The 113,086-nt window shown below is 73.5% G+C and carries 103 protein-coding genes, 3 tRNA genes, 2 pseudogenes and 1 riboswitch (1 of these 109 cut by a window edge); of the genes and pseudogenes, 24 read left to right on the top strand and 84 right to left on the bottom strand.

Annotated elements, in window-relative coordinates; all coding sequences use genetic code 11:
• The 6 genes from rbfA to rimP form a co-directional block, all read right to left on the bottom strand.
• On the bottom strand, nt 1–452 hold the 5' portion of the coding sequence (gene rbfA, locus BLR33_RS28940) for a 30S ribosome-binding factor RbfA (protein ID WP_245771734.1). 124 nt of this gene lie to the left of the window's left edge; only the first 452 of its 576 coding nucleotides appear in the window; the start codon lies at nt 450–452; its stop codon lies beyond the left edge, outside the window.
• Nucleotides 453–483: 31 nt separating this feature from the next.
• On the bottom strand, nt 484–777 hold the full coding sequence (locus BLR33_RS28935; protein WP_093787591.1) for a DUF503 domain-containing protein: 294 nt from the start codon (nt 775–777) through the stop codon (nt 484–486).
• Between the two features lie 86 nt (nt 778–863).
• Complete coding sequence (infB, locus tag BLR33_RS28930; RefSeq protein WP_093787590.1) at nt 864–3,950, bottom strand: translation initiation factor IF-2; 3,087 nt, start codon at nt 3,948–3,950, stop codon at nt 864–866.
• Nucleotides 3,951–4,110: 160 nt separating this feature from the next.
• Nucleotides 4,111–4,389, bottom strand: coding sequence for a YlxR family protein (locus BLR33_RS28925; RefSeq protein WP_093787589.1), 279 nt, complete (start codon nt 4,387–4,389; stop codon nt 4,111–4,113).
• A 114-nt stretch (nt 4,390–4,503) separates the two neighbouring features.
• Complete coding sequence (gene nusA, locus BLR33_RS28920) at nt 4,504–5,511, bottom strand: transcription termination factor NusA (protein WP_093787588.1); 1,008 nt, start codon at nt 5,509–5,511, stop codon at nt 4,504–4,506.
• A gap of 2 nt (nt 5,512–5,513) precedes the next feature.
• Complete coding sequence (gene rimP, locus BLR33_RS28915; RefSeq protein WP_093787587.1) at nt 5,514–6,128, bottom strand: ribosome maturation factor RimP; 615 nt, start codon at nt 6,126–6,128, stop codon at nt 5,514–5,516.
• A gap of 152 nt (nt 6,129–6,280) precedes the next feature.
• Here rimP and BLR33_RS28910 point away from each other — a divergent pair, with 152 nt between their 5' ends.
• Genes BLR33_RS28910 through BLR33_RS28900 form a run of 3 tightly spaced genes read left to right on the top strand, consistent with a single transcriptional unit; the run spans nt 6,281 to nt 8,383 of the window.
• The gene (locus BLR33_RS28910) at nt 6,281–6,946 is read left to right on the top strand and encodes a hypothetical protein (RefSeq protein WP_176930573.1); all 666 of its coding nucleotides are present in this window, start codon (nt 6,281–6,283) and stop codon (nt 6,944–6,946) included.
• The gene (locus BLR33_RS28905) at nt 6,943–7,395 is read left to right on the top strand and encodes a ferritin-like domain-containing protein (RefSeq protein ID WP_093787586.1); all 453 of its coding nucleotides are present in this window, start codon (nt 6,943–6,945) and stop codon (nt 7,393–7,395) included. Before BLR33_RS28910 ends, BLR33_RS28905 begins: the two co-directional genes overlap by 4 nt.
• Nucleotides 7,396–7,438: 43 nt before the next feature.
• Nucleotides 7,439–8,383, top strand: coding sequence for an aminoglycoside phosphotransferase family protein (locus tag BLR33_RS28900; RefSeq protein ID WP_093787585.1), 945 nt, complete (start codon nt 7,439–7,441; stop codon nt 8,381–8,383).
• A 196-nt stretch (nt 8,384–8,579) separates the two neighbouring features.
• On the opposite strand, the gene BLR33_RS28895 is transcribed toward BLR33_RS28900, so the two are convergent.
• The 9 genes from BLR33_RS28895 to BLR33_RS28855 all read right to left on the bottom strand — a co-directional run bounded on the left by BLR33_RS28895 (nt 8,580) and on the right by BLR33_RS28855 (nt 21,764).
• Nucleotides 8,580–9,131: a GNAT family N-acetyltransferase gene (locus tag BLR33_RS28895; RefSeq protein WP_093787584.1), complete on the bottom strand. Its 552-nt coding sequence runs from the start codon at nt 9,129–9,131 to the stop codon at nt 8,580–8,582.
• A 160-nt stretch (nt 9,132–9,291) separates the two neighbouring features.
• A complete protein-coding gene (locus BLR33_RS28890; protein WP_407639738.1) occupies nt 9,292–10,134 on the bottom strand; it encodes a GNAT family N-acetyltransferase in 843 nt (280 codons plus the stop codon).
• 127 nt (nt 10,135–10,261) lie between these two features.
• The gene (gene ispG, locus BLR33_RS28885) at nt 10,262–11,416 is read right to left on the bottom strand and encodes a flavodoxin-dependent (E)-4-hydroxy-3-methylbut-2-enyl-diphosphate synthase (protein WP_093787583.1); all 1,155 of its coding nucleotides are present in this window, start codon (nt 11,414–11,416) and stop codon (nt 10,262–10,264) included.
• A gap of 102 nt (nt 11,417–11,518) precedes the next feature.
• Nucleotides 11,519–12,838: a M50 family metallopeptidase gene (locus tag BLR33_RS28880; protein WP_093787582.1), complete on the bottom strand. Its 1,320-nt coding sequence runs from the start codon at nt 12,836–12,838 to the stop codon at nt 11,519–11,521.
• Nucleotides 12,835–14,082 (bottom strand): 1-deoxy-D-xylulose-5-phosphate reductoisomerase, encoded by a 1,248-nt coding sequence (gene dxr / locus BLR33_RS28875; protein WP_093787581.1) that lies wholly within the window; start codon nt 14,080–14,082, stop codon nt 12,835–12,837. Before dxr ends, BLR33_RS28880 begins: the two co-directional genes overlap by 4 nt.
• A 133-nt stretch (nt 14,083–14,215) precedes the next feature.
• Nucleotides 14,216–16,138 carry an acyl-CoA dehydrogenase family protein gene (locus tag BLR33_RS28870; RefSeq protein WP_093787580.1) on the bottom strand — a complete coding sequence of 641 codons (1,923 nt, stop codon included), beginning with the start codon at nt 16,136–16,138 and terminating at the stop codon, nt 14,216–14,218.
• A 147-nt stretch (nt 16,139–16,285) separates the two neighbouring features.
• On the bottom strand, nt 16,286–17,746 hold the full coding sequence (locus BLR33_RS28865) for an aldehyde dehydrogenase family protein (RefSeq protein ID WP_093787579.1): 1,461 nt from the start codon (nt 17,744–17,746) through the stop codon (nt 16,286–16,288).
• Between the two features lie 165 nt (nt 17,747–17,911).
• The gene (locus tag BLR33_RS28860) at nt 17,912–19,453 is read right to left on the bottom strand and encodes a PucR family transcriptional regulator (RefSeq protein WP_093787578.1); all 1,542 of its coding nucleotides are present in this window, start codon (nt 19,451–19,453) and stop codon (nt 17,912–17,914) included.
• A gap of 97 nt (nt 19,454–19,550) precedes the next feature.
• Nucleotides 19,551–21,764 (bottom strand): type IV secretory system conjugative DNA transfer family protein, encoded by a 2,214-nt coding sequence (locus BLR33_RS28855; protein WP_093787614.1) that lies wholly within the window; start codon nt 21,762–21,764, stop codon nt 19,551–19,553.
• A gap of 397 nt (nt 21,765–22,161) precedes the next feature.
• Here BLR33_RS28855 and gabT point away from each other — a divergent pair, with 397 nt between their 5' ends.
• Both gabT and BLR33_RS28845 read left to right on the top strand, forming a co-directional pair.
• Nucleotides 22,162–23,493, top strand: a complete 1,332-nt coding sequence (gabT, locus tag BLR33_RS28850) for a 4-aminobutyrate--2-oxoglutarate transaminase (RefSeq protein ID WP_093787577.1) — start codon at nt 22,162–22,164, stop codon at nt 23,491–23,493.
• Between the two features lie 538 nt (nt 23,494–24,031).
• Entirely contained in the window at nt 24,032–24,661 is a 630-nt protein-coding gene (locus tag BLR33_RS28845) for a phosphatase PAP2 family protein (RefSeq protein WP_245771733.1), read from the top strand.
• Here the strand turns inward: BLR33_RS28845 and BLR33_RS28840 are convergent.
• The 7 genes from BLR33_RS28840 to BLR33_RS28810 form a co-directional block, all read right to left on the bottom strand.
• Nucleotides 24,633–26,132 carry a CoA-acylating methylmalonate-semialdehyde dehydrogenase gene (locus BLR33_RS28840; RefSeq protein ID WP_093787575.1) on the bottom strand — a complete coding sequence of 500 codons (1,500 nt, stop codon included), beginning with the start codon at nt 26,130–26,132 and terminating at the stop codon, nt 24,633–24,635. The genes BLR33_RS28845 and BLR33_RS28840 overlap by 29 nt on opposite strands.
• A 138-nt stretch (nt 26,133–26,270) precedes the next feature.
• Entirely contained in the window at nt 26,271–26,720 is a 450-nt protein-coding gene (locus BLR33_RS28835) for a bifunctional DNA primase/polymerase (RefSeq protein WP_093787574.1), read from the bottom strand.
• Nucleotides 26,721–26,839: 119 nt separating this feature from the next.
• Nucleotides 26,840–28,234 (bottom strand): NAD(P)/FAD-dependent oxidoreductase, encoded by a 1,395-nt coding sequence (locus BLR33_RS28830; protein ID WP_093787613.1) that lies wholly within the window; start codon nt 28,232–28,234, stop codon nt 26,840–26,842.
• Between the two features lie 25 nt (nt 28,235–28,259).
• Nucleotides 28,260–29,057 (bottom strand): ABC transporter permease, encoded by a 798-nt coding sequence (locus BLR33_RS28825; RefSeq protein WP_093787573.1) that lies wholly within the window; start codon nt 29,055–29,057, stop codon nt 28,260–28,262.
• The gene (locus BLR33_RS28820; RefSeq protein ID WP_093787572.1) at nt 29,057–30,001 is read right to left on the bottom strand and encodes an ABC transporter permease; all 945 of its coding nucleotides are present in this window, start codon (nt 29,999–30,001) and stop codon (nt 29,057–29,059) included. The genes BLR33_RS28825 and BLR33_RS28820 overlap by 1 nt, the downstream gene beginning before the upstream one ends.
• The gene (locus tag BLR33_RS28815; protein WP_093787571.1) at nt 29,998–31,212 is read right to left on the bottom strand and encodes an ABC transporter ATP-binding protein; all 1,215 of its coding nucleotides are present in this window, start codon (nt 31,210–31,212) and stop codon (nt 29,998–30,000) included. The genes BLR33_RS28820 and BLR33_RS28815 overlap by 4 nt, the downstream gene beginning before the upstream one ends.
• A gap of 32 nt (nt 31,213–31,244) precedes the next feature.
• Nucleotides 31,245–32,483, bottom strand: coding sequence for a polyamine ABC transporter substrate-binding protein (locus tag BLR33_RS28810; RefSeq protein ID WP_093787570.1), 1,239 nt, complete (start codon nt 32,481–32,483; stop codon nt 31,245–31,247).
• Between the two features lie 293 nt (nt 32,484–32,776).
• Here BLR33_RS28810 and BLR33_RS28805 point away from each other — a divergent pair, with 293 nt between their 5' ends.
• Both BLR33_RS28805 and BLR33_RS28800 read left to right on the top strand, forming a co-directional pair.
• Entirely contained in the window at nt 32,777–33,883 is a 1,107-nt protein-coding gene (locus BLR33_RS28805) for an adenosine deaminase (protein WP_093787569.1), read from the top strand.
• A 4-nt stretch (nt 33,884–33,887) separates the two neighbouring features.
• The gene (locus tag BLR33_RS28800; protein WP_176930571.1) at nt 33,888–34,607 is read left to right on the top strand and encodes a glycerophosphodiester phosphodiesterase; all 720 of its coding nucleotides are present in this window, start codon (nt 33,888–33,890) and stop codon (nt 34,605–34,607) included.
• Nucleotides 34,608–34,791: 184 nt separating this feature from the next.
• On the opposite strand, the gene BLR33_RS28795 is transcribed toward BLR33_RS28800, so the two are convergent.
• Nucleotides 34,792–36,228 carry a gamma-aminobutyraldehyde dehydrogenase gene (locus BLR33_RS28795; RefSeq protein ID WP_407639735.1) on the bottom strand — a complete coding sequence of 479 codons (1,437 nt, stop codon included), beginning with the start codon at nt 36,226–36,228 and terminating at the stop codon, nt 34,792–34,794.
• Nucleotides 36,229–36,422: 194 nt separating this feature from the next.
• Between BLR33_RS28795 and BLR33_RS28790 the strand changes: the two genes are divergently transcribed.
• The 5 genes from BLR33_RS28790 to BLR33_RS28770 all read left to right on the top strand — a co-directional run bounded on the left by BLR33_RS28790 (nt 36,423) and on the right by BLR33_RS28770 (nt 42,340).
• Entirely contained in the window at nt 36,423–36,899 is a 477-nt protein-coding gene (locus BLR33_RS28790; protein WP_093787611.1) for an Lrp/AsnC family transcriptional regulator, read from the top strand.
• Nucleotides 36,900–36,901: 2 nt separating this feature from the next.
• Nucleotides 36,902–38,272 carry an aspartate aminotransferase family protein gene (locus BLR33_RS28785; protein ID WP_093787567.1) on the top strand — a complete coding sequence of 457 codons (1,371 nt, stop codon included), beginning with the start codon at nt 36,902–36,904 and terminating at the stop codon, nt 38,270–38,272.
• 223 nt (nt 38,273–38,495) lie between these two features.
• Entirely contained in the window at nt 38,496–39,224 is a 729-nt protein-coding gene (locus tag BLR33_RS28780; RefSeq protein ID WP_093787566.1) for an ABC transporter ATP-binding protein, read from the top strand.
• Nucleotides 39,225–39,702: 478 nt separating this feature from the next.
• Complete coding sequence (locus tag BLR33_RS28775) at nt 39,703–40,824, top strand: hypothetical protein (RefSeq protein WP_093787565.1); 1,122 nt, start codon at nt 39,703–39,705, stop codon at nt 40,822–40,824.
• 370 nt (nt 40,825–41,194) lie between these two features.
• Complete coding sequence (locus BLR33_RS28770; protein WP_093787564.1) at nt 41,195–42,340, top strand: LOG family protein; 1,146 nt, start codon at nt 41,195–41,197, stop codon at nt 42,338–42,340.
• Between the two features lie 75 nt (nt 42,341–42,415).
• Here the strand turns inward: BLR33_RS28770 and BLR33_RS28765 are convergent, their stop codons facing one another.
• From BLR33_RS28765 to rpsB, 9 genes are all read right to left on the bottom strand, one after another.
• The gene (locus tag BLR33_RS28765) at nt 42,416–43,441 is read right to left on the bottom strand and encodes an ABC transporter ATP-binding protein (protein WP_093787563.1); all 1,026 of its coding nucleotides are present in this window, start codon (nt 43,439–43,441) and stop codon (nt 42,416–42,418) included.
• Nucleotides 43,438–45,216 carry an ABC transporter permease gene (locus BLR33_RS28760; RefSeq protein ID WP_245771731.1) on the bottom strand — a complete coding sequence of 593 codons (1,779 nt, stop codon included), beginning with the start codon at nt 45,214–45,216 and terminating at the stop codon, nt 43,438–43,440. The genes BLR33_RS28765 and BLR33_RS28760 overlap by 4 nt, the downstream gene beginning before the upstream one ends.
• On the bottom strand, nt 45,195–46,295 hold the full coding sequence (locus BLR33_RS28755) for a thiamine ABC transporter substrate-binding protein (RefSeq protein ID WP_093787562.1): 1,101 nt from the start codon (nt 46,293–46,295) through the stop codon (nt 45,195–45,197). Before BLR33_RS28755 ends, BLR33_RS28760 begins: the two co-directional genes overlap by 22 nt.
• Nucleotides 46,289–46,413: riboswitch (TPP riboswitch) on the bottom strand. (Overlaps the previous gene by 7 nt.)
• An 81-nt stretch (nt 46,414–46,494) precedes the next feature.
• Nucleotides 46,495–47,625, bottom strand: coding sequence for a 23S rRNA (adenine(2503)-C(2))-methyltransferase RlmN (gene rlmN, locus BLR33_RS28750; RefSeq protein WP_093787561.1), 1,131 nt, complete (start codon nt 47,623–47,625; stop codon nt 46,495–46,497).
• A gap of 163 nt (nt 47,626–47,788) precedes the next feature.
• Nucleotides 47,789–48,763 carry a phosphatidate cytidylyltransferase gene (locus tag BLR33_RS28745; RefSeq protein ID WP_407639734.1) on the bottom strand — a complete coding sequence of 325 codons (975 nt, stop codon included), beginning with the start codon at nt 48,761–48,763 and terminating at the stop codon, nt 47,789–47,791.
• A 121-nt stretch (nt 48,764–48,884) separates the two neighbouring features.
• Nucleotides 48,885–49,442, bottom strand: a complete 558-nt coding sequence (gene frr, locus BLR33_RS28740) for a ribosome recycling factor (RefSeq protein WP_093787609.1) — start codon at nt 49,440–49,442, stop codon at nt 48,885–48,887.
• A 37-nt stretch (nt 49,443–49,479) separates the two neighbouring features.
• Nucleotides 49,480–50,319, bottom strand: a complete 840-nt coding sequence (gene pyrH, locus BLR33_RS28735) for a UMP kinase (RefSeq protein ID WP_093787559.1) — start codon at nt 50,317–50,319, stop codon at nt 49,480–49,482.
• Nucleotides 50,320–50,567: 248 nt separating this feature from the next.
• On the bottom strand, nt 50,568–51,404 hold the full coding sequence (tsf, locus tag BLR33_RS28730) for a translation elongation factor Ts (RefSeq protein WP_093787558.1): 837 nt from the start codon (nt 51,402–51,404) through the stop codon (nt 50,568–50,570).
• A 139-nt stretch (nt 51,405–51,543) separates the two neighbouring features.
• Nucleotides 51,544–52,449 (bottom strand): 30S ribosomal protein S2, encoded by a 906-nt coding sequence (gene rpsB, locus BLR33_RS28725; RefSeq protein WP_093787557.1) that lies wholly within the window; start codon nt 52,447–52,449, stop codon nt 51,544–51,546.
• Nucleotides 52,450–52,732: 283 nt separating this feature from the next.
• On the opposite strand from rpsB, the pseudogene BLR33_RS37010 reads away from it, so the two are divergent.
• Nucleotides 52,733–53,746: pseudogene (locus BLR33_RS37010) on the top strand (peptidoglycan DD-metalloendopeptidase family protein); the annotation flags it as partial.
• Between the two features lie 422 nt (nt 53,747–54,168).
• Here the strand turns inward: BLR33_RS37010 and BLR33_RS28715 are convergent.
• The 17 genes and pseudogenes from BLR33_RS28715 to proS form a co-directional block, all read right to left on the bottom strand.
• The gene (locus BLR33_RS28715) at nt 54,169–54,726 is read right to left on the bottom strand and encodes a TetR/AcrR family transcriptional regulator (protein ID WP_093787556.1); all 558 of its coding nucleotides are present in this window, start codon (nt 54,724–54,726) and stop codon (nt 54,169–54,171) included.
• 47 nt (nt 54,727–54,773) lie between these two features.
• On the bottom strand, nt 54,774–55,613 hold the full coding sequence (whiG, locus tag BLR33_RS28710) for an RNA polymerase sigma factor WhiG (RefSeq protein WP_093787555.1): 840 nt from the start codon (nt 55,611–55,613) through the stop codon (nt 54,774–54,776).
• Between the two features lie 287 nt (nt 55,614–55,900).
• Entirely contained in the window at nt 55,901–57,289 is a 1,389-nt protein-coding gene (dprA, locus tag BLR33_RS28705; protein WP_093787554.1) for a DNA-processing protein DprA, read from the bottom strand.
• Entirely contained in the window at nt 57,289–58,995 is a 1,707-nt protein-coding gene (locus tag BLR33_RS28700; RefSeq protein WP_093787553.1) for a YifB family Mg chelatase-like AAA ATPase, read from the bottom strand. The genes dprA and BLR33_RS28700 overlap by 1 nt, the downstream gene beginning before the upstream one ends.
• Nucleotides 58,995–59,397 (bottom strand): annotated as a pseudogene (locus BLR33_RS28695) (YraN family protein). The gene BLR33_RS28700 and the pseudogene BLR33_RS28695 overlap by 1 nt, the downstream one beginning before the upstream one ends.
• 137 nt (nt 59,398–59,534) lie before the next feature.
• On the bottom strand, nt 59,535–59,861 hold the full coding sequence (locus tag BLR33_RS28690) for a DUF2469 domain-containing protein (RefSeq protein ID WP_093787551.1): 327 nt from the start codon (nt 59,859–59,861) through the stop codon (nt 59,535–59,537).
• Between the two features lie 80 nt (nt 59,862–59,941).
• Complete coding sequence (lepB, locus tag BLR33_RS28685) at nt 59,942–60,679, bottom strand: signal peptidase I (RefSeq protein WP_093787550.1); 738 nt, start codon at nt 60,677–60,679, stop codon at nt 59,942–59,944.
• Between the two features lie 34 nt (nt 60,680–60,713).
• The gene (gene lepB / locus BLR33_RS36440; protein WP_407639737.1) at nt 60,714–61,679 is read right to left on the bottom strand and encodes a signal peptidase I; all 966 of its coding nucleotides are present in this window, start codon (nt 61,677–61,679) and stop codon (nt 60,714–60,716) included.
• Nucleotides 61,680–62,022: 343 nt separating this feature from the next.
• The gene (gene lepB, locus BLR33_RS28675) at nt 62,023–63,162 is read right to left on the bottom strand and encodes a signal peptidase I (RefSeq protein ID WP_093787549.1); all 1,140 of its coding nucleotides are present in this window, start codon (nt 63,160–63,162) and stop codon (nt 62,023–62,025) included.
• Nucleotides 63,155–63,865: a signal peptidase I gene (gene lepB, locus BLR33_RS28670; RefSeq protein ID WP_093787548.1), complete on the bottom strand. Its 711-nt coding sequence runs from the start codon at nt 63,863–63,865 to the stop codon at nt 63,155–63,157. Before lepB (BLR33_RS28670) ends, lepB (BLR33_RS28675) begins: the two co-directional genes overlap by 8 nt.
• 45 nt (nt 63,866–63,910) lie before the next feature.
• Nucleotides 63,911–64,261 (bottom strand): 50S ribosomal protein L19, encoded by a 351-nt coding sequence (gene rplS / locus BLR33_RS28665; protein WP_093787547.1) that lies wholly within the window; start codon nt 64,259–64,261, stop codon nt 63,911–63,913.
• Between the two features lie 147 nt (nt 64,262–64,408).
• On the bottom strand, nt 64,409–65,230 hold the full coding sequence (gene trmD, locus BLR33_RS28660) for a tRNA (guanosine(37)-N1)-methyltransferase TrmD (RefSeq protein ID WP_093787546.1): 822 nt from the start codon (nt 65,228–65,230) through the stop codon (nt 64,409–64,411).
• 1 nt (nt 65,231) lies between these two features.
• Nucleotides 65,232–65,786: a ribosome maturation factor RimM gene (gene rimM / locus BLR33_RS28655; protein WP_093787545.1), complete on the bottom strand. Its 555-nt coding sequence runs from the start codon at nt 65,784–65,786 to the stop codon at nt 65,232–65,234.
• Between the two features lie 171 nt (nt 65,787–65,957).
• Complete coding sequence (locus tag BLR33_RS28650; protein ID WP_093716568.1) at nt 65,958–66,197, bottom strand: RNA-binding protein; 240 nt, start codon at nt 66,195–66,197, stop codon at nt 65,958–65,960.
• Nucleotides 66,198–66,199: 2 nt separating this feature from the next.
• Nucleotides 66,200–66,640 (bottom strand): 30S ribosomal protein S16, encoded by a 441-nt coding sequence (gene rpsP, locus BLR33_RS28645; protein WP_093787544.1) that lies wholly within the window; start codon nt 66,638–66,640, stop codon nt 66,200–66,202.
• 148 nt (nt 66,641–66,788) lie between these two features.
• Nucleotides 66,789–67,379: a hypothetical protein gene (locus tag BLR33_RS28640; protein WP_093787543.1), complete on the bottom strand. Its 591-nt coding sequence runs from the start codon at nt 67,377–67,379 to the stop codon at nt 66,789–66,791.
• 265 nt (nt 67,380–67,644) lie between these two features.
• Nucleotides 67,645–69,057, bottom strand: a complete 1,413-nt coding sequence (gene proS / locus BLR33_RS28635; protein ID WP_093787542.1) for a proline--tRNA ligase — start codon at nt 69,055–69,057, stop codon at nt 67,645–67,647.
• A 218-nt stretch (nt 69,058–69,275) separates the two neighbouring features.
• Here proS and BLR33_RS28630 point away from each other — a divergent pair, with 218 nt between their 5' ends.
• Nucleotides 69,276–70,094: a class I SAM-dependent methyltransferase gene (locus BLR33_RS28630; protein ID WP_245771730.1), complete on the top strand. Its 819-nt coding sequence runs from the start codon at nt 69,276–69,278 to the stop codon at nt 70,092–70,094.
• A gap of 61 nt (nt 70,095–70,155) precedes the next feature.
• The gene (locus tag BLR33_RS28625; RefSeq protein WP_093787541.1) at nt 70,156–70,656 is read left to right on the top strand and encodes a DUF402 domain-containing protein; all 501 of its coding nucleotides are present in this window, start codon (nt 70,156–70,158) and stop codon (nt 70,654–70,656) included.
• 192 nt (nt 70,657–70,848) lie between these two features.
• Here the strand turns inward: BLR33_RS28625 and ffh are convergent, their stop codons facing one another.
• The 5 genes from ffh to nsdA form a co-directional block, all read right to left on the bottom strand.
• Nucleotides 70,849–72,411 (bottom strand): signal recognition particle protein, encoded by a 1,563-nt coding sequence (gene ffh, locus BLR33_RS28620; protein ID WP_093787540.1) that lies wholly within the window; start codon nt 72,409–72,411, stop codon nt 70,849–70,851.
• A gap of 119 nt (nt 72,412–72,530) precedes the next feature.
• On the bottom strand, nt 72,531–74,969 hold the full coding sequence (locus tag BLR33_RS28615; protein WP_093787539.1) for a [protein-PII] uridylyltransferase: 2,439 nt from the start codon (nt 74,967–74,969) through the stop codon (nt 72,531–72,533).
• An 88-nt stretch (nt 74,970–75,057) separates the two neighbouring features.
• Nucleotides 75,058–75,396, bottom strand: coding sequence for a P-II family nitrogen regulator (locus BLR33_RS28610; RefSeq protein WP_093787538.1), 339 nt, complete (start codon nt 75,394–75,396; stop codon nt 75,058–75,060).
• Entirely contained in the window at nt 75,393–76,721 is a 1,329-nt protein-coding gene (locus tag BLR33_RS28605; RefSeq protein WP_093787537.1) for an ammonium transporter, read from the bottom strand. The genes BLR33_RS28610 and BLR33_RS28605 overlap by 4 nt, the downstream gene beginning before the upstream one ends.
• Nucleotides 76,722–76,956: 235 nt before the next feature.
• Complete coding sequence (nsdA, locus tag BLR33_RS28600; protein WP_093787536.1) at nt 76,957–78,414, bottom strand: transcriptional repressor NsdA; 1,458 nt, start codon at nt 78,412–78,414, stop codon at nt 76,957–76,959.
• Nucleotides 78,415–78,617: 203 nt separating this feature from the next.
• Between nsdA and BLR33_RS28595 the strand changes: the two genes are divergently transcribed.
• Nucleotides 78,618–79,337 carry a bifunctional DNA primase/polymerase gene (locus BLR33_RS28595; protein ID WP_093787535.1) on the top strand — a complete coding sequence of 240 codons (720 nt, stop codon included), beginning with the start codon at nt 78,618–78,620 and terminating at the stop codon, nt 79,335–79,337.
• A 298-nt stretch (nt 79,338–79,635) separates the two neighbouring features.
• Here BLR33_RS28595 and ftsY read toward each other — a convergent pair whose 3' ends face one another.
• The 5 genes from ftsY to BLR33_RS28570 form a co-directional block, all read right to left on the bottom strand.
• Nucleotides 79,636–80,841: a signal recognition particle-docking protein FtsY gene (ftsY, locus tag BLR33_RS28590; RefSeq protein WP_093787534.1), complete on the bottom strand. Its 1,206-nt coding sequence runs from the start codon at nt 80,839–80,841 to the stop codon at nt 79,636–79,638.
• 33 nt (nt 80,842–80,874) lie between these two features.
• On the bottom strand, nt 80,875–82,302 hold the full coding sequence (locus tag BLR33_RS28585) for a sugar porter family MFS transporter (protein ID WP_093787533.1): 1,428 nt from the start codon (nt 82,300–82,302) through the stop codon (nt 80,875–80,877).
• A 250-nt stretch (nt 82,303–82,552) separates the two neighbouring features.
• The gene (gene smc, locus BLR33_RS28580; RefSeq protein ID WP_093787532.1) at nt 82,553–86,134 is read right to left on the bottom strand and encodes a chromosome segregation protein SMC; all 3,582 of its coding nucleotides are present in this window, start codon (nt 86,132–86,134) and stop codon (nt 82,553–82,555) included.
• Nucleotides 86,135–86,509: 375 nt separating this feature from the next.
• The gene (locus BLR33_RS28575) at nt 86,510–86,713 is read right to left on the bottom strand and encodes a hypothetical protein (protein WP_093787531.1); all 204 of its coding nucleotides are present in this window, start codon (nt 86,711–86,713) and stop codon (nt 86,510–86,512) included.
• 308 nt (nt 86,714–87,021) lie between these two features.
• Nucleotides 87,022–87,303, bottom strand: coding sequence for an acylphosphatase (locus BLR33_RS28570; protein WP_093787530.1), 282 nt, complete (start codon nt 87,301–87,303; stop codon nt 87,022–87,024).
• 153 nt (nt 87,304–87,456) lie between these two features.
• Here BLR33_RS28570 and BLR33_RS28565 point away from each other — a divergent pair, with 153 nt between their 5' ends.
• A complete protein-coding gene (locus tag BLR33_RS28565) occupies nt 87,457–88,320 on the top strand; it encodes a CAP domain-containing protein (protein ID WP_093787529.1) in 864 nt (287 codons plus the stop codon).
• Between the two features lie 163 nt (nt 88,321–88,483).
• Here BLR33_RS28565 and BLR33_RS28560 read toward each other — a convergent pair whose 3' ends face one another.
• Nucleotides 88,484–88,870: a DUF6087 family protein gene (locus BLR33_RS28560; protein ID WP_143031780.1), complete on the bottom strand. Its 387-nt coding sequence runs from the start codon at nt 88,868–88,870 to the stop codon at nt 88,484–88,486.
• 157 nt (nt 88,871–89,027) lie between these two features.
• On the opposite strand from BLR33_RS28560, the gene BLR33_RS28555 reads away from it, so the two are divergent.
• Complete coding sequence (locus BLR33_RS28555) at nt 89,028–89,444, top strand: winged helix-turn-helix transcriptional regulator (protein ID WP_093787527.1); 417 nt, start codon at nt 89,028–89,030, stop codon at nt 89,442–89,444.
• On the opposite strand, the gene mutM is transcribed toward BLR33_RS28555, so the two are convergent.
• From mutM to BLR33_RS28510, 9 genes are all read right to left on the bottom strand, one after another.
• Entirely contained in the window at nt 89,402–90,280 is an 879-nt protein-coding gene (mutM, locus tag BLR33_RS28550) for a bifunctional DNA-formamidopyrimidine glycosylase/DNA-(apurinic or apyrimidinic site) lyase (RefSeq protein ID WP_093787526.1), read from the bottom strand. The genes BLR33_RS28555 and mutM overlap by 43 nt on opposite strands.
• A 112-nt stretch (nt 90,281–90,392) precedes the next feature.
• Nucleotides 90,393–91,172: a ribonuclease III gene (gene rnc, locus BLR33_RS28545; RefSeq protein ID WP_322987205.1), complete on the bottom strand. Its 780-nt coding sequence runs from the start codon at nt 91,170–91,172 to the stop codon at nt 90,393–90,395.
• Between the two features lie 19 nt (nt 91,173–91,191).
• Nucleotides 91,192–91,365, bottom strand: a complete 174-nt coding sequence (gene rpmF / locus BLR33_RS28540; RefSeq protein WP_093787525.1) for a 50S ribosomal protein L32 — start codon at nt 91,363–91,365, stop codon at nt 91,192–91,194.
• Nucleotides 91,366–91,367: 2 nt separating this feature from the next.
• Nucleotides 91,368–91,973: a YceD family protein gene (locus BLR33_RS28535; protein WP_093787524.1), complete on the bottom strand. Its 606-nt coding sequence runs from the start codon at nt 91,971–91,973 to the stop codon at nt 91,368–91,370.
• 217 nt (nt 91,974–92,190) lie between these two features.
• Nucleotides 92,191–93,384, bottom strand: a complete 1,194-nt coding sequence (locus BLR33_RS28530; RefSeq protein ID WP_093787523.1) for an ATP synthase F0 subunit B — start codon at nt 93,382–93,384, stop codon at nt 92,191–92,193.
• A 10-nt stretch (nt 93,385–93,394) separates the two neighbouring features.
• On the bottom strand, nt 93,395–93,874 hold the full coding sequence (gene coaD / locus BLR33_RS28525) for a pantetheine-phosphate adenylyltransferase (RefSeq protein WP_176930575.1): 480 nt from the start codon (nt 93,872–93,874) through the stop codon (nt 93,395–93,397).
• Between the two features lie 50 nt (nt 93,875–93,924).
• Nucleotides 93,925–94,518: a 16S rRNA (guanine(966)-N(2))-methyltransferase RsmD gene (rsmD, locus tag BLR33_RS28520; protein ID WP_093787521.1), complete on the bottom strand. Its 594-nt coding sequence runs from the start codon at nt 94,516–94,518 to the stop codon at nt 93,925–93,927.
• A gap of 92 nt (nt 94,519–94,610) precedes the next feature.
• Nucleotides 94,611–96,890: an ATP-dependent DNA helicase RecG gene (recG, locus tag BLR33_RS28515; RefSeq protein ID WP_093787520.1), complete on the bottom strand. Its 2,280-nt coding sequence runs from the start codon at nt 96,888–96,890 to the stop codon at nt 94,611–94,613.
• Nucleotides 96,891–97,009: 119 nt separating this feature from the next.
• Entirely contained in the window at nt 97,010–98,737 is a 1,728-nt protein-coding gene (locus BLR33_RS28510) for a DAK2 domain-containing protein (RefSeq protein ID WP_093787519.1), read from the bottom strand.
• Nucleotides 98,738–99,044: 307 nt separating this feature from the next.
• Between BLR33_RS28510 and rpmB the strand changes: the two genes are divergently transcribed.
• On the top strand, nt 99,045–99,230 hold the full coding sequence (gene rpmB, locus BLR33_RS28505; RefSeq protein WP_033173090.1) for a 50S ribosomal protein L28: 186 nt from the start codon (nt 99,045–99,047) through the stop codon (nt 99,228–99,230).
• Between the two features lie 176 nt (nt 99,231–99,406).
• On the opposite strand, the gene thiD is transcribed toward rpmB, so the two are convergent.
• Nucleotides 99,407–100,246 carry a bifunctional hydroxymethylpyrimidine kinase/phosphomethylpyrimidine kinase gene (thiD, locus tag BLR33_RS28500; protein ID WP_407639733.1) on the bottom strand — a complete coding sequence of 280 codons (840 nt, stop codon included), beginning with the start codon at nt 100,244–100,246 and terminating at the stop codon, nt 99,407–99,409.
• A complete protein-coding gene (locus tag BLR33_RS28495; RefSeq protein ID WP_093787518.1) occupies nt 100,243–101,208 on the bottom strand; it encodes a thiamine-phosphate kinase in 966 nt (321 codons plus the stop codon). The genes thiD and BLR33_RS28495 overlap by 4 nt, the downstream gene beginning before the upstream one ends.
• 170 nt (nt 101,209–101,378) lie before the next feature.
• On the opposite strand from BLR33_RS28495, the gene BLR33_RS28490 reads away from it, so the two are divergent.
• Together BLR33_RS28490 and BLR33_RS28485 are read left to right on the top strand one after the other, a co-directional pair.
• Nucleotides 101,379–101,612 (top strand): Lrp/AsnC ligand binding domain-containing protein, encoded by a 234-nt coding sequence (locus BLR33_RS28490; protein WP_093787517.1) that lies wholly within the window; start codon nt 101,379–101,381, stop codon nt 101,610–101,612.
• A 45-nt stretch (nt 101,613–101,657) separates the two neighbouring features.
• Nucleotides 101,658–102,143, top strand: coding sequence for a DUF3515 domain-containing protein (locus tag BLR33_RS28485; RefSeq protein WP_245771729.1), 486 nt, complete (start codon nt 101,658–101,660; stop codon nt 102,141–102,143).
• Nucleotides 102,144–102,262: 119 nt separating this feature from the next.
• Here BLR33_RS28485 and BLR33_RS28480 read toward each other — a convergent pair whose 3' ends face one another.
• From BLR33_RS28480 to BLR33_RS28470, 3 genes are read right to left on the bottom strand one after another with little or no spacing between them, the layout of a single operon-like run.
• Nucleotides 102,263–103,438: a D-alanine--D-alanine ligase family protein gene (locus BLR33_RS28480; RefSeq protein ID WP_093787516.1), complete on the bottom strand. Its 1,176-nt coding sequence runs from the start codon at nt 103,436–103,438 to the stop codon at nt 102,263–102,265.
• Nucleotides 103,439–103,448: 10 nt separating this feature from the next.
• The gene (locus BLR33_RS28475; RefSeq protein WP_093787515.1) at nt 103,449–104,450 is read right to left on the bottom strand and encodes an NAD(P)H-dependent glycerol-3-phosphate dehydrogenase; all 1,002 of its coding nucleotides are present in this window, start codon (nt 104,448–104,450) and stop codon (nt 103,449–103,451) included.
• On the bottom strand, nt 104,447–105,163 hold the full coding sequence (locus tag BLR33_RS28470) for a lysophospholipid acyltransferase family protein (RefSeq protein ID WP_093787514.1): 717 nt from the start codon (nt 105,161–105,163) through the stop codon (nt 104,447–104,449). The genes BLR33_RS28475 and BLR33_RS28470 overlap by 4 nt, the downstream gene beginning before the upstream one ends.
• Nucleotides 105,164–105,394: 231 nt before the next feature.
• Between BLR33_RS28470 and cofC the strand changes: the two genes are divergently transcribed.
• Complete coding sequence (gene cofC, locus BLR33_RS28465; protein ID WP_093787513.1) at nt 105,395–106,045, top strand: 2-phospho-L-lactate guanylyltransferase; 651 nt, start codon at nt 105,395–105,397, stop codon at nt 106,043–106,045.
• 334 nt (nt 106,046–106,379) lie between these two features.
• A complete protein-coding gene (locus BLR33_RS28455) occupies nt 106,380–106,595 on the top strand; it encodes a hypothetical protein (RefSeq protein ID WP_093787511.1) in 216 nt (71 codons plus the stop codon).
• A 79-nt stretch (nt 106,596–106,674) separates the two neighbouring features.
• Here the strand turns inward: BLR33_RS28455 and BLR33_RS28450 are convergent, their stop codons facing one another.
• The 4 genes from BLR33_RS28450 to leuC all read right to left on the bottom strand — a co-directional run bounded on the left by BLR33_RS28450 (nt 106,675) and on the right by leuC (nt 109,961).
• The gene (locus BLR33_RS28450) at nt 106,675–107,262 is read right to left on the bottom strand and encodes an HU family DNA-binding protein (RefSeq protein ID WP_093787510.1); all 588 of its coding nucleotides are present in this window, start codon (nt 107,260–107,262) and stop codon (nt 106,675–106,677) included.
• Between the two features lie 133 nt (nt 107,263–107,395).
• Nucleotides 107,396–107,620, bottom strand: coding sequence for an SCO5555 family protein (locus BLR33_RS28445; protein WP_093787509.1), 225 nt, complete (start codon nt 107,618–107,620; stop codon nt 107,396–107,398).
• A gap of 317 nt (nt 107,621–107,937) precedes the next feature.
• On the bottom strand, nt 107,938–108,531 hold the full coding sequence (leuD, locus tag BLR33_RS28440; RefSeq protein WP_093787508.1) for a 3-isopropylmalate dehydratase small subunit: 594 nt from the start codon (nt 108,529–108,531) through the stop codon (nt 107,938–107,940).
• A 5-nt stretch (nt 108,532–108,536) separates the two neighbouring features.
• The gene (gene leuC / locus BLR33_RS28435) at nt 108,537–109,961 is read right to left on the bottom strand and encodes a 3-isopropylmalate dehydratase large subunit (protein WP_093787507.1); all 1,425 of its coding nucleotides are present in this window, start codon (nt 109,959–109,961) and stop codon (nt 108,537–108,539) included.
• A 150-nt stretch (nt 109,962–110,111) separates the two neighbouring features.
• Here leuC and ndgR point away from each other — a divergent pair, with 150 nt between their 5' ends.
• On the top strand, nt 110,112–110,828 hold the full coding sequence (gene ndgR, locus BLR33_RS28430) for an IclR family transcriptional regulator NdgR (RefSeq protein WP_031518929.1): 717 nt from the start codon (nt 110,112–110,114) through the stop codon (nt 110,826–110,828).
• Between the two features lie 210 nt (nt 110,829–111,038).
• Here the strand turns inward: ndgR and BLR33_RS28425 are convergent.
• The 6 genes from BLR33_RS28425 to BLR33_RS28400 all read right to left on the bottom strand — a co-directional run bounded on the left by BLR33_RS28425 (nt 111,039) and on the right by BLR33_RS28400 (nt 113,060).
• Nucleotides 111,039–111,111 (bottom strand) — tRNA-Glu (locus tag BLR33_RS28425).
• Between the two features lie 4 nt (nt 111,112–111,115).
• Nucleotides 111,116–111,188 (bottom strand) — tRNA-Glu (locus BLR33_RS28420).
• 21 nt (nt 111,189–111,209) lie between these two features.
• Nucleotides 111,210–111,281 (bottom strand) — tRNA-Gln (locus tag BLR33_RS28415).
• A gap of 144 nt (nt 111,282–111,425) precedes the next feature.
• Nucleotides 111,426–112,004, bottom strand: a complete 579-nt coding sequence (locus BLR33_RS28410; protein WP_093787506.1) for a GTP-binding protein — start codon at nt 112,002–112,004, stop codon at nt 111,426–111,428.
• Nucleotides 111,985–112,572: a DUF742 domain-containing protein gene (locus BLR33_RS28405; RefSeq protein WP_093787505.1), complete on the bottom strand. Its 588-nt coding sequence runs from the start codon at nt 112,570–112,572 to the stop codon at nt 111,985–111,987. Before BLR33_RS28405 ends, BLR33_RS28410 begins: the two co-directional genes overlap by 20 nt.
• 74 nt (nt 112,573–112,646) lie before the next feature.
• On the bottom strand, nt 112,647–113,060 hold the full coding sequence (locus tag BLR33_RS28400) for a roadblock/LC7 domain-containing protein (protein WP_093787504.1): 414 nt from the start codon (nt 113,058–113,060) through the stop codon (nt 112,647–112,649).
• Nucleotides 113,061–113,086 lie beyond the last annotated feature (26 nt).

Genomic DNA, 113,086 nt, shown 5'->3' with positions numbered 1-113,086 from the left:
TCGCCGTCCACGCCGTCCACGTCATCGGCTTCGTCCGCGGGCTTGCGGTACGGGTCGGCGTCGCCGGCGTACTGCGCGTCCGTGGCGGCCTTGCGGACCTCCTCGTCGGCCGCACGGGCCTTGGCGAGCAGGTCGTCGATGGTGCGGGCGTTGTCGGGCAGGGCGTCGGCGACGAAGGCCAGGGTGGGCGTGAAGCGCACACCGGTCTGCCGGCCGACCTCGGAGCGCAGCACCCCCTTGGCGCTCTCCAGCGCGGCCGCGGAGGCGGCGCGCTCCTCGTCGTCCCCGTAGACGGTGTAGAAGACCGTCGCCTCCCGCAGGTCACCGGTGACCCTGGTGTCGGTGATCGTCACGTAGCCCAGCCGCGGGTCCTTGATCCGGCGCTGCAGGGTCTCGGCGACCACGACCCGGATGCGGTCCGCCAGCTTGCGCGCCCGCGCGGTGTCGGTCATCGTCTTCTCTCTCTTCGTCCTCGGTGGTGGATCAGTCGTCGTCGCCGTGGATGCGCTGCCGGGCCGACAGCAGCTCCACCTCGGGCCGGGCGACCATCCAGCGCTCGCACCGGTCCAGGACGTCCTTGACGTGTGCCAGTTCCCCCGACACCACCGCTATTCCTATCTCGGCCCTGCGGTAGAGGTCCTGGCCGCCGGTCTCGGCCACGCTGACCGCGAATTTGCGGTGCAGCTCGGCGACGATCGGGCGGACGACGGACCGCTTCTCCTTCAGCGACCGTACGTCGCCCAGGAGCAGGTCGAAACGCAAAGTACCCGCGTACATGTCTCGACGGTACAGGCGACGGCCGGGGCCGATCGACGGATTTACTCCGCCGACCGGCCCCGGGAAGCGCCCGTGCGGGATGCGGGTCAGCCGCGCGGCTTCTCGCGCATCTCGTAGGTGGCGATGACGTCGTCGATCTTGATGTCGTTGTAGTTGCCGAGGTTGATACCGCCCTCGTAACCCTCACGAATCTCGGTGACGTCGTCCTTGAACCGGCGCAGGCCCTCGATGGTGAGGTTCTCCGCGATGACCTTGTTGTCGCGGAGCAGGCGGGCCTTGGTGTTGCGCCGGACCTCGCCGGAGCGCACCAGCACACCGGCGATGTTGCCGAGCTTGGAGGAGCGGAAGACCTCGCGGATCTCGGCGGTGCCGAGCTCCACCTCCTCGTACTCCGGCTTCAGCATGCCCTTCAGGGCCGCCTCGATCTCCTCGATGGCCTGGTAGATCACCGAGTAGTAGCGCACGTCCACGCCCTCGCGCTCGGCCATCTGCGTGGCACGCCCCGCGGCGCGCACGTTGAAGCCGATCACGATCGCGTCGGAGCCGGTCGCCAGGTCGATGTCCGACTCGGTGACCGCACCCACGCCGCGGTGCAGCACGCGGATGTCGACCTCCTCGCCGACGTCGAGCTGCATGAGCGAGGACTCCAGGGCCTCGACCGAACCGGACGCGTCGCCCTTGATGATGAGGTTGAGTTCCTGCACCTCACCGGCCTTGAGCGCCTCGTCCAGGTTCTCCAGCGAGAACCTGCGGCCCTTGCGGGCGAACGCCGCGTTCCGCTCGCGGGCGGCACGCTTCTCGGCGATCTGGCGGGCGGTGCGGTCCTCGTCCACGACGAGGAAGTTGTCGCCCGCGCCCGGCACGTTGGTCAGACCGAGCACCAGCACCGGAGTCGAGGGCAGTGCCTCCTCCACGTTGGCGCCGCTGTCGTCCAGCAGCGCCCGGACCCGGCCGTACGCGTCGCCGACCACCATGGTGTCGCCGACCCGCAGGGTGCCGCGCTGGACCAGGACGGTCGCCACGGCGCCACGCCCGCGGTCCAGGTGCGCCTCGATCGCGATGCCCTGCGCGTCCTGCTCGGGGTTGGCCCGCAGGTCGAGCGAGGCGTCCGCGGTGAGGACCACGGCCTCCAGCAGCTGGTCGATGTTGAGCCCCTGCTTGGCGGAGATGTCGACGAACATCGTGTCGCCGCCGTACTCCTCGGCGACCAGGCCGAACTCGGTGAGCTGGCCGCGCACCTTCGTCGGGTCGGCGCCCTCGACGTCGATCTTGTTGACCGCCACCACGATCGGCACGTCGGCCGCCTTGGCGTGGTTGAGCGCCTCGATGGTCTGCGGCATCACACCGTCGTTCGCCGCGACCACCAGGATCGCGATGTCGGTGGACTTCGCACCGCGGGCACGCATGGCGGTGAACGCCTCGTGACCGGGGGTGTCGATGAAGGTGATGCGGCGCTCCTCGCCGTTGACCTCCGTCGCCACCTGGTAGGCGCCGATGTGCTGGGTGATGCCGCCGGCCTCGCCCGCGACCACGTTGGTCTTGCGGATCGCGTCGAGCAGGCGGGTCTTGCCGTGGTCGACGTGGCCCATGACGGTGACCACCGGCGGCCGCGGCTGCAGGGCCTCCTCGCCGCCCTCGTCCTCGCCGAACTCGATGTCGAAGGACTCGAGCAGCTCGCGGTCCTCCTCCTCCGGGCTGACGATCTCCAGCACGTAGTTCATCTCGTCGGCGAGCAGCTCCAGGGTGGAGTCCGACACCGACTGGGTGGCCGTGACCATCTCGCCGAGGTTGAGCATCACCTGGACGAGCGACGCCGGGTTGGCGTTGATCTTCTCGGCGAAGTCGGTGAGGGAGGCACCGCGCGACAGGCGCACGGTCTGGCCGTTGCCGCGGGGCAGCAGCACACCGCCCACGGACGGGGCCTGCATGGCCTCGTACTCCTGGCGGCGCTGCCGCTTGCTCTTGCGCCCGCGGGCCGGACGGCCACCGGGGCCGCGACCGAAGGCACCCTGCGTTCCGCCACGGCCGCCGGGGCCGCCGGGACGGCCGCCGAAGCCACCGCCGGGACGGCCGCCGAAGCCGCCACCGCCGCCGCCGGGGGCACCGCCACCGGGACGCGGGCCGCCGAAGCCGCCGCCACCGCCGCCCGGACGGCCACCGCCGCCGGGACCCGCGGGACGGCCGGCGAAGCCGCCGCCACCCGGACGCCCGCCCGGACCGCCGGGACGGCCACCGGGACCGCCGGGACGGCCGCCGGGACCACCCGGACGGCCGCCGGGACCGCCGGAGGGACGCTGCGGCATCATGCCCGGGTTCGGGCGCGGGCCGGAGGACTGGGGACGCGGCATGCCGCCCGGAGTCGGACGGGCACCGCCGGGACCGGCCTGGCCGCCGGGGGCACCCGGACGGGGCGCGCCACCGGGACGCGGGGCGCCCTGGCCGGGAGCGGCCGGACGCGGGGCACCGCCCTGGCCGCCGCCGGGACGCGGCGCGCCACCGGGGCGCGGCATGCCGGTGGAGCCGGACGTGAAGGGGTTGTTGCCCGGGCGCGGGCCCGCGGGACGCGGGGCGCCGGGACGGGGACCGCCCTGGCCGGGAGCCGGACGGGAGCCGCCGGAGCGCTGGCCGCCGTCACGCTGGCCGTCGCGCTGACCGGCGCCCTGGCCGCCGGCCGGACGGGCCGGGCGCGGGCCGGGGGTGGTGCCGGGACGCGGCGCCGACGACGGCGGCGCGGCGGGCGGGGCCTGGAACTCGGCGGCCGGCACGGGCGCGGCCGGCGCGGGCCGCGGGGCCGGAGCCGGACGGGGCCCGGGACGCGGACCGGACGCCGGCGCGGAGCCGCCGTTCGGGGCGGCCGGGGTGCCGGGCTTGGGCGCCGGCGCCGGGGCAGCAGGACGCGCCGGCCCCGGGGTCGGGCCCGGCGTCGGGGCGCTCCCGCGGCCGGCCACGGGAGAGGGCGCCGCCTTGCGCGGCGCGGACGGCTTCGCAGCGGTCTTTCCGGCGCCACCGCCGGAGGATCCCTGGAAAGCGTCGGTCAGTTTGCGGACAACCGGCGCCTCGATCGTCGAGGACGCCGAACGGACGAATTCGCCGAGTTCCTGGAGCTTGGCCATGACGACCTTGCTCTCGACTCCCATCTCCTTGGCGAGTTCGTATACCCGGACCTTAGCCACTTCGCTCCTTTTAGGTCCGGGGTGATCGTCCGCCGGACCGTCGCTACTTCATGGGCGTACTCATCGCGTACTCATCGAGTGCTCATCGCAATCTCGACCTACTTCCATCTCGCGAGGTACCTGACCGCACGGGCTGTCCCGTGCCGTACTTCTTTCCTTCTTACGGTGCCGCCTGCTCGACGTACCGGAGCAACTCCGCGGTGTCGGGTGTCACCGGTCCCCTGAAGGCCCGGGCGAACGCCCGACGGCGGACCGCCAGGTCGAGGCAGGCGAGGGCGGGATGCAGATACGCACCCCGACCGGGCAGCGTACCGCGAAGATCGGGGACGCACGCGCCCCCGCTCACCGCCACACGCAGCAGATCGCTCTTGGCCGCGCGCCGACGGCATCCGATGCACGTTCGCTCCGGGCATGCTGATGTCGGCGTCCGACCAGACACGACCAAGTCTACCTCCCCGCGCCGACCTCACTCCTTCGAGTGGGTCAACGGACGGTTGTTCGTCCGGAATCAGGCCCCGGCGGCCGCCGGAACCTCAGCAGAAGCTCAAGAACGTCAGTCCTGCCGCTGATCCTGCCGCTGGTCCTGCTGCTCGGTGTCGGGGCGGATGTCGATGCGCCAGCCGGTGAGCCGGGCGGCCAGCCGGGCGTTCTGCCCCTCCTTGCCGATCGCCAGCGAGAGCTGGTAGTCGGGCACCGTCACCCGGGCGGACCGGGCTGCGGCGTCGACCACCTCGACCTTGGCGACACGGGCCGGGGAGAGCGCGTGGGCGACCATCTCCGCCGGGTCGTCCGACCAGTCGACGATGTCGATCTTCTCGCCGCCCAGCTCGGCCATCACCGCGCGCACCCGGGCGCCCATGGGGCCGATGCACGCGCCCTTGGCGTTCAGGCCCGAGCGGGTGGAGCGGACCGCGATCTTGGTGCGGTGGCCGGCCTCGCGGGCGATGGCCTCGATCAGCACCGAGCCGTCGGCGATCTCCGGAACCTCCAGGGCGAAGAGCTTGCGCACCAGGTTGGGGTGGGTGCGCGAGAGGGTCACCGAGGGGCCGCGCACGCCCTTGACCACCCGCACCACGTAGGCGCGCAGCCGGGTGCCGTGGGCGTAGTCCTCGCCGGGCACCTGCTCCTGCACCGGCAGGATCGCCTCCAGCTTGCCGATGTCGACCAGCACGTTCTTGGGGTCCTTGCCCTGCTGGACCACCCCGGTGACGATGTCGCCCTCCCGCCCCGCGTACTCGCCGAAGGTGACGTCGTCCTCGGCGTCGCGCAGCCGCTGCAGGATGACCTGCTTGGCGGTGGAGGCGGCGATCCGGCCGAAACCGCTCGGCGTGTCGTCGAACTCGCGCGGCTCGGCGCCCTCGCCGGCCTCCTCGGGGTCCTCGGTCGCCCAGACGGTGACGTGGCCGGAGGTGCGGTCCAGCTCCACCCGGGCCCGGCGGTGGCTGCCCGGCTCGCGGTGGTAGGCGATCAGCAGCGCCGACTCGATGGCCTCGACCAGCAGGTCGAACGAGATCTGCCGCTCGGTCACCAAGCCCCGCAGGGCCTTCATGTCGATGTCCACGGCTACGCCTCCTCGCTGCTGCGGCCGGCACCGGGCTCGGCGCCCAGGTCCCCGGCGGTGTCGTCGTCGGCCCCGGTGTCCGTCTGCGGGTCGGCGCCGGTGTCGAGGTCGGTGTCGGTGTCGGCCGCTTGCTCGCCGTCGGCCTTGCGGTTGAACTCGACCTCGACCCTGGCCGCGGTGATCTCGGCGAACTCCGCGCGGTCGGGCTTGGGCCGGCGGCCCTTGACGCCGGGCACCTCCAGGTCCAGGCCGGTGTCGTCCACCGTCATGATCCGCGCGATCAGCTCGCCGCGCTCCTTGAGCCGCAGCTTGACCAGCCGGCCGGTGTTGCGGCGGAAGTGTCGCGGCTCGGTGAGCGGGCGGTCGGTGCCAGGGGAGGTCACCTCCAGCACGTACTCGGCCTCGCCCATGGCGCCGGAGTCGTCCAGCGCCTGGGACAGCGCGCGGCTCAGCTCGGCCACGGCGTCCAGCTGCACGCCGTCCTCGGCGTCCACGACCACCAGCAGCTGCCGCCGGCTGCCGGCCGCGGTCACCTTGACCTCTTCCAGCTCAAGTCCGGCCTTGCCGACGAGCGGCTCTAGCAGCGCGCGCAGCCTCTCGCTCTGGGTGGTGCTCATCCGGGTGACTCCTCGGCCGCGTCTGCTGTTGTCATGGAAGGTCGCGTGTATTCCCGACTTTACCCGAGCGGCGGGCCCGGGGTTCGCCACCTGGCGGCGGGTGCCGCCGGGCCCCCCGCGGGCGGCCCGCGGCCACGCAATACACTCCCGCCATGATCCCGAAGGTGACCCGCCGTAGCGCCGTGGCCCTGGCGACCGCGGGCCTGGTGGCAGGGTGCTCGGGCGGCGGCGGTACGGCCTCGGGCGCCTCCAAGGCGGCCGACCCGGGAGCGGCGGTGCGCGCCCGGGCCGCGCGGGACAGCACGGCCCTGGCCGCCAGGTACGACGCCGTCGCCGCTGTCCACCCGGCCCTCGCCGAGCGGCTCGCGCCCCTGCGCGCGGACACCGTCAGCCATGTGCGCGCCTTCGGCGGCAAGGCACCTGGCACCCTTGGCGGCGGATCCGCCGCCAAGGCGACGGGCCTGGCCTCCCAGGTGCCCGACACCAAGAACAAGGCGCTCGCCTGGCTGGCCGCCGCCGAGAAGTCCCTCGCCGACCGCAGGTCCGCCGCGCTCCTCGACGCCCCGGGCGACCTGGCCCGCCTCCTCGCCTCGGTGGCCGCCTCGGGCGCGGGCCACGTGGCGCTCCTGGGCCCGCGCCAGGACGCGGCGGCGAACACCGGCACCGGTACCCCTCCGGGGTCCACGGACGACGGTACGGGCGCGGCAGCAGGCACGGACGGCGGAACCGGTACGGACGACGGCGCGGGGACCCCCGCGACGCCCGGCACGGACACCGGCACAGGTGGCAGCACCGGCAGCGAGGACGGCGGGGTATGAGCACCAGCAGCACGGCCGCCGCCAAGGGCGCGACCCCTGTCGTGGCCGCCGCCCAGGCGGCACTCGCGGCCGAGCATGCGGCGGTCTACGGCTACGGCGTGGTCGGCGGGCGGGTCGCCCTCGCGCGGCAGTCCGAGGCGCAGCAAGCGTACGACGCGCACCGCGCCGCCAGGGACGCGATGGCCCGTACGGTGGCCGACCTGGGCGCGGTGCCGGTGGCGGCCGACGCCGGGTACGCGCTGCCCTTCCCGGTGAAGGGACCGGCCGACGCGGTCCGGCTGGCCGCCTTCCTGGAGGAGCGGGTGGCCGGCGCCTACGGCGATCTGGTGGCGGCGTCCATAGGCGGCATACGGCGGGACGCGGCCGGCGCGCTGCGCGCGGCGGCGGTGCGTGCCGTGCGGTGGAGCGGCGAAAGCGTAGCCTTCCCCGGGTCGGCGCAGAAGGGCTGACCGCCTTGCCGACCCGGCACGACCACGGAGGGAGCCCCACCAGATGGCCTCAGCTGCACAGGACGGCCGCTCCGGGGGCGTACCGCTGGAGCCGCCCGAGCGGCTGGCGCGCACCGTCGCCGCCTGGGAGGGCGAGGCCGGGCGGGCGTGGCTGGCTGCACTGCCGGACACCGTGGCGGACCGTCTGGAGCGCTGGGGGCTGACCGCCGAGCGGGTCCTCGCGCCGGGCGGGCAGATCAGCATGGTCGTGCTGGTCCGAACGGAGGACGGCACGCCCGTGGTCCTCAAGGCGGGGATGGTCACCCGGGAGAGCGCCCAGGAGCACGCCGCCCTGGCGCACTGGGACGGCAGGGGCGCGGCGCGGCTGCTGCGGGCCGACCCCGAGGCCGGGGTGCTGCTGCTGGAGCGGCTGCACGCGGATGTCTCGCTGCGCTCGCTCGCTGAGCCCAAGGCGATGCTGGAGGCCGCCGAGGTGGTGCGGCGGCTGTGGGTGCCGCCCGCCGAGGGGCACCCCTTCACGAGTGTGGCCGCCCGCACCGCCGCCCTCGCGGAGCTGCTGCGCGAGCGCCGCGGGCAGCCGTGGGCGGCCGACGCGCGTCCCTTGGTGGACGAGGCGCTGGAGCTGCACGCGGCCCTGGTGGCCGACCCGCCGGAGGAGGTGCTGCTGCACGGCGACTACCACCACGGCAATGTGCTGGCCGGTGACCGGATGCCGTGGCTGGCCATCGACCCCAAGCCGCTGGTGGGCGAGCGGGCCTACGACCTGGCGTGGCTCGCCCGGGACCGCCTCGCCACCCTGGTGGCGCGCCCGGGGTCGCGCTCGGCGGCCCTGCGCCGGGTGCGCTCGCTCGCGGAGTCGCTGGAGGTGCCGGTCGAACGGCTGCGCGGCTGGGCGGTGTTCCGGGCCGTGGAGGCCGGGCTGTGGTACCTGTCGGTGGGTGGCCGTGAGGACGGCGAGCTGCTGCTGGAGTTCGCCGGCTGGCTGTGAGCCGCGGGCCGCGCCCCTCGGGGCCGGGTGCCAGCCGCTCACGTCGGCCGAAGCCCGCTGGCGTCGGCCAGGCAGCGAATTCCCTTCGCGCCAGGCGGATTTCGCCGGGGGCTCAGGCTCCCTCCCCGGGCAGCCCCGCGGAACTCCTGCTCCGCCGGGCTGACTCCGCCCGGCGGGTTCGCCGACTGCCCCTGCGCTAGGCCGACTCGGTGCGGCGCCGCAGCAGCGGGAGTGGGGCGCCCATCACCGCGTACGGGCGCGAGGCGCTGGGGAAGTGCACCGGGCGGGCCAGGTCGCGGTAGCCGAGTGCGCGGTAGAGGTGGCGGGCGGGGCTCTCGCCGTCGATCGCGGACAGGATGCTGCGCGGCTGGTCGGCGGTGTCGGTGATCTCGGTGATCAGCGCGCGGCCGATGCCGCGGCCCTGGAAGCCGGGCAGGACGTGCAGTTCGGTGATGACGAAGGAGTCGTCGAGCCAGCCGTCGTTGCCCTGCTCGCGCAGGTAGGGCTGCACTATGCCGGACCACCAGTGGGCGCGGTCGTTGGGCAGCCCGTAGACGAAGCCCACCATCCGGCCGTCCGGGGTGTGCGCGGCCAGAGCCCGGGCTCCGGGGTTGGCCAGGTGCCGCAGCACGATCTGCCGCCGGATGGCGACCTCCTCGGGCCCGAGCCCGAACGCCACCGCCTGCACGGCCAGCGCCTCGTCCACGTGCTCGGCGAGGGCGCACGGCCCGACCACTACCTTCTCCATGACGCGCGACCCTACCGGTGAGCCTTCCCTTGGCTCCCATTGTCCCGTGGAAGCGGCCGAAACGGAGCACGGTGATCGGTCCCGGCCGCCCGGGGGCGGCACGGAACAGCCTGAGGAGTCACAGAACAACCCGAAACAGCCCGGAACAGCCCGGGACGGCTCAGAACAGCACCGACATGAAGGCGCCGACCTCCTGGAAGCCGACCCTGCGGTAGGCCGCCCGCGCCGCGGTGTTGAAGTCGTTGACGTACAGGCTCGCCACCGGTGCGATGTCCCGCAGGGCGTAGTGCAGGACGGCGGCCATGCCGGTCTCCGACAGGCCGCGGCCGCGATGGGAGGGGGCCACCCACACGCCCTGGATCTGGCAGCTGTGCCGGGTGACGGCGCCGATCTCGGCCTTGAAGACCACCTGGCCGTCCTCGATGCGGGCGAACGCCCGCCCGGCGGAGACGAGTTCGGCGACCCTGGCCTGGTAGAGCAGCCCGCCGTCGCCGGCCAGCGGCGAGACGCCGACCTCCTCGGTGAACATCGCCACGCACGCGGGCATGATGACGTCCATCTCCTCGCGCCGGACCCGCCGCACCAGCGGGTCGGGGGCGATGTCTGCCGGCAGCGACCGGGTGGACATCAGCGGCTGGCAGGCGCGGACCTCGCGGGCGGGGCCCCAGTACGGCTCCAGTTGCGACCACAGGTCGGCGGTGGGCTCGGCCGGGCCGACGATGGACGAGCAGCGCCGCCCCGCCCGCCGGGCCCGCTCGGCGAAGGCGCGCACCGCCTCGGGGGTGGCGCAGATCGGCACGAGGTTGGCGCCCGCGTAGCACAGCGAGGTGAGCCGCCCGCCGGAGTACCAGCCCCACATCTCGCCGCCCAGCCGCCAGGGGTCGAGGCCGGCGATGTTCACCCGGGAGGTGACGAAGGCGTTCGCCACCGGGTCGCGGTTCAGCACGGCCAGGGCGGCGTCGAGGTCGCCGGGCTCCAGGACTCGCGCGCTCGGGTGGGTCAGCACGGGCACCCCCGGCCGCTCGGGCCGTCGGGGACGGCGGTGGACGGGACGGGCATGCTGCCCCGGCTCGGCGTGCCGAGCGCCGCGTACGGCAATCCGTACGCGGCACCCGGCCGAGAGCTTGTGCTCAGGAGACGCTCACCTGCGGCTCGCCGGAGACGGCACCGGCCGCCTCCATCTCCTCGGCGATCTTCATCGCCTCTTCGATCAGGGTCTCCACGATCTTGGCCTCCGGGACGGTCTTGATGACCTCGCCCTTGACGAAGATCTGGCCCTTGCCGTTGCCGGAGGCGACGCCGAGGTCGGCCTCGCGGGCCTCGCCGGGGCCGTTGACGACGCAGCCCATGACGGCGACGCGCAGCGGCACCTCCATGCCCTCCAGGCCCGCGGAGACCTGGTCGGCGAGCTTGTAGACGTCGACCTGGGCGCGGCCGCAGGAGGGGCAGGAGACGATCTCCAGGCGGCGCTGGCGCAGGTTGAGCGACTCCAGGATCTGGATGCCGACCTTGACCTCCTCGGCCGGCGGGGCCGACAGCGAGACCCGGATGGTGTCGCCGATGCCCTCGGCGAGCAGTGCCCCGAAGGCGACCGCGGACTTGATGGTGCCCTGGAAGGCGGGCCCGGCCTCGGTGACGCCCAGGTGCAGCGGGTAGTCGCACTTCTGGGCGAGCAGCCGGTAGGCGTTGACCATCACGACGGGGTCGTTGTGCTTGACCGAGATCTTGATGTCGCGGAAGTCGTGCTCCTCGAAGAGCGACGCCTCCCACAGCGCGGACTCCACCAGGGCCTCGGGGGTGGCCTTGCCGTACTTCTCCAGCAGCCGCTTGTCGAGGGAGCCGGCGTTGACGCCGATGCGGATCGGGACGCCGGCGGCGGAGGCGGCCTTCGCGATCTCCTTGACCTTGTCGTCGAACTGCTTGATGTTGCCGGGGTTCACCCGGACCGCGGCGCAGCCGGCGTCGATGGCGGCGAAGACGTACTTCGGCTGGAAGTGGATGTCGGCGATGACCGGGATCTGGGACTTGCGGGCGATGATGGGCAGCGCGTCGGCGTCGTCCTGGGTCGGGCAGGCGACCCGGACGATCTGGCAGCCGGACGCGGTGAGCTCGGCGATCTGCTGGAGGGTGGCCCCGATGTCGGAGGTCCGGGTGGTCGTCATGGACTGGACGGACACCGGTGCGTCGCCGCCCACCGGGACGCTTCCGACCTGGATCTGACGGCTTTTGCGGCGGTCGGCGAGTTTGGTCGGAACATCCGGCATACCGAGCGAAATCGCGGTCATGTGCGTGGCATCCCCAAGGTGTGGAACGAAGGTCCCGTCATGGGCGGGCTCCGGGATCGAGGTTACGGTACCCCGCCCCCGGAGCTCACCCGTCCCGGGGCATCACGAACTGAGCTTGACCGGGTTGACCACGTCGGCGATCAGCACCAGCAACGTGAAGCAGACGAATATCCCGGCCACCACGTAGGCGACCGGCATCAGTTTGGCCACGTCGAAGGGCCCGGGGTCGGGCCGGCGGAAGACGCGGGCGGCGTGCCGGCGCACCGCCTCCCACAGCGCGCCCGCGATGTGCCCGCCGTCCAGCGGCAGCAGCGGCAGCATGTTGAACAGGAACAACGAGAGGTTGAAGCCGGCCACGAGCATCACCATGGTGACGACCCGGTCGATCGCCGGCTCCTTGAGGGCGAACACCTGTCCGCCCACCCGGGCCGCGCCGACCACGCCCATCGGCGAGTCGGCCTTGCGCGGGGCGTGGTGGAAGGCGGCGTTCCACAGGTCGGGGATGCGTTCGGGCAGCGACACCAGGGAGCGCACGCCCTGGTCGGCCATGTCGCCCATGTGCTGCACGGAGTCGGTGAAGCCGAGCGGCTGGATGTGGCTGGCCGGCGCGAAACCGAAGAAGCCGGCCTTGGTGGTGCCGTCCAGCGGGTTGCCGTCCCGGTCGGTCCTGGCGACGGTGTTGGTGGTCAGGTGCGGGTGCAGGGTGACCTGGCGGCCGTCGCGCTCCACGACGACGGTGACGGTGTCGTCGGGGTGGCGGCGGATGTCGTCGGACAGCTGCGACCAGGAGCCGACCGCCTTGCCGTCGAAGGAGACGAAGCGGTCGCCCGCCTTGAGCCCGGCGGCCTTGGCGGGCGCCACGGGGTCGGTGGGGCGGCAGGGGTTGTTCGCGTCGCGGTGCGAGGTGTCGGAGGCGGAGATCACGCAGTCCTCGACCTGGCCGACCGTGGTGGTGGACATGCTGATGCCGAAGCCCATGAAGACGGTCAGGAAGAGCGCGACGGCCAGCACCAGGTTCATGAAGGGCCCGGCGAACATCACGATGACGCGCTTCCAGGGCGCGCGGGTGTAGAACATCCGCGTCTCGTCGCCCGGCTGCAGCTCCTCGTACGCCGCCGAGCGGGCGTCCTCGATCATGCTGCGCCACGGCGAGGTGGAGCGGGCGGTGACCCGGCCGTCCTCGCCGGGCGGGAACATGCCGATCATCCGGATGTAGCCGCCGAGCGGGACGGCCTTGAAGCCGTACTCCGTCTCGCCCTTCTTGCGGGACCACAGCGTGGGGCCGAAGCCGACCATGTACTGCGGCACCCTGATCCTGAAGATCTTCGCCCAGGTGAGGTGGCCCAGCTCGTGCCAGGCGATGGAGATCATCAGGCCGACGGCGAAGACGACTATGCCGAGGACCGTCATGAGTGCCGTCATACGCCCGCTGCCTCCGATGCCTGCGCCAGTTCCACCGCCCGGGCGCGCGCCCAGGTCTCCGCTTCGAGGACGTCCTCGACCGTCAGCCGAGTTCCCGCCGCCGGCGTCCCGTGCTCCTGGACGACCCTGGCGACGGTGTCCACGATCCCGGTGAACGGCAGCCGGCCGGTGCGGAACGCCGCCACGCATTCCTCGTTGGCGGCGTTGAACACCGCCGGAGCGGTGCCTCCGAGGCTACCGACATGGCGGGCCAGTGCGACGGAGGGGAACGCGTCGTTGTCGAGCGGGAAGAACTCCCACGTGGCCGCCTTGGTCCAGTCGACGCCCGGCGCGGCGTCGGGCACCCGGTGCGGCCAGCCCAGACCCAGGGAGATCGGCATCCGCATGTCGGGCGGGCTCACCTGGGCGAGCGTGGAGCCGTCGGTGAACTCCACCATCGAGTGAACGTAGGACTGGGGGTGGACGACGACCTCGATCCGGTCGAACGGGATGTCGAAGAGCAGGTGCGCCTCGATGACCTCCAGGCCCTTGTTGACCAGGGTCGCGGAGTTGATCGTGACGACCGGGCCCATGTCCCAGGTGGGGTGCGCCATCGCCTGCTCGACGGTGACCCCGGCCAGTTCGGCGCGGGTGCGGCCGCGGAACGGGCCGCCGGAGGCAGTGACGACGAGCTTGCGCACCTCGCCGCGGTCGCCGCCGAGCAGCGCCTGGAACAGCGCCGAGTGCTCGGAGTCGACGGGCACGACCTGGCCGGGCGCGGCGGCGGCCTTCACCAGCGGGCCGCCGACGATCAGCGATTCCTTGTTGGCCAGGATCAGCACCCGCCCCGCCGCCAGGGCGGCCAGGGTGGGGCGCAGCCCGATGGAGCCGGTGATGCCGTTGAGCACCGAGTGGCAGGGCAGGGCGGCCAGCTCGGCGGCGGCCCCGGGTCCCGCGGCGATCTCGGGCAGCGGCTCGGTGCCGTAGCGGGCGGCCAGCGCCTCGCGCAGCGGCCCGGCGGCGGCCTCGTCGGCGACGGCAACGGTGTGCACCCGCAGGCGGTGCGCCTGCTCGGCGAGCAGGGCGACCCGGCTGCCCGCGGCGGACAGCGCGACCACCCGGAAGCGGTCGGGGTTGCGCAGCACCACGTCGATGGCCTGCGTACCGATGGAGCCGGTGGAGCCGAGGATCACGATGTCGCGCGGGCCGTCGCCGCCGGCGGCCGGGTGGGGGAGGTGGTGCGGGTCTGCGAGAGCGTCCGTCATGAGGTCATTGTGTCGTGCCGGACTGTGCGGCCACGCACGGGCGCCCCGCGGGCGGCCGCCTGCTGTGGCGTGGCCGTCCGCGGGGTGCCGGGCCGCCGGGCGGGCGGTCCGGGGGGCGTGCGGCAGGGCGGGCTCAGCCGATCCGGCGCCGTACGTTGTCGGCCGTGCTCGGTCCCGGTGTGGCGTCGGCGATCCAGGGGCCTTCGCGGCTGGGGTCCACGATGCCGGCCTCCAGCCACTCCATCCGGCCGGAGAGCACCGCCCTGGCCAGGTGCCGGTCGGGGCCGTCGGTGTTGGTCCACAGCCGGGCGAACAGCTCCTCGACGCGGACCCGGGACTGGCGGCAGAAGACGTCGGCCAGCCGGCCCGCTTCGCGCCCGTGGTCGCCGGTGGCGGCCATGTGCCGGGCACGTACGCAGACCGCGCTCATGGCGAACAGTTCGGCGCCGATGTCGACGATGCGGGCGAGGAAGTTCTGCTTGAGCTCCATGCGGCCCTGCCAGCGGGACATGGCGTAGAAGGTGCTGCGGGCGAGCTTGCGGGCGTTGCGCTCGACGTAGCGCAGGTGGCCGGCGAGGTCGCCGAACTCGCTGTAGGAGGTGGGCAGCTGGCCGCGGCCGGCGACGAGTCCGGGCAGCCAGCGGGCGTAGAAGCCGCCCGCCTTGGCGCCGGCCCTGGCCTTGTCGGCCAGGGAGGTGTCGGGGTCGATGAGGTCGCCGGCGACCGACAGGTGGGCGTCGACGGCCTCGCGGGCGATCAGCAGGTGCATGATCTCGGTGGAGCCCTCGAAGATCCGGTTGATCCGCATGTCGCGCAGCAGCTGCTCGGCGGGCACCGCGCGCTCGCCGCGGGCGGCCAGCGAGTCGGCGGTCTCGAAGCCGCGGCCGCCGCGGATCTGCACCAGCTCGTCGGCCATCCGGCAGGCCGCCTCGGAGCCGAAGAGCTTGGCGAGCGCGGCCTCGATCCGGATGTCGTTGCGCTCCTCGTCGGCCATCTGGGAGGCGAGGTCCACCACCGCCTCCAGGGCGAAGGTGGTGGCGGCGATGTAGGAGATCTTGGCGCCCACGGCTTCGTGCTCGCCGATCGGCTTGCCCCACTGCTCGCGGGCGGCCGACCACTCGCGGGCGATCTTCAGGCACCACTTGCCGGCGCCGACACAGGCCGCCGGCAGGGACAGCCGGCCGGTGTTCAGGGTGGTCAGGGCGATCTTCAGGCCGGCGCCCTCGGGCCCGATGCGGTTGGCGGCCGGCACCCGCACCTGGTGGAAGCGGGTGACGCCGTTCTCCAGGCCGCGCAGGCCCATGAAGGCGTTGCGGCGCTCCACCGTGATGCCCTCGGAGTCGGCCTCCACCACGAAGGCGCTGATGCCGCCCTTGTGGCCCTCGGAGCGCGGCACGCGCGCCATCACCACGAGCAGGTCGGCGACGACGCCGTTGGTGGTCCACAGCTTCACGCCGTCCAGCACGTAGCTGTCGCCGTCGGGCACCGCCGTAGTGCCCAGCCGCGCCGGGTCGGAGCCGACGTCGGGTTCGGTGAGCAGGAAGGCGCTGATGTCGGTGCGGGCGCAGCGGGGCAGGAAGGCGTCCTTCTGCTCCTTCGTGCCGAACAGCTTCAGCGGCTGCGGGACGCCGATGGACTGGTGGGCCGAGAGCAGGGCGCCCAGCGCCGGGCTCGCGGTGCCGGCCAGGGCGAGCGCCTTGTTGTAGTACACCTGGGTGAGGCCGAGGCCGCCGTAGGACTCGTCGATCTTCATGCCGAACGCGCCGAGCTCCTTCAGCCCCCGCACCACCTCGTCCGGGATCTGCGCCTCGCGGTCGATGCGGGCGCCGTCGACCTCGGCGTCCAGGAACGCGGCCAGCCGGGCGAGGAAGGCCTCACCCTTGGCGACCGCCTCGGGCGCCGGCTGCGGGTGCGGGTGGATCAGGTCGAGGCGGAAGCGGCCGAGGAAGAGCTCCTTGGCGAAGCTGGGCTTGTGCCAGTGCTGCTCCCTGGCGTCCTCGGCGACCTGGCGGGCCTCGTGTTCGGAGACCCTGCGGGTTGTGGCGGGTGCGGTCACGGCTGCGTCACCTCCGGGTGGGCCGGGTACCGACCGGTACCACTTGTCCGTCCTACCCGATATCCGCAGGTGCCACCAGACAAGTGCGGCCGGGCCGCTGACACGAGGTCAGCGGCCCGGCCGACGGGTGTGCGCCCCAGGGGCGCCCTACAGGTCGAGGCCGGTGAGCACCATGACGCGCTCGTAGGTGTAGTCCTCCATGGCGTACTTCACGCCCTCGCGGCCGTGGCCGGAGTCCTTCACACCGCCGTAGGGCATCTGGTCGGCGCGGTAGGAGGGCGCGTCGCCGATGATCACACCGCCGACCTCCAGGGCGCGGTGGGCGCGGAAGGCGAGCTGCAGGTCGTGGGTGAACACGCCCGCCTGCAGGCCGAAGCGGGAGTCGTTGACGGCCGCGAACGCCTCCTCGGCACCGTTGACCCGGTGGAGTGAGAGCACCGGGCCGAACGCCTCCGCGCCGGCGAGCACCGCGTCGCCGGGCAGGTCGGCCAGGACGGTGGGCGGGTAGCTGGACCCCTCGCGCGGGCCGCCGGTGAGCAGCTTGGCGCCCTTGGCGACGGCGTCGTCCACCCAGTCCGAGACGCGCTGCGCCGCGGCCTCGCTGACCAGCGGGCCCACGTCGGTGGCGGGGTTGGCGGGGTCGCCGGTGACCTGGGCGCGGACCTTCTCCACGACCTTCTCGGCCAGCCGGTCGTAGACCGCCGCGTCGGCGATCACCCGCTGGACGGAGATGCAGGACTGGCCGGCCTGATAGTTGGAGAAGGCGGCGATCCGGGTGGCCGCCCACTCCAGGTCCTCCTCGCTGGACCAGTCCGCGAGCACCACGGCCGCCGCGTTGCCGCCGAGTTCCAGGGTGACGCGCTTGCGCGGCACCGAGTCCTGGATCCGGTGGCCCACCGTGTCGGAGCCGGTGAAGGAGATGACGGGCAGCCGCGGGTCCTGCACCAGGGCGGTCATCCGGTCGTTCGGGACCGGCAGGACGCTCCAGGAGCCCTCGGGCAGCCCCTCGGTCTCGGCCAGCAGCTCGCCGAGGAGCAGCGCCGACAGCGGCGTGGCCGGCGCGGGCTTGAGGACGATCGGGGCGCCCACCGCCAGCGCGGGGGCGACCTTGTGCGCCACCAGGTTGAGCGGGAAGTTGAAGGGCGCGATGCCGAGCACCGGGCCGTACGGGAAGCGGCGGGTCAGGGCAAGCCGGCCGACGCCGCCCGCGTCGGTGTCCAGCCGCTGGGAGTCGCCGCTGTTGAAGCGGCGCGCCTCCTCCGCGGCCCAGCGGAAGACGGAGACCGCGCGGCCCACCTCGGCCCGCGACCACTTCAGCGGCTTGCCGTTCTCCGCGGTGATCAGCAGCGCCAGTTCCTCCGCGCGCTCCGCCAGCCGCCGCGAGACGTGGTCCAGGGCGGCGGCCCGTACGTGCGCGGGCGTGGCCGAGAAGGCGTTCTTCACCGCGTCGGCGGCCGCCACGGCCTGCTCCACCTGCTCCTCGCTCGGCACCGCCACCCGGCCGACCAGCGACCCGTCCCACGGGTTGGCGACGTCGAAGGTGTCCTCGCTGCCGGCCTCCCGGCCGGCCAGCCAGAACCCGTAAGGGGCTGCGCCTGTCGTTGTCACGGTGGTCCCGCCTTCCTGGACGTGCCTCGTGCCTGCCGGACTTCCCTTTCACCGTAGGCGCGGCCCGACCGGAACTCCGTTGTCCACTCAGGAGTACGGCCCCGGCCGGGCGCTACGGAATGGCCAGCGCGCGCCGGGCCCGCGGCCCGGTGGGGACCGCCGGTCTCACTGCTCGGTCTTCAGCGCCAGCCACAGCTCCATGCGGACGTCCGGGTCGTCCAGGGAGCGGCCGAGGATCTCCTCGACCCGGCGCATCCGGTAGCGCAGGGTGTGGCGGTGGACGCCGAGGTCGGCGGCGGCCGCGTCCCACTGGCCGTGGTGGGCCAGCCACTCGGCCAGGGAGGCGACCAGGTCGCCGCGTGAGGTGGCGTCGTGCTCGCGCAGAGGCCGCAGCAGGCCCTGGGCGAAGGCGCGGACGGCCTCGTCGGCGAGCAGCGGCACCACCGAGCCCGCGCCGACCTCGCCGTGCTCCACGAGGTTCGCGCCGCGCCGCTGGGCCACCGCGAGGGCGCCTTCGGCCTGGCGGTGGGCGGTGGGCACGTCTTCCGGGTCGGCGGGCGCGGACAGCCCCGCGGCCAGGGCGTCCTCGGCCTCGGCGAGCTCCGAGACGGCCGCGAGCGCCTTGTCGTCCTGCGCGGCCAGCACGATCAGCCGCCCCTCCTCGGCGACGCTGAGCACGGGGTCGCCCAGCCGCGCGGCCGCCGCCTCGGCCCGCTCCGCGAGCAGGGCGAGGGCGTCGGCGCCGCCCGCCTGGCCGTCGGCGGGCTCGGCCATCAGCAGCCGCACCGGGGCGTCCAGCAGCGAGCCGTACATCCCGCCGGCGACCGTGCGGGCGTGGTCGCACTCCCCGGCGAGCAGCATCCGCAGCAGGGCGCCGGCGAGCCGGGCCTGGACCTCCTGCTGGGCGCGGGACTGCTCCAGGGAGAGGGTGAGCAGGGCCACGGCGGCGTGCACGACGTAGCGCGCGGCGGTGTCCAGCCGCTCCTCGGTGCCGACCGCGAGGTAGCCGCGGGGGCGGCGGCCGGTGCCCAGGGACTGCAGCTCGACCCGGTCCTCGGTGCCGGCCGGGCCCGCGACGGCCGCGCTCGCCGGGGCGGGCAGGCCGCGCAGCCGGTCGATCTCCCCCGCCAGGCGGGCCGCCCTGCGCCCGGCCCACTCCGGCGCCGCGGCCAGCACGGCACCGGAGGCGTCGTACAGCGCCGTCCAGCCGCCGAGGTGGGCCGCCATGCGGGAGAGGAGGGCGGCGGTGCCGTCGGGGGCGAGCGCGGCCCGGGTCAGCTCGCGCTGGGCCTCGAAGCCGGCGGTCACCGCTTGATACTGCTCGGCGGCGACGGCGGCCGAGACGGCCTTGCTGATCGCGATGAAGGGGGTGGCGCGGGGCACTTCGAGCAGCGGCAGCCCGGCGGCCGCGGCGGCGCGCACCATCACCGGCGGCACCGTGTCGTGCCCGACGCCGACACCGAAGCCGAGGCCGACCACGCCGGCGGCCGCCAGGCGCCGCACGTAGGCGGCCGCGGCCTGCTCGTCGGCGGTGTCCAGCTTCAGGCCGGTGGTGAGCAGGAGTTCGCCGCCCTCCAGGTAGGGCGCGGGGTCGGCGAGCTCACTGGTGTGGACCCAGCGCACCTGGGCGTCCAGCCGGTCGGCGCCGGCGAGGACGCGCAGCCGGAGCGAGGTGTGCTGGGCGAGTGCGGAGAGCGTGAGCGGCATGCGGGTCCGGTACCGGTGGGGAGTGGCGGCCGTGCGGCCCCTGTGCGCCGGCGGGGCCGCCGGCACCTTCGATTCTGTCGCACCGTACCTCACGGCCTCACGCCCGCAGGTCCAGCAGCACCGGTGGCGTGCGCTCTCCGCCGACGGTGGTGAACGACACGACGGCGTGCCCCGCGGGCACGTGCTGCGCCAGATCCGAAGCCGACCACCGCTCCCGCTCCACCTCCCGCACGGTGACGGATTCGGTGGTGACGGCCTCGCCGGTGAACAGGCGCCGCACCCCGCGGCTGAGCCGGCGCATCGTCCCGCCGGACTGGTCGGGAGTGCGGGTGACGTCCCGGGTCTCCACGAGGGTCGTCCCCCAGGTCTCGGCGAAGTAGCGCCCGTCGCGCGCGGTGATCCCGGCGAAGGCCATGTGGCAGCCGACCGCTCCGATCACCGGCCCGCGCAGGCCCTCGGGCAGTGCGTCCAGGGTGCGCAGGCCAAGGACGACGCCGGCGTTGTACGCGCGCAGCGAGGGCAGCGCCCGCAGTGTCCCCTCCGAGACGGCCTCACCGGCGTCGTCGACGACGATGCAGGCGAAGCGGGAGCGGTCGCGGCGGGTGGCGACGGCCTCGGTGAACTGCGCGAGCAGCAGCCGCACCAGGATGCGGGACGCCTCGGCGTGGCCGTGCTCGGGCAGTTCGATGCGCACCCGCAGCGGATGGTTCAGGGCGTGCATGGCGAACGGCCGGGAGCGGCCCGAGGTGTCGAAGAAGCCGGCGAAGGCGGGGCGGTCGAGCAGTGCGACACGGTCGGCGAGCACGTGGCCGATGTCGCCGGGGCGCGCGCTCTGCCGCTGCCGGGCGTCGAGTTCGCGGACCAGTCCCGGCAGCCCGGCGGCGTCCAGTTCCTCCCGCAGGGCGGCGTGGGCGTGCGGGAGCCCTTCGAGGAGTTCGCGCAGCACGGGCACCGGCGGGAAGCGACGGTGGACGGCCGCGTACGGGCCGAGCAGCTGGCCGAGGGCGGTGGCCGCCCGGCGCTGCTCCGACTCGGGACCGTCGGTCAGCGCCTCGGCGAGCAGCCGGCCGGCGGCGTCGGGGTCGCTGGTGCCGCCGTAGAGGTCGAGGTCGTAGCGGGAGGCGGGGTCGGCGAGCGAGATCACCACGTCGAAGGCGTCGGCGGGCCCGAGGTCGGCCTCGGGGGCGCCGACCGCCACCACGGCCGCCCGCCCGGCGAGCGCCTGCAGGCACAGCGACTCGACCACCGGGCGCATCAGCATGCGGCTCTTGCCCGAGCCGGGCGGGCCGACGGCGAGCAGGCCGGTGCCGAGCAGGCCGGGGTCCAGGGCGATGCCGGCACCGCGGTAGCGGTAGCCGTTGCGCCTGTCGTCCACGCCCGTCCCGATGCGCACTTGGCCGCCGAGCAGGTCGTGGGCGGCGGTGCGCCGCGGCAGGTCCCGGCTGCCGGAGGGGTGCGCGTAGGCGGCCGCGCCGAGTTCCAGGACGGTGTCGGCGAACTGCCGCTCGCCCTGGCCCGCCCGGCTCGCGGCCTGCCACGCCTCGCGGATGCGGACGAAGTCGACGTCGCTCATCCGTCCGGTGCGGACCTCCTCGGTGAGGCGGTCGGCCACCGCCGGGTAGCCGGCGGCGCGCAGCTCGGCCCAGTCGGCGGGGACGGTCCGGGCCGGGGCGGCTCCGGGCGGCCCTGCCTGCCCTGGGATGCCGGCGGCTTTGCGAGCGGCTGCCCGGCCGGGCAGCAGGTCGAGCCACCTGCCGTACCTGGCGGCGGGCACCGCGATGATCAGGGCCGCCACCGCGTGCAGGCCGCGCTGCACGGCGAGCGCGGTGTGGGCGTTGCCGCCGCCCATGATCCACGAGCGCGGCAGCAGGGGGACGAGCAGGTCGACCAGCGGCACCCACTCCTTCTCGCTGAGCAGCCAGACGAAGAAGCCGACCGCCAGGGCCGCCCAGGCGCGCCGCGCGGGTGTCGGGGCGTAGCGGCGGCCGACCTCGGGCCAGTTGCCCAGGCGGCCGAAGTAGTAGGCCAGCCCGCCGATCCACAGCAGCTCGTAGGCTGCGGCGGCGAACAGGCCGGGGCGTGGGGTGGGGTCGCCCCACCAGCTGCCGGGGGTGAGCAGGGTGAGCGGGCGGCGCCAGAAGGGGATGTAGCCGTTGCGGAGCATCGACCACAGGAACATGGCGCACAGCAGGGCGAGCACTGCGCCGCCGATCAGCCGCCGATCGGTCATCCGGTCCGGGTCGTCCGGGGGGCGCGGCACGTGGTCGTAGGCGTACACCCCGGGGGCGTCGGGGACGCGGGGGGTGCGCACCCAGCGCTCGACGGCGGACAGCGGCGGGGCCTGGACAGGCGCGGGCGGAGGGGTGCGGGGGCGGGGGGCCGGGGGTTTGGGGGGGTGGGGGGGTGTGCGGTGGTTGTGTTCGTGGTTCATCGCCGTCATGGCGCCTGCCGCCCCTCAGCCCTCATTCAGCCCTCATCGCCCGGCCCTGCTCGCCGATGCGCTCAATGTAGTGGAGGCGCTACGCGGGCCGAAGGATCTTGCGCCGGTTCGGGGCGCGCGGCCGCGCACTGGCCGTTGCGGCGAAACGGCGCGGCGCAGTGCGACCTATCGGCGTGTGCGGGCGCGCGGACGGGGAGCCTAGCCTGCGGGGAGACGTCGCCTACCGTCGCCGTACAGCCGTACAGCCGTACAAGGGAGATCGCCGGTCATGACCGAAGTGCCGCAGGAGCGCAGGCTCGTCACCGAAGTGCCGGGACCGAGGTCGCGGGAGCTCGCCGCCAGGAAGGCCGCCGCAGTGGCGGACGGGGTGGGGGTGACGCTGCCGGTGTTCGTCGCCAGGGCCGGCGGCGGCGTCGTGGAGGACGTGGACGGCAACCGGCTGATCGACTTCGGCTCGGGCATCGCCGTGACCTCGGTCGGCAACAGCGCGGCGGCCGTGGTGCGCCGTGCCTCGGCCCAGCTCGCCGACTTCACCCACACCTGCTTCATGATCACCCCGTACGAGGGCTATGTGGAGGTCGCCGAGCAGCTCGCGGAGCTGACCCCGGGCGACCACCCGAAGAAGTCCGCGCTGTTCAACTCCGGCGCCGAGGCGGTGGAGAACGCGGTGAAGATCGCCCGGGCGTACACCAAGCGCCCCGCCGTGGTGGTCTTCGACCACGGCTACCACGGCCGCACCAACCTCACGATGGCGCTCACGGCGAAGAACATGCCGTACAAGGAGGGCTTCGGGCCGTTCGCGCCCGAGGTGTACCGGGTGCCGCTGGCCTACGGCTACCGCTGGCTGACCGGCCCGGAGAACGCCGCCGAGGAGGCGTTCGCGCAGGCGAAGGACATCATCACCAAGCAGATCGGCGCGCAGCACGTGGCCGCGATCGTGATCGAGCCGATCGCGGGCGAGGGCGGCTTCATCGAGCCGGCCAAGGGCTTCCTGCCGCGCCTTGCCGCCTTCGCCAAGGAGCACGGCATCGTGTTCGTGGCGGACGAGATCCAGACCGGCTTCTGCCGCACCGGCCAGTGGTTCGCCTGCGAGGACGAGGGCGTGGTGCCGGACCTGATCACGACGGCCAAGGGCATCGCCGGCGGCCTGCCGCTGGCCGCGGTGACCGGCCGGGCGGAGATCATGGACGCCGCGCACGCCGGCGGCCTGGGCGGCACCTACGGCGGCAACCCGGTGGCGTGCGCGGCGGCGCTGGGCGCCATCGAGACGATGCGCGAGCTGGACCTGCCCGCCAGGGCCCGCCGGATCGGCGAGGTGATGACGCCGCGGCTACGCGCGATGCAGGAGAAGTTCCCGGTGATCGGGGAGGTGCGCGGCCGCGGGGCGATGATCGCCGTCGAGCTGGTGGAGCCGGGCACCAAGGAGCCGGACGCGGCGCTGACCGCGGCCGTCGCCAAGGCGTGCCACGCCAAGGGCCTGATCGTCCTGACCTGCGGGACGTACGGGAACGTGCTGCGCTTCCTGCCGCCGCTGGTGATCGGCGAGGACCTGCTCGGCGAGGGCCTGGACATCATCGAGGAGGCATTCGCGGCCGTGTGACGGGTGCCGCCCGGCGGCTCGGCGTAGGCTCGATCCCTGCGCGCGCGGGGCCTTCGGGCGGCTCCGCGACCGCCCGCCGCCCGGACCGGCGGCCTGGCGCCGGCATCCGCTGCGGTGCTGGTGAGAGGCGTGCGAGACCAGGGACGGCACGGTGAGCAGGGTCGTGAAGAAGGTGTGCGAGCCTGATGGCGGACGGGTGATCGGAGACCATGGCGAGCCGGAAGTGACGTACGGTTTCCGAGGAACACCCCGCACGCGGCCGAATCCCCGTGAGGAAGCCGCAGGCGACACGGCGCCGATGAATCCCCATCACCGGCGCAGCAGTGCCCTGGCACACGCAACCGCCGGGTCCTTCGGGTCCGGCAATCCTCGCCGATCGGTCGGCCGTTCGTCCCAAACCCCCCGGGACGGACGGTACGGCGATCGCCCTGGCCGCCCCGGAACTCTCCCCCCTGTTCCGGGGCGGCTGACTCCTTTTCTGCCCCATGCCCTCCTGACGGCCGCCGCGCTGGCGGCCTTCGCGCTGCTCACCTGGCGGGTGGCCGCGGGCGGCCGGCTGATCCGCGACGACGGCCGGGTGCTGCGCGCCTTCCGGGACGCGGACCGCGCCCACCCGGCCCTGAGCACTCCTGCGCACGTGCTGTGCGACCTGGGCGACATCGAGGTCGCGGTCCCGGTGCTGCTGGCGGCGCTGGCCGCCTCGGTGGTGCTGGGCCGCCGGGCCGGCCTGCCGCGCTGGTGGGCCGTGCCGGCGGCGGCCACGCTCGCGATGTGCGTGCTGCCGGTGGTGGTGTCGCTGGTGAAGTCCGGGGTGGACCGCCCGGCGCCGGGCCGCGTGGTGCCCGACCCCTCCTACGGCTACTTCCCCTCCGGCCACACGGCGACCTCCTCGGTGGGCTTCGGCCTCGCCGCCCTGGTGCTGCTGCCCTTCCTGCGCGCCGCCGCCCGCGCCGCCTTGGCGGCGGGGACGGCCGTACTGGCGCTGGCGGTGGGCGCCGCCCTGGTGTGGTGCGGCTACCACTGGCCGCTGGACGTGGTGGGCAGCTGGCTGCTGGCGGTGGCGCTGCTGTCGCCGGTGGCGGCGGCCCGGCTGCTGCCGGGCGCGGTGCCCGGGCGGCCCGGGAAGCAGCCGCGGGAGGTCAGGAGTTCGTCGGGAAGCCCAGGTTGATGCCGCCGTGGCCGGGGTCGGCCCAGCGCTGGGTGACGGCCTTGCCTCGGGTGAAGAAGCGCACCCCGTCCTCGCCGTAGGCGTGGGCGTCGCCGAAGAGGGAGTCCTTCCAGCCGCCGAAGGAGTAGTAGGCGACGGGGACCGGGATGGGCACGTTGATGCCCACCATGCCGACCTCGACCTCGTGCTGGAACCGGCGGGCGGCGCCGCCGTCATTGGTGAAGATCGCGGTGCCGTTGCCGTAGCGGTTGGCGTTGACCAGGTCGACGCCCGCCTGGTAGCTCGGCACGCGGACCACGGACAGCACGGGGCCGAAGATCTCGTCGTCGTAGACCGCCATGCCGGGCCGGACGTGGTCGAAGAGGGTCGGGCCGAGCCAGAAGCCGCCGGGGTCACCGGCCATGGGGTGCTTGCGGCCGTCCACGGCGAGGACGGCGCCGTCGGCGACGCCGGATTCGAGGTAGCCCGCGACCCTGTCCCGATGGGCGCCGGTGACCAGCGGGCCCATGGCGGAGTCGGGGGCGGTGCCGGGGCCGACGGTCAGGCCCGCGATGCGCCGGCGGATGCGCTCGACCAGGCCGTCGCCGACCGGGTCCACGGCCACCACGACGGAGACCGCCATGCAGCGCTCCCCCGCGGCCCCGTAGCCGGCGTTGACGGCGGCGTCGGCGGCCAGGTCGAGGTCGGCGTCGGGCAGCACCAGCATGTGGTTCTTCGCGCCGCCCAGCGCCTGGACCCGCTTGCCGTGCCGGGTGCCGGTCTCGTAGACGTGGCGGGCGACCGGGGTGGAGCCGACGAACGAGACGGCCTTGATCGCGGGGTGCTCCAGCAGCCGGTCCACGGCCTCCTTGTCGCCGTGGACGACGTTGAAGACCCCGTCGGGCAGTCCGGCCTCGGCCCACAGCCGGGCGAGCAGGAGCGAGGCCGAGGGGTCCTTCTCCGAGGGCTTGAGCACCACCGTGTTCCCGGCGGCGATGGCCAGCGGGAAGAACCACATCGGCACCATGGCGGGGAAGTTGAAGGGCGAGATGATCGCGACCGGGCCGAGCGGCTGGCGGATGGAGTAGACGTCGACGCCGGTGGACGCCTGCTCGCTGTAGGCGCCGCGGGACAGCTGCGGGATGCCGCAGGCGTACTCCACGACCTCCAGGCCCCGGGCGACCTCGCCGAGGGCGTCGTCCAGCACCTTGCCGTGCTCGGCGGTGATGGTCTCGGCCAGCTCCCGGCGGTGGGCGTGGAGCAGTTCGCGGAAGGCGAAGAGCACCTGGGTGCGGCGGGCGACCGAGGTGTGCCGCCATTGCGCGAAGGCGTCCACGGCCGCCGCCACCGCCTCGTCCACCACGGCGCGCGAGGCGAAGTCCACCCGGCCGGTGACCTGGCCGGTGGCGGGGTCGTACACCTCGCCGCGGCGCTGCGCGGTGCCGGTCCAGGGCCGGCCGGCGATCCAGTGGGTGATGGCCTGCTCGGTCACGGCACGGCTCCTTCTGCTCGGTTCGCGTCGTCCCGGGCCGGGTGCCCCGGGTCCCGCCGGACGGGTCGTCCGGACAGTGTCACTACGGGCGGCGCCGGCCCACAAGCACCGCGCGCGGGCCGGTCGGCTGCCGGCGGGCTACTCGCCGGCCAGCGTGGCGGCCGCCTCGTGCATGGCGAGCTCCAGCAGCACCGGGTCGGTGAGGTGCCCGGTGCCGTCCGGCGGCACCAGCCAGCGCACTCCCCCGGTCGGGCGCCCCGGGTAGGGCACCACGATCCAGGTGCCGCGCCCCACGGCCCGCACGCCGGTGCCCAGCCAGCGCGCAGCGGTGCCCGGCGGTACGAAGAAGCCCATCCGCTCGTCGCCGAAGTCGGCCAGCACCGGGCCCGGCTGCTCGGCCATGCGGCCGAGCACGTCGAGCGTCGGGTAGCCGATCCGGCCGGGCAGGATGAGCACGTCCCACAGCCGGCCCGCCGGCAGCAGGACCACCCCGAGCGGGTTGCGCTCCCATTCGAAGCGGGTCCCCTGCGGGTCGGCTGCCGCCGACACCAGCCAATCCACCGCGGTCCTCGCGCCAGCACCGGCCATCTGCGGACCTCCTGTCCCTCCCATGGCGTCTGCCGTCACGGGAGGGACACCGGGGACCGCGGGTCCTTACGCGGGTTTCACTACTCATCGGTTGTGATTCAGGTCACACCAATGGGGCTTCATGAGTCGAAGCCCAGGCCGACCCGGTCCAGCGCCCGCAGCCACAGGTTGCGGTGGCCGCCGGTACGGTCGGCGCGGGCGAGTGACCACTGGGTCAGCCCGATCCCCGCGGTGGCCAGCGGCTCGGGCGGGAAGGGCAGCGGCTTCTCGCGCACCATCGCGGGTGCGGTGCGCTCGGTGGGCCGCCCGGCCAGCAGGTCGAGCATCACCTCGGCGCCGAAGCGGGTGGCGCCGACGCCGAGCCCGGTGTAGCCGGCCGCGTAGGCGACCCGGCCGCCGAGGCCGGTGCCGAAGAACGGCGAGAAGCGGGTGCAGGTGTCGATCGCGCCGCCCCAGGCGTGGCTGAAGCGCACGCCCGCCAGTTGCGGGAAGCAGGCGAAGAAGTGCCGGGCGAGCCGCAGATGCGTCTGCGGGCGGCGGTCGTAGGCCGCGCTCATCCGGCCCCGGCGCGGGTAGACCGTGTCGAAGCCGCCCCACAGGATCCGGTCGTCCGCGGTGAGCCGGAAGTAGTGGAAGCGGTTCGCGCTGTCGGCCAGCCCCTGCCGGCCGCGCCAGCCGATCGCGGCGCGCTGCTCGGCGGTGAGCGGCTCGGTGGTCAGCGCGTAGTCGTAGACGGGCACGGTGTAGGCGCGGACCCGGCGCAGCAGCGAGGGGAATACCCCCGTGCCCAGGGCGGCCTGACGGGCGAGCACCCTGCCGTAGGGGGTGCGCACCGCGATGCCCGCGCCAAAGCGGGAGAGCGCGGTCGCGGGGGTGTTCTCGTAGACGCGCACGCCCGCGCGGGCGGCGGCGCGCTGCAGGCCCCAGGCGAGCTTGGCCGGGTGCAGCATGGCGACACCGCGGCGGTCGTACAGGCCCGCGAGGAAGGTGGGCGAGTCGACCTGGGCGCGGACCTGGTCGCGGTCGAGGAACTCCAGGTCCAGGCCGTGCTCGGCGGCACTGGCCGCGGTGGCGCGCAGTTCGTCGACCTGGTGGGGTGCGGTGGCGGTGTCGATCTCGCCGGTCCGCTCGAACTCGCAGTCCAGGTCGTGGCGTTGCACCGCCTCCTCGATGGCGTCGAGGTTCCGCTCGCCCAGCGCCTGGAGGGCGGCGAACTCCTCGGGCCAGCGGGCCAGGCCGTTGGCGGGGCCGTGGGTGAGGCTGGCGGCGCAGAAGCCGCCGTTGCGCCCGGAGGCGGCCGAGCCGACGCGGTCCGCCTCGACGAGCACGACCTCGCATCCCGGGTCGCGCTCCTTGGCCAGCAGCGCCGTCCACAGCCCGCTGTAGCCGCCGCCGACCACGACCAGGTCGCACTCCTCCTGCCCGGCGAGCGCCGGCTGCGGCTGCGGCCGGGCGGGGTCGTCCAGCCAGTACGGGACGGGCCGGGCGCCGGCGAGGCTGCGGGCGGCGGCCAGGTCGGGGATGCCGCCGGAAGCGGGGTCAGCCACGGGCCCTCCTGCGTCCGCCGGCCAGTTGCCCGGCCAGCACCAGCACCACCGCGAGCACGAACATCGCCGTGCCGATCACGTTGACCTGCACCGGGGTGCCGCGCTGGGCCGAACCCCACACGAACATCGGGAAGGTGACGCTGTTGCCGGCGTTGAAGCTGGTGATGATGTAGTCGTCGAAGGACAGCGCGAAGGACAGCAGGGCGCCGGCGGCGATGCCGGGCGCGGCCAGCGGCAGCGTGATCCGGTAGAAGGTCTGCGCCGGCGTCGCGTACAGGTCCTGCGCGGCCTGCTCCAGCCGCGGGTCCATGCTCATCACGCGGGCCTTCACGGCCGTGACCACGAAGCTCAGGCAGAACATGATGTGCGCGATGAGGATCGTCCAGAAGCCGAACCGGATGCGCATGTTGAGGAAGAGGGTGCCGAGCGAGGCGCCCATCACCACCTCGGGCATCGCCATCGGCAGGAAGATCAGCATGTTCGTGGCGGCCCGGCCGCGGAAGCGGTAGCGGGCGAGCGCGAAGGCGGTCATGGTGCCGAGCACGGTGGCGCCGATGGTGGCGTAGACGGCGATCTTCAGGCTGAGGGTCAGCGAGCCGCACATGCCGGCGACGCCGCAGGGGTGCTGCCAGGCGTCGGTGGAGAAGTGGTTCCAGGTGTAGTTGAAGCGGCCCTTGGGCTTGTTGAAGGAGAAGGCGAGGACCACCAGGTTGGGCACCATGAGGTAGATCAGGGCGAGGACGCCCGCGATCACCACGAGGTTGCGGCGCAGCCAGCGGGTCGGGCGCATCAGACCAGCTCCTCCGTTCCGGCGCGGCGGATGTAGAGGCTGACGATCAGCAGGATGGCCGCCATCAGGATGAAGGACAGGGCGGCGGCGGTCGGGTAGTCCAGCACCCGCAAGAACTGCGACTCGATGACGTTGCCGATCATCTGCTGGTTGGTGGAGCCCAGCAACTCGGCGTTGATGTAGTCGCCGGCGGCGGGGATGAAGGTCAGCAGGGTGCCGGCCACCACGCCGGGCATGGACAGCGGGAAGGTCACCTTGCGGAAGGTGGTGAACGGGGTGGCGTACAGGTCGCCGGCCGCCTCGTGCAGCCGGCCGTCCACCCGCTCCAGCGAGGTGTACAGCGGCAGGATCATGAACGGCAGGAAGTTGTAGGTCAGGCCGCACACCACCGCGAGCGGGGTGGCCAGCACCCGGTGGCCCTGGGTGACGCCCAGCCAGGAGGTGGCGTCCAGCAGGTGGATGTCGTTGAGGAAGGACACCACGGGGCCCTGGTCGGCGAGGATCGTCTCCCAGGCGAGGGTGCGGATGAGGAAGCTGGTGAAAAAGGGCGCGATCACCAGGACCAGCACCACGTTGCGCCACCGGCCGGCCCGGAAGGCGATGGTGTACGCCAGCGGGTAGCCGATCAGCAGGCACAGCGCGGTGGCGATGCCGGAGTAGACCAGCGAACGCACGAAGTGCGGCCAGTACGCGGTCAGGGCGTCCCAGTAGGTGGCGAAGTGCCAGGTGACCTTGAAGCCGTCCTCCAGGTCGCCGGTCTGCACCGAGGTGGACGCCTGGTAGATCATCGGGGCCACGAAGAAGACCAGCAGCCAGGCGACGCCGGCGATCAGCAGCAGGTACGGGGTCCTGCGGCGGCGGGCGGCGGCCCGGCGCAGCGCGGGCGGCGGGGCGGCCGGCGCCGGCAGGGCGGGCGGCGCCGGTTCGGTGGCGGCGGCGGTCATACGGCCGCCTCCTCGGCGGTCGCGGCGGTCCCGGCGCGCTCGGGCGCGGCGCCGCGGGCCTCGGCCTCCAGCCCGTCGAGCCCGGCGTCGATGTCCTGGTGGGCGTCCAGGCCGAAGGTGTGCTCGGGGTCCCAGTGCAGGACGACGGGGGCGCCGGGCGCCAGCCGCGCGTCCCGGCCCACATTGGGCACGAAGACCTCCAGGTCGGGGCAGACGGGGCTGTCGACCACGTACTGGGTGGAGACCCCGATGAAGCTGGAGTCCACGATCCGGCCGGGGACGCGGTTGCGGCCGGCGGGTATCGCGTCCTCGTCGTCGCGGTGCGCCAGGGTGATCTTCTCCGGGCGGACCCCGGCGAGCACCCGGTCGCCGACGGCGGCCTGCGCGCGGCACCGGGCGGCCGGCAGCGACAGCCGAAGGCCCCCGGAGGTCAGGTGCAGGGTGCCGCCTTCTTCGCCGGCCACCTCGGCCTCGATGAGGTTGGAGGTGCCCAGGAAGTTGGCGACGAAGGTGGAGGCCGGGTTCTCGTAGAGGTCGGCCGGGGCGCCCATCTGCTCGACCCGGCCGGCGTTCATCACCGCGACGGTGTCGGCCATCGTCATGGCCTCCTCCTGGTCGTGGGTGACGTGCACGAAGGTGATGCCGACCTCGGTCTGGATGCGCTTGAGCTCCAGCTGCATCTGCCGGCGCAGTTTGAGGTCCAGCGCGCCCAGCGGCTCGTCGAGCAGCAGCACCTGCGGCCGGTTGATCAGCGCGCGGGCGACGGCGACGCGCTGCTGCTGGCCGCCGGAGAGCTGGTGCGGCCGGCGCCGGGCCAGCGGCCCGAGCTGCACCAGGTCGAGCATCTCGCCGACCTGCTTCCGCACCGACTTGATGCCGCGCCTGCGCAGCCCGAAGGCGACGTTCTCGTAGACGTCCAGGTGCGGGAAGAGCGCGTAGTTCTGGAAGACGGTGTTCACCGGGCGCTTGTACGGCGGCAGGGCCGTGACGTCCTGGCCGCCGAGGTGCACGGTGCCGGCGGTCGGCGCCTCCAGCCCGGCGATCATCCGCAAGGTGGTGGTCTTGCCGCAGCCGGAGGCGCCGAGCAGCGCGAAGAAGGAACCCGCGGGCACGGCGAGGTCGAGCGGGTGGACGGCGGTGAAGGCGCCGTAGGACTTGGCTGTCCCGGTCAGGCGCACGGCGTCGCCGGCGGCGGGGGTGGGGCTCGTCATGACGGTGTCCTCGCAAAGGGCGGTGGAAGCGGTCAGGCGCCGATGAGCTTGGAGAACTTCTCCTCGTACCGCGAGTCCTCGGCATCGCTCAGCGAGCGGAAGGTGTGCGTCTTGGCGTCCATGGCCGCGTCCGGGAGGATCAGCGGGTTGCGGGCCAGCGAGGGGTCGATCTTCGCCAGGTAGGGCCGCACCCCCGCGACCGGGCAGACGTAGTTGATGTACGCCGACAGCTGCGCGGCGACCGGGGGTTCGTAGTAGTAGTCGATGAGCCGCTCGGCGTTCGTCTTGTGCCGGGCCTTGTCGGGGATCATCAGGTTGTCGGTGGAGGACAGGAACCCGGAGTCGGGGAAGACGTACTCGATGTCCGGGTCGTCGATGCGGAGCTGGACGAGGTCGCCGGCCCAGGCCACGCAGGCGGCGATGTCGCCCTTGCTGAGGCCGTCGGTGTACTCGTTGCCGGTGAACTTGCGGATCTGCTGGGCGTCCACGGCCTTCTGGATGCGGGCGACCGCGGCGTCGAAGGTGTCGTCGGTGACCTTCTCGGGCAGCTCGCCCATGTCGAGCAGGGTCATGCCGATGGTGTCGCGCATCTCGGAGAGCATGGCGACGCGGCCCTTGAGCGAGCGGTCCTCCAGCAGCTGGGAGATCGAGGTGACCTTGCGGCCGCCGGTGGCCTTCTTGTTGTAGGCGATGCAGGTGGCGATGCCCTGCCAGGGGTAGGAGTAGGCGCGGCCGGGGTCCCAGTCGGGGCTGCGGAAGCGCTGCTCCAGGTTGGCGTAGGCGTGCGGCAGGTTGGCGGAGTCCAGCTGCTGCACCCAGCCGAGCCGGATCATGCGGCCGGCCAGCCAGTCGGTGAGCACCATCAGGTCACGGCCGGTGTCCTGGCCCGCCGCCAGCTGCGGCTTGATCTTGCCGAAGAACTCGACGTTGTCGTTGATGTCCTCGGTGTACTTCACCTTGATCCCGGTGCGCTTGGTGAAGGCGTCCAGGGTGGGGCGGTGCTTGCCGTCGTCGGAGACGTCGATGTACTCGGTCCAGTTGGAGAAGTCGACCACCTTCTCCTGCGCCGAGTGGTCGGTGGAGGCCGTCGCGCCCTGGCGGCCGGCCGCGGGGATGCCGCAGCCGGCGAGCACGGTGCTGCCCGCGGCGGCCAGGGCGCCGAACCCGGCGGCGCGCAGCAGCGAGCGGCGGCCGAGGGCGGCGCGGCCGCCGGTCATGCTGCGCACCATGGCCGCGTACTGGGGCGGTGAGAGGGTCTCGTGCAACTCCATGGATGGGGGTGCCCTTCCGAGCGGCCGGCCGAAAGGAGCCGGGGGGATCGGTCGGCCGGGAGGTACGGCCGGGGTCGCGAATCCGGTTGCCAGCGTGGTCGAAGCCTGGGTTGGTGGACGATCCTGGCAGAGCAGTGCGCCCTCAACAAGGGATTCCGTTGTTGCCTTTTGGTTACGCGACGAATTCTGTGATCCGGCCGTCTGTGGAGCGACGGGAGGGGCGGCCGGGACCGCGCACTACGATGAGCGGCGCAGACCTGCGCCGCATCGCACCGCCACGGGAGGACCCCCGCATGCCCGAGACCGCACCCGGACCCGCCACGGCCCCGCACGCCGGGACCGCCGACGGCACCGGCCTGGACGCCTTCGTCGCCGGGCTGCCCAAGGCGGAGCTGCACGTCCACCACGTGGGCTCGGCCTCCCCGCGGATCGTGGCGGAGCTGGCCGCGCGCCACCCGGGCTCGAAGGTGCCGGCCGACCCGGCGGCGCTCGCGGAGTTCTTCACCTTCCGCGACTTCGCGCACTTCATCGAGGTCTACCTGTCGGTGGTGGACCTGATCCGGGACGCCGAGGACGTACGGTTGCTCACCTTCGAGGTGGCCCGCGACATGGCCCGGCAGAACATCCGCTACGCCGAACTGACCGTCACCCCCTACTCCTCGACCCGGCGCGGCATCCCCGAGCAGGCGTTCATGGAGGCGATCGAGGACGCGCGCAAGGCGGCCGAGGCCGAACTCGGGGTGCAGCTGCGCTGGTGCTTCGACATCCCCGGCGAGGCGGGGCTGGCGTCGGCCGAGGAGACCGCTCACCTGGCGGTGGACCTCGCACCCGAGGGGCTGGTCTCCTTCGGCCTGGGCGGGCCCGAGATCGGCGTGCCACGGCCGCAGTTCAAGCCGTACTTCGACCGGGCCAGGGCCGCGGGCCTGCACAGCGTGCCGCACGCGGGTGAGGCGACCGGGCCGCAGACGATCTGGGATGCGCTGAACGTGTTGGGCGCCGAGCGGATCGGCCACGGCACCAGCGCCCCGCAGGACCCGCGGCTGCTGGAGCACCTGGCCGAGCACGCGGTCCCGCTGGAGGTCTGCCCGACGTCCAACATCGCCACCCGGGTGGTGCCCTCGCTGGAGGAGCATCCGATCCGGGCGATGGTCGACGCCGGGGTGCTGGTCACCGTCAACAGCGACGACCCGCCGATGTTCGGCACCGACCTGAACACCGAGTACGCGGTCGCGGCCCGGCTGCTGGGGCTGGACCGGGCCGGGGTGGCCGAGCTGGCGAAGAACGCCGTGCGGGCCTCGTTCCTGGACAGCGCGGGCAAGGCGCGGCTCTCTGCCGAGATCGACGCCTATGCCGCGGGCTTCGGCACCGGCCACGGCGGCGTCCCGGCCGCGCGGTCCTGACGGCATGGCGCTGCGGCAGGTAAGCGTCGTCGGTCATCGCGGCGACCCTTACGAGCATCGGGAGAACACCCTGGCGTCGATCCGCTCGGCGCTGGGCAGGGGCGTGGACGCCGTCGAGGTCGACGTGCGGCTGACCAGGGACGGTCAGCCGGTGCTGCTGCACGACCCGACGCTGGAGCGGCTGTGGGAGGTCGACGCCTCCGTCGGCTCGCTGACCGCCGAGGAGCTGGCCGAGGCGACCGGCGGCGGTGTGCCCTCCTTCGCCGACGCCCTGGCCGAGCTGCTGCGGCACGGGGGCGCGGCCCGGATGATGGTGGACCTCACCGGGCCCGAGCAGGCCGGGCCCGCGGTCGCGGCCGTGGCGGAGGCGGGGGCCGCCGCACGCGTCTACTACTGCGGCGGCATGGCGGCCATGCACGAGGTCCGCGCCCTGGTGCCGGACGCGGAGATCGCCATGACGTGGAAGACCTCCGCGCGGCCCGCCGACGCCGTGCTGGCGGGGCTGGCCCCGCGCTGGCTCAACCTGCGTTTCCCCCTGGCCGACGCCGAGGCGGTCGCTTGGGCGCACGAGCGGGGCCTGCTGGTGTCGGCCTGGACGGCGGACTGGCGGCTGTCGATGTCCCGGCTGATCGGCGCGGGCGTGGACGCGATCACCACCAACCGCCCGGGCACGCTGCTGCGGCTGCGCGCGAGGGCGGGGCGCAAGGCGGCGAAGGCGCTCTAGAACGGGCGCCGGGCTCCGCCTCAGGTGCCCATGTGCTCATGTGCGGCGCCCTGGGCACGGGGCGGGGCGCGGGTTCCGCCGCAAGGGAGCGGCCTGCTCCCCTGCCGCCGCCCCGCGCCCATGGGTTCGCATCAAGGCACCCGGGTGCCGCCTCGCCACCAGGGTGCTCAGGGCGCTGAAGTGCTCAGGCGTCCAGCGACGTCATCACGTGCTTGATCCGCGTGTAGTCCTCGAAGCCGTAGGCCGACAGGTCCTTGCCGTAGCCGGACTCCTTGAAGCCGCCGTGCGGCATCTCGGCGACCAGCGGGATGTGGGTGTTGATCCACACGCAGCCGAAGTCGAGCTTCTTGGACATCCGCATGGCGCGGCCGTGGTCGCGGGTCCACACCGAGGAGGCGAGGCCGTACTCGACGTCGTTGGCCCACTCCACGGCCTGCTCCTCGTCGCGGAACGGCTGCACGGTGATGACCGGCCCGAACACCTCGCGCTGCACGATCTCGTCGTCCTGGCGCACGCCGGAGACGACCGTGGGGGCGTAGAACCAGCCCTCCTCGCCGACCCGGCGGCCGCCGGTCTCCACCTTGGCGTGGGCGGGCAGCCGCTCGATGAAGCCGGCCACCTGGGCGAGCTGGCGCTCGTTGTTGAGCGGGCCGTAGAGCACGTCCTCGTCGTCGGGCAGGCCGGTCTTGGTGGCGGCGGCGGCCTTGGTGAGGGCGGCGGTGAACTCGTCGTGGATCGACTCGTGCACCAGCACGCGGGTGGCGGCGGTGCAGTCCTGCCCGGCGTTGAAGAAGCCGGCCACCGCGATGTCCTCGACCGCCTTGGGGATGTCGACGTCCTCGAAGACCACGACCGGTGCCTTGCCGCCCAGCTCCAGGTGCACCCGCTTGACGTCCTTGGCGGCGGACCCGGCCACCTCCTTGCCGGCCCGCACCGAGCCGGTGATGGACGCCATCGCGGGCACCGGGTGCTCGACCATCAGCCGGCCGGTGTCGCGGTCGCCGCAGACCACGTTGAAGACACCCTTGGGCAGGATGCCGCCGAGGATCTCGGCGAGCAGCACGGTGGAGGCCGGGGTGGTGTCCGACGGCTTGAGCACCACCGTGTTGCCGGCGGCGATGGCCGGCGCGAACTTCCACACCGCCATCATCATCGGGTAGTTCCAGGGGGCGACCTGCGCGCACACCCCGACCGGCTCGCGCCGCACGATCGAGGTCATGCCCTCCATGTACTCGCCCGCGGAGCGGCCCTCCAGCATCCGGGCGGCGCCGGCGAAGAACCGGATCTGGTCGACCATCGGCGGGATCTCCTCGCTGGCGGTGAGCGCCAGCGGCTTGCCGGTGTTCTCGCTCTCGACCGCGATGAGCTCGTCCGCCCGCACCTCCACGGCGTCGGCGATCCTCAGCAGCGCCTTCTGCCGCTCGGCCGGAGTGGTGTCGCGCCAGCCGGGGAAGGCCGCCTTGGCGGCGGCCATGGCCGCGTCCACGTCGGCCGCCCCGGACAGCGGGGCGACCGCGTAGGCCCGCCCGGTCACGGGGCTGACCACCTCGGTGGTGCGCCCGTCGGCGGCGTCGCGGAATTCTCCGTCGATGTAGTTGCGCAGAGTACGGAGTTCGGTCACGGCGCTTGCTCCCTGAGGGTCACGGAGGTTCATGTCCAAGAAGTGAGACGACGCCCAGCTTAACGCCAGGACTGCCGTATTCGACACACCCGCCATGCCAGAACAACCGATTCGGTGTTACAGCTGGCTTACGGCAACGGAATTCATCGTGCAAGGCTTGCGGGACCGCCGACCTCTCCTGCACAGTGGTGCGCGTGGCCACTCGTGACATGAACGGCGCCCCGGGCTCCATGGACGCCGTCTCCAAAGCGATCATCGAACAGCTCCAGGAGGACGGGCGCCGCCCGTACGCGGCCATCGGCAAGGCGGTGGGGCTGTCCGAGGCGGCCGTACGGCAGCGGGTGCAGAAGCTGCTGGACCAGGGCGTGATGCAGATCGTCGCGGTGACCGACCCGCTCACCGTGGGCTTCCGCCGCCAGGCCATGGTCGGCATCACCGTGGAGGGCGACCTGGAGCCGGTCGCCGACGCGCTCGCCGCCCTCGACGAGGTCGAGTACGTCGTGATCACCGCCGGCTCCTTCGACCTGCTGGTGGAGATCGTCTGCGAGGACGACGACCACCTGCTGGAGCTGGTCAACAAGCGCATCCGGGCGCTGCCCGGCGTGCGCGCCACCGAGAGCTTCGTCTACCTCAAGCTGCGCAAGCAGACCTACACCTGGGGAACCAGATAGCCATGACCTCTCCGAACGCTGACCCGTCGAAGACCGCGTACGACCACCTGTGGATGCACTTCACCCGCATGTGGTCCTACGAGGACGCCCCGGTGCCGACCATCGTGCGCGGTGAGGGCAGCTACATCTACGACGACCACGGCAAGCGCTACATCGACGGGCTGTCCGGCCTGTTCGTGGTGAACGCCGGCCACGGCCGCCGGGAGCTGGCCGAGACCGCCGCCAAGCAGGCGCAGGAGCTGGCCTACTTCCCCATCTGGAGCTACGCCCACCCCAAGGCGGTCGAGCTGGCCGAGCGGCTGGCCGGCTACGCGCCGGGCGACCTGAACAAGGTCTTCTTCACCACCGGCGGCGGCGAGGCGGTGGAGACCGCCTGGAAGCTCGCCAAGCAGTATCACAAGCTGACCGGCAACCCCACGAAGTACAAGGTGATCTCCCGGGCGGTCGCCTACCACGGCACCCCCCAGGGCGCCCTGTCCATCACCGGTCTGCCCGCCCTGAAGGCGCCCTTCGAGCCGCTGGTGCCCGGCGCCCGTAAGGTGCCCAACACCAACATCTACCGCGCGCCCCTCTTCGGCGACGACCCCGAGGCGTTCGGCCGCTGGGCCGCCGACCAGATCGAGCAGCAGATCCTCTTCGAGGGCCCCGAGACGGTCGCGGCGGTCGTGCTGGAGCCGGTGCAGAACGCCGGCGGCTGCTTCCCGCCGCCCCCCGGGTACTTCCGCCGGGTGCGCGAGATCTGCGACCGGTACGAGGTGCTGCTCGTCTCCGACGAGGTGATCTGCGCCTTCGGCCGGCTGGGCACCATGTTCGCCTGCGACAAGTTCGACTACGTGCCGGACATGATCACCTGCGCCAAGGGCATGACCTCCGGCTACTCGCCGATAGGAGCGTGCATCGTCTCCGACCGGGTCGCCGAGCCCTTCTACTCCGGGCGGAACACCTTCCTGCACGGCTACACCTTCGCCGGCCACCCCGTCTCGGCCGCCGTCGGCCTGGCCAACCTCGACATCTTCGAGCGCGAGCAGCTCAACCGGCACGTGCTCGACAACGAGGCCGCCTTCTTCGCCACCCTGAACCGGCTGCACGACCTCCCGATCGTCGGCGACGTGCGCGGCAACGGCTTCTTCTACGGCATCGAGCTGGTGAAGGACAAGGAGACCAAGGAGACGTTCACCGCCGAGGAGACCGAGCGCGTCCTGTACGGCTTCCTGTCCAAGGCGCTCTTCGACGCCGGGCTGTACTGCCGGGCCGACGACCGCGGCGACCCGGTGGTGCAGCTGGCCCCGCCGCTCATCTCCGACCAGGCGCTCTTCGACGAGATCGAGGACGTGCTGCGCTCGGTGCTCACCGACGCGTGGAAGCAGCTGTAGCCGCCCCTGTACGTCCCCGGGTCCCGGGCGGCCGGTCCTCACGGGCCGGCCGCTCGCCCGAACGGGCGCCCCCGGGCCGTGCCGCGGCCGCGTCTGCCCGGCCCGCGCGGGCGGGCCTCCTACCGTGCCGGGGAGTGACCGCACTCTCCCCGGGCTCGTTTCCGGTGTGAACGGCCGCGCCTGGCGCGCCCGGGAGACGACACGCGACCCGCGGAGGTACGGCATGGAGACCCCGCCCGACATCGACCTGCTGCGGGCCCGTGGCCTGTGCCACTCCTACCGCGACTCCCCCGCGCTGACCGGGGTGTCCCTCGAGGCGCGGGCCGGCGAGATCCTCGCGCTGGCCGGCCCCAGGGGCGCGGGCAAGACGACGCTGCTGCGCTGCCTCTCCGGCCAGATCGTGCCCGACGAGGGCGAGGTGGCCTTCGAGGGCACCGCCCTTGCGACGCTGCCGGAATCCGCCCGCGAGCGGCTGCGCCGGGACCGCTTCGGCTGGATCGGCGCCGACGCGCAACTGCTGCCGGAGCTCAACGCCTGGGAGAACGCCGCGCTGCCGCTGCTGCTGCGCGGCGAGCGCGCCAAAGCGGCGCGCAAGGCCGCCCAGGAGTGGCTGGACCGGCTGGACATCGGCGAGGCGGCCCGGCGCAGACCCGGAGTGCTCCCGCCGGCCGCGCAGCAGCGCGTGGCCGTCGCCAGGGCGCTGGTGGCGGAGCCCGCGGTGGTCTTCGCCGACGAGCCGACCGCCACGCTGCACTGCGGCGACCGCGCCCAGGTGCTGCGCACCCTCACCAGCGCGGCCCGCACCCACGGCATCACGGTCCTGCTCGCCACGAGCGACCCGGAGACCGCCCGCTTCGCCGATCGCACGGTCGCCCTGGTCGACGGGCGCCACGGCGCCCTCTCCCCGGCCCGCAGCCTCGACCCGACCCAGCCATGGCCGGCAAGCGTATGAGCGCGCCCACGACCGTGGGGCGCCGCACCGCATCAAGGGCGTCCCTCCGCAGCACTTGGGTGTCGGCCGGCACCCAGGAGGCGAGCCGCGCACCCCAGGAGACCGGGCCCGGACACGCACCCATGGCGGCCAGGTCACTCCGCGCGCACCAGACGCCCAGGTGCCGGCTCGCGCCCACGGCCCTCAGGCACCTGAGCACACCACCCCAGGGCGAGGGATCGGCCCAGACCCCGCAGACAAGCTCCGCGTCCATGGGGGCCAGGTCGCTCACCGCGCACCAGGCGCACGGGTGCCAACTCGCGCCCACGGCATTCAGGCGCCCAGGCAGGCCGCCCCAAGGCGAGGCATCAGCCGACACCTCGCAGACAGCTTTCGCGTCCATGGGACCCAAGTCGCTCAGTGCACACCAGGCGTGCGGGTGCCGCCGCGACACTCAGGAATCCGGGCGGCTGGGCGTCCATGGCGAGGGGGTGCGGGGGTGCTGAGTCTTCGGGTGCTCAAGGGGTCGGGGCCGGCGGCTGCTTCGCGCTGGCTGCTGGTGGGGCTCGCGTCCTGCGGGACCGGGCTGCTGTTGCTCGGCGCGCTCGGGTGGGCGCTGGCGCATCCGAACGCCGGTACCTCGGACGCAGTGGTGCGGCTCGGCTGGTGCGTGGTCCCGGTCGTGGTCACCGTGCAGCTGGCGGTCGCCGTTGCCAGGGCACAGCCGGCGGCCTGGCCGCGGGCCGGGCTGGACGCGGCGGGCCTGGGCCGCAGCGGGCTGGTGCTGCTGGGCGCGGCGAGCGCCGCGGTGGTGTGCGCCGCGGGCAGCGTGGTGGCGCTGCCGCTCTTCCTGCTGCTGCGCGGCGACCTGGCCGGCGGCCCGTACCACGGCATCGCCCCAGGGCTGCTCGCCACCGGCCACCACCTGCCGCCCGCCGGTGTGGTGACCCTGCTCGCGGTGGTCCCCGTGGCCGCGGGCGTGACCGCGGCCACAGGGCGGCTGGGCACCGGGCGCCGCACCTCATCCGATGAGCCCTCGGGCACCCCGTCCGGGCTGCCCTGGGGTATCGCCCTGGTGGCCGCGGGGCTCGGGGTGGAGGCGGGCGCCCCCGGCGGCCACGACATCCCGCTGCCCAGCGGCCTGGGCTCCATCGCGTCCGCCGCGGCCGGCGGCTGGGTGCTGGCCGCCGTGGGCCTGGTCCTCGCCGGGCCCGGCCTGGTCCACCTGGGCGGGCGGCTGCTGGCCGCTTTCCGCCCCGGCGCGATCCGGCTGCTGTCGGGCCGGGCGCTGCAGCAGGAAGCGCACCGGATCGGCCCGCCGCTCGGCCTGCTCTCGGCGGCCACGGCCGCGGCCGTCTCGGCGCACGGGCTGCGGCCGGGCCACCCGCTGGGCCACGTCACCGTCTTCGCGGCCACGCTGGTCGCGGTGTGCGTCCTGGCCATCGCCGCCATGGCCGCGGTGGAGTCGCGCAGCACGCGCCGACCTGCCGCCGCCACGATGCGCGACCTGGCCGTCTCCCCCGCGGTGCTGCGCTCGGTGCTCGCCCTGCGCGCCGGGGTGCTGCTGGTGGCCTTCCTGCTGCCGGCGCTCCTCGTCGCCGCCATGTCGCCGAAGCCCTAGCCGGGCACCCGCGCGCTGCGCCGAGTCGGCGTCGTGGGTCGCGCCTCCAGGATGCCCGGGCGGTACGGCTCCGCCTCCGACCCCGTGCCGGCCGCGGGAGCCGGCGCGGCCGTATCGCCGCCCCCGCGAAGCCCGCGCTTCGAGACCGGCGCCGAGACACCGTACCGGCGAAGCCGCGATCCAAGGGCCTGAACGGCGGCCGGGCCCGTACCGGCCGCCCCGCACCGGCAAGGCAGTGACCGGCCTGGCCCAGCCGCCTCCGCGGGGCCCGTACCGAGCCGGCGTCACTCGCGTAGCCGCCCGCGACACCTCCCCCGCCGGCCGCCGAGGCACCCGGCCCAGCCGTGGCCGCGCACGCTAGGGTGCAGGCGTGCCCACCCACACTCCCCCCACCGATGTCCCGCACCCGCCGCAAGACCCGCGCAAGGCCAGGAAGATCGAAACGCTGGAGGAGTTCGACGAGGTCGCCCTGAGCGGGTCGTTCGCCGGCTGCCGGGTGCAGGCGGTGGATCTGACGGAGCGGACCTTCGCGCTGCTGGTCACCGACACGGCGCAGGCGGTGTTCCTCGGCTGCCCCATGGAGCCGCAGGCGCTGGCGCACGTGCGCGCGGGCGGGGCCCTGGTCTTCCCGCCGATACCGGACCTGCCCTTCGATCCCTACCGGGCGGCGCCCTACACCCCCGACGAGCTCTACGCCGGGCTCGCCGAGGACGGCTACCCGGCGACGCCCGACGCCCTGACCCACGCCTGGGCGCAGCGCACCGCCGCCGAGGAGGACGTGTTCGCCTCCATGCTGCGCTCCATCCACGACGACGCGGTCTCCGTCGCCCTGGACGACCGGCTGCGCGGGCAGCGCGTGGTCGGCGTCATGGGCGGGCACGCCCTGCGGCGCGGCACGGCCGACTACGAGGGCGCGGCGCGGCTGGGGCGGGCGCTGGCCCGCGAGGGCCTGACCGTGGTGACGGGCGGCGGCCCCGGCGCCATGGAGGCGGTCAACCTGGGCGCCTATGCGGCGCCCTATGACGACGTGATGCTCGGCAAGGCGCTCGAACTGCTGGCGCGGACACCCTCGTACCACCCCTCGGTGGGCGACTGGGCCGCGGCCGCCTTCGCGGTGCGCGAGCGCTGGCCGGACGGCGGGCCGTCCTGCAGCCTGCCGACGTGGTTCTACGGGCACGAGCCGTCGAACCCGTTCGCCGCGCACATCGGGAAGTTCTTCGCCAACGCCACCCGCGAGGACGGCCTGCTGTCGCGCTCCACCTCGGGCGTGGTGTTCCTGCCGGGCGCGGCGGGCACCGTGCAGGAGGTCTTCGAGGCGGCGACGCCGAACTACTACCTCTCGCGCGGCGCCCCGGTGCCGCTGGTCCTGGTGGACCGGGCGCACTGGACGGAAGAACTGCCGGTGTGGCCGCTGCTGGAGGCCTTGGCGGCCGGTGAGGCGATGGCGGCGCGGATCGCCCTGGTGGACGGCGTGGACGAGGTGCCGCAGGCGCTGGAGCGGCTGGCAGGGGCCTGAAACGTGGCCCGGCTTGGGGCTCGGGCGATGCCTTGAAAGGCCGTCAGAAGCCCTTTGAGCGGCTCCTGGGCCCCGTCAGGGCAGTACCACCACGTCCTCGGGGTCGAAGGACACCGTGACGCGCTCGCCGACGTCGGGCGCGTCCCGCAGGCCGCACTCGGCGTCCAGCCACGGTCCCCGTTCGGGGCGCAGCCGCAGCACGACGTGGCCGCCGCGGAAGCCGCGGGCCGCGACCTCGCACGGCAGCCCGGCGCCGCCGTCGAGCCTGACCCCGGTGGGGCGCACGAGTACCCGCCGCCGCCCCTGCGGACCGGCGTCCGGCACGGCCAGCCGGCCCCAGGCCGTCTCGGCCACGGCACCGCTGACGTCGGCCTCGGCGATGTTGTCGAAGCCGAGGAAGCGGGCGACGAACTCCGAGGCGGGGCGCCGCCACACCTCCAGGGGTGTGCCCGCCTGCTCGATCCGGCCGTCGCGCATCACCACCACCCGGTCGGCGAGCGCGAACGCCTCGCTCTGGTCGTGGGTGACGGCGAGCACGGTGGTGCCCAACCGGTCGAACAGCCGCCGCAGTTCGACCACGAGGCGGTCCCGCAGCGAACGGTCGAGCTGCCCCAGCGGCTCGTCGAGCATGAGCAGCCTCGGCTCGGGCGCGAGGGCGCGGGCCAGGGCGACGCGCTGCTGCTCGCCGCCGGAGAGCGTCGCCACCGCCCGGGCGCCCGCCCCGGGCAGGCCCACCATGTCGAGCAGTTCGGCGGTGCGCTCCTCGCGTCGCCCGCGCGGCACCTTGTGCATGCGCGGGCCGAAGGCCACGTTGCCGCCGACATCGCGCTGCGGGAAGAGCTGGTGGTCCTGGAACATCAGCCCGACGCCTCTGCGGTGCGGGGGCACGCCGGCCTGGTCGGCGCCGTCCAGCAGCACCCGCCCGGCGTCCAGGGGTTGCAGCCCGGCGACAGCCCGCAGCAGCGTCGACTTGCCGCTGCCGCTGGGGCCGAGCACGCACACCGTCTCGTGGGCGGCGACCTCCAGTGTCACCGCGTCCAGGGCGGTCCGCGCGCCGAACCGAACGGTGGCCGCCTCGATGCGCAGCAGCGGCCCGCTCATCGGGCCCGCCCGGCGGGTTCGGCGGGTTCGGCCGCCAGGGGGCGGGGGCCGGCCGCGCCTGCGTCGGGCGCCTTTGCGGCAGGGGTCTGCGGGCCGGGCACCGCGGGGGTGCGGGCGGCGTGCGGGGACGACAGCGGGACCTCCAGGATGAGCAGGCAGGCCGCGCACACCACCATGAGGATGGTGCTCAGGGCCATCGCCTGGCCGTAGTTCATCTCGCCGGGCCGGCCGAGCAGGCGGGCGACGGCCACCGGCAGGGTGGGGCTGTCGGGGCGGGCGATGAACACCGTCGCCCCGAACTCGCCCAGCGACACCGCGAAGGCGAACCCGGCGGCGATGCCCACCGCCCGTGCCACCAGCGGCAGTTCGACCTCGCGCCAGACCCGCAGCGGCGAGGCGCCCAGCACCGCGGCGGCCTCGCGCAGCCGCTGGTCGACCGCCCGCAGCACCGGCAGCATCACCCGTACGACGAACGGCACCCCGACCAGGGCCTGCGCCAGCGGCACCAGCAGCCAGGAGTCGCGCAGGTCCAGCGGCGGCTTGTCGAGGCTGATCAGGAAGCCGAAGCCCACGGTGACGGCCGAGGTGCCCAGCGGCAGCATCAGCAGCGCGTCGAAGCCGCGCATGACCCGGCCCGCCCGCCGGGTCAGGGCGGCCGCGGCCAGGCCGCCGATCAGCAGCGCGATACCGGTGGCGGCGGCCGCGTACCGCAGCGAGTTGCCGATGGCCTGCAGCGGCGGGACCAGGAACGTGCTGTCGTCGCCGACCGAGCCGAGCGCGCGGTAGAAGGCGAACCCGTAGCCGTGCGGGCCGTCCAGGGAGCGGGCGGCGAGGACCGCGAGCGGCAGCACGATCAGGACGGCGACCACGGCGAGCACCGCGGCCAGCAGCGCGCGCTCGCCGCCGCGCGGGCGGTGCGCGGTGCCGGCCGCGTCCACCAGGCGCAGCGCGGACTCCCGGCGCCGCAGGGTGCGGGCGTGCACGGCGAGGATCGCCACCACGGCGGCGAGTTGGAGCAGGGTCAGGACGGCCGCGGCGGGCAGGTCGAAGATCTCGGCGGTCTCCCGGTAGATCTCGACCTCCAAGGTGGCGCGGGTGGGGCCGCCCAGGATCTGCACGACACCGAAGGAGGTGAAGGTGAACAGGAAGACCATCACACCGGCCGCGGCGACGGAGGGGGCGAGCGCGGGCAGGGTGACGCGCCGCCAGGCGGCGAACCGGCCGGCGCCGAGCACCCTTGCGGCCTCCTCCTGGCGCGGGTCGAGCTGGGCCCACAGGCCGCCGACGGTGCGGACCACCACGGCGTAGTTGAAGAAGACGTGCGCGATGAGGATCGCCCACACCGAGGTGTCCAGGCGCGCGCCGAAGAGCGTGTCGGTCAGCCCGCCGCGGCCGAGCAGCGCCAGGAACGCCGAGCCGGCCACCACCGTGGGCAGCACGAACGGCACGGTGACCACGGCCCGCAGCAGGCGCCTGCCGGGGAAGTCCAGGCGGGCGAAGACGTAGGCGCCGGGGAGGGCGACGGCCAGGGTGAGCGCGGTGGAGGCGGCCGCCTGCCAGCAGGTGAACCACAGCACGTGCCGCACCGAGGGGTCGCCGAGCACGTCGCCGATCCGGCCCCACTGCCACCTGCCGCCCTGGCGCAGGCCGCGCCCGACGATCGCCGCCACCGGGTAGGCGAAGAAGGCGGCGAAGAAGGCGAGCGGCAGGGCGGTCAGGCCGAGGCCGACGGCGAGGGGGCGCAGCCGGGCGGCTAGAGGACGAGGCCGTTCCACGTCTTCACCCAGTCGTCCCGCACGGCGGCGATCTTCGCCGGGGGCAGCGTGTTCGGGTGGTCGATCCGCGCCCCGTACTTCGTGAACACCGCCGGCTCCTTGGCCCCCTTGACGACCGGGTCGACGTACATCTGCAGCGGCATGTCCTGCTGGAAGGCGGTGCTCAGCATGAAGTCGATGAACGCCTTGCCGCCGGCGGGGTTCTTCGCGCCGTGCAGCAGACCGGCGAACTCGATCTGCCGGAAGCAGGTGCCGGTCGACACCCCGACGGGCGACTGCGCGGGCGGCGGGTTGACGCCGACCACCTCGGCGGGCGGGCTGGAGGCGTAGGAGACGACCAGCGGCCGGTCGCCGCCCGCCTTGCGGCCGGCCGAGGAGCCGGAGAAGTCGCTGTCGTACGCCTGCTCCCAGCTGTCGACGACCTTCACGCCGTTGGCCTTGAGCTGCTTCCAGTAGCCCTGCCACCCGTTGTCGCCGTAGACGGCCGCGCTGCCCAGCAGGAAGGCCAGGCCCGGCGAGGAGGTGGAGACGTTCTCGGTGACCAGCAGGTTCTTGTACGCCGGCTTGGCGAGGTCGGCGAAGGTCTGCGGCGGGGCGAGGTGGTGGGAGGTGAAGTAGGCGCGGTCGTAGTTGACGCACACGTCGCCGGAGTCGATGGGCGTCACCCGGTGCTTGCCGGCGTCGAGTTGGACGTCGGCGGGGACCCGGTCCAGGCCCTTGGCGGTGTAGGGGTCGAACAGGCCGTTGTCGAGCGCCCTGGACAGCAGGGTGTTGTCGACGCCGAAGAAGACGTCGCCGCGCGGGTCGTCCTTGGTGAGGATCGCCTGGTTGACCGCCGCGCCGGCGTCGCCGCCGCGCAGCACCTTGACGGTGTAGCCGGTCTCCTTGGTGAACTGCGCCAGCACCGACTTCGAGGCGGCGAAGGAGTCGTGGCTGACGACGGTGACGGTCTTCGAGGGCTTGCCCGATGCCTTGGCGCCGGACCCGCCGCCCGAGCCGCCGCACCCGGCGAGCGCGACACCGCCCGCGGTGGCCAGGACGAGCGCGCCCATGGCACGCCGACGGATGCTGCTGTTCATCTGTGGTGACTCCCTACGCCGGCATGACCCGGATCAGGTTGGAGGGTCTGCGGCCTTCGGGGATCCCGTCCCCGGCCGCACTCTCAGCGCCGTCTCAGGCGCTCCCCTGTCGGATGTTCACTTGTGTGCCCGTACGACCGCCGTACAACCGCTCGCCCGTACGTTCCCCCTGGTGTCCAGGGTGGACCATACCAGCAGGTCAGCGTTCGGCGGCCGCCAGCTGCCCGCAGGCTCCGTCGATCTCCTGGCCGCGGGTGTCCCGCACGGTCACCGGGACGCCGTGGGCCGCGAGCGCGGCGACGAACGCTCGCTCGTCCTCGGGGCGGGAGGCGGTCCACTTCGAGCCGGGGGTGGGGTTGAGCGGGATCAGATTGACGTGCACCCGGTGGTTCTTGAGCAGCCGGCCCAGCCGGTCGGCCCGCCACGCCTGGTCGTTGACGTCGCGGATCAGGGCGTACTCGATGGACACCCGGCGGCCGGAGACGTCGGCGTAGTGCCAGGCGGCGTCCAGCACCTCGCGCACCTTCCAGCGGGTGTTGACGGGCACCAGGGTGTCGCGCAGCTCGTCGTCGGGGGCGTGCAGGGACACCGCGAGGCGGCACTTGAAGCCCTCGTCGGCGAAGCGGTACATGGCGGGCACCAGGCCGACGGTGGAGACGGTGATGCCGCGCTGGGACAGGCCCAGGCCGTCGGGCGCCGGGTCGGTGAGACGGCGGATGGCGCCGACCACCCTGGAGTAGTTGGCGAGCGGCTCGCCCATGCCCATGAAGACGATGTTGGAGAGCCGGTCCTGCCCCTCGCCGCCCTGGGCGCCCTCCGCGGCGGGCACCTCCCCGTCGCGCAGGGACCGCATGCCGGCGACGATCTGGTGGACGATCTCGGCGGTGGACAGGTTGCGGTCCAGACCGGCCTGGCCGGTGGCGCAGAACGGGCAGTTCATGCCGCAGCCGGCCTGCGAGGAGATGCACATGGTGACGCGGTCGGGATACCGCATGAGCACCGACTCCACGAGGGTGCCGTCGAAGAGCCGCCACAGTGTCTTGCGGGTGGCGCCGTCGTCGCAGGAGGCGTGCCGCACGACGCTCATCAGCTCGGGCAGCAGGTCGCCGGCGAGCTTGCCGCGGGCGGCGGCGGGGATATCGGTCCAGGCGGCGGGGTCGTCGGCGAAGCGGGCGAAGTAGTGCTGCGAGAGCTGCCTGGCCCGGAACGGCTTCTCGCCGAGCGCGGCCACCGCCTCCTTCCGCTCGGCGGGCGACAGGTCGGCAAGGTGCCGCGGGGGCTTCTTGGCCCCGCGCGGCACGGCAAAGGTGAGCTCTCCGGGTGCAGGCATGATGCCTACCAGTGTCGCAGATCGCGGGAGGTGCCCGGCCGCCGCGCGGGCGGCGGTTGCTGCCACCCGGCCGCCAGGCCGGTCGCGGCGCGGTGCCGGGCCGTCCCCCGGGCGCTGCTCCGGCCTCTCGTCAGCCTGTACCGGGCCTGAAGTGGGCCAGTGCTCAGCCCTGGCCGACGAAGGCGACCAGGAGGAGCCAGGCGATGGGGGCGGTGGGGAGCAGGGAGTCCAGGCGGTCCATGATGCCGCCGTGGCCGGGCAGCAGGGTGCCCATGTCCTTGATGCCCAGGTCGCGCTTGATCATGGACTCGCCCAGGTCGCCCAGGGTGGCGCTGGCCGCCACCGCCAAGCCGAGCAGCAGGCCCTGCCACCAGTGGCCGTCGTCGATCGTGTACTGCAGGAGCAGCGCGCCCGCGACCATGGCGAAGGTGATGGCGCCGATCAGGCCCTCGCGGGTCTTGCCGGGGCTGATCCGCGGCGCGAGCCGGTGCTTGCCGAACCGCCAGCCGACCGCGTAGGCGCCGGTGTCGCTGACCACGGTGAGCACCAGGAAGACCAGCACCCGGCGGGGACCGTCGTCCGCGGCGAGCATCATGACCACGAAGGTGGCCAGGAAGGGCACGTAGAAGGCGGCGAAGACGCCGGCGGTGACGTCCCTGAGGTAGTCGTGCGGGGGCTGGGCCATCCGCCAGACCAGGACGGCGAGCGCGGTGAGCCCCATGGCGATCCAGGCGCCCTGGGCGCCCGAGGTGTAGCCGGCGATCACCATGGCGGTGCCGCCGAGCGCGAGCGGGGCGAGCGGGGCCCGGATGCCTTTGCGCTCGGCGAGCCGGGAGGTCAGCTCCCACAGGCCGACGACGACGGCGACGACCACGACGCCGACGAAGACCGCCTTGACGATGAAGAGCGCGGCCAGGATCACCACGCCGAGGCCGACGCCCACCCCTATCGCCGCACGCAGGTCGCGGCCCGCGGACTTCTTCGCCGGTGCCGGCGGCGGGGCCGCGGGCGCGGGGGGCGGCTCGTGGGCGGGCGGGGGTGGCGGCATGGCAGAGATCTTCCTCCTGGCCCCGGGTTCCACCGCGGGACCCGCCGTACGGCCGGCGCGTGGCGAAGCGCCCCAGGAAGAGTGGTTCACGGAGCGTCGCCTCGCGTCGTCGGTCGGGTGTGGGTCGATGGTGCGGGGTGGTGTGGTGCTGCCGGAGAGGACAGGAGGCACCGGGAGGTGCCGGGGCACGCCGGCAGGTGCTGCCGGGAGGTCAGACCTCCAGCAGCTCGGTCTCCTTGTGCTTGAGCAGCTCGTCGATCTGCGCCACGTACTTGGCGGTGGTGTCGTCGAGCTCCTTCTCCGCGCGGCGCACCTCGTCCTCGCCGGTCTCGCCGTCCTTGACCAGCTTGTCCAGGGTCTCCTTGGCCTTGCGGCGGACGCTGCGGATGGAGATCTTGGCGTCCTCGCCCTTGGTCTTGGCGACCTTGATGTACTCGCGCCGGCGCTCCTCGGTGAGCTGCGGGAAGACCACCCGGATGATCCGGCCGTCGTTGCTGGGGTTGACGCCCAGGTCGGAGTTGCGGATCGCCTCCTCGATGTTGCGCAGGCTGCTGCTGTCGAAGGGGGTGATCACCGCCATGCGGGGCTCGGGCACCGCGAAGGAGGCGAGCTGGTTGATCGGGGTGATCGTGCCGTAGTACTCGGCGACGATCTTGTTGAACATCGCCGGGTGGGCGCGGCCGGTGCGGATCGCCGCGAAGTCGTCCTTGGCCACGGCGACGGCCTTCTCCATCTTCTCCTCGGCCTCGAGGAGTGTCTCTTCAATCACCATGTGCTCCTGGTTTTCAGAAGGCAGAACCCGGCGGTCAGGCCCGGGTGCCGTGGTCGTTGACCAGCGTGCCGATCTTCTCACCCCGGACGGCGCGGGCGATGTTGCCCTCGGCGAGCAGTTCGAAGACCACGATGGGCAGCTTGTTGTCCTGGCAGAGGGTGATGGCGGTGAGGTCGGCCACCCGCAGGTCGCGGGCGATGACCTCGCCGTACTCCAGCGCGTCGAACCGGACCGCGTCGGGGTTGTGCTTGGGGTCGGAGTCGTAGACGCCGTCCACCCCGTTCTTGCCCATCAGCATCGCCGCGGCGTCGATCTCCAGGGCGCGCTGGGCGGCGGTGGTGTCGGTGGAGAAGTAGGGCATGCCCATGCCGGCGCCGAAGATCACCACCCGGCCCTTCTCCAGGTGCCGGATCGCCCGCAGCGGGATGTACGGCTCGGCGACCTGGCCCATGGTGATGGCGGTCTGCACCCGGGTCTCGATGCCCTCCTTCTCCAGGAAGTCCTGGAGGGCCAGGCAGTTCATCACGGTGCCGAGCATGCCCATGTAGTCGGAGCGGGCCCGGTCCATGCCGCGCTGCTGGAGTTCGGCGCCGCGGAAGAAGTTGCCGCCGCCGAGCACCACGGCGATCTCGTAGCCGTCGCGGACGACCGCAGCGATCTCCCGCGCGATGGTGTGCACGACGTCGGGGTCGACGCCGAGGCCGCCGCCGCCGGAGAACGCCTCGCCGGAGAGCTTCAGCAGGAAGCGGCGGGGGGCGACGCCGGCGCGGGCGAGACCTGCGGGCGCGGCCCGGCCGCGGCCGCCGGCTTGGTCGGGAGCCTGGTCGGCGCTGCGGCCGGCGGCCTTGTCGGCGCCTTCGGCACCAGCATCCATGGGAGTTCTCCTCGTGCACGTACCAAGAAGGCCATTGCCGTGGGTCCTCGACGGTTCCCGATACGGCAATGGCCTCCTCGTCACCTCTGCGGCCGGCCGGTGGGCGGCCGATCGCGTACGACCCTAGCGGGGCCGTCCGTCTTTCGCCGGGCGGACGCCGGGAGCGGCCGCCCGGACGCGCTGCCGCGGCGGCGCCGCGGGCGCGTGGTGCGCGCCCCGCGCCAGCCGGCCGCGGCCCCGGGGCGCGGTCAGACGCCGACGCGGAAGCGCGCGAAGCGCTTCAGCGTGACGCCGGCCTCGTCCAGCACCTTCTGCACGGTCTTCTTGTTGTCGCGGGCGAAGGCCTGCTCCAGGACGACGTTCTCCTTGAAGAAGCCGTTCACCCGGCCTTCGACGATGCGCGCCAGGGCGGCCTCGGGCTTGCCCTCCTCGCGGGCGGTGGCCTCGGCGACGCGGCGCTCGTTCTCCACCGTCTCGGCGTCGACGTCGTCGCGGGTGAGGTACTTCGGCGCGAAGGCGGCGATGTGCTGGGCGACGTCCTTGGCGGTCTGCGCGTCGGCCTTGTCCAGCTCGACCAGCACGCCGACCTGCGGGGGCAGGTCCGGGCTGGTGCGGTGCAGGTAGGAGGCGACGAAGCCGTCGGAGAACTGGGCGAAGCGGTCGAGCACGATCTTCTCGCCGAGGGTGGCGTTGGCCTCGTCCACGTACGCCTGGACCGTCTGGCCGGGCTTGATCTCGGACGCGAGCAGCGCCTCGATGTCGGCCGGCTTGCTGGTGGCGACGTGCGCGGCGATGGCGTCGGCGACGGCGACGAACTTCTCGCCCTTGGCGACGAAGTCGGTCTCGCACTTGAGCTCGACGAGGACGCCCTCGCTGTTGTCCTCGGCGATGAGGGAGACCACGGCGCCGTTGGAGGCCGAGCGGCCCTCGCGCTTGGTGACGCCCTTCTGGCCCTTCACGCGGAGGATCTCGACGGCCTTGTCCAGGTCGCCTTCAGCCTCGGTGAGGGCGTTCTTGCAGTCCATCATGCCCGCGGCGGTCAGCTCGCGGAGCTTCTTGACGTCGGCGGCGGTGAAGTTCGCCATGAGTCAGGTCTCTTCCCGAATGGTCGGTGGATCTACGGGTGAACGGCGGGGGCGTGTGGCCCCCGCCGTTGTCACGCGTGGTGCGGTCCGGGCAGGCCCGGGGCACCTCCCGGGCGCCGGGTGGGCGCCCGAGGGAGGGTCAGCCCTGGGTGGTGTCGCCCTCGGCGGCCGGCGCCTCGGCGGGGGCCTGCTCGGCCTCCGCGGCGGGGGCCTCGGCGGCCTCGGGGGCGGCGGTCTCGGCGGCGGGGGCGGTCTCGCCCTCGTCGGCCTTCTTCTCGCCCTCCAGCAGGTCGCGCTCCCACTCGGCGAGCGGCTCGGCGGCGCCCTCGGCCTTCTTGTCACCGGTCGCGGCGCCGGAGCGGGCGATCAGGCCCTCGGCGACGGCGTCGGCGATGACGCGGGTGAGGAGGGTGACGGAGCGGATCGCGTCGTCGTTGCCCGGGATCTTGTAGTCGACCTCGTCGGGGTCGCAGTTGGTGTCGAGGATCGCGACGACCGGGATGCGGAGCTTGCGCGCCTCACCGACGGCGATGTGCTCCTTCTTGGTGTCCACGATCCAGACGGCGCTGGGCACCTTCTGCATCTCGCGGATGCCGCCGAGGGTCTTCTCCAGCTTGTCCTTCTCGCGGGAGAGGACCAGCAGCTCCTTCTTGGTCAGGCCCGAGGCGGCCACGTCCTCGAAGTCGATCTCCTCGAGCTCCTTCAGGCGCTGCAGGCGCTTGTAGACGGTCGAGAAGTTGGTGAGCATGCCGCCCAGCCAGCGCTGGTTGACGTAGGGCATGCCGACGCGGGACGCCTGCTCGGCGATGGCCTCCTGCGCCTGCTTCTTGGTGCCGACGAACATGATGGAGCCGCCGTGCGCGACGGTCTCCTTGACGAACTCGTAGGCGCGGTCGATGTACGACAGCGACTGGAGCAGGTCGATGATGTAGATGCCGTTGCGCTCGGTGAAGATGAAGCGCTTCATCTTCGGGTTCCAGCGGCGGGTCTGGTGCCCGAAGTGGACGCCGCTCTCCAGCAGCTCCCGCATCGTGACGACGGCCATGGCCGTACTCCTTGAGGTACTCGGTTGTCGCGGCAGCCGGACGGCGGCCGCGCCTGACGTCCCGACGCGCCGTGCCACGAGGGACCGAGGGGCGCGGCCACCGCCCCGAGGACCAGGAGTCCGGGGTGGGTGGCGGGGCGTGCGAAGTCGACCCGGTGACCCGGGTCGCCGTTGAAAGTGTACGGGACCGGCGGAGCCCCGGGCGACACCGAGTCGTCGGCAGCGCACTGCCCCTGTTGGTTATCCACAGGGCGGGGACCAAGATCATCGCGACGGGTGCCGGATGCGCCATGGTGAGGGCGTGGTCCCCGGTCCGGTGGCCGGCGAGGGCCGGCCGTCCGGGGACGACGGTGAACGGCGGTGGACGGCGGTGGACGGGGATGGTGGTGCGGTGGTGGCGGCGGTTCGGGCGGTGAGAGCGGGGTCGGCGGGCTCGGCCCGGCCGATGGGGGGCGCGCGGTCGAGCGGGTGCGCTCGGCTCGGCGGGCTTGCTCGGCTCAGCGGGTCCGCTCGGCTCGGCAGGCTTGCGCGGTGGGCCGGGCGGGGGGCGGCTGGCACTCCGGACGGTCGGAGGCCGACGGGCGGGGTGGCTGAGGCTCCAGCCGGGCAGACGCGAGCCGACGCGGTGATCGGGGTTCCCGCCGGGCAGACGCGAGCCAGCTCGGTGACTGGGATGCTCGCCGGGCAGCTCGCCGCTCGGCGGGACGCGGTGGCCGCTGCGGTGGCGGCGGTGCTGTGGTGGGCGCTGCTCGCGGGGCCGGTGGCAGCGGCCTCGGTTCCGGCTGCAGTCCCGGCAACGGTCCCGGCTGCGGTCCCGGCTGCGGTTCCGACAACGGTCCCGGCAACGGTCCCGGCGGCGCTTGCGGTTTCGCCCCCGTCTCCGACTGCGGCCTCGGCTCCGGGCGGTGCCGGGTGCGCGAGCAGCGGGGCGCAGATGCGGTGCTGGCCGGTGGCGGGGCCGGGGGTGCGCGGGCGGCCGCTGGTGCTGCGCGGGTTCGAACCGCCGGCCTCGCCGTGGGGCGCGGGACACCGCGGGGTGGATCTGCGGGCCGGTCCTGACGCGGTCGTACGGGCGGTGGCGGCGGGTGAGGTGGCCTTCGCCGGACCGGTGGGCGGGGTGCCGGTGGTGGTGGTCGCCCTGCCGGGCGGGCTGCGGGTGACGTACGAGCCGGTGCGGGCGTCGGCAGCGGTGGGGACGCGCGTCTCGGCGGGCGACCGGGTCGGGGTGGCCGTGGCGGGCGGACCCGCGCACTGCCCGGGCGCGTGCCTGCACTGGGGCCTGCTGCGAGGTGACGTCTACCTCGACCCGCTCTCACTGCTGCCGGCCGCCCTGCGCCGCTCGGCCCCGCCCCGACTGCTCCCGGTCGACGGAGTGCCGCTCGGAGCGGCGCTCGACGGGTCGGCACACAGCGGCCTGCCCGGTGGGGCACCGTTCAGGATGGCAGCGCTGAGCGGGGCGGCGTTGTGCCGGGTGCCGTGGGGCTCAACGCCGCGTGTTGTATCGCCTCGTGCGGCGCCGTTCGCCGGGGCACTGCTGGGGACGGCACCGCTCGGCAGGCTGCCCGGCGGTGTAGGAGCAGGCCGACGCGGCGCCGACGGTGTCCCGGCGGACCGCGTCGAGGCGGAGCGCGCCACAGCAGACCACGGCACGACCAGCGGTGCCGGGGCAGCTCGTGCCAGGGCAGCCCGCGCCAGGACAGCCCGCGCCGGGGCGGGGGGTCAGCCGGTGACGCCGTGGAGGGCGATGGCGACGGCGGTGTCCACGATGGCGGCGGGCACCTCGGCGGCGCCGAGTTCGATACGGCGGACCGCGGCGTCCACCACACCTTGCAGCAGCACCGCGGTCAGCCGCGGTTCGGGGTGGCCGAGGTCGCCGAGGGCGGCGACGATCATGGCGATCAGGCCGCCGTGGGCGGCGCGGATCTTCTCGCGGGCGCCCGCGTCGAGTTCGCCGGCGGAGATCGCCACGACCGCGCGGTGCCTGCGGTCACCGACCAGGGTGAGCTGCGTGCGGACGTACGCCTCGATCTTGTCCGCCGGGGACTCCGCGGCCTGCATGGCGGCCTCGACCTCGGCGGCCCAGACGGGGAAGTCGGCCGCGCACAGCGCCTCGACCACGGCACCGCGCGAGCGGAAGTACTCGTAGACCGAGGAACGGGCGAGGCCGGTGCGCTCGGCCAGGGCCGGGAAGGTGAGGGCTTCGGTGCCGCCCTCGGAGAGCAGGGCGCGGGCGGCGTCCAGCAGGGCGCTGCGCTGCATCGTACGGTGCTCGGCCACCGAGGCCGCTCGGATTCTCGGCATCCTCCCACTGTAGACAGTCCGGCTCAGCGGGCTCCCATGTCGGCCAGCTTCGCCCGCAGTTGCAGGACGGACTTGGTGTGGATCTGGCTGACCCGGCTCTCGGTGACGCCGAGCACCTGGCCGATCTCGGCGAGGGTGAGGCCCTCGTAGTAGTAGAGGGTGACCACGGTCTTCTCGCGCTCGGGCAGCGTGTTGACGGCCCGGGCGAGCAGCCTGCGCAGCTCGCGGTCCTCGGCGACCTGGACGGGGTTGTCCGCGCCGGTGTCCTCCAGGGTGTCCACCAGGCTGAGCCGACCGCCGCTCTCGCCGCCGACGTGCAGCAGCTCCTCCAGCGCCACGACGTTGGCGAGCGAGAGGGCGCTGAAGACGCCGTGCAGTTCCTCGACGCCGACGCCCATCTCGGCGGCGACCTCGGGCTCGGAGGGGGTGCGGTGGAGCTTGGCCTCCAAGGTCGCGTAGGCGCGCTCGACGGCGCGGGCCTTCTGGCGGACCGAGCGCGGGATCCAGTCCAGCGCGCGCAGTTCGTCGATCATGGCACCGCGGATGCGGGTGATGGCGTAGGTCTCGAACTTGATCGCCCGGTCCGGGTCGAACTTCTCGATGGCGTCGATCAGCCCGAACACTCCCGAGGAGACGAAGTCGGCCTGCTCGACGTTGGCCGGCAGCCCGACACTGACCCGGCCCGCCACGTACTTCACCAGCGGCGAGTAGTGCAGGATCAGCTGCTCGCGCAGCCGGGCGTCCCCCGTTTCCTTGTAGGCCCGCCACAGCGCGTCGATCGAGGTGGGCGCGGCGGGCCGGACGGCGGCAGGGGCGGTGGTCACTGCCGTCGCCCGTTCGGTCCCGGGGGTGTGCTGGGGCATGCGTCGTTGTACGCCGTTCTGCCGTGAAGTGGGCGGGGAATCGGACCTCCGCGAGCGTAGCGTGACCATAGTGTCGCTCATTGCTACGACGTCCGTGGGGGACATGCGCAGATACGTTCCCTCTGCGGGTACGGGCCCCGCGGACCGGTGGCGCGGTCCGCGCGGCGGCCGGGCGGCTGTGCGGGCAATGATGTCCCGCCGTCCGCGCCCGCGCGGTCCGCAGTGTGAACGCCGCAGGTCACGGCGTTTCCGTGTCACCTGATGGTGTGTCGGCGGCGTCAACGCGATCACCGTCCCGTCCGGTCCGCCGAGGTACGGACCAATCGCCAGCTGCCGCCCTCGCGGGCCACGAAGCCGAGCGCCAGCAACTCGTGCAGCCGCCCCAGCGTGTCGGCCACCGTGGTACCCGCGGCCTCGGCGATCTCCCGCTCGCCCGCCGGACCGCGCGCGGGCAGCGCCTCCAGTACCCGCGCCGTCCCCGGGCCCAGCCGGTCCCTGGGCAGCACCGGACCGCGCCGCACCGGGGCCAGGTCCGCGCCGATCCGTCCGACCAGCTCGACCACCTCGGCCGCGTCCGTCACCAACGCCGCCTCCCCGCGCAGCAGTTCGTGCACCCCTTCGGACAGCCCGCTGGTGCACGGCCCGGGCACCCCCATGGTGATCCGGCCCAGTTCCGCCGCCCGGCGGGCCGTGATCAGCGAACCGCTGCGGTACTTGGCCTCGACCACCACGGTGCCGCGGGTGAGCGCGGCGATCACCCGGTTCCGCGTCACGAACCGCGACCGCGTCGGGTGGTCGCCCGGCGGCAACTCCCCCACCAGCAGACCGTCTTCGGCGATGCGGTCGATCAACCCGGCATTGCGCGGGGGATACGGCACATCGATGCCGCCGGCCACCACGCCGATCGTGGCACCACCCGCCTCCAGGGCGGCCCGGTGCGCCGCTCCGTCCACGCCGAACGCCGCCCCCGACACCACCACCCAGCCGGCCCCCGCGAGCCCCGCGCCCAGCCGCACCGCCATGTGCGTCCCGTAGTCCGTGCATGCCCTGGCGCCCACGACCGCGACTGAGCGCAGCGCCCACAGCCGCAGCGAGGGCCGCCCGCGCACCCACAGCCCGAACGGCCGCCGCAGGCCCAGGTCGTCCAACTGCCCGGGCCAGTCCGCATCCCCGGGGCACAGGAACCGGCCCCCGGCACGGTGCGCGGCCGCCAGGTCCGCCAGCGGATCGGCCCGCGCGGCCCGGATCGCGTACCGCTCGGCCCTCTGTGCGGTCGCCCCCGCCAGCCGCCGCCCCTCGCGTGCGGCCCGCACGGTCTCGACCGGGCCCCACTCGGCGAGCGCCCGCCCCACCACCTCGTCGCCCGGCTCGGCCACCCGCGTCAGCGCCACCCTCGCCAGGCGCTCCTCCCACCCGACGACAGCCCCGGCCCCCTCCACCCCCACGAGCGAGCCGTCCTCGTACGCCCCGCGCAACCACCTTTCCCAGCGCCTGTGTTCGTCCCCGGCACCGACCCGCGCGGCGGTCTCCTCCTTCCCCAACGCGCCCTCCCACTCGTGATCCGCTCCCCCCTTCTCCCGGTCGCCCGGCGCCGAATTCCGTTCCGCCGCGCCCTCCTCGGGCAGAGGGACCCGCTCGGCGGCAGCGGCTCCCCCGGCCTTCTCCGGTTCGGGCATCACACGCCTCCTCCCACTGCCGCCACTCCTCTGGACACTCCTGAGCGGAGCTGGAGGGCGAGCAGGACGTGGTCGGGCGTGGGGCAGGGGCTGGCCGCGAGGTCGGCGAGGGTCCAGGCGACGCGCAGGACCCGGTCCAGGCCCCGGGCGGTGAGCAGCCCGCGCTCCATGTCCCGTTCGACCGGGCGCAGGGCGCCGGGGGCGACGTGCCAGCGGGTGCGCAGTTCGTGGCCGGGCACCTCGCTGTTGAGCCGCCAGGGCGTGTCCGCGTACCGGGCGGCCGCGCGGGCGCGGGCCTCGCGGACCCGGGCGGCCACCACTGCCGTGGGCTCCCCGCCCACGTTGCCGCCCGCCGCCCCGATCAGCTCCGAGCGGCTGACCGGGTCGACCTCCACCCGCAGGTCCACCCGGTCCAGCAGCGGACCGGAGAGCCGGGCCTGGTAGCGGCGGACCGAGGCGGGCGAGCAGTCGCAGCCGCCGAGCAGCGAGTACCGCCCGCAGGGGCACGGGTTGGCGGCCAGCACAAGCATGAAGCGGGCCGGCAACCGCATCACTCCGGCCGCCCGGGCGACCACGACGTGCCCCGACTCCAGCGGCTGGCGCAGCGCCTCCAAGGACTGGACGCTGAATTCGGGCGCTTCGTCCAGGAAAAGCACGCCTCGGTGCGCCAACGAGACCGCTCCCGGCCGGGGCAGTCCGCTGCCGCCGCCGACGAGCGCGGGCATGGTGGCCGAGTGGTGCGGCGCGCAGTAGGGCGGGGTGTCCACCAGAGGGCGCCCGGTGGGCAGGATGCCCGCGACCGAGTGGACCGCGGTGACCTCCAGGGCCTCGCGCTGGGTGAGCGGCGGCAGGATGCCCGGCAGCCGCTCGGCGAGCATCGTCTTGCCCGCGCCCGGCGGGCCCTTGAGGTACAGGTGGTGTCCCCCGGCCGCGGCCACCTCCAGGGCGAGGCGTGCCTCGCGCTGCCCGGCGACGTCCGCGAGGTCCGGGCAGCCCGGTGCGCCGCGCTGGTTCGCGTCGAGCCCGCCCGCGCCCTCGGCGAGTCGCGTCGCGGCCGGCCGCCCACGACCGCCGGCACCGGGGAAGCCCGTCGCGAGCCCCGTGCCCACGCCGCCGCCCGGCAGGGCCAGCCCCGCGAGCATCGGGTCGGGCCGGTCGCCGGAGTCGTACTCGTCCGGCTCCTCGGGCACCGTCTCGTCGTTGAGCACCGCGACCAGTTGCCGCAGGCTGCGCACGCCCAGCACCGACACGCCCGGCACCAGGGACGCCTCCGCGGTGGTCTGCTCGGGCACCACCACGTGCTTGTACCCGGCGTCGGCGGCCGCCAGCACGGCGGGCAGCACGCCCCGGACCGGGCGGACCCGGCCGTCCAGGCCCAGCTCGCCGATCATCATCAGGTCCGCGATCGACGAGGGCGCGATCCGCTCGTTCGCGGCGAGGACAGCGCAGGCCACCGCCAGATCGAACCCCGAACCTCCCTTGGGCACCGAGGCCGGGCTCAGTCCCACGGTGAGCTTCTTCTGCGGCCAGGTCTCGCCGCTGTTGACGATCGCGGCCCGGACCCGGTCGCGACTCTCGGTCAGGCTCTTGTCGGGCAGGCCGACCAGTGCGAAGGCGGCGAGCCCCGGCTCCAGGTCCGCCTGGACCTCGACCACCACCCCCTCGACGCCGATCAGGGCCACCGAGCACGTACGCGCGAAGCCCATCACGCCACCCCCCTGGCGTGCTCGACGCGGGGTGCGCCGCGCTCGGGCAGGACGACGCCGATCAGGTCGATGCGCACGCCGCCCGGCGGCGATCCGCCGTGCTCGGCGGCCCACCTCTCGGCGAGCGAGCGCAGCCGGGCCGCCTTGTGCGGGCCGAGTGCCGCCATCGGATGCTGGAACGGCCCCTCGCGCCGGGTCTTCACTTCGCAGACGACCAGCGCGTCACCGTCAGCCGCGACGATGTCGATCTCACCGCGGCGGCCGCACCGCCAGTTCCTCGCCAGGACATGCAGCCCGGCTGCTCCCAGCGTGCGGGCGGCCAGATCCTCGCCGTACCGCCCCAGCGCACCTCGTGCGTTCATGAGTACCACCTCCGTCACTGACTGTGACAGAGTCGGGCACCCCGAAGACGATCTTGAAAGCCGGCCTGTGGATAACTCCGGTCGAGCCCTGGTCCCGAACGGAATGGCCACCCGACGCCGGGCCCCGCTCCCCGCCCGGTTCCGGTCAGGCCCCGGTCCCGCTCACCCGCCGGCCCCTCAGGTGTTGAACCCCGAATCATCCGACGGCAGGTCGAGATCGGCCTTGTTCAGCTCCTCGATGTTCACGTCCTTGAATGTCAGCACCCGCACCTGCTTGACGAAACGAGCCGGCCGGTACATGTCCCACACCCACGCGTCGGCCATCGAGACCTCGAAGAACACCTCGCCCTGGACCGAGTGGACCTGCATCTCGTAGTCGTTGGTGAGGTAGAAACGCCGCTCGGTCTCGATCACGTACTTGAACAGGCCGACGACATCGCGGTACTCCCGGTAGAGCTTCAGCTCCATCTCGGTCTCGTATTTCTCGAGGTCCTCCGCGCTCATGGCATGTTCCCCTTCAGCCGTACGTGCCCCCATTGTGCGCTACGCGGGGACCGCCCGAGCCGCACACCGCCGTATCCCGCTCAGCGCCTTGCGACGCGCCGGGCCAGCGGCTCGTAGACCGCGCCGCCGAGGATCAGCACGGCGCCGGCGACGACCATCACGACGAGCCAGGCCAGCGGCCCGGTGCCGGACTGCCCGCCGCCGGGCAGCGGGGCGAAGCCCGGGGCAGACGGGAGGCCGCCCGCGTGCCCCAGCGGCCACACGGTGGCCGCCACACGGCCGCGCACGTCGGAGGCGGGGACAGCGCCCTTCTCGGCGTCGTCGAGGTGGATGCGGGAGTCCTGGGAGACCGCCCGGTTGTCGCCGAGCAGGAAGAGCTTGCCCTTGGGCACGGTGGTGCTGAAGGGCCCGGAGGCGGGCTCGCGGGTGTTCTTCAGGTACGGCTCGGCGACCGGCCTGCCGTCGACCTGCAGCCTGCCCTGCTTGTCGCAGCAGACGACGGTGTCGCCGCCCACCCCGATGACCCGCTTGACCTCGGGCAGGTCGCCCCACAACTTGTCCTTGAAGACCACCACGTCGCCCCGGTGGACGTCCGAGCCGGAGATCTTCTGGGCCAGCACCTTGGCACCGGGCTGGACGGTGGGCTGCATGGAGTCGGTGGGCACGGTGTAGGGCCGGTAGGACAGCGCCGCCCACGCGAAGCCACCGAGGAACAGCACACAGCCGAGAGCCACGGCGAGCCCGGACAGGCGGTGTCCGAGTCGACCGCGCTCCCGGCGTATCGCGGTGGTGGTGCTGCTGGTGCTCGTGGCGCTCATGGAGCCGAACCCTACCCGGGGGTACGGGCCCCGGTCAGCTCCGCGGCCCCGGGGAATCGCGCCCGGGTCCTTCCTCGACCGGCGGCGCCGCGGCGGCCGAGGCGCTTCGCTGCGCCGCCTGCGCCGGGCCCTCCAGGCGGTTCAGCAGCCGGCGCCGGCGCAGCAGCACCAGCGGGACGGCCCCGGCCAGCCCCGCGGCAGCGGGCACGGTGCTGCCGGCCGCGTCGATGCCCGGCTGGGAGAACGTGCCGGGGATGCCCAGCCAGTCCCAGCGGTTGATCGGCCAGGCGACCACGATGGCGCGGCCGACGACCTGCTTGTCGGAGACCGTGCCGTAGGTGCGCTTGCCGTCGATGACCTCGTTCATGTGGTAACGCGAGTCCAGGGAGTCCTGGCGGTGGTCGCCCATCACCCAGATGCGGCCCTTGGGCACATGGACGGTGAACTCCGCGTCCGCGCTGCACGGGGTGTTGCCCGGGAAGACGTACGGCTCCTTCAGCGGCTTGCCGTTGACGTAGACCGGGCCGGTGCCCTTGCAGCTGACGGTGTCGCCACCGACGCCGATGACCCGCTTGATCAGGTCCTTCTCCTCGGCGGAGGGCATCAGGCCGATGAAGCTCAGGCTCTTCTGCATGCCGCGCACCACAGGGTTCTTGCTCGGCGGCGGGTTCTCGTTCAGCCAGTTGCTCGGGTCGTGGAAGACGACGACCTCGCCGCGGGTGGGCTTGGAGCCGAACCAGGGCGTGAGCTTGTCGACCAGCACCCGGTCGCCGCGCTGCAGGGTGTTCTGCATCGAGTCCGAGGGAATGGAGAACGCCTGGACCAGGAATGTCTTGATCAGCAGCGCCAGCACCAGGGCGATCACGACCAGCAGCGGCAGCTCCTTCCAGAAGGAGCGCGGCTTGGCCGGGGCGGAGTGCGAGCCGCGGCCGGACTCCTCGCCGCCGCCGTCACCGTCGCCGTCCCTGTCGCCGCCGTCACCGGAGCCGCCGAGGTCGATCCGGTGGGCGCCCTCGGCGGTCAGGCCGCCGACCTCCTCGGGGCGGGTGCCGGGGGGCGGGACGAAGCCCGGCTCGTAACCCTGCTGGTAGCCGTTCTCGGCGCCGGGCGGGGGCACACGCGCGGCGTCGTACGCCTGCCCGTAGCCCTGTCCGCCGCCCTGGCCCCGGGGGGCGTCCTGGCCGTGACCGGCGCCGTACCCCGCCTCCTGGCCGGGGCCGTAGCCGCCCTGATAACCGCCCTGGTAGCCACCGGGGTAGGCGTCCGATCGGCTGCCGCCGTGGGGGCCGTCGCTCACGCCGCTCCTGCCGTTCGCACTGCCGGCTCCTGTTCCGCCTGCCGCATTACCGCCGCCGTCCGCTGCTGACTCCTCGGGGACCACGCTGTCGGCCTCCGTCCCGTCGACCGGGGGTACCGGGCTGTCCCCCTTCTCGGGCTCTCCGGGTCCGGACCGCGCGCCGACCACCAGGTCCCCCACATCCACTCCTCAATCCTCTGCCTCGCCTGCCCCGGATCCGGCGCAGACCTGCCATTCCCATAACGAGCGGGAGTTCCGCAGGAGTCGGCAGCGGGTCGGTCCTTTGACCGTTGTTGGCCGTGCCGGCCGCATCGGCCCGGTCAGCCGTGTCGGCTCCGTCGGCCGATCCGGCCCTGCCCACCATAGTGGCCGCGGCTGTGGAAGCGGCCTGCGGCGAGCCGGGCGACGGTACGGAGGCGAAGGTGGGCGGCTCCCGCAGCCGCGCCCAATGGCCGATCGGCCAGCCGATCACGACGGCCCGGCCGACCACCAGGCTCTGCGGGATGGTGCCCTGGGTGCGCTTGCCGTCCGCCATGTCGGACAGGTGGTAGCGGGAGTCGGCGGAGTCCGAGCGGTGGTCGCCCATCACGAACAGCCGCCCCTTGGGCACGTGGACGGTGAAGCGGATCTGCGAGGGCGGGTTGCCCGGGTACAGGTAGGGCTCGTCGAGCGGTGTGCCGTTCACCGTCACGTGCCCCTGGGTGTCGCAGCAGGCGACCGTGTCGCCGCCCACCCCGACCACCCGCTTGATCAGGTCCTGCTCGCCGGAGGCCGGCAGCAGCCCGATGAAGGTGAAGACGTCCTTGACCTGCTTGATCACCACCGGGTCCGGCTTGGGCGCCGGCTCGCCCATCAGCCAGCCGCCCGGGTCCTTGAAGACGACGACGTCCCCGCGGTGCGGAGTGGCGCCGAACCAGGGGGTGAGCTTGTCCACCATCACCCGGTCGCCGATCCTGATGGTCTGCTCCATGGAGCCCGAGGGGATGACGAACGCCTGCACCAGGAACGTCTTGAGCACCAGGGCGATGGCCAAGGCCACCGCCATGAGCAGGGGCACCTCCTTGGCCATCGAGCGGCGCCGCTTGCGCCGGACCTTGCGGGCGAGCTTGCGCCGCTCGATGCGGGTGGTGCTGACGACGGGCGGCGCGGGCGCCGCGGTACCGCGCGGGCGGCCCCGGTTACCCATGGGCGCCGGCCGGGGCGGGCACCGCGGAGAAGGTGGCGGGGCGGCGCAGCCGGGTCCAGTGGCCGGCCGGCCAGGCGATCCAGTCGGCGCGCCCGATCACCTCGCCGACCGGCACGGTGCCGCCGCCCGGGTCGCCGAGGTGGTCGCGGGAGTCGGCGGAGTCCGAGCGGTGGTCGCCCATGACCCACAGCCGGCCGGGCGGCACCACGATGTCGAAGGGCACCCTGGAGGGCGCGTCGCCGGGGAAGAGGTAGGTCTCGGCGAGCGGGTGGCCGTTGACCGACAGGCGGCCCTGGGTGTCGCAGCAGGTGACGCGGTCGCCGCCGATGCCGATGACCCGCTTGACGTAGTCGGTGCCGCTGCCGGTGGAGAACGAGTCCTTGCCGTCGAACACGATCACGTCCCCGCGCCGCGGCGAGCCGCCGAAGCGGTAGGCGAGCTTGTCGACCAGCACCCGGTCGCCGACGCGCAGGGTGTTCTCCATGGAGGAGCTGGGCACCTGGAAGGGCTCCACCACGAAGTGGCTGACCAGCAGGAGTGCCGCGCAGGCGGCCAGGGCGAGCGTGATGGTACGGCGCCACTCCGCCCACCATGCGGCGAGCCGGGACGGGCCGGACACGCCGGAACGCGACCCCTCCTCCGCATCCGCCTCGCCGGCGGTCGGGGAACGGTCGCGTTCCGGTGTCACTGCTTCGCTGTCCATCGGGGCGGAAGCTTATCCGGCCCGCCCCAAGGGAAGGTCAAGCGCTCAGCTGTCGCGCTTCTCCTTGATCTTCGCGGCCTTGCCGCGCAGGTCACGCAGGTAGTAGAGCTTGGCGCGGCGGACGTCGCCGCGGGTGACGACCTCGATCTTCTCCACGATCGGGGTGTGCACCGGGAAGGTGCGCTCCACGCCGACGGAGAAGCTGACCTTGCGGACGGTGAAGGTCTCGCTGACGCCCGCGCCCTGGCGGCGGATGACGACGCCCTTGAACTGCTGCACACGGGAGCGGTTGCCCTCGATGACGCGCACGTGGACGTTGACGGTGTCGCCCGGGCGGAAGGCCGGGACGTCGGTGCGCAGGGCGGCGCTGTTGACGCTGTCGATCAGGTTGGGCACGGTGGTTTCGCTTCCTCGCCGATGCCACAGGTCATCGACGGCAGGTCGGTGTCGGTTGTGCGGCGGTCCCGGACGGGGGCCGCGGCCGCCTCCGGCCCGCGTCGTGTCCCCCTGTGGCAGGGGCGCGGGTCTGCGGGCGGCAGCGGGTCATTCTTCCACGGCGTCGGGGTTGGGCCCAAATCGGCCGTCCGGGCCGGGCTGCCAGCCCAGGATGCTGAGCATCTCGCGATCCTTGCGGTTGAAGGCCGCGGGGTCGGCGCGCCGCAGGAGGTCGGGCCGGTTGGCCGCGGTGCGGCTGATCGCCTCGTCGCGCCGCCAGCGGGCGATCCTGCCGTGGTGGCCGCTGAGCAGTACATCGGGGATGCCCTGGCCGCGCCAGGTGGGCGGCTTGGTGAAAACCGGGCCCTCCAGCAGGTCGGCCATGGCGCCGGGCGCGAAGGAGTCGTCGGCGTGCGACTGGGCGTTGCCCAGGACGCCGGGCAGCAGCCGGGCGACGGCCTCGGTGACGACGAGGACCGCGGCCTCGCCGCCGGCCAGCACGTAGTCGCCGATGGAGACCTCGTGGACCGGCATCCTGGTGGCGTACTCGGCCGTCACCCTGGCGTCGATGCCCTCGTAGCGGGCCGGGCAGAAGATCAGCCAGTCGGCCTCGGCGAGGGCGGCGGCGGTCTCCTGGGTGAAGGGGCGGCCGCTGGGGGTGGGGACGACGAGGGCGGGACGGCGGGCGCCGGCCTCGTACCCGTCGGCGAGGGTCTGGTCCAGCGCCTCGCCCCAGGGGCCGGGCATCATCACCATGCCGGGGCCGCCGCCGTAGGGGGTGTCGTCCACGGTGTGGTGCCGGTCGTGCGCCCAGGTGCGCAGGTCGTGCACGTGGACGTCGAGCAGGCCGGAGGCGCGGGCCTTGCCGACCAGGGAGACGTTCAGCGGTTCGAGGTACTCGGGGAAGATCGTGACGACGTCGATGCGCATCTCAGGCGTCCTGCTCCTGGTCGCGGGTGCCGGCGACCTGGGCCTGGGCGTCGTCCAGCAGCCCCGGCGGCGGGTCGATCACGGCGCGCTGCGCCTCCAGGTCGACCTCGGGGACGATCTCGGCGACGAAGGGCACCAGCACCTCGCCGCCGTCGGGGCGGCGGACCACCAGGAGGTCCTGGTAGGGCAGGTGGGTGATCTCGGCGATCCGGCCGACCTCGCGGCCGTCGGCGGTCACCACGTCGAGGTCGATCAGCTGGTGGTCGTAGAACTCCTCGGGGTCCTCCGGGGTCTCCTCCGGGTCCACCTCGGCGATCAGCAGGGTGCCGCGCAGCGCCTCGGCGGCGTTGCGGTCGGCCACGCCGTCGAAGCGCAGCATCAGCCGGCCGCTGTGCACGCGTCCGGTGGCGATGGTCAGCGGGCCGGCCGAGGGCGGGTCGGTGGCGAGTACGGCGCCGGGTGCGAGCCGCAGTTCCGGCTCGTCGGTGCGCACCTCGACGCTGACCTCGCCCTTGATGCCGTGGGCGCGGCCGATCCGGCCGACTACGAGCTGCACGGTGGGGCTCAACTCCTGCGTGGGACACGGCCGGTGGGGCCGTGCGGGGATGACGGGCGGGCTCGGACGGGGCTGAGGACGGTGCTGGTCCCGGGGCGGCGGGTCCCGGGAACACCACAGCGGGCCGGAGGCGAAGCCGCCTCCGGCCCGTGCGTGGTGGGAACGGCCTGTTCAGCGCACCTGGTCGACGTCGACGAGGTCGACGCGGACACCGCGGCCACCGAGTGCGCCGACGACCGTGCGCAGGGCGCGCGCGGTGCGGCCGTTGCGCCCGATCACCTTGCCGAGGTCGTCGGGGTGCACCCGGACCTCGAGCACACTGCCTCGGCGCAGGGTCCGCATGCCGACCTGCACATCGTCGGGGTTGTCGACGATGCCCTTCACCAGGTGCTCAAGGGCCTCCTCAAGCACGATCAGCCCTCGGTGGACTCGGCCGCGGCGGTGGCCTCGGCGTCGTCGGCCTTCTTGTCGGACTTCTTGGCCTTGGGGGTGATGGCCTCGCCCTTGGGCTCGCCGGCGGTGTCCTTGGCGGCGGCCTCGAACAGGGCGCGCTTGTCGGCCTTCGGCTCGGGCTGCAGCAGCGGCGCCGGGGCGGGCTCGCCCTTGTACTTCTGCCAGTCGCCGGTCAGCTTCAGGATGGCGAGCACCGGCTCGGTCGGCTGGGCGCCGACGGAGAGCCAGTACTGCGCGCGGTCGGAGTCGACCTCGATGCGCGAGGGGTTCTGCACCGGGTGGTACAGGCCGATCTCCTCGATCGCCCGGCCGTCACGGCGGGTGCGGGAGTCGGCGACGATGATGCGGTAGTGAGGCGAACGGATCTTGCCCAGACGCTTCAGCTTGATCTTGACTGCCACGGGAGTGGGTTCTCCTGGTGTTGACGTGTTTGGGCACGGGCGACCGCCACGTGGGGTGGTGGGAGTCGTGCGCCCGATGGACGCGTCAGCCGAAGGAGAGAGGGTTCCTGCACGGCTGTCGAGTTCTCAGCTGAACATTGTGCCACAGTCAGCCGACCCCTACGACCTCCGGGATGCGGAAGGGCTGGCCGCAGGCGCCGCACATGATGGGCGCCTGGGCGAGCACGGAGGGGACGACCCGCACGTTGCGCCCGCAGTCGCAGACGGCCTTGACCCGGACGCCGCCGCCCGAGGAGCCGTGCCGCGCGGCCGGTCCGCGGAAGGAGCGGGCGGTGTCGGCGGTGGTGGCCACGGTGTGCGCCTTGAGCGCCCGCTGCAGCCGGTCGATGGTGGCCCGATATCGCTTGCGGGTGTCCGGGCGCATGACCACCAGGGAGAAGCCGCTGCTGGGATGCGGCTCCTCGGCGTGGTCCAGGCCCATCTCGTCGGCGATGGCGAGGAACCTGCGGTTGTGGTAGCGGCCGGCGCGCGAGGTGTCGCGGATGCCGCGCGAAGCGGCGATCCCGTGCACTGCCTCGTGCAGCAGCCTTTCGAAGGAGAGCTCCGTGCCGCACGCGGACGAGGACTCTCCGATCAGGGACTCTGGCGCGGCCAGATCCGGCAGCTCGGGATGGTGCCGTTGAATATCGGCCCAGGCGACTGCCAGCTCGGCGGCGAGTACAGGTGGTGTCGTGCTCACGACGTGACAACGAGCCGGGCGCGCCCGGTGTTCCGATTCCGGGCTAGCCCATTTAATTTGCACTGATCGGTCAGTTCCGGATGATGCACGTGGATACACATGACGAAGGGCGGGTGCGGAGGGACCGGAGAAACTCCTGTGAAACCCTCGCACCCGCCCCACGGAAGGACGTATGCACGCATTCCGCACACGCGGCCTCGCCAGCCGGACGGCGCCGCCGGCGGGCGCCCGCAAGGCAGGCGCCCGGTGAGGGCGAGCAAGGCGCCTAGTAGGCGCGCGCCACGATCGCCAGGGTCCCCGGCGCGTCCTCGCTGAGCGGCACCGAGCCGTCCTCGCCCACCAGGCAGCGCACGGTGACGCCCTGCTCGGCGAGCTTGGCCTCGCCTTCGGGGCCCAGCTCGGACCACGGGATGCGGGCCCAGCCGGTGGCCGCGGCCTCGGCCGCCTCGGCGACGGAGCCGACGTCCACCGTCCGCGCCAGCCGCCGCTCGCGGGACTCCTGCAGCAGCCGCGCCTGGTCCTCCTCCAGCGCCTTGGGCAGCAGGGTCTCCAGGCTGTCCAGGGCGACCGGCTCCTTGCCGCCGGGGATGCGGCGGGCGAGCATCGCGGTGCCGGCCTCCAGGTCGCGCGGCCCGATCTCCACCCGCAGCGGCACGCCCTTGAGCTCCCAGTCCACCGCGCGGCGGCCGAACGGGGTGTCGGTGCGGTCGTCGACGACGACGCGCAGGCCCGCGGCGCGCAGCTTCTCGCCGACCTCGCGCACCTTGGCGACCACCGCTTCGTCGTCCTTGATGGCGAGCACCACGGCCTGGACGTGCGCCAGCCGCGGCGGCACCCGCAGCCCGTTGTCGTCGCCGTGCATCATCACCAGGGCGCCGATCATCCGGGTGGTGCTGCCCCAGGAGGTCTGCCAGACGTGCTCCTGGGTGCCCTCCTTGGACAGGTAGGTGGTGTTGAACGCCTTGGCGAAGTTCTGGCCCAGCTCGTGGCTGGTGCCCAGCTGCAGCGCCTTGCCGTCGCCCATCATGCCCTCCAGGGTGAGGGTGTTGATGGCGCCGGCGAAGCGCTCCTTGGTGGTCTTGCGGCCGAGCACGACGTCCATCGCGAGGACGTTCTCCATGAAGTCGGCGTAGACGTCCCGCTGGATGCGCGAGGCGAACACCCGGGCGTCCTCCTGGGTGGCGTGGGCGGTGTGCCCCTCCTGCCACAGGAACTCGCTGGTGCGCAGGAACAGCCGCGGCCGCATCTCCCAACGCACCACGTTCGCCCACTGGTTGATCAGCAGCGGCAGGTCGCGGTAGCTCTGCACCCACTTGGAGAAGTACTCGTTGATGATCGTCTCCGAGGTGGGGCGGACGACGACCGGCTCCTCCAGCTCCTTGCCGCCGCCGTGGGTGACCACCGCGAGCTCGGGCGCGAAGCCCTCCACGTGCTGGGCCTCGCGGGTCAGGTAGGACTGGGGGATGAAGAGCGGGAAGTACGCGTTCTGGGCGCCGACCGCCTTGATCCTGGCGTCCATGTCGGCCTGCATCCGCTCCCACAGGCCGTAGCCGTACGGCCTGATCACCATGGTGCCGCGCACCGGCCCGTTGTCGGCCAGTTCGGCCTTGCTGATCAGGTCCTGGTACCAGCGCGGGAAGTCGTCCGCCTGGGGGGTGAGAACGGGAGCCTTAGCCATGCAGGCGATGGTACGGCCCCGCGCCGCCGCACCGTGAATCGGTTTCCCCCGGGCGCCCCGGGTGTCCGGAAACGCCCCCGTCGCCTGAAGTTCACAAGAACGCGCCACAGCACCCCTGGACGGGGCCGCCGATCCGCAGTTGTCTGGATTTCGGACGTGTGCGGCCGCGCCGGACCACCGGGAGGCGGGCCGCGGTTTCCGGCTGATCGGGGCTCTCCATGGCACTTGTGCTCCATCGCGAGTCCGTCCCCGCCGCCCAGGAGCGGGCGCGGGACTGGGCGGAGATCCAGGAGCGGATGCTCGTTCCCCTCTACGAGACGGTGTACGACCGGCTGGAGGTCGGCGCCGGCACCGAACTGCTGGGCCTGGGCTGCGGTACGGGCCTGGCCCTGATGCTCGCGGCCGCCAGGGGCGCGGCCGTCACCGGCTGCGAGGCCGACACCGGCCGCCTGGCGCTGGCCCGCGAGCGCCTGCGGCAGCGCTTCGGGGCCGCCTACGGGCGCCGCACCAAGGTGCTGCCCGGGGACCCCGCCCGCGGCGCCCTGAAGGGCGAGCCGGCCCGCTACGACCTCATCACCGCCTTCGACCCGGTGGTGCCCGCCGGCGACCTCGGGCCGGCGCTGGCCGCGGCCGTCCGGGCCGCCCCGCGCGGCAGCACGGTGGTGCTCGCCGGCTGGGGCCCGCCCGAGCGCTGCTCGACCTCGCGGGTGCTCTCGGTGGCCGCCCGGCTCGCCGAGCCGCGCGGCAAGGCGCCCGAGGTGCGGCTCAGCGGCCGGGACGACCTGGAGGACCTCGCCAGGGCGGCCGGGCTGCGGCCCGACGGCTCGGGCCGTGTCTCGTGCCCGTTCGGCTACCCGGACCTGGCCAGTGCCGTGCGCGGCCTGCTGTCCACCGGCCTGTTCGACGCCGCCGCGGCCGCCACCGACCGCCAGCAGGTGGACAAGGAGCTCGCCGAGGCGCTGCACCCCTACCGGCGCTCGGACGGCTCGGTCCGCATGGAGAACGTCTTCCGCTACCTCATAGCGCGCCGCCCCTGACGCGCGGCCGGCCGCGGAAATCCGGTGGCCGGCCCGCACCGGGTCGGCCAGGCTGGTGCCCATGGCCGCCCCTCACCTCTCTCCCGGCACCGGCGCCGTGGTGCGCCTGGTCAAGGCCGGGCGCGAGAAGGTCCGCTACGACGCCACGGTGCGCGGCGACGACGGGGTACGGGTGACCGTCACCGCCCCCTGGTCGCTGCCGACCGTCCGCGACTTCGGGTTCGTCGCCTTCGCGCCCGGCGACGTCTTCACCGAGCACTACTGGCGCGACCGCTGGTACGCGGTCAAGGAGGTCAGGGACCCCGCGGGTGCGCTGAAGGGCTGGTACTGCGACATCACCCGCCCGGTGGTGGTCGACGGCGCCGAGCTGACGTCGGTGGACCTCGACCTCGACCTGTGGGTGTCGTCCGACGGCAGCGACGTACGGCGCCTGGACGAGGACGAGTTCGCCGCGAGCGGGCTCGCGGCAAGCGACCCGCGGGCCGCCGCCATGGCGTCGGAGACCCTGGACGACCTGGAGCGCATCGCCCTGGCGGGCGGGCTGCCCGGCCTGACCGCCTAGGGAGGCGAGCCGGGCCCGCTGCTCAGGGAGTCGGGGCCGGGTTCGCCGCCATGGGTGTCAGGCCCGGTCCGCCGCAATGGAGGCCGGGGTACGTCCGCCACCAGGGATGCCGAGCCGCGTCCGCGCCCCTGGATGCCGAGCCGCGTCGGCCGCCCTGGATGCCAGGGCGGGGCCGCCGCAATGGGCGCCAGGTCAGCCCATGAACTTCTTGAACGCGTCGGGCAGTTCGAAGTCCTCGCCGCCGCCCGGCAGGCCGAAGGGGCTGTCGCCCTGACCGCCGGGGCCCTCCTGGGCCTGCTGCTCGCGGCGGGCGGCCGCCGCGGCGGCCTCGGCCTTGCGCTTCATCGGGTTGCCGCTCTGCCGGCGGCCCTTGGCCTGCTTCTGCTGCTTCTTCTGGCGCCCCGGGCCGCCGCCCATCCCCGGCATGCCGGGCATGCCCGGCATGCCGCCGCCCTGCGCCATCCGCGACATCATCTTGCGCGCCTCGAAGAACCGCTCCACCAGGCTCTTGACGGCGCTCACCTCGACACCGGAACCGCGGGCGATCCGGGCCCGGCGGGAGCCGTTGATGATGTGCGGGTCGGCCCGCTCGGCGGGCGTCATCGACTTGATGATCGCGGCGGTGCGGTCCACGTCGCGCTCGTCCAGGTTGTTGATCTGGTCCTTGATCTGGCCCATGCCCGGCAGCATGCCGAGGATCTTGGAGAGCGAGCCCATCTTGCGGACCTGCTCCATCTGCGCCAGGAAGTCGTCGAGCGTGAACTCCTTGGGGCCCTTCGCCAGCTTGGCCGCCATCTTCTCGGCCTCGGCCTGGCTGAAGGTCTGCTCGGCCTTCTCGATCAGCGAGAGCATGTCGCCCATCCCGAGGATGCGCGAGGCCATCCGGTCGGGGTGGAAGGCGTCGAAGTCGTCCAGCTTCTCGCCGTTGGACGCGAACATGATCTGCTTGCCGGTCACGTGCGCGATCGACAGGGCGGCGCCGCCGCGGGCGTCGCCGTCGAGCTTGGAGAGCACCACGCCGTCGAAGCCGACGCCGTCGCGGAACGCCTCGGCGGTGTTCACCGCGTCCTGGCCGATCATGGCGTCGACCACGAAGAGGATCTCGTCGGGGTGGACCGCGTCGCGGATGTCCGCGGCCTGCTGCATCATCTCCTGGTCGATGCCGAGCCGGCCGGCGGTGTCGACCACGACGATGTCGTACTGCTGCGTGCTCGCGTACTCGATGGAGTCCTTGGCGACCTTCACCGGGTCGCCCACGCCGTTGCCCGGCTCGGGGGCGAACACCGCCACACCGGCCCGCTCGGCGACGACCGAGAGCTGGTTGACCGCGTTGGGGCGCTGCAGGTCGCAGGCGACCAGCAGCGGCGTGTGGCCCTGCTTCTTCAGCCAGTGGCCGAGCTTGCCCGCCAGGGTGGTCTTGCCCGCACCCTGGAGGCCGGCGAGCATGATCACGGTCGGCGGCTGCTTGGCGAAGCGCAGCCGGCGCGTCTCGCCGCCCAGGATCTGCACCAGCTCCTGGTCGACGATCTTGACGACCTGCTGGGCGGGGTTGAGCGCCTTGGAGACCTCGGCACCCAGCGCGCGCTCCTTGACGTTCGCGATGAACGCCCGGACGACCGGGAGTGCGACGTCTGCCTCCAGCAACGCGATACGGATCTCCCGCGCGGTGGCGTCGACGTCCGCTTCAGTCAGACGCCCCTTGCCCCGCAGGTTCTTGAAGGTGTCCGCAAGGCGATCGGAAAGGGTATCGAACACGGTGGTCGCAGATCCTCGGTGTCGGGGGCGGAGACGATCGCCTTCCAGGGTATCCGGCCGGGCCGCGAAGGCGTCCCTGCCTGCCGGAAACCCGGTACGGCCCGCGGCCGTACCGCTCCTCAGCGCAGTGCGGCCTCCACCTGGGCGGCCACTTCCGCGGCCCGGGCGGCGGGCAGCGGGTTGCCGTCCTTGCCGACGACGTAGAAGGCGTCCACCGCGTTCGCGCCCAGGGTGGAGATGCGGGCGGAGCGGACGGTCACCGCGGTCGCGGACAGGGCCAGGCCGATGCGGTGCAGCAGGCCGGGGGCGTCGTGGGCGCGGACCTCCAGCACGGTGGCGGTCTGCGAGGTGTGGCCGGGGGCGACGGTGACCCGGGGCGGGGGCGGGGTGATGCCGCGGCGGCGCGGGTAGGCCGCCTCCCGCTCGGCCAGCCGGGCCTCGATGTCCAGCGAGCCCTCGAACGCCCGCGCCAGGTCCGCCCGCAGCCGGGCCGCCTCGGGCATCGCGCCGTACTCCGCGGAGACCCGCCAGCTCAGCAGGGCGATGGGGCCCTCGCCGACGGGGTCGACCGAGCGCAGGTCGGCGGCGCGCACGGTGAGCCGGTGCAGGGCGAGGACGCCGGCCGCCTGGGCGACCAGGCCGGGCCGGTCCGGCACCGCCAGCAGCAGCTCGACGCCCACGGCCTCCGGCTGCTCCTCCCCCTCGGCCGCGGGCTCCGCCTGGGCGTGCAGGGCCAGGACGGGGCCGGCGGTACGGGCCGCCTCGATGGCCAGGCGCTCCTCCTCCGCCGACGGCTCGCGGTCGCCCGCGTCGGGCAGTGAGCCGGTGTCCAGGGCGCCGGCGACGCGTTCGACGAGGTCGGCCAGCAGGGAGGCGCGCCAGGTGCTCCAGGCGGCGGGGCCGGTGGCCAGGGCGTCGGCCTCGGTGAGGGCGGCCAGCAGCTCCAGGGTGGAGGTGTCGCGGACGGCCTCGGCGACCGTGCGGACCGTCTCGGGGTCGTCCAGGTCGCGGCGGGTGGCGGTGTCGATGAGCAGCAGGTGGTGGCGGACCAGCAGGGCGAGGGTCTCCACGTCGGCAGCGTTGAAGCCGAACCTGGCGGCCAGGTCGCGGGCGATGACCTCGCCGGCCTCGCTGTGGTCGCCGGGCCAGCCCTTGCCGATGTCGTGCAGCAGGGCGGCGGTGAGCAGCAGGTCGGGGCGGCCGACGCGGCGGGTGAGGTCGCAGGCGCGCACGGCGGTCTCGACCAGGTGCCGGTCGACGGTGAAGCGGTGGACGGCGTTGCGCTGCGGTCGGCAGCGCACCCGCTCCCAGTCGGGCACGAGGCGGGTGACCAGCCCCTCGGCCTCCAGGGCCTCCCAGACCGGCACGGTGGCCTCGCCCGCGCCCAGCAGCGTGACCAGTTGCTCGCGGGCCTCGGCGGGCCACGGCACCGGCAGCGGGCGCGCCGCGGCGGCCAGCCGCCGCACGGCGTGCGGGGACAGCGGCAGGCCCGCCTGGGCGGCCGCGGCGGCCGCGCGCAGCGGCAGCACCGGGTCGCGCTCGGGCTTGGCGGCCAGGGCGAGCACGGCCTCGCCCTCCTGCTCCACGACGCCCTCGGCGAGCGGCACCCGCTCGGGCGCCGGCTGGGCGGCGGCGCCGCGGCCGAGGCCGAGCAGGCGCCGCTTCGGCCGGGCCTCGCGGGCGCGCAGCACCCGGCCGACCTCGCGCCAGGTGACGTCGCCGGCGTAGGCGATGCGGCGGCCCGCTTCGTATACCTGGCGGAGCAGGGCGTCGGCGTCGAGCAGGCCCATGGCGGCGGCGACCTGGTCCTGCTCCTGGAGGGCGAGGCGGTCGGTGGCGCGGCCGGTGGCCAGGTGGAGGGCGTCGCGGGTGTCCAGGAGGCGGGTGCGGGCCTCCTCCAGGCCCTCGCGGGGGGCGTCGGCGAGCCAGGAGGCGGCGACGGCGCGCAGGGCGGTGGCGTCGCGCAGGCCGCCGCGGGCCTCCTTGAGGTCGGGTTCGAGCAGGTAGGACAGCTCGCCCTGGCGCTCGGCGCGCTCGGTGCACAGCTCGTGCAGGGCGGGCAGCCGCTTGGGCGCCTGGTTGCGCCAGTCGGCGAGGACGGTGCTGCGCAGGTTCGAGGTCAGGGCGCTGTCGCCGGCGATGTGCCGGGCGTCGAGCAGGCCGAGCTGGACCTTGAGGTCCTCCGCCGCGGTCTTCAGGGCCTCGTCGGGGGTGCGCACGGAGTGGTCCAGGGCCAGGCCCAGGTCCCAGACCGGGTACCACACGCGGTCGGCGAGGGCGGCCACGGCGCCGGCGGAGCGGCCGGAGTCGTGGAGCAGCAGCAGGTCGAGGTCGCTGCGCGGGGACAGCTCGCCGCGCCCGTAGCCGCCGACGGCCACCAGGGACCAGCGCTCGGCGCCGGCCTCGGCGGCCGCTTCGGTGGCCAGCTCGGCCAGCCACCGGTCGGTGAGGGCGGCCAAGGCCGCGCGGCGCGGCGGCCCGGACTGCGCCTCCTCGTTCAGGAGGCGCAGCCGGGCCGCCGCGTAACTGTGGCCTTGCGCTTCGACGCTGTCGGTCACTCGTGCTCCGCTGGTGTCGTCGGTGCCGGGACCGGTGGCCGGCCCGGGTCCTGCCGGACGCGTCGCGCCCGGCCGGGTGGGGCGGACCTCAGAGCGCGTCGGGCCCGCGCTCGCCGGTGCGGACCCGCACCGCCGTGTCGACCGGCAGGCTCCACACCTTCCCGTCCCCGATCTTGCCCGTGCGGGCCGCCTTGACGACGACCTCGATGAGCTGGTCGGCGTCGGCGTCCTCGACCAGGATCTCTATCCGGATCTTCGGCACCAGGTCCACGGTGTACTCCGCGCCGCGGTAGACCTCGGTGTGGCCGCGCTGGCGGCCGTAGCCGCTCGCCTCGGTGACGGTCAGGCCCTGCACGCCGAACGCCTGGAGGGCTTCCTTGATCTCGTCCAGCCGGTGGGGCTTGACGACGGCGGTGATGAGCTTCACGCGTCCACCTTCTTGCTCGCAACGGACGAGGCGGCGGCGGACCCGTTGTGCACGGCGCTGCCGACGCCGGTGTAGTCGTAGGCGGTCTCCGCGTGCTCGGCCTGGTCGATGCCGCTGACCTCGATCTCCTCGGGCACCCGGAAGCCCATCACCATGTCGATGGCCTTGGCGAGGATCGCGGAGACGACCAGGGAGTAGCCCAGGACGGAGAAGACACCGATGGCCTGGATGCCGAACTGGTGCCAGCCGCCGCCGTAGAAGACGCCCTTGACGTCCTGGCCGACGCCGCCGGTGGCGAGCAGGCCGATCAGGAGGGAGCCGACGATGCCGCCGACCATGTGGACGCCGACCACGTCGAGCGAGTCGTCGTAGTTGAACTTGTACTTCAGGCCCACCGCGGCGGCGCAGATGACACCGGCGATGACGCCGACCGCGATCGCGCCCAGCGGGCTGACCGAGGCGCAGGACGGGGTGATCGCGACCAGGCCGGCGACCGCGCCGGAGGCGGCGCCCAGGGTGGTGAAGGAGCCGTGCCGCCACCGCTCGTAGAGCAGCCAGCCGATCATGGCGGCGGCGGTGGCGATCTGGGTGTTGATGAAGACGGTGGAGGCGACGCCGTCGGAGGTGATCTCGGAGCCGGCGTTGAAGCCGAACCAGCCGAACCACAGCAGGCCGGCGCCGAGCATCACCCAGGGCATGCTGTGCGGGCGCATGGGGTCGCGCTTGAAGCCGACCCGCTTGCCGATCACCAGGATGACGCCCAGGGCCGCGGCGCCCGCGTTGATGTGGACCGCGGTTCCGCCGGCGAAGTCGATGACGCCCTTCTGGCCGAGCCAGCCGCCGCCCCAGACCCAGTGGGCCACGGGGAAGTAGACAAGGGTCGCCCACAGCGTTATGAACACCGACCAGGCGACGAATTTCACCCGGTCGGCCAGGGCGCCGCTGATGAGGGCGGGGGTGATGATCGCGAACATGAGCTGGAAGGCGGCGAATGCGAACACCGGGGTTCCGGTGCTGCCCCACAGGTCGCCCGGCGCGATGTCGCGCAGGCCGAGCCAGCTGGTGCCGCCGATGAACCCGCCGTTGTCGCCGTCGAAGGCGAAACTGAATCCGTAGCCGGTCCACAGCAGGGTGATGATGCCCAGGCTGATGAAGCTCATCATCAGCATGTTCAGGGCGCTCTTGACTCGGACCATACCGCCGTAGAAGAACGCCAGGCCCGGCGTCATCAGCATCACGAGCGCGGAACTCAGCAGCAGAAAGGCGGTGTTACCGGAATCGAGCTTGGGCGCATCCGCGGCCAGTGTGATGATGGCTGGTGCCATCGGCGTCTCCTCGTCATCAGAACGGCCCGTGCGGGCGGTGCAAGGGGTGGGCCGGTATTGGGGTCGAGGTTGGCCGAGGCGGGTTTCGCCCGATGGGTCATGATGTTTCACGCCCGTGACGAAGAAGTCGCCCACGTTACGCGAAGATGAACCACCCCCAGGTGCGGTGAAGGATGTATACGGGTGGGAAAGCAGGCGGTCTGCGGTGACGGTACGCCGGCCGCCGGCCGCGCGGTCACGCGGATTCCGCGACGTCGGGGAGTTCCCGGGAGAGGCGCTCGGCGAGCCGGGCCACCTCGGGGACGTCGCCGAATTCCCGCACCGCCGTGTCGGTGGTCTTGCGGATACGGGTGTTGACGCGCTCGGAGCGCACCCTCTTGGCGACGCCGATGGCGTGCTCGGTGAAGTGGGCGGCCTGCTCGGGCTCGCGCATCAGCAGGTGGACGGTGCCCATGCCGACGAGGTTGAGCGCGTAGGCGCGCTGGTGGACGGCGTCCTCGCGGAAGCCGTCGACGGCGGCCTGCATCTCGGGCTGCGCCAGTGAGGCGTAGGTGGGGCTGCGGCCGGCGACGTAGGCCAGGTCGCGGTAGGAGTGGGCGTTCTCGGCGTGCAGTTCGGCCTCGGTGAAGAAGCTGATCCAGGTGGGGTCCTCCTCGGGCCGGGCGTCGGCGAAGGTGTCCTCGGCCATCCGCACCGCCCGGTGGCACTTGTTGACCTGGCCCATGTTGGCGTAGGCGCGCGCCTCCAGGGCGTGCAGCATCGCCTGGGTGGTGGCCCCGGCGCTGTCGCGGGCGCCGTACTGGGCGAGGTGGATCAGCTCCAGGGCGTCGTCGGGCCGGTCCAGGTGGATCATCTGGCGGCTCATGGAGGACAGCACGAAGGCGCCCAGCGGGCGGTCGCCGGCCTCCTTGGCCGCGTGCAGGGCGAGCACCAGGTACTTCTGGGCGGTGGGCTGCAGGCCGACGTCGTAGCTCATCCAGCCGGCGAGCGCGGCGAGGTCGGCGGTGATGCGGTAGAGCCGGCGGGTGACGTCCTCGGGGTGCTGCTCCTGGAGCAGGTCGGTGACCTCGTGCAGCTGGCCGACGACCGCCTTGCGGCGCAGCCCGCCGCCGCACTGGTTGTCCCACTCGCGGAACATCGCCGCGGTGGACTCCAGCAATTGCAACTCCTCCTCGGACAGGCGCGAGGGGCGCCCGCCCGCGTCCCGGTTCGCCCCGATCGGGACGGGCTGGGCGGCCTGGGCGGAGGGCACCAGCCAGCGCTGCATGGGTTCGAGCAGGGCGGGCCCGGCGCTCAGCGCCAGCGAGGTGCCGAGGAAGCCGCGGCGGCCGAGCATCAGGTCGCTGCGGGAGAACTCGTTGATCAGCTGGACGGTCTGCGGGCCGGCCCACGGCAGGTCGATGTCGCCGCCCGCGGGGGGCTGGTGGGCGGGGCGCAGCCCGAGGTCCTCGACGGGCACCACGCAGCCGAACCGCTCGGAGAACAGCTCGGACAGGATGCGCGGGATCGGCTCGCGGGGCTGCTCGCCGTCCAGCCAGCGGCGCACCCGGGAGGTGTCGGTGCTCACGTGGTGCGCGCCCAACTGGCGGGCTCTGCGGTTGACCTGACGGGCGAGTTCGCCCTTCGACCAGCCACTGCGCACGAACCAGGAGGTCAGCTGTGCGTTGGGCTGCTTGTCCGGTGTGCCTGCCACGGTCGCGCCCCCATCCCACGTCTGCTGCCAAGCAAACTAGTGCGGTGGTCACCCGGGTGGCGGCGCAATTGCGGAAACGCCACCATTCGCCACCCCTTCGAATGAACTCCCGCGCGCCGACAGGCGATTCACTTGACACATGCCGCCGGGAGTATCACACGGGGATGCGTAACCATCGGCGGCGGCGATCCGTTGGAGGGGTCATGGTGTTCTCGATCGGCAGCATGCGCGAGATGCGGCAGCACCGGACCGGCGTGCGGGACGCGGCACGGGCGGCGGCGCTGCCCGGCGGGTGGGCGGCGCGCCGCAGGACGCACTCCGCGGTGTGCGTCACCGTGGCGGAGTACACCGCGCGGTGCGGGTGGGCCGTCGTGCCCGGCGCCCGGGCCGGGCGCGGCGGGAGCGCGTGCTCGTGCGGGCGGGACGGCTGCGGGCGGCCGGGCGCGCACCCGCTGGACCCATCGGCGGAGGTGCCGCCGGGGGCCGGTCCCGAGCAGGCCGCCCAGGTGTGGAGCCGGCTGCCGGGGGCCTCGGTGCTGCTGCCCGCGGGGCGCTCCTTCGACGTGATCGACGTGGCCGAGGCGCCGGGGCGGCGGGCGGTGGTGCGGCTGGAGCGGATGGGGCTGCGGCTCGGCCCGGTGCTGCTGACGCCGACCGGGCGGGCGCAGTTCTTCGTCGCGCCGGGCGCGGCGGCCGAACTGCCGCAGCTGCTCTACCGGATGGGCTGGGACGACGCGCGACTCGACCTGCGCTGCCTCGGCCCGGGCGACCATGTCACCGCTCCCCCCTCGGACTTCGGCGGGCTCGGCCCGGTGCGCTGGCTGCGCGAGCCGCGCCAGGACACCGTGCGCCAGCCGCCCGAGGCGCGCCTGCTGCTGGGCACCCTGGCGTACGTGGCGCACCGCGAGCGGGCGTACGCGTAGCTCCGCCGCGGCCTTTCCGTATACACCGCGGCCGGGCAGGGGCGGCCGCGCCCGTACGCCAGGCGGCGTAGCGGCAGCACGCAACGGCAACGGCAACGGCAACGGCAACGGCAACGGCAACGGCAACGGCAACGGCAACGGCAACGGCAACAACGTGCCAGGGCACGGGCAAGCGGAACACGTAAGGGGCACCCGCCATCGCGAGTGCCCCTTACCACGTGGACGACGTGCCGGCTGCTGCGGGCGGCGGGCCCGGCCGGACCACCAGTCGCCGCCGATCGCCGCCGGTCGCGCGCCGCTAGTCCCCGATGAGCGCGTCCACGAAGGCGCCCGGCTCGAAGGGGGCCAGGTCGTCCGCGCCCTCGCCGAGGCCGATCAGCTTGACCGGGACGCCCAGCTCGCGCTGCACGGCGACGACGATGCCGCCCTTGGCGGTGCCGTCGAGCTTGGTGAGCACGATGCCGGTGATGTCGACCACCTCGGCGAAGACCCGCGCCTGCACCAGGCCGTTCTGCCCGGTGGTGGCGTCGAGCACCAGCAGCACCTCGTCCACCGGCCCGTGCTTCTCCACGACCCGCTTGACCTTGCCCAGCTCGTCCATCAGGCCGGTCTTGGTGTGCAGCCGCCCGGCGGTGTCGATGAGCACGGTGTCCGCGCCCTGGGCGATGCCTTCCTTGACGGCGTCGAAGGCGATGGAGGCGGGGTCGCCGCCCTCGGGCCCGCGCACGGTGCGGGCGCCGACCCGCTCGCCCCAGGTCTGCAGCTGGTCGGCGGCGGCGGCGCGGAAAGTGTCGGCGGCGCCCAGTACGACGCTGTGGCCGTCGGCGACCAGCACCCGGGCGAGCTTGCCGGTGGTGGTGGTCTTGCCGGTGCCGTTCACCCCGACGACCAGGACGACGCCGGGCGACTCCTCGTGGCTGTCGGTGTGCAGCGTGCGGTCGAGCGTGGGGTCGACCAGCGCGACGAGCTCCTCGCGCAGCAGGGCGCGCAGCTCCTCCGGCGTGCGGGTGCCCAGGACGCGGACCCGGGTGCGCAGCCGCTCGACCAGTTCCTGGGTGGGGGCCACACCCACGTCGGCGGTGATGAGGGTGTCCTCGACCTCCTCCCAGGTGTCCTCGTCGAGCCGCTCCCTGGAGAGCAGGGTGAGCAGGCCCTTGCCGAGCGAGTTCTGGGAGCGGGACAGGCGGGAGCGCAGCCGCACCAGCCGGCCGGCGCTGGGCTCCGGCCGCTCGATGACCACCTCGGGCACCGTCTCGGGGGCGGGCGCCTCCGGCGCGGCGGTGGCGCCGGGGAGCTCCACCTCCTCGATGGTGCGGCGGGACTCCTCGGTCTGTGTGGCGGCCTCGTCGCCGATGTGCGGTTCGGCTGGAGGCTTGGTGATCTCGGGGGTGCTCGGCGGCGGCGACGGCAGCTGCTTCTTCCTGCGGCGGCTGCCGACCACCAGCCCGCCGGCCCCCAGGACCACGACCAGGGCGATGACGACGACAAGGATCACGATTTCCATAGCCCACCAAGCCTAGGCGAAGGGGTCCCGCCCTCAGCCCATCTCCTCCAGGGTCTTGCCCTTGGTCTCCTTGACGAAGAGCAGGACGAAGGGGATCGAGAGGAGCGCGAAGCAGGTGTAGATCACGTAGGTGCCCGACAGGTTCCAGTCGGCCAGGCTCGGGAAACTCGCGGTGATGGCCCAGTTGGCGATCCACTGCGCGGAGGCGGCGACGCCGAGCGCGGCGGCGCGGATCCGGTTCGGGAACATCTCGCCGAGGAAGACCCAGACCACCACGCCCCAGGACAGGGCGAAGAAGAGCACGAAGCAGTGGGCGGCGATCAGGGCGACGGTGCCCTGGGTGTTGGGCAGCGTGGCGCCGTGCTTGGCGGAGAAGGCCCACGCCTCCAGGGCGAGCGCGACGGCCATGCCGGAGGAGCCGATCAGGGCGAGCGGGCGGCGGCCGATCCGGTCCACGAAGATCATCGCGATCACCGTGCCGATGATGTTCACGATCGAGGTGGTGAAGGAGTAGAAGAACGAGCTGGTCGGGTCGATGCCGACGGACTGCCACAGCGTGGAGGAGTAGTAGAAGGCCACGTTGATGCCGACCAGCTGCTGGAAGGCGGACAGCCCGATGCCGATCCACACGATCGGCAGGAAGTTGCGCACGGTGCGCGGGCCGGGCTTGAGCAGGTCGCCGAAGGTGGACTTGTGCTCGCGCCGCATGGCGGTGCGGATCTCCTGCACCCGGGCGTCGAGGTCGGTGTTCGCGCCCTCGACGTCGGCGAGGACCGCGCGGGCCTCCTTCTCGCGGTCGACGCTGAGCAGGAAGCGCGGGGACTCGGGGATGGCGAAGGACAGCAGGCCGTAGATCACCGCCGGGACGACCATCACGCCGAGCATGACCTGCCAGGCCTCCAGGCCGATCAGGTGGCCGCGCTGCTTGCCGTTCGCGGCCTGCAGGATGCCGTAGTTGACCAGCTGGGAGATGGCGATGCCGAGCACGATCGCGGCCTGCTGGAAGGAGGCGAGCCGGCCCCGGTAGGCGGGCGGGGACACCTCGGCGATGTAGGCGGGGCCGATCACCGAGGCCATGCCGATGGCGAAGCCGCCGATGATCCGCCACAGCGCCAGGTCCCACAGCGCGAAGGGCAGGGCGGAGCCGACGGCGGAGATGGTGAAGAGCACGGAGGCGATCTGCATGCAGCGGATGCGGCCGATCCGGTCGGCGATGCGGCCGGCGGTGGCGGCGCCGATCGCGCAGCCGATCAGGGCGACGGCGATGACCTGGGCGAGGGCCGCCGAGCCGATGTCGTACTTGTCCCGGATCGCCTCGACGGCGCCGTTGATCACCGAGCTGTCGTAGCCGAAGAGAAAGCCGCCCATGGCGGCGGCCGCGGTGATGAAGACGACATGCCCGAGGTGTTCGCTCCCCGGAAGGCTGTCCGGTGTACCGGTCGGTCGTGCGGTGCTGGTCAACGTAAGTGCTCCTCGGGCTCGGCGGTGAGCCCTCACATGAGGGTCTGGATCTTCAAGTGTTGGCCGACCTCGCACCGGCCACCACTCGAACGCCTGATAGGACCTCTTGAGGGTATGCGTTCATGTTCCGAATACAAAAATCAGCCAATCGCCACTCCAGCCACAGCACACGGCACAGAAGGGACTACTCGGACAGCTTCATTTCATTTCCTGAACGATGGAGAGCGCCGGACCCTGTTCCGGGGCCCGCTCAGGCGCTCTCCAGGGCCTGGCGCTTCCCGTCCCGCAGCCGCTGGCTGATCACCTTGGAGACACCGTCGCCCTGCATCGATACGCCGTACAGGGCATCGGCGACCTCCATCGTCCGCTTCTGGTGCGTGATCACGATGAGCTGCGAGCTCTCCTGCAGCTCCTCCATGATCCGGATCAGCCGCTGGAGGTTGGTGTCGTCCAGCGCGGCCTCGACCTCGTCCATCACGTAGAACGGACTCGGCCGGGCCTTGAAGATCGACACCAGCATCGCCACCGCGGTCAGCGAGCGCTCACCTCCCGACAGGAGCGACAGCCGTTTGACCTTCTTCCCGGGCGGCCTGGCTTCAACCTCCACGCCTGTGGTGAGCATGTTGTCCGGGTCGGTGAGCAGCAGCCGCCCCTCGCCACCTGGGAAAAGGCGGGAGAAGACGCCCTCGAACTCACGGGCGGTGTCGTGGAAGGCCGCGGTGAAGACCTGCTCCACCCGCTCGTCCACATCCTTGACGACCTGCAGCAGGTCCGCCCGGGTCCTGCGGAGGTCCTCCAGCTGCTCGGTGAGGAACTTGTGCCGCTCCTCCAGGGCCGCGAACTCCTCCAGCGCCAGCGGGTTGACCTTGCCCAGCTGGGCGTACGCCTTCTCGGCCGCCCGCAGCCGCTTCTCCTGCTCGGGCCGCGCGTACGGGCGGGGCTGGTTGCGCGGGTGCTCCGGGTCCTCGGGGAGCACCTCGCCCTCGGCCGGCGGGGACGGCGGCACCAACTGGTCGGGCCCGTACTCGGCGACGAGGCCGGCCGGCTCCATGCCGTGCTCCTCCAGCGCCTTGGCCTCCAGCTGCTCGATCCGCAGCCGCTTCTCCGCGCCCAGCACCTCGCCCTTGTGCACATCGCCGGTGAGCTTGTCCAGCTCGGCCTTCAGCTCGCGGCCGCGCCGCCGCTCGGCGCCCAGTTCGGCCTCCCGCTCGGCCCTGGCCTGCTCGGCGGCGGCCCGTTCGGCCTCGGCCCGGCCGAGCGAGACCTGCACGCAGTCGAGCAGCCCGCGGGCGCCGGCCAGCACCGCGGCGGCCACCGACGCCTCGTACGCCAGCCGGGCCCGGCGCCGCTCGGCCCGCGCCCTGGTCTCGCGCTCGGCGCGCGCCGCCCGGTCCAGGCCATCGGCCCGCCCGGCCAGGGACTTCACCCGCTCCTCGTGGGTGCGGACCTGCAGCCGCGCCTCCATCTCGGTCTGCCGGGCGTTGGCCCCGTCCGCGGCCAGCCGGTCCCGGGCGAAGGTGTCCGGCTCCTCCTCGCCCGGCTCGGCCTGCGCCTCGCCCAGCCGGTAGGACAGCTCCTCCAGTTCCTCGCGCGCGGCCGCCATCGCCTCCTCGGCCCGTACGACCGCGGCCGCCGCCCGCTCGGCCTCCCCGGCCGCGGCCCGGGCCTGCCCGCCGTGCCGGCCGAGCTGCTGGGCGACCGACGCCTTCTGCTTCTCGGCCGCGCGGCGCCGCTGGGACAGCTCGTCGGCCGCGCGGGCGGCCGCCGACCTGCGCTCCTTGGCCTCCTGCTGGCGCGTCGCCAGCTCGGCGCACTCCTCCTCCAGACGGGCCAGTTCGGCGGTGGCCTCGTCCACCTGCGCCTGGACCTCCAGGACGCTGGGCGCGCCCGCGGAGCCGCCCTGCGCCAGGTGGGCGGCGAGGGTGTCGCCTTCGGCGGTCACCGCGACCAGGCCGGGGTGGGTGGTGACCAGTGCCTCGGCCTCGTCCAGGGTGCCGGCGACCACCACCTGCGCCAGCAGCCGGGCCACCGCGGGCGCCAGCTCCTCAGGCGCGGTGACCAGGTCGGCGGCCCAGCGGACGCCGGGCGGCAGCGGCGGGCGCTGCTCCTCCGCCGCCGGGGCGGGGGCGTCGGCGAGCAGCAGGGCGGCGCGCCCCGCGTCGTTCTTGCGCAGGTGGCGCAGTGCCTCGGCGGCCGCGGACGGGCCGGCGACGGCCACCGCGTCGGCCGCCGCGCCCAGGGCCGCGGCGAGCGCCACCTCGTAGCCGGGGGCGACCTTCAGCAGCGCGGCCGCGGAACCCAGGACGCCGGGGTTGCCCAGCAGCGCCCCGCTGCCGTCCTTGCGGCGCAGCGCGGGCGCGAGCGCGTCACGGCGGGCGGCGACGGCGGCCCGGCGCCGCTCCGCGGCGGTCGCGGCCTCGCGGGCGGCGGTGAACTCCTCCTCGGCGGCGGCCTGTTCCTCGCGTGCGGCCTCGACCAGGGCGTCCAGCTCGCTGTCGTCGGCGTCCAGGCCCTCGACCTGCGCGCGCAGCTCCTCGTACTCGGCCTGCGCGGACTCCGCGCGCTCGCGGGCCTCGTCGCGGGCGACGGTGAGCCGGCCGATCTCCGCCTCGGCCGAAACCGCCTTGGAGCGGGCCGCGTTGACCTGGGCGGTCAGGCGGGCCAGGCCCTCGCGGCGGTCGGCGATGGCGCGGGCGGCGGTGCGCAGCCGCGCCTCCTCCTCGGCCAGGGCGCGCTCCAGGTCGGCGCGGTGGGCGACGGTGTCGTCCAGGGCGCGCTGGGCGGCGTCCAGCGCCTCCTCCAGTTCGGCCTCCTGCTCGCGGATGCGGGCGGCCTCGCGCTCCATATCCTCCGGGTCCCGGCCGCGCCGCTCCTCGGCCGGCTGGGTGGTGGCGTGCCGGTGGCGCTGCTCGGCCAGGCCGATGGTGCCGCGGACCCGCTCGGTGAGCTGCGACAGGGCGTACCAGGTGGCCTGCGCCTCGTTCACCCGCGGGGTGAGCGCCCGCACCTGCTCCTCCAGACGGGCCTCGCGCCGCAGCGCCTCGGCGAGTTGCTCCTCGACGGCGTCCCGGCGCTCCTTGAGGGCGGCCTCGTCGGCGACCTCGGCGCGCAGCGCCTCGCGGAGGGTGACCAGGTCGTCGGCGAGCAGCCGCAGCCGGGCGTCGCGCAGGTCGGCCTGGATGACGGCGGCCCGCCGGGCGACCTGCGCCTGGCGGCCCAACGGCTTGAGCTGGCGGCGCAGTTCGGCGGTGAGGTCGGTGACGCGGGCGAGGTTGGCCTGCATCGCGTCGAGCTTGCGGAGCGCCTTCTCCTTGCGCTTGCGGTGCTTCAGGACGCCGGCGGCCTCCTCGATGAAGGCGCGGCGGCCCATCGGGTCGGCGTGCAGCACCGAGTCGAGCTGGCCCTGGCCGACGATGACGTGCATCTCGCGGCCGATGCCGGAGTCCGACAGCAGCTCCTGAATGTCCAGCAGCCGGCAGGTGTCGCCGTTGATCTGGTACTCGCTGCCGCCGTTGCGGAACATGATCCGGGTGATGGTGACCTCGGCGTACTCGATCGGCAGCACGCCGTCGGTGTTGTCGATGGTCAGCGACACCTCGGCGCGGCCCAGCGGGGGGCGGCCGGTGGTGCCGGCGAAGATGACGTCCTCCATCTTGCCGCCGCGCAGCGACTTGGCGCCCTGCTCGCCCATGACCCAGGACAGCGCGTCCACCACGTTGGACTTGCCGGAGCCGTTGGGTCCGACGACGCAGGTGATGCCGGGCTCGAACCGCAGAGTCGTCGCGGAGGCGAACGACTTGAAGCCGCGCAGGGTCAGGGTCTTCAGATGCACGCCGGTCGACTCTACCCGCCGACCGCGGTTTCACCGAGGAATGTGCAGGGCACATCAGACGTAGAGCGGGCCGGCGGGTGGAGCGGAGTTTAAATTCCCGTCGGGCACGCGGCAACGCGGGAGCGCGCAAGGGGTGCGAGAGGGAAGCGGGAGGGCGCAGGGGGCGGCACACGGAGGGAAAACGGACGAAGGGACGCCGGAGGCGTCCCTTGAAGGTCCTGCGGAACCACACGGTGGTGAGGGAACCGCAGTGTGCGTCGGACCGCACGGTTGCCGTGCGGCGGCTGCGCCGTCCCTGTGGGCGACGCGTGCCTGGTCCGTGCCGGATACTGCCCGTACCCGGGTCTCGCCGTACCTGGTTGTTACTCGGAGCCGTCAGGCCATCGCGGGCTCCGCGTGAGGTACGTCGATGCTGCTGAGCAGCGACTCTTCACGCGATGCGACAGCGAGTGCGTCGTTCTGCGCCTGCATGCGCAGGAGCTCGGACTCCAGGTCCTGGACGCGCTGCTGCAACCTTCGCATCTCGGCGAGGAGTCGCGGGTCGGGACCGCCGACGTAACCGAGAAGCGCCTTTGCCATGATGGATGGTCCTCCACGCTGAGTGACCGACCGGAGCGGGTGGTCGTGGGTGAGGGGTACGCTCCCGCGCAAGGCCTGAGGCCGTCCGTGGCCCTCTTAGCATTCATCGGTGCCACGTCCCGCGGGGCTTCCAGGGTCTCACCAAAAAGGGGGACGGTCAACACGATCACAGCCCAAGCGCCGGGTCGGCCTCCGAAATCACGGCGCGAACGGGCGCCGCGGGCTGCCCGCGGGGCGGCGAGGGGAAAGCGATCATCCTCGCTGCGGGCAGCCTTGCACGCGGGAGGCCGGATGGCAACGGGTTGGGGTCATCGAATCTCGAAACCCTGGTATCCGCCGCGGGCCACCCCCCAGATTTCGGTCACCCCGTCGACCCGCCCGGGCGTGTCGCCGTGCCGCAGCCACTCCAGCAGCGCCTCGCAGTCCTCGCGGCCGCCCTCGGCGACGACCTGCACCCGCCCGTCGGCCAGATTCCCCGCGTAGCCGGTCAGCCCGCCGGTCTCCAGGGCGGTGGCGCGGGTCCACCAGCGGAAGCCCACGCCCTGGACGCGGCCGCGCACCCAGGCCGTCAGCCGGACATTCTCGTTCATGTGACGCACGCTATCGGCGCTCTTTCGGTCGCGCCCACTCGCACGCGGGCTCGATTCGCTACAGTCCCCCCTCAACAGGCTTCACCCGTTCGGCCTACAACGCCCGGCACCGCCGGGGCTGCTGGGGTCCGACGAGCAGTCAGGAGTGCGGCGATGGGGCGTCACAGCCGTCATGCCGAGCCCGCGGCCCCGCAGCCGGGCCCGACCAGCCATCGCGGCAGGCGCCGGCACCACCCGGTGCGCACGGGGCTGCTCGCCTCGTCGGCCGCGCTGACCGTCGGCGCCGTGGCCGCGTCCTCGGGGCTGCTCTCCCAGGTGAGCGGTGAGCTGCACCAGGTCGAGGGCGACGTCCCCGGCGGCACCCAGGCCGCGGGCCCGGCTCCCTCGGGCAGCGACATACCCTCGCCGCTCGGCGGCACCACGACCCCGGCGACCACCGCCTCCACCACCGGCGGCTCCCCCACCGCGAGCCGCACCACGGCCGCCGCCCGGCCCACGGCCACCCCCTCGCGCACGGCCCCCCGCACCGCCGCGCCCACGCCGACCCGGACCACCGCGGCGCCCACCACCCCTGTGGTCACGGCCACCAAGCCGCCGGCAGCCGGCGCCCCCGCGGCCTCCCCGTCGGTGACCGACGCGGTGGCCGCCGCCCGGGCGCAGATCCTCACCCTGGTCAACCAGCAGCGCGCCACCGCCGGCTGCCGCCCGCTGACCGCGGACTCCGCGCTGAACACCCTGGCGCAGAACTTCAGCGACGACATGGCCGCCCGCGGCTTCTTCAACCACACCGACCCGGACGGCAACACCCCCTGGGACCGGGCCAAGAAGCTCGGCATCACCGGCCTCGGCGGCGAGAACATCGCCATGGGCCAGGCCGACGCCCAGGCCGTGATGGACGCCTGGATGAACAGCCCCGGCCACCGCGCCAACATCCTCGACTGCGACTTCACCACCCTCGGCGTCGGCGTCCACTTCGGCACGGGCGGCCCCTGGTGGACCCAGGACTTCGGGTACTGAGAACACCGCAGGTCAGGACCCTATGAGCCACGCTGGGCCGTGTCCGGGCCGGCATCCGCCGACTGCAGGGCAGTGAACACGCGATCCACGGCCGCCCGGGTACGGGTGCTGAAGCGGTTCCGGCTCAGCGACAGCACTCGAGGAGGGATCCCGCGGCATGGCATCACCTCGGCGAGCCAGGGCGGTACTGCTCCTCGTCAAGCATTTGCCGCACTCGCGCCCTCTTCCTCTCCGCAATGGTCATGCCGCGAAGGTCACCGTCCTGTGCAGTGCCGGAGCCGCATCGAGGCTCCAACTGCTCGGAGCGTTCGCCGTCACCACAATCCGATTGCAGCATCGCCGCAGCCTCTGCCAGGTCACTCGCCACGGCCACCGGCTCCCAGCAATAGCCGTCCCAACGCGAGATGAGGCGCGGGGCCTCCGGGTCGACGTGTGAACCTCGCTGAGCGCCCTCCTTCAGCGTATTCACGCGCAGTCGCCCCCTCTTGCGCTGACGTTCCTGCTCGCGCCTACGCACCCAGTACTCGAAAGACTCGTCATTCGCGTCCACCAAGGCAGGATGACGCAACCGTCAGTCGATGGGCTACTGCTCGTGCAGCCGACCGGCGTCCGGAGCCGCAGAGGGCCGCCCGGCGCGGGTCCGCGCGGACGGCGGGAGGACGGCGGGAGGGCCGCGGTGGGCGGGGCGGCGGGGGTACGCTCGCGGCATGGGTGAGGTGGTGGAGGGGGACGTCGGCGCCGTGGACGCCTTCGACGTCTTCGAGCGGGACTGCCCGTCGCGCGTGACCCTGGAGCACGTCACCGGGCGCTGGGGCGCGCTGACGCTGTGCGCGCTCGCGGAGGACACGCTGCGCTTCAACGAGCTGCGCCGCCGGGTGGACGGGGTGAGCGAGAAGATGCTCTCCCGCACCCTGCAGGCCCTGGAGCGCGACGGCCTGGTGATCCGCGAGGCCCGCCCGGTCCAGCCGCCGCACGTGGAGTACCGGCTCACCGCGTTCGGCGCGCAGGCCGCCGGCCGGCTGCGCGAGCTGATCGACCTCGTGGAGGGCCGGATGCCCGAGGTGCTGGCGGCCCGGGAGTCCTACGACGCGGCGCGCGGCGCCGGCTGGCAGCGCGGGCAGTAGTGGCTGGAGCGGTTCATCCAGGGGCGGCGCCGGATCGGCGTGCCGCACCGCCGGCAGGGCTTGCCCTCGCGGCCGTAGGCGTCCAGTGAGCGGTCGAACCAGCCGGACTCGCCGTTCACATTGACGTACATGCTGTCGAAGCTGGTGCCGCCGGCGGCCAGCGCGTCGCCCATCACCTCGCGGATGTGGCCGAGGAGTTCGGCGGTGCGCGGCCGGGTCAGGCCCGCGGTGGGCCGCTCGTAGTGCAGCCGGCTGCGCCACAGCGCCTCGTCGGCGTAGATGTTGCCGACGCCGCTGATCAGGCTCTGGTCGAGCAGCGCCCGCTTGATTGTGGTGCGCTTGCGGCGCAGGGCCGCGTGGAAGGCGTCGTCGTCGAAGAGCGGGTCGATCGGGTCGCGGGCGATGTGCGCCAGCGGCAGCGGCAGTCCCTCGGGGTCCCCCGGCACCGTCTCGTGCAGCGAGAGGCCGCCGAAGGTGCGCTGGTCCACGAAGCGCAGGTCGGTGCCGCGGTCGTCCTCGAAGGCGAACCGGACCCGCAGGTGCGCCTCCGCGGCCGCGTCCTGCGGCCGGATCAGGAACTGCCCGCTCATGCCCAGGTGGGCGACCATCGCGGTGCCCTCCTCCGCACCGGCCGCCACCGGCACCCACAGGTACTTCCCCCTGCGGTGCGGCTCGCCGAGCACCGCGCCCTTGAGCCGGACGCCGAAGTCCACCGCGCCCTGCGGGTGCCGGCGTACCGCCCGCGGGTGCAGCACGGTGACGTCCGCGACGGTCCGCCCGGCCGCCCACGCGGCCAGGCCCCTGCGGACGACCTCCACCTCCGGCAGCTCGGGCACGCGACCCCCTCGGACAGGGCGGGGGCACGCCCCCGCCATCGGAAAACCCGTCGGACGGAAAGGGGGCGCCGGGATACCCGGCGCCCCCTGGAAGACAACGGCCCGCGGGCCGCTACGACGCGGAGCCGGCCTTGCGGATGGCCCGCCAGGCGGCCTCGGCCGCCTGCTGCTCGGCTTCCTTCTTGCTGCGGCCGGTGCCGGTGCCGTACGCGACACCACCGACGCGGGCAGCAGCCGTGAAGGTCTTCTCGTGGTCGGGTCCCGCCTCGGTGACCGCGTACTCCGGGACGCCGAGCCCCTCGGAGGCGGTGAGTTCCTGGAGCGAGGTCTTCCAGTCCAGGCCGGCACCGAGGTTGGAGGACTCCTCGATCAGCGGATCGAAGAGCCGGTGGACGAGCTCGGAGGCCGCCTCCAGCCCTTGATCGAGGTAGACGGCGCCGATGACCGCCTCCAGGGTGTCCGCGAGGATGGACGCCTTGTCCCGCCCGCCGGTGCCCTCTTCGCCCCGGCCGAGCCGGATGAACGCGCCCAGGTCGAGCCCGCGGCTGACGCCGGCCAGCGCCCGGGAGTTGACCACCGCGGCCCGCAGCTTGGCCAGTTGGCCCTCGGGCAGGTCGGGGTGGGTGCGGTAGAGGGTGTCGGTGACCACCAGGCCGAGCACGGAGTCCCCGAGGAACTCCAGCCGCTCGTTGGTGGGCAGCCCGCCGTTCTCGTACGCGAACGAGCGGTGGGTGAGCGCACGCACCAGAAGGGCGGAGTCGAGTGTGTACCCGAGCCGCCCTTCCAGAAGTGCGTGGGACGAGGCCTTGTCCGTCGCGGCCGTGGCGGCCTTCTTCGACGCCGACGCGTCCGGTGCCGGGGCGGCCGAGGACGCGGAGGACGTTGAGGACACTGAGCCTGTCACCTGCCGATCAGACCTCGAGGACCTGACGGCGGTTGTAGGTGCCGCAGCTCGGGCACGCGATGTGCTGGAGCTTCGGCTCGTGGCAGCGCTCGCACGCCACCAGGGTCACGGGCGCAGCCTTCCACTGCGAACGGCGGTGGCGCGTGTTGCTGCGCGACATCTTCCGCTTCGGAACAGCCACGGCTACTTCTCCTGGTTCTCGTCGGTGCCGTCGCCGGCACCGTTCTGCTGGAATTCCTGCAGGGCCGCCCAACGGATGTCGACGGCCTCGTGGTGGTGGTCCGGGTCGTCCGCCAGCCGTGCCCCGCACTGGGCGCACAGACCGGGGCAGTCCTCCCGGCACACCGGCTGCAGCGGCAGTGCGAGCACCACCGCGTCGCGCAGCAGGGGTTCGAGGTCGAACAGGTCGTCCTCGAGGTGGAACGCGTCCTCGTCCTCGGCGTCGTCACCGGCTTCGCCCGCGCGGGCGGTCCGGGTGTCGGCGTCGGGGTAGGAGAACATCTCCTGGAAGTCCGCGTCGAGTTCGTACCCGACCGGCTCCAGACACCTTACGCACTCGCCCTCGACCGGCGCGTGGGCGGTGCCGGTGACCAGCACGCCCTCCATGACCGACTCCAGGCGGAGCTCCAGCTCGACGTCCGCGCCCTCGGGCACCCCGATGACGTCGGCGATGCCGAGGCCCTTGGGGGCCGGCACCGTGCGGGAGACCTTCTTCATCGCGCCAGGACGACGGCCCAGCTCGTGTGTGTCGAACACGAGAGGGTCGCGGTGGTCGAGGCGGGTGTTCAGGGCTTCCTGCTTTCATCGGTGCGGCCGGGGCCCGCGCCCTTGCGGGCGGGCAGGCCGAAGCGCCGGTACGGGACACGGCTGGAGCTGACAGGATACTGGACGGGCCGCCCCTGCCCAAACGAAGCGGTGCGGACCCGCCCGCGCGGCGGCCCCGCGGACGCCCCCGGGCACGTGGGACCGCCCCGGTGGGGCCCGGCGGCGGCCCGGCCCGGCAGTCCTAGAGTCCCTGCTCCAGCTCGCGCAGCCGGTTGATGTCGATCATCCCGGTGTCGAAGAAGCTCGTCTCGTCCAGGGCGGCGGGCTGCCCGCCGTACTGCTGCTGGTACGGGATCTGCGGCGGCTGCGGCGGGTAGGGCAGGGGGTTGCCGTGCTCGTCGAACTGGCCGTAGCCCTGCTGCTGCCCGTAGCCGTAGTCGCCGTCCTGGCCCTGACCCGGAACCTGGCCCGGCTGCCCCGGGTCCTGCGGGTAGCCCTGCCCGCCGTACGGGTCGTAGCCGGCCTGGGCCGCGTACTCCGGCTGCTGCGGGTAGCCCTCGGTGTCGTAGCCGCCGCCCTGGCCGTAGCCCTGCTCCTGCGGGACCTGCTGGGCGTAGCCGTAGGCGGGCTCGGCGGCCGGCTGCTGGGGGTCGGCCGGGGTGTAGCCGTACTGCCCGAGGTCGGCGCGGGCCTCGGCGGGGGCGGCCAGGCCCGCCAGGTACTCGGCGTCGGACTGCCGGTGGACGTCGGCCGAGGGGTCGGCGGCGTCGGCGGCGGCGATCTGGGCGGCCAGGTCGTCGATCGGGTTGTGGCCGGTGAGCTTGAGCCGGCCGCGGCCGACGGCCTCCAGGGTCTTGGTGAGCACCGCCTCGAAGGCGCGCATCTTGGCGTCCACGTACTCGTCGGCGCGGCGGCGCAGCGTCTCGGGGTCGGAGCTGCGCTCGGGGGCCTCGGGGTCCTCCTCGTCGTAGCCCTGGCCGTCGCCGTAGGGGTCGCGGCCGAGCAGCTTCTCGCGGCCGCGGTCCACCGAGCCGATGGTCTTGGTGAGGACCACCTCGAAGTTGGCGAGCTTGCTGTCGACGTAGTCGTCGGCCTCGGCCTTGATCTCGTCGGCCTCGCGGCGGGCCTCGGCGACGATCCGCTCCGCCTCGTCCTTGGACTGGCGGGCGATCTGGGTCTCGGAGACCAGCGAGCCGCGCTCGGCGTGCGCGGACTCGATGATCCGCTGGGCCTCGGTGCGCGCCTCGGCGACCATCTGCTCGCGGTCGCCGAGGAGTTCCTCCGCCTGGGAGAGGGAGGCGGGCAGTGCGGCGGAGACCTCCTCCAGCATGGCCAGCAGCTCGGCCCTGTTCACCACGCAGGAGGCCGACATCGGCATGGACCGCGCGGAGCTGACGGTCGCCGCGATCTCATCGAGCTTCTTCTGGACGTCCACAGCCCGAAGCCTACTGCTGCCGGAGCTTGGCGTTGAGCGCGTCGAGAACCTGCGGCGGCACCAAGTGCGAGATGTCACCGCCCCATTGGGCGACTTCCTTGACCAGGCTGGAGGACAGGAAGCTGTAGGCGGGGTTGGTGGGCACGAACAGCGTCTCCACGCCCGAGAGGCCGATGTTCATCTGGGCCATCTGCAGCTCGTAGTCGAAGTCGCTGACCGCGCGCAGGCCCTTGACGATGGCCGGGATCTCGCGCTGCTTGCAGAAGTCGACCAGCAGGCCGTGGAAGGACTCCACCTGCACGTTGTCCAGATCGGCGGTGACCTGCTCGATCAGGTCGATGCGCTCCTCGATGGAGAACAGGCCCTGCTTGGACTTGTTGACCATCACGGCGACGTACACGGTGTCGTACAGCCGGGAGGCGCGGGCGATGATGTCGAGGTGTCCGTTGGTGACGGGGTCGAAGGACCCGGGACAGACGGCGCGGCGCAAGTTCGGCTCCTCGCGGTGCGGGCGGGCGGGGTCGGGACGGGTACCGCGGTTCATGGCGCGGCGGTGGCTTCCGCCGGCCGGACGGCGGCGCGACCGTACCAAAGCGTCGCCTCGCCGTAGCGCCGGGACCTGATGGCCGTGAAGCCGTCCGGCCAGCGGAAGTCGCCGCCGCGGGTCCTGCGCTCCACGGTGGCCAGCGCGCCGTCCGCGAACCAGTGGTTGACGGCGAGTGTGAGCAGGATCTCCCGCAGTTCCGCGTCCGGGACGTCGTAGGGCGGGTCGAGGAAGACCAGGTCGTACGGGCCGCCCTGCGGCTCGCCCGCGGCCGTCCGCTCGGCCCGGCCGGTGTGCACCTCGGCGCCCGGCAGCCCGAGCGCGGCGGCGTTCTCGCGGACGGTCCGGGCGGCCCGCGGGTCGGCCTCGACGAGCAGCACGTGGGCGGCGCCGCGGGACAGCGCCTCCAGCCCGACGGCTCCCGAGCCGGCGTACAGGTCGGCGACGCGGGCGCCGTGCAGGGTGCCGCGCAGCGACTCCAGGGTGGAGAAGAGGCCCTCCTTGGCGCGGTCGGAGGTGGGGCGGGTGCCGTTGCCCGGTGGGACGGCGAGCCGCCGCCCGCCGGCGGCCCCGGCGATCACGCGCGTCATGGCTTCCTCACCCGCCCGACCCTACCCGCCGGTCCCGCGGGCGGCGGCCCGCACCCCGCCCCCGCCGCCGGCCGGGCATTCAGCAGGCGCGGTCACCCCTTGTCGAGGTACTCCTCACGGCTGGCGTCCAGCAGGCTGTCCAGGGCGGTGCGCAGGTCGGGGTGGGCGGCCAGCTCGGGGTCGGCGGCGACCACGGCGGTGGCCTCCTCGCGGGCGGCCGCGATGACCTCCTCGTCGTCGATGACGGTCAGCACCCGCAGCGAGGAGCGGCTGCCGGACTGGGCCTGTCCGAGGACGTCGCCCTCCCGGCGCTGCTCCAGGTCGATCCGGGACAGCTCGAAGCCGTCCAGGGTGCGGGCCACGGCGTCCAGCCGGGTCCTGGCCTGGCTCCCCTCGGGGGCGTCGGTGACCAGCAGGCACAGGCCGGGGGCGCTGCCGCGGCCCACCCGGCCGCGCAGCTGGTGCAGCTGGGAGACGCCGAAGCGGTCGGCGTCCATGATCACCATGACGGTGGCGTTGGGCACGTTGACGCCGACCTCGATGACGGTGGTGGCGACCAGGACGTCCACCTCGGCGGCGCCGAAGCCGCGCATCACGGCGTCCTTGGCGTCGGGCGCCATCCTGCCGTGCAGCGGCTCCACCCGCAGGTCCTTCAGCGGCCCCGCGGCCAGCCGCTCGGCGACGTCGAGGACGGCCAGCGGCGGGCGCCGCTCGTCGTCCGGGGGCGCGGCCTCCTCGTCGGCCTGCGCGCCCCTGGCGGCGGACGTGGCGGACTTCGCGCCAGCCTTGGCAGCGGCCTTCTTCCCCGCCTTCCCCGGCGGCTCCTCCTCGTCGCCGATCCGCGGGCACACCACATATGCCTGGTGGCCGGCGGCGACCTCCTCGCGGACCCGCTCCCAGGCCCGGGCCAGGAAGTGCGGCTTGTCCGCGGCGGGCACCACGTGGGTGGCGATCGGCGAGCGCCCGGCGGGCAACTGGTCCAGGACGGAGGTCTCCAGGTCGCCGAAGACGGTCATGGCGACCGTGCGCGGGATCGGGGTGGCCGTCATCACCAGCAGGTGGGGCGGGCGGTCGGCCTTGGCGCGCAGGGCGTCGCGCTGCTCGACGCCGAAGCGGTGCTGCTCGTCCACCACGACCAGGCCGAGGTCGTGGAAGCGCACCTTGTCCTCGATCAGGGCGTGGGTGCCGATGACGATGCCGGCCTCGCCGGTGACCAGGTCGAGCAGCGCCTGGCGGCGGGCGGCCGCGCCCATCGAGCCGGTCAGCAGCACCACCTTGGTGCCCTTCTCGGAGCCGCCGAGCAGGCCGGTCTCGGCGAGGTCGCCCATCATCTCGGTGATCGAGCGGTGGTGCTGCTGGGCGAGCACCTCGGTGGGGGCGAGCATCGCGGCCTGCCCGCCGGTGTCCACCACGCCGAGCATCGCCCGCAGCGCGACAAGCGTCTTGCCGGAGCCGACCTCGCCCTGCAGCAGCCGGTGCATGGGGTGGTCGGTGGCGAGGTCGGCGAAGATCTCGGCCGAGACGGCCTGCTGGCCCTCGGTGAGCGTGAAGGGCAGCCGGGCGTCGAAAGCGGCGAGCAGCCCGTCGTCACCGGGGACCCGCGGCACCGCGGGGAGCGCGGACTCGTCCGCCCGCCGCCGGGCCAGGGCGACCTGGAGCACGAACGCCTCGTCCCACTTCAGCCGGTGCCTGGCCTGCTCGATGTCCAGCTTGGTGCGCGGCCGGTGGATCTTCTCCAGCGCCTCGGGCAGCGCCACCAGGCCGCGCCCCTCGCGCAGTTCGGCCGGCAGCGGCTCCCCGACGCCCGCCCAGCCGGTGGCGGCGAGCGAGTCGACGGCGGTGTCCACGGCCTGGGCGATCCGCCAGGAGGTGATCTGCTTGCAGGCCGGGTAGAGCGGGATCAGCCGGTTGGCGAAGGCGAGGGCGGCTTCCTTTCCGTCCTCGTCGTCCAGCAACTGGTAGTCGGGGTGGGCGAGTTGGCGGGTGCGGTTGAAGACGGACACCTTGCCGGAGAACATCCCGCGGCGGCCGGGGATCAGCCGGTGGGCGTGCGCGTGGGCGGCCTTGCTGAAGAAGACGAGGGTCAGCGACCCGCTGCCGTCGGTCACCACGACTTCGAGGCGCACCCCCGAGCCCCCGCCGTACGTCCGCTTGTCGGCCTTGGCGATCTGCGCCACCACCGTCACGTACTCGTCCACCGGCAGGTCGGCCAGGCGGGTCAGCTCACCGCGCTCGGCGTAGCGGCGCGGGTAGTGGTGCAGCAGGTCCCCGGTGGTGGACAGCCCGAGGTGCTCGCCCAGCACCTTCGCCGTGCGGTCGCCGACCAGGCGCTTGAGCGGCTCGTCCAAAGGGTTCGCAGTCATCGCCCCCATCTTCCCCCAGGGGCCCGACAGCCGGGGCGGACGGACGCGCCGCTCCCCCGCAGTGCGTCCGGCTGCTCCCCTGCCGGCTTCCTGCCGCTTCTGCTGGTGCCCCCGCCGCCGCTCCCCCGCTACTCCACGCCGATCAGCAGCGGCACCCCCGGCTCGCCGCCGGTGTACGTCACGGTGTCGACCGCCAGGTGCCGGGCGTGGACGTGGGACTCCAGGTGGGCGGCGAGCCCGTCGGGCGCGGTCGGGCCGAGGACGAGGGTGACCAGCTCGCCGCCCGCGGCGAGCATGCGGTCCAGCATGTCGGCCGCGGTCTGCGGCACGCTGCTGCCGATGACGGCCACGTCGCCGTCGATCAGCCCGAGCACGTCGCCGGCCTGGCAGACGCCGGCCATGGTCCACGACTCGTGCGCGGCGACGGCGAGTTCGCCGTAGCGGGTGGCGCCGGCGGCCGCCGTCATGGCGACCACGTCCTCGTCGAAGCGGCGGCTCGGCTCGTGCACGGCGAGGGCGGCCAGCCCTTGGACGGCGGACCGGGTGGGGATCAGGGCGACCCGGACGCCGTCGGCGCGGGCCTGCTCGGCGGCGGCGCCGGCCACGTGCCGCAGCTCGCTGTCGTTGGGCAGCAGCACGACCTCGTGGGCGTGCGCGCGCCGGATGGCGGCGGCGATCTCGCCGCTGGCGGGCTGCTCACCGGGGCGCAGGGCCACCACGGTGGCGCCGGCCTGCCCGCACAGCTCGGCCAGCCCGTCGCCGCGGATGACGGCGACGACCGCGCGCACCGCCCGCTCGCCGCGGGGGGTGCGGGCCTGCCCGGCGGAGGTGCCGAAGTGGGTGACCCGGATGCGGTAGGGGCGCCCGGCGTCGATCGCGGCCTCGACGGCGGCGCCCACGTCGTCGATGTGCACATGGACGTTCCACAGCCCGTCGCCGCCGACGACGACCAGGGAGTCGCCGAGCGCGTCCAGCCGCTCACGCAGGGCGCGCACGGCCGCGTCCTGCGCCTCCAGCAGGAAGATCAGCTCGAAGGCGGGGCCGTCCTCGCCCGCGCCCTCCGCGCAGGCCGCGACCGCCGCGGGGTCCCGGGTGCTCTCGGCCACCGTGACCTGCGGCTGCGGCGGGGACGGGGAAGGGACGTGGCGGACGGAGGCGCCGCCGGGCAGCGGGCCGTCCGCCGGGGCCTGCCCGGTGACGGTCCGGCTCAGCGCGCCGAAGAGCGCGACCAGACCGAGCCCGCCGGCGTCCACCACGCCCGCCTGCCGCAGGGCGCCGAGCTGGTCGGGGGTGCCGGCCAGCGCCGCGAGCGCCCCGGCGTGCGCGGCTCGCACCACCTCGGCGAGGTCGCCCTCGGCCTCGCCCGCCGCCCGCGCGGCCGCGGTGGCGACGGTGAGCATCGTGCCCTCCACCGGGCGCGCCACCGCGCCGTACGCGGAGGCGGCGGCGGCCGCCAGTGCCTGCCGTACGACGTCCGCGGCGCCGCTCGCGTCCCCGTCGCCGCCGGTGCCGCCGCTGCCGTCCCGCGTGGCCAGCGACTCGTGCAGGCCGCGCAGCAGTTGGGCGAGGATCGTGCCGGAGTTGCCGCGGGCGCCGATCAGGGCGCCGTGCGACAGGGCGCGGACCGCCTCGGCGAAGGAGGGGGCCGGGCCGCCCTCGGCGGTGGCGTGGGCGTCGAAGACCGCCTCGACGGCCTGGGCGGCGGACTCCAGGGTGAGGTAGAGGTTGGTGCCGGTGTCGCCGTCCGCGACCGGGTAGACGTTGATCGCGTCGATCTCCTCGCGGGCCCGGCCGAGGGCACGCAGGGAGATCCGGCACCATGAACGCACCGCGGCGGCGTCGAGCGTGGGCGGCAACGGGTCCTCCTTGCGGGCGCGGGGGCTGCTGGTGAGCGTAACGCCGGGGCCGCGTGGGCCGGTTCCTGCGCGGGCCAGCGCGGTCGCGGGGCAGCGCGGTCGCGGGGCGGCCGGGAAGCGGCTCGGCGGCGGGAGGTCGCGGGAGAACGGCGGGGGTGCGGCCGGGGCGCGGGCGGCGGCGGGCGGGAGGGGTGCCCGGAGCGTGGTAATTTCGTCTCACGGGAGCGGCCGTTGTATGCTGCTCCGGTTGTCCGGGGCTCTCTCGGGCCATCCACCGTAAATGCATCTGAAGTCTTTGGAGTGACCCGTGGCTGCCAACTGCGACGTCTGCGGCAAGGGGCCGGGCTTCGGCAACAGCATCTCCCACTCGCACCGCCGTACCCCGCGTCGTTGGAACCCCAACATCCAGCGCGTGCGTGCGGTCGTGGGGAAGACGCCGAAGCGCCTCAATGTCTGCACCTCGTGCATCAAGGCCGGCAAGGTCTCGCGCTGAGCGAGTGGCCGTGCCTCCGCCCCGCGCGGAGGTGAGCCGCACGTGCGCACGGCCCCGGTCGTAGCGACGTCGTCACAGCGCAGCCCTCGCGGCTGTCGAGTCGGGTAAGCCGATCCACCTCGCGGTGGGTCGGCTTTTCCGTATGCCGCCCGGGCGCTCCCGCCGCCGGCAGCAGGTCAGCGGGTGCGCCAGCCGTGGTCCACGGGGCCGATGCCCGCGCCGAGCGGGAAGCCCGCCTCGATGGCGCCGCGTACGTACTCCTTGGCGAGGCCGACCGCCTCGGGCACCGCGCGGCCGAGCGCCAGGTGCGCGGCGACCGCGCTGGCCAGGGTGCAGCCGGTGCCATGGGTGTGCGGGTTGGCGTAGCGCGGTGAGCGGTACCAGTGCTCGGTGCGGCCGTCGCTGAGCAGGTCGGCGCACTCCGCGTACCGTTCGGCGCCGGGCAGGTGGCCGCCCTTGACGAGCACCCAGCGCGGGCCGAGGGCGAGCACCGCCCGGGCCGCCTCGCTCATCGCGGCCTCGTCGGTGACCACGACCCCGGTGAGCTGCGTCACCTCGTCCAGGTTCGGGGTGGCGACGGTGGCCAGCGGCAGCAGCCGGGTGCGCACCACGTCCACCGCCTGCTCGTGCAGCAGCGTGTCGCCGTGCTTGGACAGGCCCACCGGGTCCACGACCACCGGCACCGGGGGGTCCAGGTCGGCGAGCAGGCCGGCGACGGTGCCGGCGAGCGCCGCCGAGGAGAGCATGCCGGTCTTGACCGCCTGCACCCCGATGTCGTCGGCGACCGCGCGGAACTGCGCGCGCACCGCGTCCGGCGGCAGCTCCCAGGAGCCCTGGACGCCCAGCGAGTTCTGGGCGGTGACGGCGGTGACCACGCTCATGCCGTGCACGCCGAGGGCGAGCATCGTCTTCAGGTCGGCCTGGATGCCGGCGCCGCCGCCGGAGTCGGAGCCGGCGACGGTGAGCACCCGCGGGGGCGCCGGCTCCGACTCCAGGGGCCCGTCGGTGGCGCTCACGCGCCCGGCCCGAAGTGGTCCCAGCCGCCGGCCTTCTCCCAGGGCGCGCCGTCCACGGTGACGCGCGGGGTGCGACCCGCCGGCCGGGCGGCCTCGCCGATGATCCGCCAGCGGGCGGGGAGCTTGACGTCGCGGGGGAAGACGGCGGCGATGGCGTGGTCCTCGCCGCCGGTGAGCACCCAGTGCAGCGGGTCGACGCCGACCGCCTGGCCGATGTCGGTCATCTGCGCGGGCACGTCCACGGCGGCCGAGCGCAGGTCGATGTCGACCCCGCTGGCGGCGGCGATGTGGCCGAGGTCGGCGACGAGCCCGTCGCTGATGTCGGTCATGGCGGTGGCGCCGAGGTCGGCGGCCGCGGGGCCGGCGTGGTACGGGGGTTCGGGGCGGCGGTGGGCCTCGACGAAGGCGCGCGGGGAGCGGAAGCCGCGGGACAGCACGGCGAGTCCGGCCGCGGACCAGCCGAGCCAGCCGGTGACGGCGACGAGGTTGCCGGGGCGGGCGCCCGCGCGGGTGACGGGGGGCCGGTTGCGCAGGTCGCCCAGGGCGGTGATCGACACGGTGATGGTCTCCCCGCGCACCACGTCGCCGCCGACCACGGCGGCCCCGGCCACCTGGCACTCGTCGCGGATGCCGTCCATCAGCTCCACCGGCCAGGTGGCGGGCAGTTCGGCGGGGACGACGAGGGCGAGCAGCACCGCGGTGGGCTCCGCGCCCATGGCGGCGATGTCGGCGAGGTTCTGCGCGGCCGCCTTGCGGCCGACGTCGTAGGCAGTGGACCAGTCGCGGCGGAAGTGCCGCCCCTCCAGCAGCACGTCGGTGGTGGCGACGACCCGGCGGTCGGGCGCGGCCACCACGGCGGCGTCGTCACCGGGGCCGAGCTGCACGGCGGGGGTCGAGGTGAGGCGGGAGGTCAGTTCCCTGATGAGCCCGAACTCCCCCAGCTCGCCCACAGTCCCCTTCATAGCGTCGTCCCCTCGGTTCTGCGCCCGGTCCGGCGACCGGACCGTGTCCGCTGCGTGTATCCCGTCATTGCGGGGGGCAGGTACCGCGCGGGTCTCCCCGCTCTGCGCGGCAACGCGATAACGTGGCGTCCCCCCTTCCACATGATCCTCGAAGCCGCCCTGGAGGTTCCGTGGTACAGGCGTACATCCTGATCCAGACCGAGGTCGGAAAGGCCTCGGCGGTAGCGGAGGTGGTCTCCAAGCTCGACGGGGTCATCCAGGCCGAGGACGTCACCGGGCCGTACGACGTGATCGTGCGCGCCCAGGCCGACACGGTCGACGAGCTCGGCCGGATGGTCGTGGCGAAGGTCCAGCAGGCGGACGGGATCACCCGTACGCTCACCTGCCCGGTGGTGCATATCTAGCCCCCACTGAACCCCGCCGCCGGGGTTCTTCCGTATGCTCGCCCGGTGACGTTCCATCGCCGGGCCCTGCTGGTCGCCGCGTCCGCCGCCGCGTGCGTGTCCGCGGCGGCGGTGTTCGCGGTCTCGGCCTCCGGTAGCGACGACGTGCGGGTTGCCGTGCCGGTTCCGGACGCCCGGGTGGCCGCCTACTGCACGGCGCTGCACGCGCGGCTGCCCAGGACGGTCGACGGACTGCCCCGCCATGGTCTCAAGCCGGACTCCCCGCTGACCGCCGGATGGGGTGATCCTACGATCGTGCTGCGCTGCGGTGTGCCGCGGCCCGCGGTGGACGACGACGTGAACACCCCGGCCGCCGAGGTGGACGGGGTCACCTGGTCCTGGGAGCAGGGCCCGGACGGCAGCGCCCGGCTGACCACCACCCTGCGCAAGGCGTACGTGGAGCTGACGCTGCCGGCCAAGTACGCCCACGACGCGACGCCGCTGGCCGAACTGGCCGCGGCGGTCAAGACGACGATCCCCGCCGGGATCTGACCCGCGGCGGGGACGCGGGCCGGGACCCGGCCGGCAGTCATCGGCAACGGGCGGACGGCTCGCGGCACTTGGCGGGCAGGGCGCCTGATGGGCCCCGACCCCGACCGGCCCGGCCCGTCTCAGCGCAGCCCGGTGGAGCGGCGCAGCGCCGCCTGGAGCAGCAGGTCGATCAGCTCGGTGTAGCCGACGCCGCTCTCCTGCCACATCCGCGGGTACATCGAGATCGGGGTGAAGCCCGGCATGGTGTTGATCTCGTTGATGACGAACTCCCCACTGTCCAGCAGGAAGAAGTCGGCGCGCACCAGGCCCTCGCAGGAGGCGGCCTCGAAGGCGTCCACGGCGAGCCGCTGCACCTGCTCGGTCTGCTCGGCGGTGAGCGGGGCCGGCACGATGCCCTCGGCGGAGTCGATGTACTTCGCCTCGAAGTCGTAGAAGTCGTGCGCGGTGGCCGGCGGGATCTCGGCGGGCACCGAGGCGCGCGGCCCGTCGGCGAACTCCAGGACGCCGCACTCGATCTCGCGGCCGGTGAGCAGCGCCTCGACCAGCACCTTGGGGTCGTGCGCGCGGGCCGCCCCGATCGCCTCGTCCAGGTCCTCGGGCCCCTCGACCCTGCTGATGCCGATGGAGGAGCCGGCCCGGGCGGGCTTGACGAACAGCGGCCAGCCGTGGACGGCGGCGAAGTCGGTCACCTTGCGGCGGGCGGCGGCCGCGTCGCGCTCCCACTCGCGCGGGCGGATCACCGTGTACGGGCCGACCTTGAGCCCGAAGGAGGTGAAGATCCGCTTCATGTACTCCTTGTCCATGCCGACGGCCGAGGCGAGCACGCCCGCGCCGACGTAGGGGACGCCGGAGAGTTCGAGCAGGCCCTGCAGGGTGCCGTCCTCGCCGTAGGGCCCGTGCAGCAGGGGAAGGACGACGTCCACCTCGCCGAGCGCCTTGGGCACCGCGCCGGCCTCGGTGTAGACGACCTCGCGGCTGGCCGGGTCGACCGGCAGCAGCACCGCGCCGTCCTGGTCGGCGACCTGCTCGACGGTGGGCATGCGGCGGTCGGTGATCGCCATCCGCTCCGGCTCGTCGGCGGTCAGCGCCCAGCGCCCCTCGGCGGTGATGCCGATCGGCAGGACATCGTACTTCTCGCGGTCGATGGCGCGCAGCACGCTCGCGGCGGTCACCACGGACACGCCGTGCTCGGAGCTGCGGCCGCCGAAGACGACGGCGACCCGGGGCTTGCGGCCGAAGGCGCCGGCGGGCGCGGGCCGGTGGTCCGGGCTCTGGGGAGAGGGCAGGGAGTTCATCGCGTCGACCTTACCGTTCGGGTTTCGCGGAGCGTGACATCAACTCCTTGACGGCCACGGCGGGTGCCTTCCCGTTGTGCACGATGTCGACCACCGTCTCGGTGATCGGCATGTCGACGCCGTGCCTGCGGGCGAGGTCGGCGACGGACTCGCACGACTTGACACCCTCCGCGGTCTGGCTGGTGGCCGCGACGGCCTCGGCCAGGCTCATGCCGCGGCCGAGGTTGTGGCCGAAGGTGTTGTTGCGGGACAGCGGTGAGGAGCAGGTGGCGACGAGGTCGCCCATGCCGGCCAGGCCGGCGAAGGTGTGCGGGTCGGCGCCCATCGCGACGCCGAGCCGGGTGGTCTCGGCCAGGCCGCGGGTGATCAGCGACGCCTTGGTGTTGTCGCCCATGCCCATGCCGTCGGCGATGCCGACGGCGAGCGCGATGACGTTCTTGACCGCGCCGCCCAGTTCGCACCCGGTCACGTCGGTGTTGGTGTACGGGCGGAACCAGTTGGTGTGGCAGGCGATCTGGATCCGGCGGGCGACCTCCTCGTCGCGGCAGGCGACGACGGCCGTCGCGGGCTGCCGGGCGGCGATCTCGGCGGCGAGGTTGGGCCCGGTGAGGACGGCGACATGGCCGGGGTCGGTCTTGGCGACCTCCTCGATCACCTCGCTCATCCGCTTGGCGGTGCCGAGTTCGACGCCCTTCATCAGGCTCACCAGCACCGCGTCGGAGCGCATCAGCGGCGCCCACTCGGCGAGGTTGGCCCGCAGCGACTGCGAGGGGACGGCGAGGAAGACGAACTCGGCGCCGGCGGCGGCCGCCGCGGGGTCGCTGGTGGCGGTGACGCCGGGCGGCAGCGTGACGTCCGGGCGGTACTCGGGGTTGGTGCGGGTGGTGTTGATGGCGGCGACCAGCTCCGGCCGGCGGCCCCACAGGGCCACCTCGCAGCCGGCGTCGGCCAGCACCATCGCGAACGCGGTGCCCCAGGAACCGGTGCCGTAGACGGCGCAGCGAGCCGTCACGCTGCCCCCTTCGCCGTGCGGGGGTCGTAGAGGCCGTCGGGCGCGGGCTCGCCGCGCAGTTCGGAGAGGAGTTGCTTCACGTCGCCCATGATGGCCTCGGTCACCTGCCGCAGCACCTCGGCGGTCGGGTCCTTGCCGTACCAGGGGCTCAGATCCACCGGCTCGCCGACCAGCACCCGGTGGGTTTTGCGGGGCAGCAGGCTCGGTTTCTTCGCGTACGGCGGCAGGAACTCGTTCGCGCCCCACTGGGCGACAGGGATGACGGGGGCCTTGGTGAGCAGGGCGACGCGGGCGATGCCGGTCTTGCCGACCATCGGCCACAGGTCGGGGTCACGGGTGAGGGTGCCCTCGGGGTAGAACGCCACGCACTCGCCGCGCTGTACGGCCTCCACGGCCGCGCGGTAGGCGGCCGCGGCGTCGGCCGAGGCGCGGATCACCGGGATCTGTCCGGTGCCGCGCATGACGGCGCCGACGAAGAACGGTTTGAACAGCGACGCCTTGGCGAGGAAGCGGGGCAGCCGGCCGGTGTTGTACTGGAAATGCGCGTACAGCAGCGGGTCGAGGTAGGAGTTGTGATTCACGGCGGTGAGGAATCCGCCCTCGGCCGGAATGTTCTCCATTCCGCGCCAGTCGCGCTTGAAGAGCACGATGAGGGGGGGCTTGGCGATCGCGGCCGCCAAGCGGTACCAGAAACCGATTCTGCGGCGGGACACCGGGACTCCTCTTCGTCGCTGGAAGACCGCTCAAGCATCGCGGCTACCGAGAGGTTAACGCCAGCGTCCCGGGCGCCGGGGGGCACCTCTGCCACCGGTCTGCCACAGGTCTGCCACGGCTGTGCGCCCGGAACCGCCGTGCATCCCGCGGCCGCGGCCGCCGCGTGTCCGGCCGGGGCACGGGCCGCAACGGGGCGGCGGTCGGCGGTGGCGGCGCGCCGGCACCGCACAATGGAGCGCGTGGACGATGCGAGGTGGTCGCTGGTCGTGCCGTTGAAGCCGCTGGCGGTGGCGAAGAGCCGGCTGGCCGCGGCCGGGGAGGTGCGGCCAGCGCTGGCGCTGGCGTTCGCCGTGGACACGGTGGCCGCGGTACTGGCGTGCCCTCAGGTCGCGGACGTGACAGTGGTCACCGACGACCGGGCCGCGGCGGCGGAACTGGCGGCGCACGGCGCCCTCGTGGTGCCCGACGCGCCCGCGGCCGGGCTCAATGCGGCGCTGCGGTACGGCGCCGAGGAGGTGCGCAGACGGGAACCGGCCGCCGCGGTCGCGGCGCTGAACGGCGATCTGCCGGCCCTGCGGCCCGCGGAGCTGGCCGAGGTGCTCCGGGCGGCTGCGGGGACCGGCGAGCGGGCGTTCCTGGCCGACGCGGAGGGTGTGGGGACAACGTTGCTCACCGCGGTGCCGTACCTGCCGCTCTCCCCCGCGTTCGGCGGCTCCTCGCGCGCCCGCCACCTCGCCTCGGGCGCGGCCGAGATCACGCTGCCGGAAGCGCCTTCCGTACGGCGGGACGTGGACACCCTCGCGGACCTGCGCGAGGCGCTCGCCCTGGGCGTGGGCCCGCGCACGGCGGCGGTCGCGGCCGGCCTGCTCATCCCCGACTGACCGAACGACCCGGCCGACCCGGCAGAGCCGGCCTGGCTGGCTGGCTGGCTGGCTGGCTGAGCCGACGTACCCGGCCGACCCGGCAGAGCCGACCGAGCCCGCTGACCCTACCGACCCGACAGGGCCGATGGAGCCGACGTACCCGGCCGAGCCCACGGACCCCGCAGACCGACAGAGCCGGCTGACCCGGTGGAGCCGATGGAGCCGACATACCCGGCTGACCCCACGGATCCCGCTGACCCGGCTGAGCCGACGTACCGCACGGACCCCGCTGACCCCGGCCACCGGTCCGGTCGGCCCGATGGGCCGGTCCGCCGGCCGATACGCTGGCGCCATGCAGGCCACCGCATTCACCTTCGACGCCTCGACCCGGGCCGGCAGTGTGCTGCTGGACGACGGCACCCCGCTGGAGTTCGACGCGCCCGCCTTCGACGCCGGCGGCCTGCGCCTGCTGCGGCCCGGCCAGCGGGTGCGCATCCGCACCGAGGGCTCGGGCGACGGCCGTCGGGTGGTCTTCGTGACGCTGGCGACCTACCCGGACGCCGGCTGACCGCCACCGCACGGTGGGGGAAGACGGCGCGGGCCGGACTCCCCGGATCGGGGGCCGGCCCGTCGCGGTGGGTGGGCGATTACCTCGCGGCCGCGCGCTTGGTGGCCGTCTTGCGGGCCGAGGCGCGCTTGGCCGGGGCCTTCTTGGCGGTGGCCTTCTTGGCCGGTGCCTTCTTCGCGGTCGTCTTCTTGGCCGCGGTCTTCTTCGTGGTGGCCTTCTTGGCGGTGGTCTTCTTGGCCGCCGCCGTCTTCGCCGTGACCGCCTTCTTCGCCGTGCTCGCCTTCTTGGCCGCGGCCTTCTTCGTGGTGGTGCGCGCGGTGGTGGAGGCACCGCCGCTCAGGCTGCCCTTGGGCGCCTTCTTCACCGACACCTCGCCGCCGCGCGGAAGCTTCTTCGCCCCGCTGACCAGGTCCTTGAAGCCCTGCCCGGCCCGGAACCGCGGCACGGAGGTCTTCTTGACCCGGACCCGCTCCCCGGTCTGGGGGTTGCGGGCGTAACGGGCGGGCCGCTCGACCTTCTCGAACGAGCCGAATCCGGTGACCGACACCCGGTCTCCGCCGACGACCGCGCGGACGACCGCGTCGAGAACCGCGTCAACCGCGTCCGCGGCGGCCTGCCGGCCGCCGACCTTGTCGGCAATCGCTTCTACGAGCTGCGCCTTGTTCACGTCTTCCCCTTCGGAAACTTGCCCGGCGAATGAGTACGGGCTGATTTCGCACGCTAGGCGGATATATACCGCAAATCAAATACGAAACGGGCGAATCACCCTTGTGCCGCAACGAACTCGGTACTCCGTGTGATCACCGATCGGGGATTCCGAGATCGTCCAACTCAGCCGTTAACACGTCCAGGCGCCGTGCCGCGTCGGCGAGATCGTGCTTCGCCGCCGCCGTCACCGCGAGGAGCCGCCGGGTCAACTCCCGCCGTGTCCCGTCCGGGACTTCGGGATTGGCAACGCGCGCGTGCGCCTGCTTCAGACGCGCGGCAAGGAGCCCGTAGAGCTCCAGTTGGCCGTCGCGTCCCATGCGTCGATTGTGCCATCTGCGGGCAGTTGCGGAGCGCGACAGGGCCAACCGGGTGTTACGGACTGCTTTCGCCGTACCCATGGCGGCGGCGTGTCCGGGTCGTCCGCACCTGCCGAGCAGCGTCCGAAGCGCCGCCGAAGTACGGCCGCGGAACGGCCGGACGGCAAGCCGGGGAACCCCGCCGCACACGGCGGAGCGCCTCCCACCAGGCGGGTGGGAGGCGCTCCGGATATGGTGCGGATGACGGTTTTGCGAGCCGGAGTCGAAAACGGCTTCGCACCGGCGCCACGCCGGCTCGAACCGGCTTCAGACCGGCGTCAGACCTTCGCGGTGCTCGGCTTCCAGGACGGCCGGCGGGCCTCGAAAGCGGCGATGTCCGCCTCGTTGGCGAGCGTCAGGCTGATGTCGTCGAGCCCTTCCAGCAGCCGCCAGCGGAGGTTGTCGTCCAGTTCGAAGGGCGCGGTGATGCCCTCGGCCCGCACCTCGCGGGCGACCAGGTCCACCGTGATCTCCGCGGCCGGGTCGGCCTCGGTGAGCGCCCACAGCCGCTCGACCGTCTCCTGCGGCAGCACCACCGTCAGCAGGCCGTTCTTCAGCGAGTTGCCGCGGAAGATGTCGGCGAACCGGGAGGAGACGACCGCTTTGAAGCCGTAGTTCTGCAGCGCCCAGACCGCGTGCTCGCGCGAGGAGCCGGTGCCGAAGTCGGGGCCGGCCACCAGCACGGTGGCGCCCTGGCGCTCGGGGGCGTTGAGCACGAAGGACGGGTCCTTGCGCCACGCCTCGAACAGGCCGTCCTCGAACCCGTTGCGGGTGACCTTCTTCAGCCAGTGCGCGGGGATGATCTGGTCGGTGTCCACGTTGGTGCGGCGCAGCGGCACCGCCCGGCCGGTGTGGGTGGTGAAGGCTTCCATGGCGCTCAGACCTCCGTCAGGGCAGGGGCGTCGGACAGGTCGGCCGGCGAGGCGAGGCGGCCGACCACCGCGGTGGCGGCGGCGACCTGCGGGGAGACCAGGTGGGTGCGGCCGCCCTTGCCCTGCCGTCCTTCGAAGTTGCGGTTCGAGGTGGACGCCGAGCGCTCGCCGGGGGCGAGTTGGTCGGGGTTCATGCCCAGGCACATCGAGCAGCCCGCGTGCCGCCACTCGGCGCCCGCGGCGGTGAACACCTTGTCCAGGCCCTCCTCGACGGCCTGCAGCGCCACCCGGACCGAGCCGGGTACGACCAGCATCCGGACGCCGTCGGCCACTTTGCGCCCCTGGACGACGGAGGCGGCGGCCCGCAGGTCCTCGATCCGGCCGTTGGTGCACGAGCCGACGAAGACGGTGTCCACGGCGACCTCGCGCAGCGGCTGCCCCGCGGTCAGGCCCATGTACTCCAGCGCCTTCTCGGCGGCCAGCCGGTCACCGGCGTCGGCGAAGGAGGCCGGGTCCGGCACGGAGGCGCTCAGCGGCGCGCCCTGGCCGGGGTTGGTGCCCCAGGTGACGAACGGGGCGAGCGTGGCGGCGTCGATGACCACCTCGCGGTCGAAGACGGCGTCCTCGTCGGTCTTGAGCGTCTTCCAGTACGCGACCGCCGCGTCCCAGTCCTCACCCTCGGGCGCGTGCGCGCGGCCCCGCAGGTAGTCGAACGTGGTCTGGTCGGGGGCGATCATGCCGGCCCGGGCGCCGGCCTCGATCGACATGTTGCAGATGGTCATGCGGGCTTCCATCGACAGCTTCTCGATCGCCGAGCCGCGGTACTCGATGACGTAGCCCTGGCCGCCGCCGGTGCCGATCCGGGCGATGACGGCGAGGATCAGGTCCTTGGCGGTGACGCCCTCGGGCAGTTCGCCCTCGACGGTGATCGCCATCGTCTTGAACGGTGCCATCGGCAGCGTCTGGGTGGCCAGCACGTGCTCGACCTGCGAGGTGCCGATGCCGAACGCCAGGGCGCCGAAGGCGCCGTGGGTGGAGGTGTGCGAGTCGCCGCAGACCACGGTGGTGCCCGGCTGGGTCAGGCCCAGCTGCGGGCCGACCACGTGCACCACGCCCTGCTCGACGTCGCCGAGCGGGTGCAGCCGCACGCCGAACTCCGCGCAGTTCTTGCGCAGCGTCTCCAGCTGGGTGCGCGAGACCGGGTCGGCGATCGGCTTGTCGATGTCGAGAGTCGGGGTGTTGTGGTCCTCGGTGGCGATGGTCAGGTCGGTGCGGCGCACCCGCCGCCCGTTCATCCGCAGCCCGTCGAACGCCTGCGGGCTGGTCACCTCGTGGATGAGGTGGAGATCGATGAAGAGCAGATCGGGCTCGCCCTCGGCGCGGCGGACGACATGGTCGTCCCAGACTTTTTCCGCGAGTGTCCTACCCATCGCTGTCCCTCCGGCCGCGCAGCGTCGCGGGCCTGTTCGGTGGTGCTCGGTGTGGTTCGTGTGTCGCGCGTGTCGCTGTGCCCTCCAGCCTGCCGTCTCGCGGGCACATATGAACTTGCGTTTCACACTCTGAGACGTGAATATCGTTGCATGGACAACTCTAGCGGCGTCGGCGTTCTCGACAAGGCGGCTCTGGTGCTCAGCGCTCTGGAGTCGGGTCCGGCCACCCTCGCGGGGCTGGTGGGGGCCACGGGGCTGGCCCGCCCCACCGCGCACCGCCTCGCGGTCGCGCTCGAACACCATCGCATGGTGGCCCGGGACATGCAGGGCCGCTTCATCCTGGGCCCGCGGCTGTCGGAGCTGGCCGCGGCGGCCGGCGAGGACCGGCTGCTGGCCACCGCGGGGCCGGTGCTCACGCACCTGCGCGACGTGACCGGCGAGAGCGCGCAGCTCTACCGGCGGCAGGGCGACATGCGCATCTGCGTGGCCGCGGCCGAGCGGCTGTCCGGACTGCGGGACACCGTGCCGGTGGGCTCCACGCTGCCGATGAAGGCCGGCTCGGCGGCCCAGGTGCTGATGGCCTGGGAGGAGCCGGAGCGGCTGCACCGCGGCCTGCAGGGGGCCCGCTTCACCGCGACCGCGCTGTCCGGGGTGCGCAGGCGCGGCTGGGCGCAGTCCATCGGCGAGCGCGAGCCGGGTGTGGCGTCGGTCTCGGCGCCGGTGCGCGGGCCCTCGAACCGGGTGGTGGCGGCCGTCTCGGTCTCCGGCCCGATCGAGCGGCTGACCCGGCACCCGGGCCGGATGCACGCCCAGGCCGTGGTGGACGCCGCCGCACGGCTCTCCGAGGCGCTGCGCCGCAGCGGCTGACCCGGCCCTGACCCGCATCCGACCCGGCCCGGCCGCATCGGGTGCGGGGCGCCCCGCGGCGGGCCGTACGGGGCCGCCCACGGGGGTGCGGCAGAAGTGCCGCAGGGGTGCCGCAGCAGCGCCCCGGACGCCTCGCGGCGGCGCCCCGCGCGTGCCGCGGAAACGACTCGAGCCCGCCGCTGCATGCGACGGGCTCGGAGACTTTGTGCGTACCCCCGACCGGATTCGAACCGGCGCTACTGCCTTGAGAGGGCAGCGTGCTAGGCCGCTACACAACGGGGGCGCAGTACCCCCGACCGGATTCGAACCGGCGCTACTGCCTTGAGAGGGCAGCGTGCTAGGCCGCTACACAACGGGGGCTCGCACTTGACTGAAGTGCTGCTGGGGTACCAGGACTCGAACCTAGAATGGCTGAACCAGAATCAGCTGTGTTGCCAATTACACCATACCCCACCAGAACGCAACCTCTTGGTGAGGTCTTGTTCGGCTTGCGCCGTTCTCCCGGGCCTTTCGGCCCGCTCGGCGGCGCAGGAAGAACATTACCCGATCCGCGACCGCGCTCCAAAACGGGTTCTCCGGTGGCCGGTCGGGCCGCCCTCAGCGCATGCGGGCCATCAGCGCGTGCTCGACGAGCGTGATCAGCGCGCTCTTCGCCTGGTCCCGGTGCCGGGCGTCGGTGGTGATGATCGGTGCCTCGGGGCCGATCTGGAGGGCCTCGCGGACCTCCTCCGGGCCGTAGGGCTGGTTGCCGTCGAAGCCGTTGAGCGCGATCACGAACGGCAGCCCGCTGTTCTCGAAGTAGTCGACCGCGGGAAAGCAGTCGGAAAGGCGCCTGGTGTCCACCAGGACGATGGCGCCGATGGCGCCGCGCACCAGGTCGTCCCACATGAACCAGAACCGGTCCTGGCCGGGCGTGCCGAACAGGTACAGGATCAGGTCCTCGTCCAGCGTGATGCGGCCGAAGTCCATCGCCACGGTCGTGGTCGTCTTGTCCGGCGCGTGCGTGAGGTCGTCGATGCCGGCCGAGGCGGAGGTCATCACGGCTTCGGTGCGCAGCGGGTTGATCTCCGAGACCGCACCGACGAACGTGGTCTTGCCCACGCCGAAGCCGCCGGCCACCACGATCTTCGCGGAGGTGGTGGCGCGGGCCGGTCCGCTAGAGCTTCCGAAGTCCACTGAGCACCCTTTCAAGCAGTGTCACGTCAGGCTGGCCGCCGGCCGACTCGTCGCCGCCGGGCTGGTGGATGGCCACCAGGCCGGCCTCGGCGAGGTCGGCCACGAGGATGCGCACCACGCCCAGCGGGATGGTGAGCAGGGCGGAGATCTCCGCCACCGACTTGACCTCGCGGCACAGCTGGCAGATCCGCTGGTGCTCGGGCAGTTGCCCGCGCAGCCGGTCCGGCTCTGCGGTCGTGCTGACCAGCGCTTCGATGGCCAGCTGGTAGCGCGGCCGGGTCCGGCCGCCGGTCATGGTGTAGGGGCGGACCAGGCCCGAGGGCGTGCGTGAGCGGCCGCCGGTGCCCGCGCCCCGCCCGCCGTCCGCCGCCCGGCCGCGCGGCGCCTGCGGCGGCGGGGCCTGCGGGGGCGCGTACGGCTGGATCCTCGGCTGACGGTAGGGCGACCCGGGCTGCTGCGGGCCGGGGCCCTGCGGGGCCTGCTCGGGCCCGCCGGGCCGGGAAGCCGAGGGGGGGTACGGCGTGGCGGGTCGACTGCCGTAGGGGTCTCCACCGGGGGGAGTGCTCACGGGTCCTCCTCTGGTTCGGCGGGGCCTCGTCCGAGCGCCTGGCGGGTGCCCGGACGAGGCCGTACGCCGATGTGTCAGTTGAGCAGGCTGCCCTGCAGTTCGGCCCTCAGGTCCGGGGTGAGCACGCTGCCGGCCCGGTCGACGAGCAGGGCCATCTCGTAACCGACCAGACCGATGTCGCACTCCGGATGCGCCAGCACCGCCAACGACGAACCATCCGACACCGACATGATGAACAGGAACCCACGCTCCATCTCCACCACCGTCTGGTTCACACTCCCCCCCTCGAAAATCCGAGAGGCACCCGCCGTCAACGACGTCAACCCCGAAGCCACCGCCGCCAACTGATCGGCACGATCACGAGGAAAACCATCCGACATCGCAAGCAACAGGCCGTCGGCGGAGACCACCACCGTGTGGGACACCCCCGGGGTGTTGTCCACGAAGTTGGTGATCAACCAGTTCAGATTCTGTGCCGCCTGGCTCATCGCACTCAACTAGCGCTCCTGGTTGT

Origin of the sequence: Actinacidiphila guanduensis (assembly GCF_900103985.1) — a bacterium.
In the GTDB taxonomy this organism is placed as follows: Bacteria; Actinomycetota; Actinomycetes; order Streptomycetales; family Streptomycetaceae; genus Actinacidiphila; species Actinacidiphila guanduensis.
This window is presented reverse-complemented; position numbering and strand designations above follow the sequence as displayed.

What these genes read in the sequence shown, in the direction of transcription:
- BLR33_RS28935 (WP_093787591.1), bottom strand. Translation starts at nt 777, where the DNA reads ATGTACGCGGGTACTTTGCGTTTCGACCTGCTCCTGGGCGACGTACGG.
- rimP (WP_093787587.1), bottom strand. Translation starts at nt 6,128, where the DNA reads ATGAGCACCACCCAGAGCGAGAGGCTGCGCGCGCTGCTAGAGCCGCTC.
- BLR33_RS28910 (WP_176930573.1), top strand. Translation starts at nt 6,281, where the DNA reads ATGATCCCGAAGGTGACCCGCCGTAGCGCCGTGGCCCTGGCGACCGCG.
- BLR33_RS28905 (WP_093787586.1), top strand. Translation starts at nt 6,943, where the DNA reads ATGAGCACCAGCAGCACGGCCGCCGCCAAGGGCGCGACCCCTGTCGTG.
- BLR33_RS28900 (WP_093787585.1), top strand. Translation starts at nt 7,439, where the DNA reads ATGGCCTCAGCTGCACAGGACGGCCGCTCCGGGGGCGTACCGCTGGAG.
- BLR33_RS28895 (WP_093787584.1), bottom strand. Translation starts at nt 9,131, where the DNA reads ATGGAGAAGGTAGTGGTCGGGCCGTGCGCCCTCGCCGAGCACGTGGAC.
- ispG (WP_093787583.1), bottom strand. Translation starts at nt 11,416, where the DNA reads ATGACCGCGATTTCGCTCGGTATGCCGGATGTTCCGACCAAACTCGCC.
- BLR33_RS28880 (WP_093787582.1), bottom strand. Translation starts at nt 12,838, where the DNA reads ATGACGGCACTCATGACGGTCCTCGGCATAGTCGTCTTCGCCGTCGGC.
- dxr (WP_093787581.1), bottom strand. Translation starts at nt 14,082, where the DNA reads ATGACGGACGCTCTCGCAGACCCGCACCACCTCCCCCACCCGGCCGCC.
- BLR33_RS28860 (WP_093787578.1), bottom strand. Translation starts at nt 19,453, where the DNA reads ATGCCGCTCACGCTCTCCGCACTCGCCCAGCACACCTCGCTCCGGCTG.
- gabT (WP_093787577.1), top strand. Translation starts at nt 22,162, where the DNA reads ATGACCGAAGTGCCGCAGGAGCGCAGGCTCGTCACCGAAGTGCCGGGA.
- BLR33_RS28835 (WP_093787574.1), bottom strand. Translation starts at nt 26,720, where the DNA reads ATGGCCGGTGCTGGCGCGAGGACCGCGGTGGATTGGCTGGTGTCGGCG.
- BLR33_RS28825 (WP_093787573.1), bottom strand. Translation starts at nt 29,057, where the DNA reads ATGCGCCCGACCCGCTGGCTGCGCCGCAACCTCGTGGTGATCGCGGGC.
- BLR33_RS28820 (WP_093787572.1), bottom strand. Translation starts at nt 30,001, where the DNA reads ATGACCGCCGCCGCCACCGAACCGGCGCCGCCCGCCCTGCCGGCGCCG.
- BLR33_RS28815 (WP_093787571.1), bottom strand. Translation starts at nt 31,212, where the DNA reads ATGACGAGCCCCACCCCCGCCGCCGGCGACGCCGTGCGCCTGACCGGG.
- BLR33_RS28810 (WP_093787570.1), bottom strand. Translation starts at nt 32,483, where the DNA reads ATGGAGTTGCACGAGACCCTCTCACCGCCCCAGTACGCGGCCATGGTG.
- BLR33_RS28805 (WP_093787569.1), top strand. Translation starts at nt 32,777, where the DNA reads ATGCCCGAGACCGCACCCGGACCCGCCACGGCCCCGCACGCCGGGACC.
- BLR33_RS28800 (WP_176930571.1), top strand. Translation starts at nt 33,888, where the DNA reads ATGGCGCTGCGGCAGGTAAGCGTCGTCGGTCATCGCGGCGACCCTTAC.
- BLR33_RS28785 (WP_093787567.1), top strand. Translation starts at nt 36,902, where the DNA reads ATGACCTCTCCGAACGCTGACCCGTCGAAGACCGCGTACGACCACCTG.
- BLR33_RS28780 (WP_093787566.1), top strand. Translation starts at nt 38,496, where the DNA reads ATGGAGACCCCGCCCGACATCGACCTGCTGCGGGCCCGTGGCCTGTGC.
- BLR33_RS28765 (WP_093787563.1), bottom strand. Translation starts at nt 43,441, where the DNA reads ATGAGCGGGCCGCTGCTGCGCATCGAGGCGGCCACCGTTCGGTTCGGC.
- BLR33_RS28755 (WP_093787562.1), bottom strand. Translation starts at nt 46,295, where the DNA reads ATGAACAGCAGCATCCGTCGGCGTGCCATGGGCGCGCTCGTCCTGGCC.
- rlmN (WP_093787561.1), bottom strand. Translation starts at nt 47,625, where the DNA reads ATGCCTGCACCCGGAGAGCTCACCTTTGCCGTGCCGCGCGGGGCCAAG.
- pyrH (WP_093787559.1), bottom strand. Translation starts at nt 50,319, where the DNA reads ATGGATGCTGGTGCCGAAGGCGCCGACAAGGCCGCCGGCCGCAGCGCC.
- tsf (WP_093787558.1), bottom strand. Translation starts at nt 51,404, where the DNA reads ATGGCGAACTTCACCGCCGCCGACGTCAAGAAGCTCCGCGAGCTGACC.
- rpsB (WP_093787557.1), bottom strand. Translation starts at nt 52,449, where the DNA reads ATGGCCGTCGTCACGATGCGGGAGCTGCTGGAGAGCGGCGTCCACTTC.
- whiG (WP_093787555.1), bottom strand. Translation starts at nt 55,613, where the DNA reads ATGCCCCAGCACACCCCCGGGACCGAACGGGCGACGGCAGTGACCACC.
- dprA (WP_093787554.1), bottom strand. Translation starts at nt 57,289, where the DNA reads ATGCCCGAACCGGAGAAGGCCGGGGGAGCCGCTGCCGCCGAGCGGGTC.
- BLR33_RS28700 (WP_093787553.1), bottom strand. Translation starts at nt 58,995, where the DNA reads ATGGGCTTCGCGCGTACGTGCTCGGTGGCCCTGATCGGCGTCGAGGGG.
- BLR33_RS28690 (WP_093787551.1), bottom strand. Translation starts at nt 59,861, where the DNA reads ATGAGCGCGGAGGACCTCGAGAAATACGAGACCGAGATGGAGCTGAAG.
- lepB (WP_093787550.1), bottom strand. Translation starts at nt 60,679, where the DNA reads ATGAGCGCCACGAGCACCAGCAGCACCACCACCGCGATACGCCGGGAG.
- lepB (WP_093787549.1), bottom strand. Translation starts at nt 63,162, where the DNA reads ATGGGTAACCGGGGCCGCCCGCGCGGTACCGCGGCGCCCGCGCCGCCC.
- lepB (WP_093787548.1), bottom strand. Translation starts at nt 63,865, where the DNA reads ATGGACAGCGAAGCAGTGACACCGGAACGCGACCGTTCCCCGACCGCC.
- trmD (WP_093787546.1), bottom strand. Translation starts at nt 65,230, where the DNA reads ATGCGCATCGACGTCGTCACGATCTTCCCCGAGTACCTCGAACCGCTG.
- proS (WP_093787542.1), bottom strand. Translation starts at nt 69,057, where the DNA reads ATGGCTAAGGCTCCCGTTCTCACCCCCCAGGCGGACGACTTCCCGCGC.
- BLR33_RS28630 (WP_245771730.1), top strand. Translation starts at nt 69,276, where the DNA reads ATGGCACTTGTGCTCCATCGCGAGTCCGTCCCCGCCGCCCAGGAGCGG.
- BLR33_RS28625 (WP_093787541.1), top strand. Translation starts at nt 70,156, where the DNA reads ATGGCCGCCCCTCACCTCTCTCCCGGCACCGGCGCCGTGGTGCGCCTG.
- BLR33_RS28605 (WP_093787537.1), bottom strand. Translation starts at nt 76,721, where the DNA reads ATGGCACCAGCCATCATCACACTGGCCGCGGATGCGCCCAAGCTCGAT.
- BLR33_RS28595 (WP_093787535.1), top strand. Translation starts at nt 78,618, where the DNA reads ATGGTGTTCTCGATCGGCAGCATGCGCGAGATGCGGCAGCACCGGACC.
- ftsY (WP_093787534.1), bottom strand. Translation starts at nt 80,841, where the DNA reads ATGGAAATCGTGATCCTTGTCGTCGTCATCGCCCTGGTCGTGGTCCTG.
- BLR33_RS28575 (WP_093787531.1), bottom strand. Translation starts at nt 86,713, where the DNA reads ATGGCAAAGGCGCTTCTCGGTTACGTCGGCGGTCCCGACCCGCGACTC.
- BLR33_RS28570 (WP_093787530.1), bottom strand. Translation starts at nt 87,303, where the DNA reads ATGAACGAGAATGTCCGGCTGACGGCCTGGGTGCGCGGCCGCGTCCAG.
- BLR33_RS28565 (WP_093787529.1), top strand. Translation starts at nt 87,457, where the DNA reads ATGGGGCGTCACAGCCGTCATGCCGAGCCCGCGGCCCCGCAGCCGGGC.
- BLR33_RS28555 (WP_093787527.1), top strand. Translation starts at nt 89,028, where the DNA reads ATGGGTGAGGTGGTGGAGGGGGACGTCGGCGCCGTGGACGCCTTCGAC.
- rsmD (WP_093787521.1), bottom strand. Translation starts at nt 94,518, where the DNA reads ATGACGCGCGTGATCGCCGGGGCCGCCGGCGGGCGGCGGCTCGCCGTC.
- recG (WP_093787520.1), bottom strand. Translation starts at nt 96,890, where the DNA reads ATGGGGGCGATGACTGCGAACCCTTTGGACGAGCCGCTCAAGCGCCTG.
- BLR33_RS28495 (WP_093787518.1), bottom strand. Translation starts at nt 101,208, where the DNA reads ATGAAGGGGACTGTGGGCGAGCTGGGGGAGTTCGGGCTCATCAGGGAA.
- BLR33_RS28480 (WP_093787516.1), bottom strand. Translation starts at nt 103,438, where the DNA reads ATGAACTCCCTGCCCTCTCCCCAGAGCCCGGACCACCGGCCCGCGCCC.
- cofC (WP_093787513.1), top strand. Translation starts at nt 105,395, where the DNA reads ATGGAGCGCGTGGACGATGCGAGGTGGTCGCTGGTCGTGCCGTTGAAG.
- BLR33_RS28455 (WP_093787511.1), top strand. Translation starts at nt 106,380, where the DNA reads ATGCAGGCCACCGCATTCACCTTCGACGCCTCGACCCGGGCCGGCAGT.
- BLR33_RS28445 (WP_093787509.1), bottom strand. Translation starts at nt 107,620, where the DNA reads ATGGGACGCGACGGCCAACTGGAGCTCTACGGGCTCCTTGCCGCGCGT.
- leuD (WP_093787508.1), bottom strand. Translation starts at nt 108,531, where the DNA reads ATGGAAGCCTTCACCACCCACACCGGCCGGGCGGTGCCGCTGCGCCGC.
- leuC (WP_093787507.1), bottom strand. Translation starts at nt 109,961, where the DNA reads ATGGGTAGGACACTCGCGGAAAAAGTCTGGGACGACCATGTCGTCCGC.
- ndgR (WP_031518929.1), top strand. Translation starts at nt 110,112, where the DNA reads ATGGACAACTCTAGCGGCGTCGGCGTTCTCGACAAGGCGGCTCTGGTG.
- BLR33_RS28400 (WP_093787504.1), bottom strand. Translation starts at nt 113,060, where the DNA reads ATGAGCCAGGCGGCACAGAATCTGAACTGGTTGATCACCAACTTCGTG.